Below are 114324 nucleotides of genomic sequence, written 5' to 3'. Positions count from 1 at the left end.
GTGCCGCCGCTGTCCCCGCTCCAGCAGTTCGCCTACGGTTTCTTCCCGACCGTGCTCGTCATCGGCCCGGTCATCGAGTACACCGAGATCGAGGCCACGGCCGACCGACGCGTGCGCTGGGACCCGCACGACACGCTGAGCGGTGTCCTCACCATCGCGATCGGCGCGTTCAAGGTCTTCGTCGTCGCCTACCTGCTCCGCGGCAGCCAGGACGTCTTCGCGCTCTCCACGCGAGCCGGCTCCCCCCTCGACCACTGGCTCGAGCTGACGATGTTCGCCTTCTACTTCTACTTCAACTTCTCCGGGTTCTCCGACATGGCCATCGGGGCGGCACGCACCCTCGGTTTCAGCCTGGCCCCCAACTTCAACAACCCCTACCTCAAGACCAACCCGCAGGCCTTCTGGAACAGCTGGCACATGAGCCTGACCCGGTTCGCCCAGCGCAACGTCTTCGTCCCGCTCGGCGGCATGCGGGCGAAGACCCAGTACGTCGCCATCGCCGCGACGATGATGGTCATCGCGCTGTGGCACGACCTGACGCTGCCCCTCGTGATCTTCGGGCTCTACCACTGCGTCGGTCTCATCGGTCATCGGTGGTGGGTGGCCCGGCACCCGGTGCCGGTGCCGCGACCGCTCACGCGACGGGTCGGCGCGAACGTGCTCCTCTTCGTCTTCGTCGTGCTCAGCCTGCCGCTCCTGCTGCTCGACCTGTCGGAGCTGCCCGAGTTCTACGGGAGGTTGATCTGATGCTCGCCGACCGCTTCCTCGCCTTTCTCCATGACCGTGTCGGCTTCGTCGTGACCCGCTGGTCGGTCCTGCGCATCGCCGTCGTCGCCGCTGCGGCACTCGTCGCGGGCGCCGTCGCGGTCCCCGCTCAGCCCGGCGACCGGGACGACTCGCCCTACAACAACGTCCTCGCCACGTCCCGGGTCCGCAACGTCGCCCTCCCTCTCGGTGATCCCCGCGGCTTCGACGCGACGGCGTCCAAGGGCGACTTCCGCGTCGCGTGGATCGGCGGCTCCGAGACCATGGCCGTCGGAGCCAAGACACGCGCCTTCATCCCGGGTCTCGTCAGCGAGCGCATCGGCACGGTGGATGGCAAGGAGCTGTCGACGGACCTCTACTACCTCAACGCGATCCGCCTCGCCGACGAGCTCTCGGCACTCTCGACGGCCCTGTCCAGCAGGCCCGACCTCGTCGTCATCAGCCTCAACCCCGTCTGGGTCCTCAACGACCTCGCCGTCCAGCAGTGGAGCTACCTGGACGGCAACCTCGCTCGTGGCAGCCTCTGGCCGCCGTCCCGCTGGCCGGTCGCGGCCTCCCTCGTCTCCCCCGGCGACGTCGGTTGGCGCGCGCTGTCGACCGTCAGCCCCTCGCTCGTGGGCGACCGCTTCGAATGGGGCGTCGACATCGCCGCTCAGACGGCGCCGTGGACCTTCCTCGATGTCGTGAAGCCGAAGAGGACACCCGCCCCGACCGGCCTGGCCAAGCTCGCCACCCGCCGACCGGTCGACTTCTGGTTCTCCTACTTCGAGCCCACGAACCCCGGCACCAGCCTCACGGTCAGGCAGCTGGGGATCATGGAACGCGAGATCGCCTCGCGGTCCTCGATCAACCGTGCCGTGCTGCGACAGATGTTCGAGATGGTGCGCTCTGCCGGGGTCGATGCGTACTTCTACGTCCACCCCATCGACCCGAAGGTGTACGCCGAGCCCGACGCGAGGCGCTACGTCGCGAGCCTGCGAGCCGCGCTGACCGAGGCGGCCGCGGGCCAGACGACCGAGCGTCTCGTCTTCGACCCGCAGGGCCTGCAGGACCGCGTGGCCCCCTCGGCCTACCGCGACATCGCGCACGTCCTCGACGGCACCAACGAGGCCGAGGTCCTCGCCCGGGACCTGTGCGCCCTCCTCGTCACCACCGGCCGACAACCACTGTGTGAGGCACCATGAGCGACCACTCCGTCATCCGACACGGCGACGTCCCCGCCGACACCACCTCGGGCACCGCCCGACGGACGACCGGACAGGTCGTCGCACAGCTCGCGATCGAGGTCGGCATCGGGCTCGGGATCGCTGCCCTGGTCGTCGCCGTCGCCTGGGCGTCGAGCAACGCGATCCGGTTCGTCTACGGGGGCTACTGATGGCGCCCGACCCGTCGCGGGGACTCGACACCGCGCCCCGGCTGCACCACGTCGGCTATGTCGTCGCGAACATGGGAGGCGGCATACGCCGGTTCGAGGACAGCGGCGGCGCGCTCGTCGTCGGCCCCACCGACGACGAGCTGCTCGGCGTGGTCTGCGCGCTCCTCCGGCTGCCGGAGGGGGTCGACGTCGAGCTCGTGGGACCCCTCGAGGGCGCGGACTCCCCCGTCACCGCGCGCCTCGCCCGGGGCGGTGGTCTCGACCACCTGTGCTTCTGGGTGGACGACCTGGAGGCCTCGCTCCGGCAGGAGCTCGACCACGACGCGCTCCTGCTCGCCCAGCCGACGTATGCCGTCACCTTCGACTCGACGATCGCCTTCGTCCAGCGCCGCAGCGGTCTCGTCGTCGAGCTGATGGGCGCGAAGCGGTGACGGTCCCGGTGCCCGGCTGCTGCCGCGCCGTCAGTCCGGCGCGAGGACGTACGCGACGTTGATCGGCAGCGCCTCGGCCCGTGACTCCTCCAGCGACCTGCCCTCGTAAGGGAGCCGGAGCGGCTCGACGATCGACAGACCGCTGCCGGCGATCATGGCCTCCAGCTCGTCGGTGGTCCGCCACAGGTAGATGTGGTCGACCGCGGGCGCGTTGACGCACGTCGTGACGAAGACGAAGGCGTCCGGCTTCGCCAGCTCGGCGATCCGGCGCAGGAAGACCTCGGGATGCTCGACGTGCTCCAGCACCTCGCCCATGACCACGGCGTCGAACGAGCCGGGCTGCAGGTCGTCCGCGGTGAGGAAGTCGCGCTGCTCGACCCGCGCCGGGGCGTCCGGGTGGAAGTGCTCGACGATGGTCCTGGTCTGCTCGACGCTGGCGGCCGACAGGTCGACGGCCAGGTAGTCGTCGAACGCCCCGACCTCCACGGCGGTCAGCAGCAGGAAGCCATGGCCGGGACCGACCTCGAGATAGCGACCGCGCTTCTCCTTGGGCAGCGACCGGCGCAGGAAGCGCGACATCTCGACGTGGTTCGGCCAGAGGAAGGTCGAGATCGCCAGGCCGTACATGTACCGGTCCATGTAGTCGCGGTCGTGGTAGACCGACTCGGCGACGTCCGCGAAGCTCGAGTGGCGGTAGTGGTCGTGCTCCCGGAAGTAGAGCTGCTCGTCGAGCGTGTCCCCGAGGATCGTGAGGTAGCTCTCGGCGAGGTAGTCGGGGGTGAGGCCCTTGCCGATGCAGAAGTCGAGGTAGCGCCCCAGCCGGTCGAGCTCCTCCGCGGTGGCCCCGTCGAGGGCCTGCTCGAGGAACCCACGGTGGACGGGGAACTGGTCGAGGATGCTCGCGACGAGCCGGTCGACCGTCGGCGGCAGGTCCCTCATGCCCGTTCACGCTATCCGTTGATCCCACCCGGAGGTGGACTCCCACGGCGCGTTCCCGGCGGGTCTGCCACTCTCGTCCCAGCACCGCTGCCTGACCTGCCCACCGTCCCGAGGAGGACGAGATGCCGCGTGGAGCCCGAGAGATCACCCTCCGCTTCCTCGCCGCGCCCACCGACGCCGGCTACTCCGGCACCGTGGGCGGCGGCCGGGTGCTCGAGTGGATCGACAAGGCGGGCTACGCGGCGGCCGCGGGGTGGAGCGGGACGTACAGCGTCACGGCATACGTCGGCAACGTGCGCTTTGCCAGGCCCGTCGACGTGGGCGACCTCGTCGAGGCCACAGCGCGCGTCATCCACACGGGCACGACGAGCATGCACATCCTCGTCACCGTCTCCGCCGGCAACCCCAAGGACAGCGACCTGACAAAGACCACGGACTGCATCATGGTCTTCGTCGCCGTGGGCGAGAACGGCAGACCGACGCCCGTCCCGCAGCTCGTGCCCGAGACCGAGTCGGACCGCGAGTGGCAGGAGAGCGCCGTCACGCGGATCGGGCTGCGGGGCGAGATCGCCGCAGCCATGGCGGCACAGACGTACAGCGACGCCGGCACCGCGCCCCGCGCCGTCCTGCGCTTCCTGGCCGCCCCGACCGATGTCAACTGGGGCGGCAAGGTGCACGGCGGCATCGTCATGCGCTGGATCGACGAGGCCGCCCACGTGCTCGCCACCGAGTGGACCGGCTCGGCCTCGAACGTCGCGGTCTACGCCGGCGGCGTCCGCTTCTACCGTCCGCTCCGAATCGGCCACCTCGTCGAGGTCGAGGCGCGCCTGCTCCTCACGGGGACGTCGAGCATGCACATCAGCGTCCACGTGCGCTCCGGCGACCCGGCAACGGGCGACCTCGACCTGACGACGCACTCGCTCATCGTCTTCGTGCCGCTCGACAGCGACGGCCACGCGATCCGGGCACGCCCGTGGACACCCGTCAGCGACGAGGACATCGCCCTGCGCGACCACGCCGAGGCGCTCGTCGAGATGCGCAACCGTGTCGACGCCGAACGCCACATCCCCTGAGGTACCCCACCCCTGCGGTGGAAAGTGCCCACTCGACCAGGGGCGAGCCCCGGCGCGGTGCGAGGTGCCCACTCGACCAGGGGCGAGCCCCGGCGCGGTGCGAAGTGCCCACTCGACTTCTCGCGTCGAGTCGGCACTTTCACCCGCCGGCGAGGCCCTCGATGAGACCCACGATCTCGGAAACGTCTGGCAGAGAGGCGGCCTCGTCGGCCAACCGCTGCGCAGCCGAGCGGATGGTGTCGTCGGACAGCACCCGCTCGACGGCAGCGCCGAGCTGCGCCGTCGCCTCCATCCGACCCTCCAGCCGTATGCCGGCACCGACCTCCTCGACGCGAGCGGCGTTGACGAACTGGTCACCGGCGAAGAGCGGGATGACGACCTGCGGAACTCCGGCGACGACCGCTGCCATGGTCGTGCCGAACCCGCCGTGCCCGACCATCGCGGCGGCGAGCGGCATGACGTCGTCCTGTGGCCACCACTGCTCGACGTGCGCATTCGCGGGCCAGGGACGCAGCGCCTCCGGCTCACCGGCGTGTCCTGTCGTGAGCAGGACGCGGACGGGCAGCTCAGCGAGTGCGTCGAGCGACCCACGGAACACCGCACTGAGGTCGTCGAAGCCCGCCGTGACCGAGCCGAACGTCACGTAGACGAGCGGATGAGCAGGATCTCCCCAGCTCGCCGGGAGCGTCCCTGCCCGGTCCCGCGCGGACGCGTCGCGAAAGCGCACGACCAGCGGACTCGCCTGCCCCGCATCGTCGCCCGCGTCGACGACACCGTCCAGTCCGGCCGGCACCGACGTGAGCACCGGTGCCGATGCCAGGCCCGACAGGCAGGAACCCGCCCCGAGTCCGGCGAGCTCGTCGAGCTCGAGCAACGGCTCGACGAGGGCATCGCCCACCCAGTCGCGAATCCGGCCGAGGCCGATCGCAACCTCGGCCTGGGGCACGCCGGCGCCCAGCGCCGCAGCGAGAGAGCCGAGCTCGCACGGTTCGCGCAGCACGACGTCCGGCCGCCACGTGTCGATGGTGTCGCGAACTCGCGGCCAGGCCGCCTGGGCGTCGAGCCGGCCGAAGACGTCACGGACGACGACACGGTTGGCATCCTCTGGCGACAACGACGGCAGCCGGGCGAAGACGGCCCCCATGACGTCAGGCGGCACATCGTCGAACGGTGCGTGCTCCAGGCCCGCCCGCTCGACGTGGCTCGCGAAGGAGTCCGGAGCGGCGACCCGGACCTCGTGCCCGGCCGACGCGCACGCGCGCGCGACCGGGATCATCGGTGTGAAGTGCCCCGTGCCGGCTGTCGTCGAGAAGAGGAGGCGCATGCCGCTCAGGCTCCCACCCGTCCGCCGCCCGCGGAGCGTTTCCTGCGACGGACGCGTCGCACGGCACTCAGAGGGACCTGCCTTCGAGGACACGGGCTGCGTTTCGGGGCGCGCACGGCGGGGTCCCGAGACGCACGTGGGCCCAGCCGCAGCACGTGGGCGTCGACCGCGCGCGGCTGCTCGCCACCTCGACCGAGGCGCACGGCACACGGCCCCGGAAGTGAGGAGCGGGAGCGGACACGGGGAGTTCACCGGATGGCCCCGCAGCAGCACCCGGGTGCTCGCCCAGCGCTCATAGCGTCACAGGCGGTCCCACGCCGCGCCGTACGTGCGCGGCCGACTCACCTCGCTGAAGGAGCACCGCGTTGACCCCCAGGCTTCTCCCGCTGATCGCGACGCCGCGCCACGGCTCGCGCAGCCGCATGACGTGTCGCTACCGCTGCAACGACGCGTGCGACGCGCCCGTGCCCAACACCTCGTCGAACCCCGCGATGCGCGACCTGGTCGAGGGGGCTCTGGCCCGCCGATCGGTGCTCAAGGGCGGGGCCCTCGGCGCCGGCGCCCTCGTCGGCGCCTTCGCCACATCCGCCACGACCCCGGCCGCCGCAGCCCCGGCCACCTCGGCGACGACCGCCGCCGCGGCCCGGCGCACGGGTGACGTCGGCCGCGCGGCCTTCAGCCCCGTCGGACCGAACCGCGCCGACGCCGTGACGAATGCGCCCGGGTTCACGCACAACGTCGTCATCCGCTGGGGCGACCCCGTCGAGGCGGGGGCTCCACGCTTCGACGTCCACGCCCAGACGCCCGAGGCGCAGGCCCAGCAGTTCGGCTACAACAACGACTACGTCGGCGTCCTGCCGCTCGGTGCCCGCACCGCGCTCCTCGTGACGAACCACGAGTACACCGACGAGAACCTCATGTTCCCGACGGGCGAGTACGACGACGCGACGACCAAGAAGATCGCGATGGCCGCGCACGGCATGGCCGTCGTCACGATCGAGCGCGGCCGCGCTCATGGCTCGTGGATCCGGTCCGACCACCGCCGCGCACGGCACAACCGTCGCATCACGGTGCACACGGAGTTCGAGCTCCACGGCCCCGCCGCCGGCCACGACCTGCTCCGCACGGCCGCGGACCCCACCGGCACGCGGGCCCACGGCACGTTCGGCAACTGCGCGGGCGGCACGACCCCCTGGGGCACGGTGCTCTCGGGCGAGGAGAACTTCAACGGCTACTTCGACGCGTCCGGCGCCGTCGACCCGGCGAACGCGACGTCGTTCAAGCGCTACGGACTCGCCACCTCGGCCGTCACCAACCGCGGCTGGTCCACCGTCGACGAGCGCTTCGACCTCGCGAAGCACCCGCACGAGGCGTACCGCTTCGGCTGGGTCGTCGAGATCGACCCGTACGAGCCCGACTCGACCCCGGTCAAGCAGACGATGCTCGGGCGGTTCAAGCACGAGGGTGCCAACGTCACGATCTCCGACTCGGGGCACGCCGTCGCATACATGGGAGACGACGAACGCGGCGACTACCTCTACAAGTTCGTCTCGGCAGACCGCTTCCGCACCGGCGACACGCGCTCCGCCCGCGCGCACAACAAGACGCTCCTCACGCGCGGCACGCTCTACGTCGCGAAGTTCGCGGGTGACGGCTCCGGCGACGGGGAGTTCGACGGCGCGGGCACCTGGGTGGCACTCACCTCCGACACGACCTCCCACGTCCCGGGCATGAGCGTCGCCGAGGTGCTCATCAACACGCGGCTCGCGGCCGACACCGTGGGCCCGACGAAGATGGACCGCCCCGAGGACGTCGAGCCCAACCCCGTCAACGGCAAGATCTACGCAGCCCTGACGAACAACTCCGACCGTGGCGTCAAGTACCCCACCGACGAGACGAACCCGCTCGCCTCGAGCATGGTCCGCGCCGAGCTCGGCGCCCCGCTGACGAGCAAGTCTGGCAACCGCAACGGCTACGTCCTCGAGCTCACCGAGCTCGGGAACGACCACACCGCAACGCAGTTCACCTGGGACCTCTTCCTCGTCTGCGGCGACCCCGAGGCACCCGAGACGTACTTCGCCGGTTACGACAAGTCCAAGGTCAGCCCGATCAGCTGCCCTGACAACGTCGCGTTCGACGGCGTCGGCAACCTCTGGATCTCCACGGACGGCAACGTCCTCGGCTCCAACGACGGGCTCTTCCGGGTCCCGGTCGCGGGGCCTGAGCGTGGCAGCGTCGAGCAGTTCCTCACCGTGCCGTTCGGCGCCGAGACGTGCGGTCCGCTCATCACCGACGACCAGCGGTCGGTCTTCATCGCCGTGCAGCACCCCGGCGAGACCGACGGCGCGACGTTCGAGACGCCGTCGAGCACCTGGCCGCACACGGACGGCTTTCCCCGCCCGAGCGTCGTGGTCTCCTACCGCAGGTGACGCGGTCGCGCCGGCGGCCGTGAGGTCGCCGGCGCCATCGCCGACCACGAAGGCCCGGCCCCGTCAGGGGGCGCCGGGCCTTCGTCAGGTCGGTGAACGTATGCCGTCCGGCGCGGCCCGCAGGTCTCCCCGCGGCCCGCGCCGGTGGCGTACAGCAGCGATCAGGAGGTCAGCGTGAAGCCGCCCCAGCCGAAGCCCTCGGTGTAGACGTCGCCGGGCGAGAAGGCGCCGTCACCGGTCAGCTCGAAGCTGACGAGCTCGCCCTGGGCCGTGCGCACCCAGATGAGGGGACGGTACGAGGTGATCTCGGTGGCCGTGATCGCGTTGAACGACCCGAAGCCCGAGCCGATCTGGCGACGCGCGAGGAAACCGCCCGTGCCGTTGCCCGGGTAGATCCACACCCGGCCGGCCGAGTCACGCGTCATGAGGTCGGCGCGGTTGTCGAAGTCGATGTCGCCGGGGCCCACGATCTTCAGGCCGGACCAGCCGGTACCGAGCTTGACGCGCGCTGCGAGCGTGCCGCGGCCGGTGCCGGGGTACAGCCACAGGTTGCCGTAGCCGTCGCGGGCGACGATGTCGGCGCGGCTGTCGCCGTTGAAGTCTCCCGGCGCGACGAGCGAGTAGGCGTTCCAGCCGGTCCCCACCGACGTGCGTGCCGCGAAGCCACCAGCGGCCTTGCCGCGGTAGAGCCAGAGCTGGCCGTTGGCGTCGCGGCCGATGAGGTCGGACTGGTCGTCACCGGTCAGGTCGCCCGCGGCGAGGATGGCGTTGAAGCCCTTCCAGCCCGAGCCGATCTGCGTGCGGCCCGACAGGTCGAATCCGGTGCCGCGGTAGGCGAAGAGGTTGCCGCTGCCGTCACGCGCCACGACGTCGTGGTTCGCATCGCCCGCGAAGTCCGAGCTGCCCTTGCTCTGTGGCTGGCGGACGTCCCAGCCGTTGATCAGGGTGTCCTCGACCTCCCAGCCGATGGAGGTGATCTCGTCGGCCGACGGGTCAGAGGGCTCGATCCAGTGGACGGCCATGACGTAGGAGCCCGGGTCACCCGCGTCGGGGGTGTCGCGCTCGACGAGGAGCGAGCCGTCCTCCGTGAACCGCGGCCAGATGAACACGTCGCCCGAGACAGCGCGGACGTCCGTGACCGTCCCGCTCGCGACCCGGTGACGTAGCGCGCTCGACGAGAGGTCGGCGTTGGCCCAGGCGAACCAGATCGAGCCGTCGGCCGCGACCTCGGGGGTGTAGCCGCCCGCCGTGCCGCTGATCGGGCTGACGGCGCCGGTCGCCTTCGTGACGAGGGCGAGGCCCGGCGTCGCGACCCCGAAGGTCGATACGACGAGCGTGGTGCCGTCGGGCCGCCACGACGGCTCACCGATGCGCGTCGTCGTGTTGAGCGTCGTCTTGGTGTGTGAGCCGAAGACGTCGACGAAACCGAGGCCGAGGGCCTTGCCCGTCGCGGCCTCGTAGCGCGTGTAGGCGATCGTCTGGCCGTCCGGTGAGAAGTCCGGGTCGGCGGGGAACTGGGCCGTGCCGAGGTCGACCGTGAAGACGAGCGCCGAGTTCTTCGCGCGGCGGACCTCCATCACACCGCGACCGGTGCCGCTGTCGATGACCTTCGTGGCGGCATACAGCCGTCCGTCGGTCGAGTAGCGCGGGCTCATCCACTCCGACGAGATGGCGCGGCTGCCCTGGGCCCGGAGGTTCTGCTGGAAGATGCCCGTGGTCCCGGCGACGAGCGCGTCGGGTTCGCCCCAGCCGTCGTCGGTCCACATGCCGTACATGTACTGCGTCCAGCAGTCGAAATCGGGGTCGGTCCCGTTCTTCGCGATGAGGCGGTACTGGTACGACACGTTCTCGTTGATCGTTGTGTCGTTGACCTTCATCGTCGTGCCGGAACCCGTGGCGATGGTGCGCCACGACCCGTACTCGCGCAGCCGCTGCAGGGTGAGGCCACCGCTGAGCGGCGACGTCACGCGCACGATGGTGCGGTCTGCCATCGGGTTGACCTCGATGACGCCATCCGCACACGTGCCCGCAGCCGGGAGCGCCTCCGACTGAGCCGACACAGACGGGGACGGCCCGTACGCGGAGGCTCCCGCGAGGGACGGCGATGCGAGCTTGCCCGCCGCGACGCGGCCGGATGCCGTCGACGACGTGGCGCTGTGGCGGAGGGCCGACGGGCCCGCAGCCTTCTTCACGGCGGCCGACACGTCACCCGCCGGGGCGGTGCGCCCCTCGGTGAGCACCCGGCCGGCGCGGCCGCGGAGCTGGTCGAGGTCGTGCGACCCCTCGGTCTGGCCCGCGCCCGCCGGAAGGGCGAGGGCGATGGGGGCGAGCAGCGCTGCTGCTGCGACCCCGACGGTGAGGGCACGTGCCCCCAGTTGCTGACGAACCACGTGGTCGCCTTTCTCAAACGTATGGGTGGCCTGCTCCCTGCGGGCCGTGGCGGAGCCTAGGCCACGGCGCCGACGTCCGGGGGCGTTTCACCACAGATCTGGACTTTCGCGCGCCTGTCGGACATGACTCGGTGGCGCCACGCCTGGAGGTATGCCGTGTCCTGAGCCGGTGCCCTCAGCGGGTGCGGGTCGGCAGGTGCGTGCGTGGCGCCATCCGTGGACCGCGGCGGGGCCGGTGGTGCCCGGCCATCCCGAGCAGCTGCTGCACGCGGTAGCGGTGGCCTCGGTAGGGCTCGAGGAGGTCGGCCAGGCCGTCGTCGTCGACCGGTGTGCCGGTGAGGGCCCATCCGATGTCCTTCGCCACGTGGTAGTCGCCGAACGACACGGCGTCGGGATCGCCGAGCGCCCGTTGGGCCACCTCGGCGGCGGTCCAGACCCCGACGCCGGGCAAGGCCCGTAGGCGCCGGTTCGCCTCCGCGACCGACACCGCTGCGCCCTGCTCGAGCCGGCCGGCATACCCGGCTGCCCGCACGACGGTGCGCGACCGCGCCCCGTCGACGGACGCCTGCAGCCACGCCCACGACGGGATCGCGGCCCAACCCGCCGCGGTCGGGGGGGCCATGAGACCCGGGACGGGACCAGGCGCCGGCTCGCCGAACCGGCGCACGAGCGCGCGGTAGCCGCCGAACGCCTCCTGGCCCGTCACCTTCTGCTCGATGACGGCCGGTGCGAGCGCGTCGAGGACGAGCCCCGACCGCGGCACGCGCCAGTGCGGGAACCGCCGCCACGCCTCGGCGACGCGGTCGTGGTGCGGCACGAAGCCGGATGGGTCGTCGTCCTCGCCGAGGAGCGCCGGCACCGAGTCGAGCAGCCACTGCGCGCCCGGACCCCACGCCTGGGCCAGCACCTCGGACCCACCCGCTCGGCACACGAGGTGGAGAGTGCCGACGCCTGCCGGGGTCTGCGCCGCGCGGGCCACCGTGCCGTCGCGACCGAAGCGCGACGTGGGGTCGCCGGCACCACGACGGAACACGCCCAGCTGGGCACGCAGTGCGATCTCGCGCTCGCTGCGCCAGACACGCGACAGGGGTTCGGCCACCACAACATCCTCGCTTACACTCGGCACGGTCGTTGAACCGGAGCAGATCGAGCGGGCCCGTGGCCGCCGCCCCCGGTGCCGACGACAGCGACTCACACCCGCACCCGGCCCGCGCCGGCAGCCCGACCGCCCGACAGCCCACAGGAACGAGGAACGATGGCCCGCGAGACGAGCCGAGACCGCCGCGAGCGCGTGGCCCAGATGCAGGCCGCGCAGAAGAGGGCCGAGCGCCGTCGGCTCCTCGTCGTCATCGTGGCGTGCGTGGCCGTCATCGCCATCATCGGCGCAGCGGTCGCGTGGGCGGTCATCGGCGAGCAGAACAAGAAGAACGAGGCCTTGCAGAGCATCAGCGGCGACGTCGCGGCCGCCTCGTGCGACCCGGTCACCGACGACCCGGCCAGCGGCTCGAGCGAGCACGTCGGACCCGGCACCAACCAGGCCGACGTCACGAAGATCGAGTACTCCACCGTCCCGCCGTCGAGCGGCAAGCACTTCGCCGTGCCGGCCGTCGACAAGCGCCGCGTCTACACCGTCGCGGACGCCCCCAAGATCGAGACGCTCGTGCACAACCTCGAGCACGGCTACACCATCCTCTGGTACGACCGCTCGCTCGAGAAGGAGCAGGCCGCGACGTTCGAGGCCCTGGCTACCAAGATCAACGCGATGAAGGAGTCGGCCAACAAGTTCCTCGTCAGCCCCTGGGACCCCGCCTACGGCGCCTTCCCCGCCGGCAAGAAGTACGCCCTCTCGCACTGGTCGGCGGACGTCGACCAGGCGTCCGGCAAGGTGTCGAACCAGCTGGGCCACCGCCAGCTCTGTGGTGGCCTCAACACCACCGTCGTCGAGGACTTCGTCAAGAAGTACCCGTGGAGCTCGGCCCCGGAGCCCGGCGCCGCCTGAGCGGGTGACGTCGGGTTAGTCTCGGCGCATGGCTATCACCGGCGAGTACCTCCCGAGCCCGAGCGACTGGGTGCGCAGGCAGGTCGAGGAGATCGAGCGCACCGGCACGACGGACTCCGTGCACATCATGAACCGGCCGGTCGTCCTGCTGACCATGCGCGGTGCCCGCACGGGTGCCGTGCGCAAGGTGCCGCTCATGCGCGTCGAGCACGAGGGCGCCTTCGCGGCGGTGGCGAGCAAGGGCGGCGCGCCGGAGCACCCCCAGTGGTACCGCAACATGCTCGCCCACCCCGACATCGAGGTGCAGGCCGGCACCGAGACGTTCCCGGCCCGCGCGCGCGAGCTGTCGGGCGAGGAGCGGGAGCAGTGGTGGGAGCGGTGCGTCGCCGCCTATCCGCCCTACGCCGAGTACCAGACGAAGACCGACCGCCTCATCCCTGTGTTCGTGCTCGAACCGGCCTGAGCGGCAAGCGGCCCCGGGTCGCGTCACACGCTGACGTCGCGAGCCCCGGTCTCGTCGGCGGCATGACGCTCGGTGATGAGGTGGTGCGAGCGGGCGTAGAGCCACCCGCCGAGAGCGGCGACGACGTCGACGATGGTCACGATGAAGCGCGACACGATGGCGACGGCCGCGGCCGCCGGCGTCGGGATCGCGGTCGACAGGATGAGCGTCAGCAACCCCTCCCGGGCACCGAGACCGGCCGGGAGGATGACGGTCAGCATGCCGAGCGAGACCGACAGGGCGTAGCCCGTCATCGCAGCGGTCGTCAGGTCGGGGTTGGGCGAGCCGTCGCCCGCCACGGCCCGAGCGAGCAGCAGCGTGTGCACGCCGAAGAAGACCCACACGAGCAGGAAGAGGAGCACCGAGCGGAGCACCGCGCCGCCCGACAGCTCGTGCTCGAGCGGCTCGCGCCGGATCACCCGCAGCATCCGCGCGATGATGGCGTTGAGCAGCTGTGGCACGCAGAGCACGACGAGCAGCGGGATGCCGAGCAGCAGCCACCAGTCGAAGCCCGACGAGGTGCGGCTGATGAGGTACGACGCCGCCGGCAGGCCGACGAGGAAGCCGGTGGCGAGGGCGAGCCCCAGCGCGAGCAGGCCGGTCACTGCCGTGCGCCGGCGCGGGACCTTCAGATGGCTCGCGATGTCGGCCTGCACGAGCACCGACCACAGGGAGCCCGGGAGGTACTTCCCGAGCTGGCCGACGAAGTAGACACCCGACGCCGGAGCGAGGTGCAGGTCGGAGCCGAGGTCGCGCAGCAGCGTCTTCCAGCCGATCATCGTCAGCCAGGTGCCCGCCGCCGCAGCGAGCGTCGACCAGAGGAACGTCGACCACGAGATCTTGCCGAGGTGCACCGAGACGTCGGCCCAGTTGCGCGCGACGGCGTAGACGACGGCGGCCAGGGTGATGAGCGCGATGCCGACACGCAGCACGGTGAGGATTCTCTGTCGGGTCATGTCCGCACCATCATCGCAGCGTCATCGGTGCCCGGTGTCCGCAGGGGCTCAGCGCCGGCACAGCGTCGGTTCAGCGTCGGTTCAGCGTCGGTTCAGCGTCGGCGCAGCGTCAGCCGCACGAGGCCGTATGCCGCGTCGTCGGCGCGGGCGCGCGAGGCCGCCTCGCGCATGCGCGCGTTGACGTCGCCGTCGAGGTCGCCGACGAGGACGAAGCCGAGGTCGTGGGCGCGCGCCAGGATGCCGCGCACGTCGGCGGGTCCGACGGCACCCTCGGCGGCGCGCGGCCCGATCGGGACCGTCACGACGAGCAGACCACCCGAGCGCAGCGCCCACGACGCCTGCTCGAGGACATGGTCGACATCGTCGCCGTCGCAGCCGTGGGGATGGATGCGCACGATGACGTCGAGCGACCCGGTGTCGACGTCGAGGGCAGCGACACTGGGGTGCGCGCCTGTGAAGTCGATCTCGACGGGCGCGAAGCCGACGGCCCTGGCCCACCGCGACAGCAGTGACCGGGTGCCGCCCTCGTCGACGATGACGGCGCTCCTGCGGCCGTCGTCGCGGACCCGCAGGATCGCGGCGAGCGTGCCCAGCGCAGCCCACGCGGACACGCCGTCGAGCGAACGCGGCAGCCCGAGTATGCGTGCGAGGCGGCGCGCGTCGTCGGCCTCGGCGGGCTCGCCCAGGACGTCGGTCGCCAGCACCCAGGCAGGGAGGTCGTCGGGACGCAGGGACACGAGGGGTCGCCCCGAGGTCATGGCCCGCGCGGCACGGCGCCGAACCCTCCCGGCGAGACGCACCGCCCCTGACGTGACGCGTCGGCGCATGCGCCCCAGCGGGGTCGGGTCGTCGCCGTCGTCCGGACCGACGACGCCGTCGTCGTCGAGGCCGCCGTCGTCACCATGGCCTGCGGCGCCGGTCGCGCCACGGTCATCGACGCCCTGACCGGGGGCCACGGCATACGGCTCGTCGGGGTCGCGGAGCAACGTCTCGTCGACCGACAGCGCCTCGATCGTGCCGAGGTAGTGCGCCCACGGGCCGGACAGGTCGGGCGTCTGGACCCCTTCGGCGAGCCGGCGACGCACGTCGGGGTCGCCGAGCCGTCGAAGGGCGCCCGCGAGCGCCCGCTCGTCCTCGGGCGGCACGAGCAGGCCGTTGACGCCGTCGGCGACCTGCTGCGAGAAGGGCGCGATGTCGGAGGCGAGGACCGGCAGCCCGTGGGCGTGGCCGAGGATGACGTTCTGCGACGCCGTGGCCGACCGGTAGGGCAGGGCGAGGACGTCGTGGTCGGCGAGCAGCGCGGCGAGGGCGTCGGCAGGCACGTAGCCGTCGCGGATCTCGACGCGGCCGGCGAGCGCCGGGTCGGCGGCGAGCCGCCCGATGACGGTGCGGTTGGCGCCCCAGATCTCGCCGGCGATCGTCAGCGTCACCTCCGGCACGGAGCGCATCGCGCGCAGCAGCACGTCGATGCCCTTGTACTCGCGGATGAGCCCGAGTGCGAGCAGGCGCGTCGGTCCCGGCCGTGGGCCGCGCGAGATCGGGTCGCCACCGGGCAGGTGGGGTGGCAGGTCGGCGACCGAGACGCGACGCGCACCCAGGTCGTGCGCGACGCGAGCCTGGTCCGCGCCGTGGACGAGCACCGAGTCGACCCGCGAGAACAGCACCGACATGAGGCCGGCATCGCCCGGATGCGCCTCGTGCGGCAGGACGTTGTGGCACACGACGATCGACTGCGGGCGAGGCCCTTCCCCACCCGGCACGGCACCGGCGGCGCGCAGGAGCGCCAGGTGGGCCGGCACCACCGGGGGCATGACGTGCACGACGAGGATGGCGTCCACGTCGCGCAGCCTGCGGCCGGCCCGCACCCACGTGTCGGGACGGGCCCAGCTCAGCGCGCGGATCGTCCGCGGGTACGGCGGCACCTCGGGCACGCCGTCGGGGACCGTCGCGTCGGCGTGGTGCAGCCTCGACGGGTAGAGGTGCGCCCACGACACGAGCGTCACGTCGTGGCCGGCGTCGGCGAGGTGGTGCGCCAGCATCGTCGTGTGCGCGGCGACACCGCCCTTGTGCGGGTGGGTCGGGCCGACGATCGCGATGCGGAGCGCAGCCGATCCCGACGGGGTGAACGGCTCTACCGTCTCCTCGTGCATCGGTCCGGCGGCGGGTCCGCGCCGGTCCTCGTGCGGGTGGTGGGCCCCGGACCGGGAGCCCTGCGACAACGCGTCCGTCATGGTCCTCCGACTCTAGGCCCAGCGCCCTGCCGTCGCGCTCGCTCCCGCCGGCGCCTCGCGTGTCGGGGCTAGCGTCCCGCGGCTCGGTGCCGGGCGGGAGCCGCCCCGCGACCGCTCTACGCTGGTCGCATGCAGAACGAGGACGTGTGGCTGGTGGTGCCGCTCTACGACGAGGCCGCCGTCATCGCCGACGTCGTGGGCGAGGCCCGCTCCGTCTTCCCCAAGATCGTGTGCGTGGACGACGGGTCGCGCGACGGCTCCGCCGAGCGGGCCGAGCAGGCGGGCGCCGCCGTCGTCCGCCACCCCGTCAACCTCGGTCAGGGAGCGGCCCTGCAGACCGGCTTCGACTACGCGCTCGGCGACCCCTCCATGCGCTACGTCGTCACCTACGACGCCGACGGGCAGCACCAGATCCACGACGTCGAGGTCATGCTCGAGCGCATCCGGCAGGGCGACGTCCGCGTCGTCTTCGGCTCGCGCTTCCTCGACGAGCGCACCGAGGCCGGCACCATGAAGAGACTCGTCCTGCGGGCCGCCATCGCCTACACCAACCTCACGACGGGGACCCGGCTCACCGACGCCCACAACGGGCTCCGAGTGCTGCACCGCGACGTCGTCGAGCGTCTCGACATCACCCAGAACCGGATGGCCCACGCGTCCGAGATCGTGTCGCAGATCGGGGCGATGCGCTTCGAGGACAAGCAGGTCACCTACGCGGAGGAGCCCGTGCACATCCTCTACACCGACTACAGCAAGGCCAAGGGCCAGTCGCTGTGGAACGCCGTCAACATCCTCGCGGAGCTGATCTGGCGATGAGTCGACAGAGCGTCATCCAGCTCCTGCTCATCGTGGCCACCCTCGCCGTGGCGTGGCGCCTCCTGCTCGGGTCGGGACAGCGCACCCAGGCCGTGCGCCGCATCGGCCTGCTCGTACTGGCCGCCCTCGCGGTGTACTCGATCATCGACCCCAGCGGCACGTGGACCAGGGTGGCCAGGTGGCTCGGCATCGGTCGTGGCGCTGACCTCATCCTCTACGGCCTCGTCGTCGCCTTCCTCGGCTTCGTCGTGACCACCTACCAGCGGTTCCGCGCCATGGAGACCCGCTACACCCGGCTCGCCCGGCGCATCGCCCTCGACGAGGCGACGCCGCCATCCGAGCACGGACGTCCGACAGCCGCACCTGACACACTGTCGGGCAACGTGCCCCCGTCCCCGAGCGTGAAGGCCGCCGATGCCGACTGACCCGAGCTCTCCCCGCCGCGGCGCCGACGACGCGTACGTCGTCGACACGAGACGCCGTGCCAAGCGTTCCGCGGGCGGCGCGATCGCCCCGCCACGCTCGCGCCGCGCAGGGGTAGGGGAGACACGGCAGACACGAGACGAGCGTGATGCGGCCCCCGACGTGTACGACGGCGACCTCGTCGACACCCGCGGTCGCTCCGGCGGCTCGGGCGGGCACGCCACCGCGCCGCCCCGGGATCGGCGCCGTCGCAAGGGTCGCAACACCCTGCTCGTCATCGCGATCCTGCTCATCGCGTGGATCGGCTTCATGGTCTGGGTCCCGATGCAGGCGTGGGCTGCCGTCAACAAGGTCGACAACATCCCCGAGGGTGAGCGGCCCACCGACACCTCGGGCTACAACTACCTGCTGGTCGGGTCCGACAGCCGCGAGGGCCTCACCAAGGAACAGCGCAAGAAGTACGCGACCGGCAACGCGGCCGGCAACCGGACCGACACGATCATGCTCGTGCACGTCTCCGAGAGCGGCGGCAAGCCGGTCATGGTCTCTCTCCCCCGCGACTCGTACGTCCCGATCCCGGGCCACGGGTCCAACAAGATCAACGCCGCCTACTCGATCGGCGGGCCGAAGCTGCTCACCAACACCGTCGAGCAGGTGACCGGCATCCACGTCGACGGCTACATCGAGATCGGCCTCGGCGGCTTCGCGGCCGTCGTCGACAGCGTGGACGGCGTCGACCTCTGCGTGCCTCGCGACATGAAGGACAAGAAGGCCGGCATCGACCTCAAGAAGGGCTGCCAGACCCTCGACGGCGGCAACGCCCTCGGCTACGTGCGCTCGCGCTACGAGGACCCACTCGGCGACATCGGTCGCGCCGCCCGCCAGCGCCAGTTCCTCGGCGCGCTCATGAAGAAGGCTGCGACGCCCTCGACCGTGCTCATCCCGTGGCGCTACAAGAGCTTCGCCGACGCCTCCGCGGCCGGCCTCGCCGTGGGGCAGGAGACCGGCATCATGGACGCGGTCCGCGTGCTGCAGGCGATGCGCGCCGTGAGCAACGACGAGGGCCTGTCGCTCTCCGTGCCGACCTCCGACCTCGCCTACCGCACCGACGCCGGCGCTCTCGCGGTCAAGTGGGACACCGAGCGAGCGAAGTCACTCTTCCGCGCCCTCAAGGAGGACGAGCCGCTCACGGAGCCGCCGCCCGGCACCACGGTCGAGGAAGGGTCGAACAGCTGATGGCGGTCCGCGCCGGATGACCAGTCCCCTGCTGCCCGCCGACGTGCTCGCGCGGATGGTGGCCGCCGACCCTGGCCGGCCACGCCTCACGTGGTACGACGACGAGCCCGGCCCGACGCTGGGCGAACGCATCGAGCTGAGCGCCCGCGTGCTCGTCAACTGGGTCTCCAAGGCCGCGAACCTCCTGCAGGACGACGCAGCGGCGGGTCCCGGCACGACGGTCGGCCTCGACCTACCGGCGCACTGGCGGTCGCTCTACTGGGCTCTCGCCGCATGGTCGGTCGGAGCCACCGTCGTCGTCGGCGAGGAGGCTTCTGGCGCAGACGTGCTCGTCACCGAGTCCCCCGCCGCCGCGGCCGGGCACGGTGGCGACACGGTGCTCGTGGCGTTACCGGCCCTGGCCCGCAGCCACCCGGAGGCAAGCATCGCGCCAGGCGCCGTCGACGAGGCCCGCGAGCTCTCGACCCACGGCGACCTCTTCTCACCGATGTCCGACCCCGAGACGGCCGACGTCGCCCTCGCCGGTGATGGCGGTGACACGGCGTACGGCGATGTCGTCGTGCCGGAGGCCGACTGGGGCGAGGCCCCGCGCGTCGTGCTCGGCGGGTCGCTCGAGCAGGTGCTGCGGCACAGTCTCGCCGCCTGGGCGGCCGATGGCTCGGTCGTGCTCGTGCGCGGGTCGCGTGACGACCTCACGGACCGGTTCACGTCGGAGGGCGTCACCACGGACGCCCGTGGAGACGCCTGAGCCGCAAGGCGTTACGCCGAGAGCCGGTCGAACAGCGACCAGGTGCGGCACGCGACGACGCCGGTGCTCGCGAGGCCGGCGCGCGCCTGTGCGTCCTTGACCGCCTCACGCGTCGCCACGTCGAAGACACCGGTCTGGACCACGCCGAGCAGACGCTGCACGGCGACGACCTGGGGTCCGGTGTCTCCCGCACGCAGCACCGTCGAACGGTCGCCGACGAACGGGAAGTCGCGCGCCTCGAGCACGTCCCAGAGCTCCTCCGTGACGACCCCGGTCTGCGCCAAAGCGAGCGAGCGCTGCAGAGCGACGACCTTGTCGCGCGTGACCGAGCCGAAGACACCGTCGACGGCGACCCCGCCGAGGGCCCGCTGCAGCACGCGCACGGCTGCCCCGCGGGAACCCATGGCGATCGTCAGGCTCTTGTAGGCCGTGTAGCTCGTGGCGACGTCGACACTCGCGATCGCCGGGCTGCGACGCGACGACGTGCTGGCGTAGGTGGTCATGAAGGTCCTTCCCCCGCGGGGCTTTACTTCTGCACCATTTATGCACTTTCGTCACACCGATCACAAGTTCGCGAGTTGAATTACACGACTGTTCTTTTGCTCCTTGGAAAATGACATTCGTGTGATTTGCTGTTCGGCCTGAACCGCAATCACGGGGCCCTGCGCCACCTGCCCGTCGTCTTGTTGGCTGCGGCGCCCGCCGGACGGCACACGTGCCCGGCGACCACAGGATCTGCCGACCGTGTGGGGCGACCCCACGGCATCGCAGCCCTCAGGCGCGGATAGAGTCCGCACCATGGACAAAGTCGTCTCCACACCCCAGGAGGCCATCGCCGGGATCAGCGACGGAATGTCGCTCTCGGTCGGCGGCTTCGGCCTCTGCGGCATCCCCTCGGTCCTCATCGCAGCGATCCACGACGCCGGCCTGACCGATCTCGAGGCCGTCTCGAACAACTGCGGCGTCGATGACTGGGGGCTCGGGCTCCTGCTGCGCGACAAGCGGATCCGCCGCATGGTCAGCTCCTACGTCGGCGAGAACAAGGAGTTCGAGCGGCAGTACCTCTCCGGCGAGCTCGAGGTGGAGCTGACACCGCAGGGCACGCTCGCCGAGCGGCTGCGCGCCGGCGGCTCCGGCATCGCGGCCTTCTTCACGATGACCGGAGTGGGCACGCAGATCGCCGAGGGTGGCCTGCCCTGGCGCTACGACTCCGACGGCGCCGTCGCGGTCGCGTCGCCGCCGAAGCAGACGCAGGAGTTCGAGTGGATGGGCGAGACGAAGACCTTCGTGCTCGAGAAGGCCATCACGACCGACTTCGGCCTCGTGCGCGCCGCCAAGGGCGACCGCCACGGCAACCTCGTGTTCAACCTGTCGGCCCGCAACTTCAACCCGCTGTGCGCGATGGCCGGCCGCGTGACCGTCGCCGAGGTGGAGGAGCTCGTCGAACCGGGCGACCTCGACCCTGACGAGATCCACCTGCCCGGCATCTTCGTCCAGCGCGTGCTGCCGCTGACTCCCGAGCAGGCCGCCGAGAAGCGCATCGAGCGCCGGACCGTGCGCGTCCGGACCGAGGTCGGCCCGAACGGCGGCTCGGACAAGCCGTCCGAGCCGGGTTCCGGCGCCGGCAGCGAAACCCCCGCGACCGACAGCAAGGAGTCCTGAGCCATGGCCCTGACCCGTGAGCAGATGGCCGCCCGTGCCGCGGCCGAGCTGTCCGACGGCGCATACGTCAACCTGGGGATCGGGCTGCCGACCCTCGTGCCCAACTACATCCCGGACGACGTCGAGATCGTGCTCCAGTCGGAGAACGGCATCCTCGGCGTCGGCGCCTACCCGATCGACGGCGAGGAGGACCCCGACCTCATCAACGCCGGCAAGGAGACCGTCACCCTGCGCAAGGGCGCGGCGTTCTTCGACTCGGCGACGAGCTTCGGGATGATCCGTGGCGGCAAGGTCGATGCGGCCATCCTCGGCGCCATGCAGGTGTCGGCCGGCGGAGACATCGCCAACTGGATGATCCCCGGCAAGATGGTCAAGGGCATGGGCGGTGCGATGGACCTCGTCCACGGCGCCAAGAAGGTCATCGTGCTCATGGAGCACAACGCCAGGGACGGCTCCTACAAGATCGTCCAGGAGTGCTCGCTGCCGTACACGGGGCGCGGCGTCGTCCAGCGGATCATCACCGACCTCTGCGTGCTCGACGTCACCGACTCGGGCCTGGTCCTGCGCGAGCTGGCGCCCGGTGTCGCCGAGGACGAGGTGCGCGAGAAGACCGAGCCCGAGCTCACCGTGGACCTGCAGCCTGCCCCGACCCACGGCTGACTGCTACGCGCGCGACGGCGCGGCCCTGCCGAGAGCGGGGCTGCGCCGTCGCGGCATTCGAGCAGGGATTTTTACCGACGTCAGTCATTCCACGAACCGGAGACTGACGCATTTGCTGTGAATTCGGCCCGGAGTGGCACGAATTCCGCGAACTGCCTTTGCGATGGGTGGGAGTAATGGGACATTTGGGGCTGAAGTAACCACCCGACCCAGGAGACGCCGTGCGCCTCATCCCCACCTCCATCGCCGTCGTCGCGCTCACCGCCGCGTTCGTCGTGACACCCACGGTGACCTCAGGCGCCACCCCGCGCCCCGTCTCCCCCTCGGTTCGCGAGGTCTCGATCCCGGCAGTCGCCGGGGTCAACGCGGGCAACAAGGACCGCACGGCAGCGCCGTCAACCCCCGGCGCGACGGCCTCGGGCACCGACCGGCACGGAGCCGGCGACCCTGTCGTCGCCTCGACGCAGGTGCGCGACGTCGACTTCGACCTCGCCGGCGTGACCTTCGACCGGACGCCGCCGGCGGGGACGCACATCGAGGTGCGCACCCACGGTGACGCCGGCTGGTCGGAGTGGACCGACCTCGAGCTGGACGGCGACGGCCCCGACCCGGGCTCCGCCGACGCGCGTCACGCCCGTCCGGGCACCGATGCCGTCGCGGCGGCCGGGTCGGACGCCGTCGACATCCGGGTCACGACTCCCGACGGCTCGGTGCCGTCGGGCATGCGCGCCAGCCTCGTCGACGGTGGCGAGTCACCAGCGGACGACAACGTCGGCACCCCGGGCGGCTCGGCCGTCGCCGCCGTCACGCGACCGACCATCATCAGCCGCGCCGAGTGGGGCGCCGACGAGAGCCTGCGCACGTGCGACGCCGAACAGCTCCCGGGCTTCAAGGCCGTCGTCATCCACCACACCGTCAACTCCAACACCTACAGCGCCGACCAGGCCGCCTCGATCATCCGCTCGATCTACGCGTACCACACGAAGAGCCAGGGCTGGTGCGACCTCGGCTACCAGATCCTCGTTGACCGCTTCGGACGCGCCTACGAGGGCCGCAAGGGCAGCACGACCGGCTTCGTGCAGGGCGCCCAGGCCGGCGGGTTCAACGCCGAGACGACCGGTATCTCGGTCATCGGCGACTTCACGTCGGTCCCGTTCTCGTCCGCGACGCAGAGCACCGTGACGAAGCTCGTCGCGTGGGAGGCCGACCGCTCGCTCATCGACCCGACGTCGACCGTGACCCTGACGTCCGCGGGCAACTCGAAGTTCGACCCCGGCGAGCAGGTGACCCTGCCCCGCACGATCGGGCACCGCGACCTCAGCCTGACCGGCTGCCCCGGCGACACGGCATACGGCACGCAGCTTCCGACGATTCGCACCAATGCCGGCACCATCTGGCGCGACGGGCAGTGGGACCCGCTGCCCGCCGACCCGGCCGCGGAGACGTACACCCGCCCCGCGTCGTCGACGTTCGACATGGCGGGCCGCGGCTTCGGGCACGGCATCGGCATGTCGCAGTGGGGTGCCTACGGCGCCGCCACGAAGTCGCTGACCTGGCAGCAGATCCTCGGCTTCTACTACCCCGGCACGACGCGTGCGAGCCAGGGCGACCCGACGCTGCGCGTCTGGCTCTCGGCGGTCGGCACGACAGGCACACAGTTCTCGAAGCTGAGCGGGCTCGTCGTCAGCGACGGGAAGCGCACGTCGAACCTGTCGAGCACCTACCGCTGGCGGGTCGTGCCCGAGGGCAGCACCGTGACCCTGCAGGCGAACTCGGGTGCCGGATGGTTCCCCGCGACCAACTGGCGTGCCTCGACGCTGCCGCTCACCGTGAGCCGCCCGTCGACGTCCGCCGTGCGGGTCCTGCTCCCGAGCGGCGCCCAGCGCGAGTACTCCGGCTCGGTCCGCGTCGTCAACGTCTCGGGCCGGGCGTATGCCGTCAACGTCCTCGGCTTCGAGCGGTACACCCGCGCCGTGGCGCCGGTGGAGATGCCGGCGAGCTGGCCGGCCGCCGCCCTGTCTTCGCAGGCCGTCGCGGTCCGCACGTACGCGGCGAACTCCCGGGCATCTGCCGGGACGCGCGTCTACGACGTGTGCGACGTCGCGTGCCAGGCCTACAAGGGCGTTGCCGACTACAGCGCGTCCGGCACGTTGATCCGACGCTACGAGGACACCCGCTCGACGAACGCCACGGCGGCGACCACGGGCACGATCCTCACCTACAGCGGCAAGCCCGCCTTCACGCAGTACTCCTCGTCGAACGGCGGGCGCAGCGTCCAGGGCTCGACCGCGTACCTGCCGGCCAAGGACGACCCCTACGACGGAGCCGTGCAGTCGGCGTCCAACCCGCACTCGTGGACGCGGACCCTCGAGGCGTCGGCGGTCGAGAGGGCGTACCCGTCGGTCGGCACGCTGCGCTCGATCGGCATCGGCTCGCGCACCGGGGGCGGCGGCACGGGCACGTGGGGCGGCCGGGTCGTCTCCGTCATCGTGACCGGTTCGGCGGGCACGACGACGGTCAGCGGTGACGCGTTCCGCACGAAGCTCGGCCTGCGCAGCACGTGGTGGACCATCACGTCGGCACCGGTCCGGTCGGCGTCGTTCTCGCCGAGGGACGTGACGGGCGAGACGCTGCCCGACGTGATCCTCCCGGCCGGCTCGGCGCTCAAGACGGTGTCGTACACCGGCACGATGGGCTTCACGACGAAGCAGATCCTCGGGGGCGGCTTCTCCGGCATGCGCGCTGCCGCCGGGGTCGGTCCCTGGAGCCAGGACAGCCTCGGCGACGTCGTCGCCATAGACGGGAGCGGCACCGCCTGGTACTACCCGGGCCTCGGTGCGAGCGGCCTCAACGCCGGTCGCTACCGGCTCGCGACGGGCTGGGGCTCGGTCAACCTCGTCGTACCCGTCGGCGACTGGGACCGCGACGGTAAGACCGACATCGCGACCCGGCTCACCGACGGCCGCCTCGTCCTGCACCGGGGCGACGGCACCGGACGCATCGTGTCGAGCGCCCAGTTCGGCAGCGGGTGGGGCGGCATGCGCCAGGTGACGTCGGGCGAGTTCAACGGCGACGGCATCCGCGACCTGGTCGCCGTGCGCGCCTCGGACGGCGCCCTCGTCCTCTACCCGGGCAACGGCACGGGTGGCTTCCGACCGGCCGTCGTGATCGGCTCGTCCGGCTGGAGCTCGATGAGCGCCGTTCGCGGCATCGGTGACGTCACCGGTGACGGGCGTGACGACCTGGTGACCCGCCGCGCGAGCGACGGGGCGCTGCTCGTGTACCGCGTCCAGGGCGCCGCACGGCTCACCGCCCCGCTCCGGGCGGGCACCTATGCGTCGACGGCGGCCTGGGGGCAGTAGGCCGACATCGGCAGTCCTGCTAACGTCCCAGTGATCGTGACCTACCAGCAGGAGGTGAGACCCGTGAACGCAGTTTCCACACTGGGTGCTCCCCTGAAGCCCACGGTTCCGCGACTGACGTAGTCGCCCCCGGGAGCGCCCGACCGGCACTTCGCGAAAGGCGACTCCCATGAACGCAACACCTTCTTCACCAGAGCGAGCCCTGGTTCTCGCGGGCGCCGGAGCGGCCGGCAACGCGTGGGAGCTCGGTCTCATCGCCGGCCTGTCCGATGCCGGCGTCGACCTCACCGCGGCCGACCTGATCGTCGGGACGTCGGCAGGATCGACGGTGGCTGCCCAGATCACCAGCGGGACACGGCCGGCGGAGCTGTATGCCGCCATCCTCGCCGAGGTGCCTGCGCGACACGCCGGAGACGCCGGACCGGGCAGGGGACGCGGTCCGAGTGTGTCGGGGCCGAGCTACCTGGAGTGGTCGAACACGCTCATCGGTGCCGCCGAGGATGCGTCCGACATGCGCCGCAGGATGGGCGCCGCGGCACTCGAGATGGATGCGTCCGACGGCTCGGGTCAGACGCGCTGGCGCGAGATCGTCGCGGCCCGGCTCCCCAGGCACGACTGGCCGCCCCAGCCTCTGCTCATCGCGGCGGTCGACGCGCACACGGGTGAACCTGTGGTGTTCGACCGCCACAGCGGGGTCGAGCTGGTCGACGCCGTCGCGGCCAGCACCAGCAACGGATTCGCAGGAACGTACAGGATCGGCGAGAACCGGTACATCAACGGCGGCTACCGACGCAGCGAGAACGCAGACCTGGCGGCTGGATACGGGCGGGTCGTGGTGCTCTCGCCATTCGGCGGCAGGTCGCGGATGCCGCGGGAGTGGGGCATGGATCTCGCGACCCAGGTCTCCGAGCTGCGTGCCGGGGGCAGCAGGGTGGAGACCGTCTTCCCGGACGCCGGCGCGGGTGACGTGTTCAACGCCAAGGCGTCGGATCCGGCAACGCGACCGCAGGCCGCGCGAGGTGGCTACGACCAGGGCCGAGCCCTGGCCGAGCGGCTCGCCGAGACCTGGCGCTGACGCCGGTCCGGTCAGCCGAGGCTGGCGATGTGCTCGATGAGGCCGGTCGTCGACACTGACGGGGTGCGCGGCAGGTAGACGACCTCGCAGACGTCGCCGACCCAGTCGAACTTGCCGGCCCAGTCGTCGCCCATGACGAGGACGTCGGCACCGTGCTCGAGGATGTAGTCGCGCTTCAGCTCGAGGGACTCCTCCACGAAGACCTCGTCGACGACCTTGAGCGCAGCGATGATCTCTAGGCGCTCGTCCTGGTTGAAGACCGGCGGCCGGCCCTTCTTCGCGACGTTGAGGGCGTCGGCCGACACTCCCACGACGAGACGGTCGCCGAGCGCGGCGGCGCGCTGGAGCACACGGACGTGGCCGACGTGGAACACGTCGAAGGTCCCGAAGGTGATGACGGTCCGGTTGCTCACTGTTCTCCTAGGGCAGGCAGGACGGGGTGGGAGACCCACCTCGTCGTTCAGCGAGGGTACCGGTCGGCGTGCTCAGCCACGAGCCAGCGACGCCTCGGCGGCCCGCACGGCCTGGGCCAGCGTGGTCTGCGCGAGGCCGCTGCCGTCGCTCACGGGCCCTCCGTCGAGGACCGCTGCGGCGATGGCCTCGGCGTCGAGCGGCGCGATGACGACACCCGCCGGTCGCGGCGCCGAGTCGCTCGCGACGACGGTCGCGCCCGCTGCCTGGGCCTCGCGGACGATGACGGAGTCGCCGTCCCAGCTCGTCGGGCGCAGGAAGGTGCCGACCCGCGCAAGGACGGTCGAGACCTCGTCGGGGCTCGAGTCGAAGGCGACCGTGAGCCACGGCTCGGCCTCGGCCAGCCGTCGCAGGGCCTCGACCGCTGGGGTGTCGTTGCCGTAGGCGAGGACCGTCAGGGTCGCGTCGAGCCACCGCTCGCGCACGAGCCGGGTCACCTCGACGCCGAGGTCGGCGTTGTAGTGCGGCAGGCCGGCGTTCGTCGACAGGGCGAGGGCGTGCGGCTCGCGCTCCACGGAGCTCGGCACCGGCGCGGCGGACGGGTCGAAGGGCGTGACGACCGTGACCCGCGAGCGCAGGGCCTCGGGCAGGATCGTGCCGATCTCGTCGTTGACCGCCCAGATCTCGTCGTATGCGTAGAGCGCCAGCACGAGCGCCCTGCGTCGCCACCACGGCATCCGGGCGACCTGACCGCCGGTCGAACCGGAGTGCAGGACGAGAACCGTGCGCCCCCGCAGGAGCGCGAAGGCCGGGGCGAGCAGCATCGCGCGCCACAGACGCGTCAGGTGGAGCAGGTGCACCGCGCGGTGGGCCAGCCGGGGCAGCATCGCCGCCGCGCGCCGCGCCGAACCGGTGTCGACGTAGTCGACGGTCAGGCCCTCGGCGCGCAGGACCGACGTGAGCTGGTGGTGGCTGGTGCGCACGCCGCCGACCTCACCGTGCTCCTGGGCCCACTGGAGCACCGGGAGCGGCTCTGGCGAGGGCGCGGAGGCGGCGCGTTCGGCCATCAGTCGAGCCTCGAGCTGGCCAGCACGCCCAGCAGGTGCCCTCCGGCGGTGATGACGATGAGCGGCACCATGGCGACGACGAGCACCTGCGTGCCGAGCAGGTCGCCGTGCACCGCGTCGACGACCGCCGCGACGAGTGCGAGCAGCGAGGCCTCGACGGCGACGAACGCGCGGAAGATCGGCAGGTAGTCGAAGGCCCGGCGCAGGGCCGCGACGCCCGACGCCTTGGGGCGGGCCGTGCCCTCGACGTCCTCCAGCGGCGGCCGGCCGGTCTTGGCGCGGGCCACGTGGACGAGGTCGGTGAAGGCCTTGTTGAGCAGGACGCCGACGGCGACGAGCAGGCCGAGGACGGTCCAGCCGCCGACCTCGCCGGGAGCGGACAGGCTCCAGCCGTCGGCCCGCAGGCCGAGCGCGACCGGGATGGCCCCCTCCGTGACGTAGTGGCCGATGCGGTCGAGGTAGATGCCGGCGGGCGAGAAGCGCTGCCTCCAGCGGGCGACCTCGCCGTCGGAGCAGTCGAGCAGGATCTGCAGCTGCATGGCGATGACGGCGACGACCGGTCCGACGAGTCCCCCGAACGGGATCGCGAGCGCCCCGAGGAGACCGGTGAGGATCATCAACCAGGTGACGCCGTTGGGCGTGATGTGCGTCGGCAGCAGGGCACGGGTCGCGTAGATCGACAGGTGACGGATGTAGAGCGCCCCTGACCAGTGCTCCGCGTTGTAGCGGGCGATGTGCTCGGGCGGCTGCGCGACGTCACGCAGCTCGGCAAGGCTTGGACGGTCGTTCGTCGGATCATGCGTCACGAGGGCCCATCCTGCCGCGTCGGGTCGTCGGTCACGGCATCGGTGCCCGCGCGTCGCACGCTCGGCCCCGGTCGGAGCACGGCACGCCAGGCGCGGGCGGACTCGGCGGCATACACGATGAGGAGCAGGACCGCGCCGACGAGGAGCGGTACGGCGGGCCGGTCGGTGAAGCCGCCGATGACGGCGAGCAGGACGACTCGGCCCTCGACGCCGAGCGTCGCCCGGACGAGCCGGAGCGGTGCCCCGCGGCCGGTCTCGCGCAGCCGGTAGACGTTGTCGTAGACGTGCCAGCACACGGCAGCCAGCCAGGCGAAGGCCGCCGCGCCCGCCGCGGGGTCGCCGCCTGCGGCGAGGAGCAGCGCCGCCGCCTCGACCGCGATCAGAACGCCGGGCACCTGCCAGGCCAACCGGCCACGGCCGGTCGGGCGCGGCACGACGGCGAGGTCGACGAGATGCTCCAGCGTGGGGTCGGGCCGGTCGGCGCGGAAGCCGTCACGCGAGGCGACGGCCTTGGCGAGGCGTCCGACCTGGGTCCACGCCAGGGCGATGGCTGAGGCGACCCCGAGCGCCCACAGCAGGAAGGCGGGGCTGAAAGTCAGCAAGCCCACCGACATGACGAGGTACCGCTCGGCGATCGGCAGGTGGAGCACCTGCTTGACGTCGCGCACGAGTCGTGCGCGCGCGGCGGGGGCGACCGGCACCGTCGTGCGCGCACCCGACGGCCCGCCGTCGCCGGGCACGTCCAGCGGCAGGGCCGTGAGGGGCCGCTTGGCGCCGGCGTGCTGGCGCATCGCGTAGGCGAAGTCCTCGGCGTGCCGCACGGCGAGGAGCGCCAGCACGACGATGGCGAGCCACCACAGGTCGCCGCCGCGCCGGACCGAGACCCAGGCGACGGCCGCAACCATCGTGAACTCCTTGACCCGGTCGCTCACCGCGTCGAGCCAGCCTCCGAGCGCGCTGTAGCGGCGGGTGAACCGGGCGATCTCGCCGTCCACGCAGTCGACGACGAGAGAGGCCTGGAGGAGGACGGCCGCGAGCACCCACGTCCACCGCGCGTCGACGGCTGCGAGCCCGCAGGCGGCGAGCCCGAGGAGCAGGCTGACGAACGTGACGGCGTTGGGGCTCCAGCCCCGCCCGAGCCCGTAGGCCGTGAGGCGGCGCGAGAGCGGACGGATCGCGTGGGTCGAGAAGACCCCGTCGTTGCCGCGCGACGCCGCGCGCAGCCGTTGCTGCCACCCCGAGCCGGTCGCACCGGGGCGCTGCTCGTGGCCCCGCTCGACGGTGACGTGCGGCAGGGACACCGCCGACACGCGGACCGTCGCGTCGCGGACGATGGCGAGGAGTGCGAGGTCGAAGGCCTGCATGCCGGGCTCGCGTGCCGACTCGCTCGCTGCGGCCGCACGGAGCAGCCCCGCGACGTGGGCGCGGTCGCGGCCGGCGACGCGCAGCACCCCCACGGCATACGCCGTCGGGCTGCTGACGACGTGGCGGACGGTGCCGACGGACGCGACCCGCCGGGGCGCCCCGTCCACGCGGACGGGCGCGAGCCCACCCTCGGCGGGTTCGGCCTCGTCGCCGCGCAGGTCGCGGACCCGGCCGTCGACGACGGCGGCGTGGGTGAGGTCGCGTGGTGCGTCGAGGACGTCGAGGAGCGCGACGGGACTGATCCGCACGTCGTGGCTCACGAGGACGAGGGGGCCCGAGGCATTGGGCGCGCCCGCCGTGTCGGCCGCGGCCAGCAGCGCGCTCGGGACGTCGGGCGTCTCGCCGGCGTCGTTCGCCCGCCTGAGGCCGAACGGCTCCAAGGACTCCAGCAGGTCGGTGGCCGGGTGGCCGCCCAGGACGACGAGGTCACCACCGGCGGACCCGCCGTGCAGGGCGCGGGCACGAGCGTCGCCGACCAGCGGGCGCTCGTCGAGCCTCACGAAGCGGCGTCCGCGTCGGCGTCGGCGTTGTACTGGGCGATCACCTCGCCGATGGGCCCGTCACCCTTGAGCTCGCCCGAGCGCAGGTAGAGGCCGCGCTCGGAGAAGCGCCGCAAGTCCGGCTCGCTGTGCGACACGAGGAAGAGCGTCTTGCCGCCCGAGAGCATCGACTCCATGCGGGTGTAGCACTTCTCGCGGAAGGTGCGGTCACCGACGGCGAGCACCTCGTCGACGAGGACGACGGGTTGGTCGAGCGTCGTGATGAGGGCGAACGCGATGCGGACCTGCATACCGGAGGAGAAGTGCCGGAAGGGCATGTCCATGCCCGCCTGCACCTGCGGGCCGGCGAAGTCGACGATCTCGTCGTAGCGCTCGTCGATCTGTCGCTTCGTCAGGCCGTGCAGGCCCGCCGCGAGGTAGACGTTCTCCCGGGCCGTGAGCTCACCGAGGAACCCGCCGGTCAGCTCGATGAGCGGGGCGACGCCGCCACGCACCCTGGCGTAGCCGGAGTCGGGCAGCATGACGCCCGCGATCATCTTGAGGAGCGTGCTCTTGCCGCTGCCGTTGCCGCCGACGAGACCGACGGCCTCACCGCGCCCCACGTCGAACGAGATGTCACGCAGGGCCCAGAAGGTCTCGGTCGTCGCCCCGCTCTGGCCCTTGAAGACCATCTCGCGCAACGACATCCGCCGACGCCGCGAGCGGTAGAACTCGATCCCGAGGTCCCGGACCTCGATCACCGGCTTGGCCATCAGATCTCCTTGAGCACGGCCGGCTCGAGCCGCTTGAAGACGAACGCCCCGATGAGGAGCAGAAGCACGGTGAGGATGCACGCCGACGCCACCGACAGCAGGTTCATCTCGCCCCGGAAGAAGCCTGAACGGAACAGCTCGAGGATGCCGCTCATCGGGTTGAGGGCGAGGACCGTCTGGAGCGTGCCCGGCGCCATGTCGGCGCTGTACAGCACGGGCGTGGCGTAGAAGCCGAGGCGCAGCGCGATGCGCACGACGCGAGCCATGTCGGTGACGAGCACCGTGATCGGCGCGAGGATCATCCCGATGCCGACCGAGAGCAGGAAGGTCAGCGCGAGCGCCACGGGGATGAGTACGAGCGTCCAGTGCAACCTCGTCTCGCCGGTGATGAGGTAGTACAACGTGAAGGCGATGATCACCGGCAGCGTCAGGACGAACTCGATGCCCTTGGCGAGCACGACGCGCACGACCCAGAGCTCGCGGGGCAGGTTGGCCGATCGCACGAGACGCGACTCCGACAGCAGGGCCCGCGAGGTCTCCGCCATGTTGGAGGCGAACCACTGCCAGAGGAACAGGCCGGTCACGAGATGCAGGAAGTAGGGCTGGTTGCCCGTCTGGCGCGCCTGGAAGATGAGCGTGAAGACGATGAAGTAGACGAGCGCCATGAGCAGCGGGTCGAGCACCGTCCAGACGTAGCCGAGCACGCTGCCGGCGTAGCGGACCCTGAGGTCACGCTCCACCAGGGTGCGCAGCACCTGACGTTTGGCCATCAGGCCACGGAACTGGGACACGCCGATCATGCGGGCAGACCACCTTCTCCTTCGTGCTCTCAAGGCCTCTGCGGTCGAGGGCCGGTTGGGCGCTCCCCTGCCCGGTCCGAGCCGAAGTCTAGGGGTGCGCGCCGAGTGCCGCGTCCAGGCTCACGTGCCACGCACGCCACGCGAGGCGGCCGGGACGGGGGCTGGCGGGGTCAGGCCTGGTGCATCGCCCGCTCCACCCGGGCCTCGATGAGGTCGGTCGAGGCCTTCACGAAACGGGCCGTCGCGGCCCCTGGTGTCGTGTCCCCGAAGTAGTGGCGCACGACCTCGGCGCGAGCGTCCTCGGACGCCGACATCGCACCGTCGAGGACGCCGACGATGTCGGGCGCCTGTGACGCGGTGACCATCGGCACGCTCGTGTTGAGGCGCGTCGGCTCGACGTCGGCGTACGGGCTCGCGGGCTGGGTCAGCACGAGCGGCTTGCCCGTCGCGAGCCAGTCGAGCGCGACCGCCGAGATGTCGGTGACGCACGCGTCGAGACGGGCGAGGTGCCAGCCGAACGCCGTCTCCGTGTCGACGAGGTGACCGGCCGACGGGTCGGCGTGGTTGGCCTCGGCCACGAGGCGCGTCAGGTGTGCCGACGCCGAGCCGTATGCCGGGTCGAACGTCCCCGAGCGCGGGTGCGGCCGGTAGACCACACGGAACCGGCGGTCGGCGAGCAGGCCCGTCAGCAGCGCCGCGCCGTGGGTCGCGATCGAGCCGTAGGCCATGCTGCGGCGGTCGCCCTCCCAGGTGGGGGCGTAGAGGACCGTCGTGCGACCGTCGTCGGGCAGCGAGGGAGCGTCATACGTGACGTCGGCCTGCGGCCGGCCGATCTCGACGGCGCGCGTCGCGACGTCGAAGTCGACGAGTGCTCCCTCGAGCCGCTCGGCGGCCGCCTGGCCGGCGATGAACACGCGGTCGTACGCCTTGAGCTGGTTGGAGGCCATGTACGACTTGTCGCTCTCGCCGTGGCTGACGAAGACATGGGCCGGCTCGGCGAAGCGCAGCATCTGGAAGTTGCGGACGTTCTGGTTGACGTAGAGCACGAGGCCGATCTCGTGGTCTGCCATGAACCCCTCGATGTCGGTGACACGTGGGCCGTGGAAGACCGGCAGCGGGCACTCGTCGAGCAGGATGTTCGTCGTCTCGGGCATCCGGGAGATGACGACGACGGGCTGCGTCTTCGCGAGCTCCTGCAGCGGGGCGTACCACTGTCGGATCTGGTAGAGGTTGACCGGCTCGTCGGAGAAGTAGACGGCGCACCGGAACGGCGCGTCGGTGCCCGGCTCGAGGCCGGTGCGCGCGAGGCGTTCGGTCAGCCTGCGCTTGGCCACCTGCCGCCGGACCCACTGCCGGGCCAACTGGCCGACCACCTTCGCGTTGTTGAGCACCGTTCGCCGTACCTTTCCCGTGCGCGCCGACGTCGCGTCGTCGCGGTTGTCCGTCCGGGCCGCCCGATGGGCTGTCCCGCTGGGCGGCTCCAACGCCGCACCCGCGCGTTCAGCGCTTGAGCCGGCCCGGGCTCGTCAGGAACCCTATGCCCCACGACCAGTGCATCGTCGCGAGAACGAGCGGGGTGGCCGCCTTGGTGGCCGCTGCCTCGCCACGGCTGATCGCGAGCCCACCGGCCGTCACGCCGGCGGCATACGCGGCGGGGACGACCCACGCCGGGGGCCAGGCGAAGCCGAGCAGGGTGGCCGCCGTCGTCACGCCGACCATGGTCGGCGGTGCGAGGTAGCGCAGGTTGATCGTGCCCTCGTGGTGACGCGAGACCACCCGGCGCCACCGGCCGTAGTGGAAGTACTGCCTGGCGAGGGCCGGGACCGAGGCGCGGGGTCTGTAGGTGACCTTGAGGTCGGGCGTGAACCACACCTTGCCACCCGTCTCGCGGATGCGGTGGTTCATCTCCCAGTCCTGGGCCCGCGCGAAGTGGGCGTCGTAACCGCCGACCCGCTCGAGGGCGCTGCGGCGGAACACGCCGAGGTAGACGGTGTCGGCGTCGCCGGCCTCGCCGCCCGTGTGGAAGCGCGAGCTGCCGACGCCGATGGGGCTGCGCATGGCACAGGCCACGGCGCGCTCGAACGGGCTGGTGCCGCGCGCGTCCATGATGCCGCCGACGTTGTCGGCACCGACCCGGAGCAGCTCGGCGACGGCGACGCTGATGTAGTCGTTCGGGATCTCGGCGTGGCCGTCGACGCGGACGATGATCGCGCCCGTCGACGCGCCGATGGCCGCGTTGAGCCCGTCGGGCGTGCGACCCGACGGGTTCGGCACGAGCCGGACCCGGGGGTCGGAGGCGGCGACGTCGGCGGCGACCTCGTCGGTGCGGTCGGCGGACGGGCCGAGCGCGAGCACGACCTCGAGCGGACCGGCATAGTCCTGCTTGAGGATCATCGCGACGGCGTCACGCAGGTGCCGTTCCTCGTTGAGCAACGGCATGATCACGCTGACCGCAGGCTTGGGGTCAGGGGTCATGTCCACACTGGCGTCCTTGTCGTCGGGTGTCACGAGATGGAGCCCGACTCCCCATCCGAGCGGCGCCCAGCCTACTTGAGTGCCCTCCCGTCGTGGCGCGGCACCCGGGGGTCCGGCGCCTCCGGCAGGGCCGGGTGCGGCCTCGCACCGTCGTAGGCGCCGGACCGATCGGCCACGCAGACGCCGGCCGACCGTGCCGCGTCAGGCCACCGACGGGGCGTGCTCTGCCACCCACTGCTCGATCCCTGCGGCGTCGATCGGCAGCCCGCTGGACAGGACCTCGTGCGCGTCGTCCGTCACGAGCAGGTCGTCCTCGATCCGGACGCCGATGCCGCGCAGCTCCGGCGGCACGGTGACGTCGTTCGCGTGGAAGTACAGCCCGGGCTCGACCGTCATGACCATGCCCGGGAGCAGCGGCGCACCCATGTACTGCTCGTACGCGGACGAGGCGCAGTCGTGGACGTCGAGACCGAGGTGGTGCCCGATGCCGCACACGATGTAGCGACGATGCTGCTGCCCAGTGGGAGACAGCGCCTCGTCGACGGACACGTCGAGCAGGCCCCAGTCGTGCAGGCCGCGGGCGATCACCTCCATGGCGGCGAAGTGGAAGTCGGTGTACTGCACCCCCGGGCGCACCTGGGCCATGCCCGCCCGGTGGGCGCGCTCGACGAGGTCGTGGACCTCGCGCTGGACGGGCGAGAACCGGCCCGAGGGCGGGACGGTGCGGGTGACATCGGCCGTGTAGAGGCTTCGCGCCTCGACGCCGAGGTCGAGCAGCAGTGTCGCGTCGGGGAGGACGGGCCCGTCGCAGCGCACCCAGTGCAGGGTCGGCGCATGGGGGCCCGAGCCGACGATGCTCGAGTAGCCCGGCCCGTTGCCGTGCGTGCGCGCGTGCCGGTCGAACGTGCCCTGCAGCCAGCGCTCCCCGAGCCCGTGCACGGCGGCGGGCAGCTCGGCCACGACGGCAGCGAAGCCGGTCACGGTGTCGTCGACCGCTCGACGCAGCTGCTCGACCTCCCACGCGTCCTTCACCATCCGCAGGTCGGACAACGTGGCGGGCAGCCGGCCGTCGAGGACGAGCCCGTGGGTGTCGACGACGTCGCGGTCGACACTCGACGTCGCCCGGGCCCCGCGGCACCGGCCGAGGGCGGTGGGGAGGTCGGCCACGGGGACGACGTCGAGTCCCAGCGCCTCGCGCCAGGCCTCGAGGTCCGGCGAGGGCCCGACCCACAGCTCGCCGTGCAGGGCGTTGCCGTAGAAGCCCGGGTCGCCCGGCGGCGCGGGCGGTGGGACGTAGAGCGTGGCGTCGTGGCCCGTCCCCGAGGCGCGCAGGACGAGGGTCGCGCCCTCCACCTGGCAGCCCGTGAGCCAGACGAAGTCGCTGTCCGGGCGGAAGGCGTACGCGGCGTCACCGTTGCGCACGGGAGCGACCCCCGCGGACACGACGACGTCGTGCCCGGCGACGCGTTCGCCGAGACGACGCCGGTGTTCCGCGGCCGCGGCCGCCGCGCCCTCGGGAAGCGCGGGCTCGACCCGCTGGGCAGCCCACCCGCGCCCGATGGAGTCGGCGAAGCCCGGGGCCTCGTGCAGTCGCGGTGGCCGGGTCCCGGCATACGGGGGCCGCGTCGTCGTGGTCATCGTCGTTCTCCTCCTCGGTCGCGCACCAGCTCGCGCAGGTGCGTCAGCACCCGGCCGCTGCCGATGCCGTCGTGCTCGAGCTCGTTGGTCACCCAGGCCTGCGACGAGCCGACGCGCGAGAGCGTGTCGAGCTGGAGCTGGGCGTCGACGAACATGTCGTCGTAGTAGACGGCGGCCGCCAGGGGGACCTCGTTGGCGGCGAGCCGGTCGAGGTCGTAGAGCCGTGACCACCGGGGCCTCGCGGCGAGCTCGTGGACCGCAGCGGCGAAGGGCCGCAGCACTCGCACCTGCTCGAACATCCACGGGAAGGCCATCTCGCCCGTGAAGAGCAGCGGTCGCCGTGCGGGGTCGAACTGCGGCCGGCGGTCACGCTCCTGCTGCGCCGCCCAGCCGATCGGCCCGTTGTCGCCGTCGCCGTAGATCGACTCCTGGAGGGTCCAGAAGAGCGGGTTGGCCGCGGACGAGGAGCGGTTCAGGCACTCGGCGAGGAACCCGGTCCCGAGCCGTCCGGGCCGGGTGAACGCCTTCTCGACGAGCCAGTGCAGCCGCTCGAAACCGGGCTTCATGCCGAGGTCGATGCCCAGCGCCTGGAAACGCTGCACGGTCAGGGTGTCGCCGTCGGGCAGCACGACGTCGCCCTCGGCGAGACGGTCGGCGACCGCCGCGACGGCGTCGACGTCCTGCGGGAAGCGTCGGTAGTACTCGGCCGTCTTGGCCTCGACCCGCGTGAAGGTGCGCCGGTAGACCTCGGCGGCGCTCGGGGGCGTCCCGGGCATGCCGCCTGCGACGTAGCACGCCGCCAGGCCCTCGGGTGCGTGGCTGAGGTACGCCAAGGTGATCCAGCCACCATAGCTCTGCGCGAACGTCGTCCACCTCCGCCCGCCGTACACGGTCCTGCGCACGTGCTCGAGGTCGCGGACGATCGAGTCGGCGCGGAACCGCGCCAGGTGGTCGGCAGCCGCCTCGGCGTCGGGGAACGCCGCGAGGTCGGCCCCCTCGAGCGGGGTGCTCCGTCCCGTGCCGCGCTGGTCGGCGAGGACGACGCGGTACGTGTCCAGCGCCTCGTCGAGCCAGCCGCTGCGGTCCACGGGACGCGGGCACTCGCCGCCCGGTCCGCCCTGGAGGTAGACGAGCAGGGGCAGGTCGTCGGTGCGCTTGTCCGGGTCGACGAGCTCGCGGACGAAGACCTCGATGGACGGGCCGTCGGGGTGGTCCCAGTCCAGGGGAACCGCGACCCGCTGCTCGCGGGCGTGCAGTCCTGGCAGGTGGTACTCGACGGTCTCGGACACGGGTCACGCTCCTTCGGCGGGGCGGGTCGGGTGCGCGGCTCGCTCAGCCGCGTGCGCAGAGGCCCGCGCTCGTCGGGCAGCCTCCCACTCGGGCCGGATGCGCGGCACCGCGGCGAGCAGCGTCCGGGTGTACTCGTGCCGCGGCGCCTCGAACACCGTGTCCCGGTCGCCCTCCTCGACGACCCGGCCGCCGCACATCACGGCCACACGGTGCGCGATCTGCCGCACGACGGCGAGGTCGTGGGCGATGAAGAGGTAGCTGAAGCCCTCCTCGCGCTGCAGGTCGCGCAGGAGGTTGATGATCTGGGCCTGCACCGACACGTCCAGGGCCGACACCGCCTCGTCGCAGACGACGAGGCGCGGGCCGACGGCGAGCGCCCGGGCGATGCCGATGCGCTGCGCCTGGCCGCCGGAGAACTGCGCGGGGTGACGCTGCCACTGCATCGGGTCGAGACCGACCCGCTCCATCAGCGCCTGGGTGAACGCCCGCGACCCGCCCGGCGGCCTGCGCCCCTGGTAGAGCAGCGGCGCGGTGACGATCCGTTCGACGGTGTGGCGCGGGTTGAGCGACGAGAACGGGTCCTGGAACACCACCTGGACCTCACGGCGGTACGCGTGCAGGGCGCGGCCGCTCAAGGCCGTGACGTCCTGCCCGTCGAAGGTCACGCTGCCGGAGGTCGGGTCGAGCAGCCGGGCGACGAGCCGAGCCGTCGTCGACTTGCCGGAGCCGGACTCGCCCACGAGGGCGAACGTCTCCCCCGGCGCGACCGTGAGGCTCACGTCGTCGACGGCCCTGAAGCTGCGGCCCCGGCGGACCAGGCCGCCGGAGCCGGCCACCGGGAACTCCTTGACGAGGTGGTCGGCCCGCAGCAGCGGCGCGGGAGCCGGGCGACCTTCGGTGGGCTGACCGGACCGGTCGGTCCCGGGCCCCGGTGCGGTCCGTGTCGCCCTGCTGGTCGGCGTCTGCGTCACGCTCGTCCTCCTGTCGCGGCGACCGGGCGCAGTGCCGCGATCTCGTCGTCGATCCGGGGCACGGCGTCGAGCAGGTCCCGGGTGTACTCGTGCTGCGGGTCGCTGAAGATCGCCTCGACCGGCCCCATCTCGACGCACTCGCCGCGCCGCATGACGACCACGTGATCGGCGATCTCGCTGACGACGGCGAGGTCGTGCGTGATGAGCACGAGCGCGAGACCCGTGTCCCGCCGGATCTCCTGGAGCAGCTCGAGGATCTGTGCCTGGACCGTCACGTCGAGCGCCGTGGTCGGCTCGTCGGCGATGAGCAGCTCGGGCTCGGTCGACAGGGCCATCGCGATCATGACGCGCTGACGCATGCCGCCCGAGAACTGGTGCGGGTAGTCGTCGACCCGCCGACCGGCCTCCTTGATGTGGACGCGCTCCATCGCCTCGACGGCGACAGCGCGCGCCTGTCGTCGCGTCACGCCGCGGCGGTGCGAGCAGTACGCCTCCTCGATCTGCTTCCCGACCGTGTAGTACGGGTTGAGCGACGACAACGGGTCCTGGAAGACCATGGCGACCCGGTCCCCGCGAACCCGGCGCAGCTGCGGCTCGGACATCGAGGTGAGGTCGTCGCCGCCGAGGAGCACCCGACCCGAGCGCGTGGCCGACGGCGGCAGGAGCCCCATGATCGCGAGGCTCGTCAGGCTCTTGCCGGAGCCGGACTCGCCGACGATGCCGAGCGCCCCGCCGGCATCGAGGGTGAGGTCGAGATGCGAGACGACGTCGGTGTGGCCGGTCGAGGTCGGGAACGACACCGTGAGGTCGCGCACGTCGAGGAAGGCCGACGCGCCGGAGCGAGGGGTCGCGCTCATGCCGCCACCCGCACCCTCGGGTCGATGACCGTGTAGACGACGTCGACGACGACGTTGCCGACCACGACGAAGAAGGCTGCGAGCAGCGTGACACCCATGATGACGGGCTGGTCGTTCTTGGCGATCGAGTCGGCGGCCATCTTGCCGACCCCGTTGAGGCCGAAGACGGTCTCGGTGATGAGGGCGCCGCCGAGGAGGCCCGCGAAGTCCATCCCGAAGACGGTGACGACGGGGGTCAGGGCGGGGCGCAGCGCGTGGCGGCGCCACACGAGCCGTGGCGCCAGTCCCTTGGCACGGGCCGTGCGCAGGAAGTTCTCCTGGAGGGTGTCGATGACGTTGGCGCGGGTCAGCCGGGTGTACGCGGCGGCGTACCCAACGGCGAGGACGATCCACGGCATGACGAAGTTGAGGAACCAGCGCCCGGGGTCCTCCCCGAAGGGCACGGCCTGCGGGAACGGCAGCCACTGCAGCTGCACGACCAGGACGTACTGCAGCACGAGCGCGAGCACGTAGTTCGGGACCGACAGTCCACCGAGCGTCAGGCCGGTGAGGACGCGGTCGACCCACGTGCCCTGCTTCACGGCCCCGACCAGGCCGCTGACGACGCCGACGAGGAGCCACAGCACGGCCGCGCCGATCGCGATGGTCGCCGACACCGGCAGGCGCGCACCGATCATGTCGGTGACGGACTGGCTCGACTGGAACGAGTACCCGAGGCACGGCGCCGCGCACTCGACGGCCCCGCCGCCCTCGCCGTAGGTCCGGCCGGCGACGAGACCGCCGAGGAAGGTGAGGAACTGCGTCCAGAACGGCCGGTCCAGCCCGAGGTTCGCCCGGATCTGGTCGATCCGCTCCGGGGTGCAGCTCTTGCCGCACACCTGCACGGCGGGGTCGGGCGACAGGAGGAAGAACACGGCATACGTGAACAGGCACACGAGCAGGAGGACGCCGACCATCGCGGCGAGCCTCCCCACGAGGTAGCGGGGCATCAGCGGGCCTCCCCGGTGTCGATGACGGCCCGGAGCCGGTCACCGAGGACGGTGAACGACAGCACGAGCAGGAACAGGAACAGGCCGGGGATGGCGAAGTACGTCGGGACCACCGAGTACCACGTCACCGAGCTCGCGATCATCTGGCCCCAGGACGGCTCCGGTGGCACGACGCCGACGCCGAGGAAGGACAGGCCCGCCTCGGTGCCGATGTAGCCGGGCACGGCGAGCGTCACCATGACGATGATCGTGGAGCGCAGGTTGGGCAGGATCTCGCGGAAGACGACCGCGGCCCCCGAGGCGCCGGACGCCTGCGCCGCCTCGACGAACTCACGGCGCGCGATCGACATCGTCTGCCCTCGCACGATCCGGGCCAGGTACGGCCAGCCGAAGACCGAGATGACGACGACGAGCAGCCCGCCTCGGTTGCCGGCCGGCAGGGCCGACAGCACGGCGATCATGAAGATCAGCGCCGGGAAGGCCATCAGGAAGTCCATGACGCGTGAGATCACCTGGTCGACCCGGCCACCGAAGTAGCCGGCAAGCAGCCCGAACGTGACGCCGAGGACCGTCGTCAGCGCTGTGGCGGCCAGCGCGATGGTCATGGACACCCGGGCGCCGTAGACGATGCGGGCGAAGATGTCCCGCCCGCTGCCGGGCTCGACGCCGAACCAGTGCGAGCTCCCCATCCCGCCCCACGCTCCGACCGGCACCCCGCCGAGGTTCGGGTCGATGGCCGACTGGTCGAACGCGTAGGGCGACCAGCCGCTCACCGTCACGATGAGCGGCGCGAGGACGGCCATCAGCACGACGAGTCCGATGTAGGAGGCCGACAGGACGGCGCCGACGTCGTGGCGCAGAGCACGCAGGACGCGCCCGCCCGAGGGCTGCGCGGGTGGCGCGGCCAGGTCGGCCGCGTCACCCGCCCCCACCGGGGGACGCTCGTGCTCGAGCTCGGTCGGGGTGATCGTCATGAGGTCAGCTCTCGTCGGCGTCGCGCAGCCCGACGAGGACGAAGTCGATGCCACCGGTCGCAGCACCCGGGGAGGCGAAGAGGCCGGCGACGTTGCGGCCCGGCAGGTAGACGGCCTGCTCGACGTTGAGCGGGACGATGGGCGCGAGCTTCATGACCTGCTCGTCGAGGTCGCCCCACTGCTGGTTCGCGGCCTCGAGGTCGCTCATCGCGCCCACCTCGTCGATCCGCTTGTTGATGGCCGGGTCGTCGAGCTGGGCCAGGTTCGGGTTGCCCTTGTCGGTGATGGTCGGGCCGTAGAACAGCGGCGGGATGAAGGTCGCGGCCGACGACGCCCAGTCGGGGCACCAGCCGGTGATCGCGGCATCGTGCTGCTGGGAACGGGTCCCGATCGTCTCGTAGTACGTGGACGTGTCGATGACGTTGAGCTGCACGTCGATGCCGATCCGCTTGAGCGACTGCTGGATCGCCTCGGCCTGCTTCTGCATCTTCGGCTGGGACCGGATGTCGAGGACCATCGAGAAGCCCTGCGACCGCCCGGCCTCGGCGAGCAGCTTGCGGGCCGCCTCGACGTCGCCCTTGTGACCCGGGCTCGGGTAGAGGTCGTAGTCCTTGTGACCGGCCACGGTCGTCGGCAGGATCGTCGTCGCGATCGTGGCGAGCTGGGTGCCGCCGGTGGCGTTCTGCACCGCGGCCTTGTCGACGGCGTAGTTGATCGCCTGGCGCACGCGGACGTCGTCGAGCGGCTTCTTGGTCGTGTTGAGCGACATGTACGTCGTGCAGATGCCCGACATCCGCAGCACGCGGTCCTTGTACTGAGGTGCCTGGAGGCGAGGCAGGGTCGAGGCCTGGATCGTGCCGGCGATCGCGTTGGCGTCAGTGCCCTGCCCGGCGAGGAGACGCTCGTCGATGGTCGCGGGGTCCAGCCCCATCGTGAAGCGCCACGCGTCGGGCTTCGCGGTGCGGACCTGGTCGGTGGCCGGGTCCCACTTCGGGTTGCGCTCGAGCTGGATGAGGCTGCCGGGCGTGTACGCGGCGAGCTTGTACGGCCCCGACGCGATGATCTTCTTGATGAAGGAGTCGCCGGCGCCGCTTCCCTTCGGGAAGGGCGTCATGTTCACCTGGCCGACGACGGCGTCGAACTCCGGGAACGGCTTCTTGAGGTGGAAGACGATCGTCTTCGCGTCGGGGGTCTCGATCGTCGACAGGTCTCCGGAACGGTACGGCCCGGCGTACCCCTCGGGTGCGGCGATGACGTTCTTGGCGTACGGCGACCCGATCCCGATCTCGGGGTCCCACGCCCGGGAGATGCCGAACTTCACCTCCGCCGACGTGATCGGCGTGCCGTCCTCGAACGCCAGGCCCTCCTTGAGGGTGTAGGTCCACGTCTTCCCGCCGTCGGACGGGGTGCCGAGGCCGGTCGCGAGGTCGGGCACGATCGCGTTGGGGTCCTTCGCGTTGCCCGGTGCGGGCGTCGTGAGCGTCCGGTACACGAGGCGGTAGAAGTTGTTGACGCCGCCGTCCCAGCCACGGGCGGGGTCGAGGTAGGAGAAGTCGGAGTTCTGGAGGACCTCGACCGTGCCGCCCTTGGCGGGGGTCGCGGTGAAGTCGACGGCGGCCGCGCCGGGCGATCCGCTCGTGGCGCCGCCGCCGTTGCAGGCGCCGAGCGCGAGGGCCGCTGTCGTGGCGAGGGCAAGGGTCGTCGTGAGGTGGCGTTTCATGGTGACCTTCCGGAAGATGGTGTGGGGTTCGGTCGGGGTCGGGGGGACGACCACTCGATGCACGGTCGAAGAGGAGGACGGACGCGGGATCAGCTGCGCCGCAACCAGACCCGCATGGCGGCGGGTCCTCGGTTGCCCCACAGGAAGTAGGGCACGAGAGGGACGGGGACGACGTCGGGCTGCGCGGCGGTGGCCGGTGCGCCCCGGTCGACATCGGGGTCGATGTCGGGGTCGATGTCGGGGTCGAGGTCGGGGTCGAGGTCGGGGTAGGGGTCGTCGACGTCGGGGACCCGCACCGTGACGAGCCCCTCGACGGCGTGACGCAGCACGGGGTCGTCCGGGCTGGAAGGGGCCGCCTCGCGCGCGCCGACGAGGACGAGGTCGTCGACCGGCGCCGGGGCGTCGTGCTGCTCGACGCAGTGCACGACGGGTCCGCGTAGGACGGCGGCCGCCCCGCGCGTCGCGTCGACGTACGGATGGGAGCGGACGACGCGGACGCACATCGGCAGGGTGAGCCGGATGCGGTCGCCCGCACGCCAGCGCCGATCGAGCCGTGCCCAGCCGGGAGGGGTCGGCGTGGGGGCGGCGCCGTCGACCTCGATCCGGGCGTCGTGCGCCCACCCCGGCACCCGCACGGTGAGCGTGGCCGGCCCCTCTGTCGCCCGCAGCACGGTGATCTCGACGTCGCCCTCGAAGGGGTACGCGGTGCGCACCTCGACGTCGAGGGCCGGGCTCTCGATGACGCCCGCGGTGATGAGGCCGAGCGTCAGCGACGTGTCGTCGGCGAGGGCGACATGGTCCTGGAGCTGGGCCATCCACCGGACGACGTTCGGCGGGCAGCAGGGGCACCCGAACCAGGCCCGCCGCAGGGGCTCTCCCCCGGACTCGGCACCCGAGCGCTGCTCGTGGTCGGGCCGTCGCTGGAGCGGGTTGTCGTAGAAGAACGCGTCGCCCGCGAGCGAGAGGCCGACCGCGTACGCGTTGTAGAGGATGCGCTCGACGGTGTCGAGGACGTCGGCGCGACCCGTCGCCACGAAGAGCCGCCAGCCCCACTGCATGGCGCCGATGGCCGCGCAGGTCTCGGCGTAGGCGCGTTCCGACGGCAGCTCGTAACGGTCCCCGAACGCCTCGTCGGAGTGCCGGGCGCCGAGCCCGCCGGTGAGGTAGGACTTCGCGGCGACCATGTCGTCCCAGAGGACGCCCAGGTGGCCGAGCAGCTCGGTGTCGCCCGTCTCGAGGGCGACGTCCGTCGCGCCGGCCGCCAGGTAGACCATGCGCACCGCATGGCCAGTGACGGACGACAGCTCCCGCAGCGGGACGTGGTCCTGGAAGTAGTCGGGCGGGAAGATCGTGTGTGTCAGGGTGCCGCTGCCGCGGCGGTCGACGAACAGACGCGCCTGGCGCAGGTATGCCGTGTCTCCCGTCTCGCGGTACAGCTCGACGAGCGCCATCTCGACCTCGGGATGGCCGCAGTACGCGGGCTCACCGTCCTCGCCGTAGCGCCGCACGACGAGGTCCGCGAAGCGGCGGGCCACGTCGAGCAGCCGGGTGTCGCCGAGCTGGCGAGCAGCGGCCACGGCGGCCTGGGTCAGGTGCCCGAGGTTGTACATCTCGTGCCCCCACGCGAGGTCAGACCACGGTTCGCGCAGGGCGCCGGCGCCGAGGAAGGCGCTCCCCACGTATCCGTCGTCGGACTGGCTGCGTGCCACGAGGTCGACGGCCGTCTCGTAGAACCGCCTGGCCTCGACGGCCTCCGGCTCGTCGTCGCGGGCGTCACGCTCCGTCTGTGCGATGACGTAGGCGAGACCCTCGAGGGTCTTGTAGACGTCCGTGTCGAGGAACGGGTAGCGCCCGGCGTAGTGCGAGCTCGTGTCGTCGGCGAGCCGACGGAAGTTCTCGAGGTTTCCCGCACGTTCGACCTCGCGGGTCGTGTGCGGGACGGTCACCTGCCGGTTGCGCTGCTGCCAGTCGGCCAGCAGGCCGGACGTGAGCCGCACGGCCCCGGAGCCGAGCGGTCGACCGAGGGGACCTGTGACGTCCGCGGCGGGTGCCCGGCTCGGCGGCTCAGGTGGCAGGGGCGCGCTACGGGGTGACACCCGAGGCAGCTGGGTGGTCGGGCCGGGCACGGTGGCTCCTTTGGGTCGATCACTGGTACGTGATATTTCACAGATCACATAGCGTTAGCGGCTGGCGGAGAGTCAACCACAAGGTCGGCGCGGATGGAAGGCCCGTTTGTTAGCGTTCACAGGAATGAAACACGCTCTGCTGCCTCACAATTTGGGCGGACGGCGGCGGGTGCTTTCGGGCCAGCGCGCTTGGGCGCCAGCTGGACGGCGACGGCCTTGACAGCCGTAGTGCGGTACTACGTAAGATATTACTGAGGGTCCGACCGTCGGGCCGCTCTGAGCGACCGCGACACCCGCGCCTGGCGGAAGGACCCTGCATGAGCACGACGACCTCGCCCGGATCGCTCCAACGCATCGAGCCGACCGAGAGCCTGCGCGAGCGCGTCCGCCGCGCCCTCGTCGCCGCCATCGTCACGGGTGAGCTGGCCCCGAACCAGCTCGTGTCGGTCCCGACCCTCGCCACGCGCTTCAACGTCTCGGCGACGCCGGTGCGCGAGGCCATCCTCGAGCTCGAGAAGTCCGGATACGTCGAGCCCGTGCGCAACAAGGGCTTCCGCATCACGGTCGTCAGCGAGGAGTCACTGCGCCACGTCGCCTCGGTGCGCCTCATGATCGAGCCCACCTGCATGGAGCGCCTTGCGGCCAGCTTTCCGAAGTCCGCTCTCTCCGAGCTGCGCGGCGGCGCCGACCGGATCGTCGAGGGTGCCCGCACGGGCGACCTCGTCGCCTACCTGGAGGCAGACACGGCCTTCCACGTGCGGCTGACCGCGATGCTCGGCAACCCGATCGCGGTCGACATCGTCAGTGACCTGCGCAGCCGAGCGCGCCTGCTCGGACTGTCGGCCATCGCCGGCACGAGCCGGCTCGTCGAGTCCGCGCACGAGCACCACGAGCTGCTCGAGCTGCTCTCCTCGGGTGACGGCGCCGGGGCACGTGCACTCATGGAGCGGCACATCGGCCACTCCCTCGGCCTGTGGGCGGGGCACGCCGAGGCCTGAAGCCCATCCGGCCGCACGACGGGGCCACCGCATTCTCCGGTGTGATGTGTCACGCGCCAGCCACGCCGCCGCCCGCACCAGACCCAGATCCGAAACCGAGCCCGAAGGGAGCGAGATGAGCGACGTCGTCGTCATCGGCGCGGGCATCGTCGGTGCCGCCTGCGCCCGCGCCCTGGCAGGACGCGGAGCACAGGTCACCCTCGTCGACCGCGGCTCACCGGGTACGGCGACGAGCGCGCACGGCGAGGGCAACATCCTCGTCTCCGACAAGGGCCCCGGCCCGGAGCTCGACCTGGCCCGCTACGCGTCCGCACTCTGGCCCGACCTCGCCGCGGAGCTCGCCGACGAGCTCGGGCCACGATTCCCGTCCCTCGAGTACGACCGGAAGGGCGGGCTCGTCGCCGCGACGACGGAAGCCGGCGCCCAGCCGCTGCGTGCCTTCGCGACCTCGCAGCGCGGGGGCGGCGTCGACGCCCGCACCGTCTCCCTCGCCGAGGCCTTGCAGCTCGAGCCGTACCTCTCCCCTGAGCTGGCAGCGGCCGTCCACTACCCCGAGGACGCGCAGGTGCAGCCCGTCGTCGCGACGGAGGCCCTGCTCGCGTCCGCTCGCCTTCGCGGGGTCGCCGTCCGTGCAGGCTGCGAGGTCGTCGGGTCACTCACCGGCAGTGACCGCGTCCGCGGGCTCCGCACGACCGACGGCGTCCTGCACGCGGATGCCGTGGTCGTCGCGGCCGGGCCGTGGTCCGGCGTCGTCGCCGAGCGGCTCGGTGTGTCTCTTCCCGTGCGGCCTCGCCGCGGGATGGTGCTCGTGACGACCCGCATGCCGCACCGCGTGCACCACAAGGTCTACGACGGTGACTACTTCGGCGCCACCCAGTCGGCCGACGCCGCACTCCAGGCCTCGGCCGTCGTCGAGTCGACCGCCGCGGGCACGGTTCTCATCGGGTCCAGCCGCGAGCAGGTCGGCTTCGACCGGCGGCTCCGCGTCGAGGTCCTCCGGGCGGTCGCCCAGCGCGCCCTGCGCCTCTTCCCGTTCCTCGAAGGCGCGAGCGTCATGCGCTCCTACCTCGGGTTCCGGCCCTACGTGCCCGACCACCTGCCCGTCATCGGTTCAGACACGCGCCTGTCTGGCGTCTGGTTCGCCACCGGGCACGAGGGAGCAGGGATCGGCCTGGCGCCCGCCACCGGCGAGCTTCTCGCCGAGCTCTTCGTGGGCGGGTCTCCCGCGCTCGACCCTCGCCCGTTCCGTCCCGGACGCCCGGGCCTGGCCACGGACGCGGGTCCCACCGGGGCGCCGGTGGTCACCGAGGACGTGGCCTCGTGACCGTCGACAACCCTGCCGGGCAGGTCGGTGGCGGGCACTCCTACCCGGTGACGGTCTCGGTCGACGGCGTGCCCGTGACGGGGCGCGCCGGGCAGACGATCGCGGCAGTCCTGCTGGCCGCGGGCGAGTCCTCGTGGCGCACGACGTCCTTCGGTGACGCCCCACGCGGCCTGTTCTGCGGCATCGGCGTCTGCTTCGACTGCGTCGTCGAGGTCAACGGCCTCGCCGACGTCCGCGCCTGCCTCCGACGGGCGCGCGACGGCGACGTCGTCGTCCGCCAGCACATCACGCTCCCCCGGGAGACGCCGTGAGCGCCGCCGGTGGCCCCCGCCACGTCGCCGTCGTGGGCGCCGGTCCGGCCGGGCTCGCCGCGGCCCGTGCAGCGGCCGAGGCCGGGGCTCGCGTCACGCTCCTCGACGCCGCCGACCAGACGGGCGGGCAGTACTGGCGGCATCCCGCCGAGCCCCTCGACCACCTAGCACCCGACGACCTGTCCGTCCAGCACGGCTGGCGCACCTACCGAGCTCTCGACGACGCCGTGCGCACACACCCGCGCGTCGACGTCGTGACGGGCGCCCAGGTGTGGGCCGCCGAGCAGCACGACGACGGGCAGCGGCTCCACGTCCTCGTCGGGCTGCCCGACGACCTCGACCGCGAGGCACTCACGCTCGCACCGGACGCCGTCGTCGTCGCCACCGGGGCGCACGACCGCACGCTCCCCTTCCCGGGCTGGGACCTCCCGGGCGTCACGACGGCAGGCGCGGCGCAGGCCCTCGTCAAGGGCGACCGAGTCGCGGTCGGCGACCGCGTCGTGGTCGCGGGGGCAGGTCCCTTCCTCCTGCCCGTCGCTGCGACACTGGCCGCCCGCGGGACCTCCGTCGTCGAGGTGCTCGAGGCGAGCAGTGCCCGAGCCCTCGCGCGTGGCTGGCTCACGAGCCCTTGGCGGCTCTCGGGCAGCACCGCCAAGCTCACCGAGCTCGCCGGCTACGCCGCCACGCACGTGCGGCACCGGATCCCGTACCGCATCGGCTCGGCCGTCGTCGCGGCCCACGGGACGACCCACGTCGAGGCCGTGACCATCGCGAGGCTCGATGCCGGATGGGCACCGGTCCCAGGCACCGAACGCACGCTCGAGGTCGACGCCGTCTGCGTCAGCCACGGCTTCACCCCCCGCCTGGAGATCGCCATCGCCCTGGGCACGCGGATCACGCCATCCCGTTTCGTGTCCGTCGACGACCGTCAGCGCACCAGCAGCCCCGGCGTGTGGGCTGCCGGCGAGACGACCGGCATCGGCGGCGTGGACGCCGCGCTCGCCGAGGGCTGGCTCGCGGGTCACGACGCCGCCGGCGGCGACCCGGCCACCCCCGACGCACGACGCGCGGTGAAACGGCGGCGGGCGACGCGGGAGGTCGCGGCCCGGCTCGCCCGGGCACACGGCATCCGGCCCGGGTGGGTCTCGTGGCTGCGCGACGACACCATCGTGTGCCGCTGCGAGGAGGTCACCGCCGGCCGACTGCGCGAGACCGTGGCACTCACCGCCTCGACCGACCCCGTCTCGGTCAAGCTCACCTCGCGTGCCGGCCTCGGCATCTGCCAGGGGCGCATGTGCTCCCCCGCGGTGTCCGCACTGCTCGGCGCGCCCGGCGCGCTCGAAGCGCGTCCCGTCGTCACTCCCGTCCGGCTCGGCGACCTCGCCCGCGCAGGGTCGCCGCCACCCACCAGCCGCACCACCACGTCGCCCGGCACCCGTCCCGGCGACGAGCACCCCACCCCAGAACGGAAGGACACCCCGTGAGCACCACCCCCTTCGACCTCGGCGGCGTCGTCGTCGCGACGACGCTCCCCTTCACGGAGGACGAGTCGGCACCCGCCGGCCTCACCGTCGACTACGACCGGTACGCCGAGCACTGCAGCTTCCTCATCGACAACGGGTGCCGCGGCGTGGGCCCGAACGGCTCGCTCGGCGAGTACTCGTCCCTCACCGACGAGGAGCGCCGCCGCGTCGTCCAGGTCGCCGTCGAGGCCGTGGGCGGACGCGGCATCGTCGTCGCCGGCGTCCACGGCGTCGGCTGGCACCAGGCCCAGCACTGGGCTCACCTCGCCGCCGAGGACGGCGCCGACGGCGTCCTCCTGCTGCCGCCGACCATCTACCGCGCCAACCGATCCGAGGTCGTCGAGCACTACGCACGGGTCAACGAGGTCGGGCTGCCGATCATGGCCTACAACAACCCGTTCGATACCAAGGTCGACCTGACGCCCGACCTCGTCGCCGAGATCGCGCAGCTCGAGAACGTCGTCGCGATCAAGGAGTTCTCCGGCGACATCCGCCGGGTGCTCGAGATCAAGGAGGTCGCCGACATCGACGTCATCGCCGGTGCCGACGACCTGCTCTTCGAGTCCCTCGTCGCGGGCGCGGTCGGCTGGTTCGCCGGCTACCCCAACGCCTTCCCGCGCGAGGCCGTCGAGATCTACACGCTCGTCCGGGAGGGCCGGATCGCCGAGGCCCGTGAGCTCTACTCGCACCTGGTGGCCGTCTTCCGTTGGGACTCCCGCACCGAGTTCGTCCAGGCGATCAAGCTGTCGATCGACATCGCCGGTCACAGCAAGGGCGGACGCACCCGTCCCCCGCGCGGACCGCTCAGCCCGGAGCACGAGGCCCAGGTGCGCAAGGACACCGAGAAGGCCCTGTCCTACCTCGCCTCCCGATGAGCGCCGGGGACCCACAGGTCCGGCTCAGGCCGGGCACCCTGTCGTTCACCGCCGTCGACTCGCACACGGAGGGCATGCCGACGCGTGTCGTCACCGACGGCGTCGGCGTGATCCCGGGAGCGACGATGAACGACAAGCGGCTGCACTTCATCGAGCACCTCGACGAGATCAGGCAGCTGCTCGTCCTCGAGCCGCGCGGCCACGCCGCCATGAGCGGCGCGATCCTGCAGCCACCGACGCGGCAGGACTGCGACTGGGGCGTGGTCTACATCGAGGTGTCAGGCTGCCTGCCGATGTGCGGCCACGGGACGATCGGCGTCGCCACGGTGCTCGTCGAGACCGGGCTCGTCGAGGTCGTCGAGCCGGTGACGACGATCCGGCTCGACACACCCGCCGGCCTCGTCATCGCCCGGGTGGCCGTCAGCAACGGTCACGCGGACTCCGTGACCATCGAGAACGTCCCCAGCTTCGTGGTGCGCCTCGACGACACGGTGGCCGTGCCCGGGCTCGGGGACGTCCCCTACAGCCTCGCCTTCGGCGGCAACTTCTACGCCATGGTCGACCTGGACGCCGTCGGCCTGCCCTTCGACCGCGCGCACCAGGACGACGTGCTCGCAGCGGGCCTGGCCATCATGGACGCGATCAACACCAATGCGCCGCCTCACCACCCGACCATCGACGGCGTCGACCACTGCCACCACGTCGAGTTCATCGCACCGGGCTCCGACGCCACGCTGTCGCGCCACGCCATGGCCATCCACCCCGGCTGGTTCGACCGGTCGCCCTGCGGCACGGGCACGTCCGCCCGGATGGCCGAGCTGTGGGCGCGCGGCGACCTCGCCCTCGACACCGACTTCGTCAACGAGTCGTTCATCGGCAGCCGCTTCGTCGGCCGCCTCGTCGCCGAGACCGAGGTGGCCGGCATCCCGGCAGTCGTCCCCACCATCACCGGCCGGGCGTGGGTCACGGGGTCGGCCCGCTACCTGCTCGACCCCACCGACCCCTTCCCCGCCGGGTTCGCGTTCTGAACCGCGACGGCACCCGAGGAGCACCCGTGACCACGACCCACATCCACCCACGCCCGGCGGCGTCCACACGCGTCGACGACGTCGTCGCGAGGGCCCAGCGCGCCTTCGACGTCCTGCCCGACCTCGCACCCGCCGTGCGCGCCGCCGCGCTGGACGGCGCCGCCCGCGCCCTCGGTGAGCACGCCGACGAGCTCATCGGGATCGCCGAGGCCGAGACCGGCCTGCTCCCTGCGCGGCTCGCGGGCGAGCTGCGACGCACCCGTGTCCAGCTCGGGCTCTTCGCGCGCGTCGTGGAGCAGGGGGCCTACCTCGACGCCCGGATCGACGAGGCCGATCCCGACTACGCGCTCGGCGTGCCGCGCGACGACCTGCGCCGCGTCATGGTTCCCGTGGGCCCGGTCCTCGTGTTCGCGGCGAGCAACTTCCCCTTCGCCTTCTCGGTGGCCGGTGGCGACACGGCGTCGGCGCTGGCTGCCGGCTGCCCCGTCGTCGTCAAGACGCACCCGGGCCACCCGCGCCTCTCGCGTCGTGTCGCCGACCTCGTCGCGACGGCGCTCGTCGATGCAGGCCTGCCCGACGGGGTGCTGCAGCTCGTCGAGGGCCAGGAGACGGGCCTCGAGGTGCTGCGCCACCCGGGGGTCCGGGCCGCGTCCTTCACCGGCTCGCTGCGCGCCGGGCGCCTCCTGGCCGGGGTGGCCGCGTCCCGCCCCCATCCCATCCCGTTCTTCGGCGAGCTCGGCAGCGTCAACCCCGTCGTCGTCACGGCGGCCGCCCTGTCCGAGGGCGGCGACGACCTGCTGCGTGGCTATGTCGCGAGCGTCTCCGGATCCGCGGGTCAGCTCTGCACGAAGCCCGGGTTCCTGCTCGTGCCAGAGGGATCGGTGGTTGACACCGTGATCGCCGAGGCGGCATCCGAGGTGCCGGAGCACCGCCTGCTCAACCCCGCCATCGCCGACGGCTACGTCGCCCGGCGCGCGGCGGTGCTCGCCACGGCCGGCGTGCGCGTCGTGCACGCCGGGTCGGTCCGGCGCGACGACGACGGTCAGGCCTGGGTGACACCGACCTTCCTCGCCGTGTCGCTCGCGACCCTGCGCAACCACCCCGACACCCTGCTCGACGAGGCCTTCGGCCCGCTGTCGATCCTCGTCGAGGTCCCCGCCCGGAGCGACCTCGCCGCTGTCGTGGCCGACCTGTTCCCCGGCAACCTCACGAGCACCGTGCACCTCGGCACGGGGGAGGTCGGCCCGCACCTCGACCGGCTCGTCCGCGTCATGGCGCGCACCTCGGGCCGAGTGCTCTTCCGTGGGTGGCCGACGGGTGTGGCGGTCACTCCGGCCATGCAGCACGGAGGCCCCTGGCCGGCCACGACGACGGACGCGACGTCGGTCGGAACCGCCGCGGTCGGTCGCTTCCAGCGCGGTGTCGCCTTCCAAGGAGCTCCCCAGGTTCTCCTCCCGGCCCCTCTGCGCGACGAGAACCCCTGGGACGTGCCCCGATCCTTTTGTGCCGCAGGCGAGTCCGCCCGCTGGTGATCCGCCCCTGACGGGGTGACGCGGCCTTCACGGCGCCGAGCCAGGAGCCCCCATTGACCACAGTGTGTGACATATCATATGGTATTGCTCACATCGGTGAGTGCGTCGCCCCGCCCGGTGGCGACAGGGACGTCCGTCGGACGCCCGCACCCGGACGCTCGCCCGATCCTGAGGCTGGAACCACCGGGCACCCGCGCTTCCGCCCGTCCCGTCCTGCCCCCGGCCGCCATGGCGGCCCAGGCGGAGGTGCGCGCGCGCCGGTCGATCCTCCGACGACGAAGGAGACGACGCATGACGAGCAACACCTTCTCTCGACGCCAGGTCCTGCGCTACGGGGCAGCGTCAGCGGGCGCCGTGGCCGTGGCGGGCGCAGGCGCGACTGCTGCCGGCGCAACCATGACGAGCGGGACGGCGAGCGCCGCGGCCGCCGCCTCGCGCACGGTGAACGGGCTTCCGGTCCCCCGTTCGTGGACCGCGCTGCCGTTCGACCTCGACTCCGTGCAGCTGCGGCCCAGCATCTTCACCGAGAAGCGCGACCGGATGCTGGCGTACGCCCGCGCCTACCCCGCCGACCGGATCCTCAGCAACTTCCGGGCGGCCGCCGGACTGGACACCCGCGGTGCGCAGCCGCCGGGCGGTTGGGACGACGCCACGGGCAACCTCCGCGGACACTACAGCGGGCACCTCATGTCGATGCTCGCGCAGGCATGGGCCGGCACTGGGGAAGCCGTCTTCAAGGACACGCTCGACGAGGTCGTGGCGGGCCTGCAGGAGTGCCAGCTGGCCTTCGACGCCAAGGTCGGCCAGCCTGGCACGCCACCCCCACCGGCGACGTGGGGCACAGGGAGGTTCGGCAACGGCCTCGTCCTCTCGGGTGACGGTCAGTACGTCGGCCTGCCCGACGCGACCATCGACGGCCTGCACGACTTCACGATCTCGATGTGGCTCAACCTGCACGAGCTGCGCACGTGGTCACGAGCCTTCGACTTCGGCACGGGAACGACATCCAACATGTTCCTCACGATCGACGCCGGCTCCGGGCCCCGGTTCGCCATCACCCGCACGGGCGGTGGAGGCGAGCAGCGGATCAACGGCACGAGCCGACTCGAGACCGATCGGTGGACCCACCTCGCCGTGACCATGAGCGGGCAGGTCGGCACTCTCTACGTCGACGGGGCCGTCGCCGGCACCAACACGGCCATGACGCTCTCGCCCGCCGACCTCGGTGCGCCCAAGAACAACTGGATCGGCCGCTCGCAGTACGGTGACGCGATGCTCGCCGGCACCGTCGACGACGTGACCATCCACAGCCGTGCCCTCGCTGCCGCCGAGATCGCCCAGCTCGTCACCACGCCCGGCGGCGGCGCCGGCGGAGACGTCGCGTGGTACCGCTTCGACGAGACCTCGGGTGTCACGGTCGGCGACTCCTCCGGCCGCTCGTGGGACGCCTCCATGGTGACCGGCGAAGGCGGACCGGCCGGGCCGAGCCACCCCGGCTACCTTGCGGCATACCCGGAGACGCAGTTCATCAAGCTCGAGCAGTACGTCACCTACCCCGCCATCTGGGCGCCGTACTACACGTGCCACAAGATCATGCGCGGCCTCCTCGACGCCCACACCCTGACCGGGAACGCCACAGCGCTCGAGGTGGTCAGGCGCATGGGCGAGTGGGTGCACAGCCGGCTCAGCACGCTCCCCCGTGAGCAGCTCGACCGGATGTGGGCCCTCTACATCGCCGGCGAGTACGGCGGCATGAACGAGGTGATGGCAGACCTCTACTCGCTCACCGGCGACGAACGGTTCATGCAGACGGCACGCTGCTTCGACAACACGACGCTGCTGGCCGACTGCGCAGCCGACCGCGACACCCTCGAGGGCAAGCACGCCAACCAGCACATCCCCCAGTTCATCGGCTACCTGCGCGTCTTCGAGCAGGGGGGCGACACCTCGTACCGGGAGGCGACGCGTCACTTCTTCGACATGGTCGTACCCCACCGGGCGTACGCGCACGGCGGTACCGGGCAGGGCGAGGTCTTCCGCAAGCGCGACGTCATCGCGGGCACCATCGTCACGACGACGAACGCCGAGTCCTGCGCCGCCTACAACATGCTCAAGGTTGCGCGGAACCTCTTCTTCCACGCACCCGACGCGCGGTTCATGGACTACTACGAGAAGGCGCTCGTCAACCAGATCCTCGCCTCACGCCAGGACGCCGACAGCACGACGGACCCCCTCGTCAACTACATGGTGCCGGTGGGCCCGGGCGCCACGCGAGGCTACGGCAACACCGGAACCTGCTGCGGCGGAACGGGACTGGAGAACCACACGAAGTACCAGGACTCGATCTACTTCCGGTCGCCTCAGGACGACGTGCTCTGGGTCAACCTCTACATCCCGTCGACGCTGACGTGGTCCGAGCGCGCGATGACGGTCACGCAGACCGGCGACTACCCGCGCTCCCAGTCGAGCACGCTGACCGTGACGGGCAGCGGCCGGCTCGACCTCCGGCTTCGCGTCCCGTCCTGGTCGGGGGACGGCTTCACGGTGGCCGTCAACGGTCAACGCCAGTGGGTGGAGGTGGGCTCGGACGGCTACGCGCGGCTGCTGCGCTCGTGGCGCTCGGGCGACCGGGTCACGGTCACCTTCCCGTATGCCGTCCGCGTCGAGCAGGCCCTCGACGACCCGAGCGTGCAGGCGCTGCTCTACGGTCCGGTGGCCCTCATCGGCAAGTCCCAGGCGACGAGCTGGCTGCCGGTCGGACTGTATGGCGACCTACCGCTGTCGGGCGACCTCGGGGCGGTGGTGAAGCCCGGTACGAGCCCGATGACGTTCGAGACCAACGGGATCCGGTTCGAGCCGTTCTACCTCGGCAATCCGGAGCCCTACCACGCATACGTCAGGCGGACCGAACCGACGATCGTCTTCGCGGGGCAGGACTCCGGCGTCGAGAACCGCCGCGACGATGACGGTCGCAGCTTCCTCGATGCCCTCTGGTCCCTCGCGCCGTTCAAGAACAAGAAGGCGTTCGAGCGTGCCGTCGCGAACACGACCGCGACCTGGACCCAGGCCGGCCTCCTGACGGCCGACGAGGCCACGACCGTACGCCGTGCCGCCGCCTCCGCGCCGATGAGGCCGGCGTGAGCCCGGCCGGCGCGCGACTGCCCGCGACCTTCCACTCCAAGGAGCCATCGTGAGACCCATCCTTTCCGCACTGGCCGCAGTGGCGGTCGGAGCCTCGCTGACCGTCGCGGCGCCGCCCGGTTCGGCCGCTGCCCCCGCACCCTCGGCACTGGCAGGCATCCTCGCGCCGGCCCAGGCGTGCCGTGTCGCCACGACCCAGACCGATCTCGCCGAGGGCTTCCCAGTGGCGGAGCAGGCCCTGCCCGCACGGGGAAAGCTCCGCGCGGCAATGATCTTCGTCGACTTCCAAGACGCCCCCGCCCCGCGCGGGTCGCTGCTCAAGGCCGAGAGCAACCTCGCGCCCGGCATCGACTACCTCAACACGCTCTCGCGTGGCGCCCTCGAGGTCACGGCGCGCTCGAGCGATCGCTGGGTCCGGATGCCGCGGCCGTCGACGGACTACCCCTTCGAACGCGGCCTCAGCTATGAGGACCACGTGCGCTACATCGAGGACGCGATCCGCGCAGCCGACCCGGTCTACGACTTCGCCGATGTCGACGTCGTGTGGGTCGTCGCGACGGAGGCGGCGAGGGACATCACGTACTCGCCGACGACGAACTTCCTCGACGTGACGGCCGACGGCAACCATCTGACCCACGCCATCACGTTCGGCTACGACCAGTGGAGGTGGGGCGGCCTGGTGCTCGCCCACGAGAGCGGGCACACCCTCGGGCTGCCCGACCTCTACACGTTCGACCCCGCGCCGGGAAGCGACCCGCCGAACTACCACGCGGCCGTCGGCGGCTGGGACCTCATGGGCCTCATCTCGGGCCAGGCGCCGGAGTACCTGGCGTGGCACCGGTGGATGCTCGGCTGGCTCCGGGACGGCGAGGTGGCCTGCCTGGGTCCCGACCGCGACACCACCGTGCGCCTCACCGCCGTCGAGGTGGGTCGGGGCACGGCGATGGCCGTGCTGCCGCTCGGGGGCAGTCGGGCGCTCGTGCTGGAGTCGCGCAAGCCGCTGCGCTACGACCGGGAGATCGCGGCGTCCGGAGTGCTCGTCTACCTCGTCGACACGGCGGTCGCCACCGGACGCGGGCCGGTGCGCGTGGTCGACACGACCCCCGGCACGGCCCTGGGACTCGATGACGCGCCGCTGCAGGCGGGCCTCACGTGGACCGACCCCGACTCGGGCACGTCCGTAACGGTGACGTCGAGCACGGCGACGGGCGACACGGTCCGGATCACGCCCGGGCGTCTTTCGGCAGCCGCGTCCTGACCGGGTGGTGGACGTGCCGGTGAGCCGCCGCGTCCACCACCCGCCTCCTACTTGAGCAGCGAGCGGGCCATGACGATGCGCTGGACCTGGTTGGTGCCCTCGTAGATCTGGGTGATCTTCGCGTCACGCATCATCCGCTCGAGCGGGAAGTCGCGCGTGTAGCCCGCGCCGCCCAGCAGCTGCACGGCGTCCGTCGTGATCTTCATGGCCGCGTCAGAGGCGTAGCACTTCGCGGCCGCGCCGAAGAAGGCCAGGTCCTTGTCGCCGCGCTCGGACTTGGCCGCCGCGACGTAGACCATCTGGCGTGCCGCCTCGAGCTCCATCGCCATGTCGGCGAGCATGAACTGGATGCCCTGGAAGTCCGCGATGCGCGTGCCGAACTGCTTGCGGTCCTTGACGTACGCGATGGCCTGGTCGAGCGCGCCCTGGGCGATCCCGACGGCCTGGGCGCCGATGGTGACACGGGTGTGGTCGAGGGTGCGCAGCGCGAGCTTGAGCCCGTCGCCGACCTGCCCCACGACGCGGTCACCGGGGATGCGGACGTTGTCGAAGTGCAGCTCGCGGGTGGGGCTTCCCTTGATCCCGAGCTTGCGCTCCTTCTCACCGAAGGTGAACCCCTCGTCAGACCTCTCGACGACGAATGCCGTGACGTTGCCGCCGCGGGGACCGTCGGGATCGGTGACCGCGAGGACCGTGTAGTACTCGGACACACCGGCGTTCGTGATCCACGACTTCTGCCCGGACAGGACCCAGTCGTCACCGTCCTGGCGCGCGCGGCACTTCATCGACGCGGTGTCGGAGCCGGCCTCGCGCTCGGACAGGCCGTAGGAGAAGGTCGTCTCCCCCTTGGCCAGCGGCGGGAGGTAGCGCTGCTTGAGAGCATCGCTGCCGTCGAGGATGAGCGGCAGCGAGCCCAGCTTGTTGACGGCCGGGATGAGGGAGGCGGAGGCGTCGACGCGCGCCACCTCCTCGATGACGATGCACGTCGCGAGGGCGTCGGCCCCGACCCCGTCGTACTCCTCGGGGACGTGGGGCGCGAAGAAGTCGGAGGCGACGAGGGCGTCGTGCGCCTCCTGGGGGTAGCGCGCCTCTTCGTCGACGGCGGCGGCATACGGCGCGATCTTGTCCTCGGCGACCGCGCGTACGGCGCCTCTCAGGGCCTCGTGGTCCTCGCTGGTCCGGAACAGGTCGAAGTCGGAATTCGTGCTCACGAGCGCGATCCTACTCGCGAGTTCGGAATAGTAGGACGTCCTAGTGATCGACGCCACGGGGCACTCGGCGCCGAGCCTTCCGCGTCCACGATGAGGACAGGCGCTCCCACCAGCCGGACAGCCATACGTAGACTCGCCGACAGGTCATGAGTGCCAGCGCTTGGCCCCGGCTCGCTGGCCGGCAACCCTCCCACCGCGGCGGGGTGCCCCGGGTGAGGACCTGGCCCGTCGTCGCCACCCGGCGCGCGGGCAAGCGCGGAGACTCCTTTTCCGCACCGACTCGTCGGTGCACCGGGCCACGTCGACGAGGTTGTCGGGGCCCGGTCATCGACACGACCCAGGAAGAGCAGGACGTCGATGACCCAGCCCCACTGGTCCTTCGAGACCAAGCAGATCCACGCCGGACAGAGCGCAGACAGTGCGACGGGCGCTCGTGCGCTGCCGATCTACCAGACGACGAGCTACGTCTTCAACGACACCGACCATGCCGCAAACCTGTTCGGGCTCAAGGAGTTCGGCAACATCTACACCCGCCTCATGAACCCGACGACCGACGTCGTCGAACAGCGCATCGCGGCGCTCGAGGGCGGCGTCGGTGCGCTCCTCGTCGCGTCAGGACAGGCCGCCGAGACGCTGGCGGTCCTCAACATCGCCGAGGCTGGCGACCATGTCGTCGTCTCGCCGAGCCTCTACGGCGGCACCTTCAACCTCTTCAAGCACACGCTGCCGAAGTTCGGCATCGAGGTCGGATTCGTCGAGGACCCGACGTCGATCGACTCGTGGCGGGTCGCGATCAGGCCGAACACCAAGCTGCTGTTCGGCGAGACGATCGCCAACCCCAAGTCGGAGATCCTCGACATCGAGGCCGTCGCTGCGCTTGCCCACGAGCACGGCGTGCCGCTCGTCGTGGACAACACGGTCGCGACTCCTTTCCTCATCCGACCGATCGAGTGGGGTGCCGACGTCGTCGTGCACTCGGCGACGAAGTACCTCGGCGGGCACGGCACCTCGATCGCCGGCGTCATCGTGGACTCGGGCGCCTTCGACTACGGCAAGGACCCCGAGAAGTTCCCGAACTACAACACGCCCGAGGAGAGCTACCACGGGCTCGTCTTCGCACGTGACCTCGGCGTCGGCAGCCCGCTGGGCGCGAACCTCGCCTTCATCCTCAAGGCACGCGTCCAGCTGCTGCGCGACCTGGGGCCGGCGGCCTCGCCGTTCAACGCGTTCCTCATCGCGCAGGGCCTCGAGACGCTGTCGTTGCGCATCGAGCGCCACATCGAGAACGCCCACCGGGTCGCGGCCTACCTCCAGGGGCACGAGCAGGTCGAGCACGTCGTCTGGGCGTCCCTGCCCGACAGCCCGTTCCACGACCTTGCGGAGAAGTACACCCCGCGCGGGGCAGGTGCGGTGCTCTCCTTCGAGATCGTGGGCGGCCTCGAGGCCGGCAAGAGGTTCGTCGAGGCACTGAGCCTGCACAGCCACGTCGCCAACATCGGCGACGTGCGATCGCTCGTCATCCACCCCGCGTCGACGACGCACTCGCAGGGCCCCGACGAGGACCGTCTCGCCGCCGGCGTCACGCCCGGTCTCGTGCGCCTGTCGGTCGGCATCGAGCACATCGACGACATCATCGCCGACCTCGAGCAGGGCTTCACCGCCGCGAAGGCCTGACCCGCCCCCACCGTCGAGAGGCCACCTTCTGCGGGGTCGCCGCGGTCGAGAGGCCACGTCACGCGACGCGGATCCGCCTCTCGACCAGGCGGGGCCTACGAGAGGTGGCCTCTCGACGGGTGGGGCCCACGAGAACTGGCCTCTCGACGGGTGGGGTGGGCTGGCACGATGTGAGGCATGCCGATCCGCTACCCCGCTCCCCTGCGTCCCGGCGACCGCATCGGGGTCACCTCACCGAGCTCGGGCGTCTCCGACGCCCTCTGGCCGCGGTTCGAGTATGCCGTGGAGTGCCTGCGCGACAGGGGTTTCCAGGTCGTCGTGGGCGCGTTGAACCACGCCCCGGACCACACGAGCGGGCCACGCGAGCAGCGCGCGGCCGAGCTCATGGCGATGCTCCTCGACCCGGCCATCCGCGCGGTGGTGCCGCCGTGGGGCGGGGAGACGGGCATCGACCTGCTCGACCTGCTCGACCTCGACGCCGTGGCGGCGGCCGAGCCGACGTGGTGCGTCGGGTTCTCCGACACGTCGACCTGGCTGACACCGCTGACCCTGACCACCGGTATCGCGACGATCCACGGGCAGAACCTCATGGACACGCCGTACGCCCTGCCGGACGGCATGCGCCACTGGGTCGAGGTCGCGGCCGCCTCCGCGGGTGACGAGCTGGTCCAGCGCTCCCCCGGTCGCTACCGCGCCGGCGGCTGGGACGACTACGCCGGCAACCCGACGATCACCGAGCTGACGCTCGACGGCCGCGGGACGTGGACGCGCATCGACCCCGGCCAGGAGGACCATCCGGTCACCTTCTCCGGACGCCTCGTCGGCGGTTGCGTCGAGACGCTGAGCTTCCTCGCCGGCGGGCGGTTCGCCGACATCCGGGCGTTCGCCGAGCGGCACGCCCCCGAGGGGCTCGTCGTGCTGCTCGACATCGCCGAGTGGGGGTCCTACGACATCTGTCGCGCGCTCCACGCGATGCGCCTGCAAGGCTGGTTCGACGCCGCCTCCGGCATCGTCGTGTCACGCACGAAGGCGCCGGAGCCCAACGGCTTCACCCAGAACGACGCCGTGCGCGACGCGCTCGGCGGCCTCGGGGTGCCGATTGTCGCCGACGTCGAGTGCGGGCACGTGGCGCCGTTCCTCGCGCTCGTGCAGGGCGCGTCGACGCGGCTCGTGCACGACGGCGACACGCACACGGTCACCCAACGCCTGCTCTGACGTTCAGGAGCCGTCGGCCTCGGCGGGCCCTCCCCCGAAGCCGATCTCGTTGCCGTCGGCGTCCCGGAAGGTCACCTTGCGCACGCCGTTCTCGTACGTCTCCCGTGACGCGGGATCGATGCCTCGGACCGCGATGCCGTCGAGGCGCTCGTCGAGGTCCTCGACGAACACCGTCACCATCGCGTGCCCCGCCTTCTCCGGGAGGTCCTCGACGTAGAGGTAGCGGTGCTCGGCGAGCTCCCACACCGCCTCCGTGTCGTTCGGGAAGAAGACCGGCGGGCTGCCCAGCAGCCTCTCGTACCAAGCGAGCGCGTGCTGGTAGTCGCTGACGGGGATTCCCGCGAAGAGGTCGACGGTCATCGCACCACGGTAGGGGCTGGAGGCACCGTCGACGCGCCCAGCCGCCGGTCCGGGCACCGCTCAGCCGACGACCTCGTCGACGAAGCACCAGCGCCAGGCTTCCCCCGGCTCGATCGAGCGCATGACCGGGTGTGCACTGCCGCGGAAGTGCGCGCTCGCGTGCTTGTGCTCCGACGAGTCGCAGCAGCCGACGTGCCCGCAGGCGAGGCAGAGGCGCAGGTGCACCCACGTCGTGCCGTCACGCAGGCACTCCTCGCACCCTTCGGGCGTCAGCGGCTCGACACACACGTCAGAGTCCTGGAGGTGCTCACAGGGAGCCTCGATCGTGTCCACGGGCAACATCTCACTCTCCGCCAGGCGGCTGTCCTGGTCGTCGATCCTGTCGAGCATGGTCTCCTCGAGGTCGAGCGCGCTGAGCACGACACGGAGCACGACGTCGTCGGCCCGGCCCTCGTCGCGCAGCCGAAGGACCTCCTCGCGCTCAGCCTGGAGCATCTGCATCCGGGCGCGGCGGTAGCGCGCACTGGGCGTCTCGTCGGTGTCGGCGCCACGGGGACCGAGACGCTCCCACATCTGGTTGAGGCGGTCTGCGGAGCGCTCGCGCAGGATGGCGCGGGTCTCGGCGTCGACGTCCATCCCGTCCAGCCGGTCGAGCCCCGAGCGGGTCGCGGCCTGGAACACGGTCGCCGCCTGCAGGGCGTCCTCGCGCGGGTCGGGGCCCCGGACACGGAGCCGACGTGCGATGGCAGGCAGCGTCATGCCCTGGATGAGCAACGTGCCGACGGTGACGACGACGGCGATGAGGACGAGCACGGCACGGTGCGGCGTCTCGGTCGGGAGGAGCAGGGCCGCCGCGAGGGTCACGACGCCACGCATGCCGGCCCACGACAGGACGACGGTGTGCGACCACGGCGAGTGAGCCTCGCTGCCCAGCACCCGGGTTCGCAGGAGCCGGAACGGCGCGACCCACAGGGGCCGCAGGACGAGCACTGCCACGAGCGTGCCGACGGCGGCGAAGGTGATCTGCCCGGCGGACAGCTCGGAGCTGCGCACGCCGTCGAGGACGTAGAAGACCTGCAGGCCGATGAGGAGGAAGACGGCGTTCTCGAGGAGGAACTGGATCGAGCCCCAGTTGATCCGCTCGCTGATGCGTGACGCACCCGACTGGGTGCGGGGCGACTTGTGCCCGAGGATGAGCCCCGCCGTCACGACTGCGATGACGCCGGACGCGTGCACCTCCTCGGCGGGCACGTAGGCCGCGAACGGGACCATGAACGAGAGCACGGTGTCGAAGGCGGGCTCCGTCGAGAACCGCCGGCGCAGCACGACGACGACGAGCGACACGGCGAAGCCGATGGCCACACCACCGACCGAGGCCCACAGGAAGTCGACGACGACCCCGCCGAACGTGACCTCGTGGGCGGCCACCCCCGACGCCAGCCCGACCGCGGCGAGGGCCGTGCGCAGCGAGACGAGGGCTGTCGCGTCGTTGACGAGCGACTCCCCTTCGAGGATCGTCACGAGCCTGCGAGGCAGCCCGATGCGACGCCCGACCGCGGTCGCCGCCACGGCGTCGGGAGGCGCGACGACGGCACCGATCGCGAAGGCGACGCCGAAACTGATGCCGAGCGCCCAGACGAGGAAGAGCGCGACACCGAGCGCCGTGAAGAGCACGAGCCCCACGGAGAGGCTGAGGATGACCGCCCTGTTGTTGCGGAAGTCGACGAGCGAGGTCTGGATCGCGGCGGCATACAGCAGGGGTGGCAGGATCCCGAGCAGGACGACGTCGGGGCTCAGGGCCACCTCGGGGACGAACGGCAGGTAGGACCCGAGGATCCCGACGAGGATGAGCACGAGGGGCGCGGGCAGCCCGAACCGGTCGGCGAGCCACGCCCCGCCGAGCACGGTGGCCGCGATGGCGAGCAGCCCGATGGCGATCTCCACGCCGACATCCTGCCAACAAACCCGCCCTGCGAGGGCCGCGGGCCACCCAGCGGTCGCACCTCAGGCGAAGAAGGAACGCACCGCCGTGACGACGCGGTCCTGGTCGGCGTCCGTCAGCTCGGTCGCGCACGGCAGCGACAGGCCCCGTGCGAAGAGCCCCTCGCCGACCGCGCCGCCGAGCACCGGCGCCCCCATGAAGGGCGGCTGCGCGTGCAGCGGGCGCCACAGCGCCCGCGCCCCGACGCCGTGGCGATGCAGGTGGTCGAGGAAGTCGTCGCGTCCGCGGCCGTCGGCCTCAGGCACGAGCACCGAGTAGAGCCAGTACGTCGCGTCGAGCCCCTCGACCCTCGGGGGGAGCACGAGCGGCAGGTCGCCGAGGGCATCGTCGTAACGGGCCGCGATGCGGTGCTTGGCGGCCACGAACTCGTCGAGCCGCTCGAGCTGCGCGAGCCCCAGGCCTGCCGCGATGTTGGTGAGCCGGTAGTTGTAGCCCACCTCGTCGTGGAGGTAGCCCACGTCCGGCACCTTGGCCTGCGTCGTCAGGTGGCGGGCCCGTGCGGCGAGGTCGTCGTCGTCGGTGACGATCATGCCGCCGCCGCCGGTCGTCGCGATCTTGTTGCCGTTGAAGGAGAAACAGCCGATGCGGCCGACCGTGCCGGTGTGGCGGCCGGCGTAGCGTCCGCCCGTCCACGTCGCACCCAGCGACTCCGCCGCGTCCTCGAGCACGGGTATGCCGTGCCGGTCGCAGGCGTCCATGAGGGGCTCCATGTCGGCGGGCTGTCCGAGCACGTGGACGATCTCGACGACGGCGGGCTGGCGCTCCCCGGCGGCGGCCCGGCGGTCGAGCTCGGCGGCGAGGAGGGCGGGGTCGAGGTTCCACGTCGTGGTCTCGGAGTCGACGAGGACGGGCCGGGCGCCGCAGTAGGCGATCGGGTTGACCGAGCCGACGAAGGTGAAGTCCGAGCAGACGACGTCGTCGTCGCGCCCGACCCCGAGCAGGACCAGACCGACGTGGATCGCGGCCGTGCCGGTGGCGCAGGCGATGGCGTGCTTCGACCCGACGCGGTCGGCGAACCGCCGCTCGAACTCCGAGACGAACGGACCGACGGACGAGACGAACCCCGACTCGACCGCCTCGAGGACGTAGCGTCGCTCGAGCTCGCCGATGTTGGGGACGGCGAGCGGGATCGTGCCCTCGGGTCCGCGCGCCCCGGGAGCGTGCGCCTCACCCGCCGGTGCTCCGGTGGGGCTGCTCACCGGTGGTACCGCCCGGCGGTCTCGGGGTCGACCCGCGGCCGCAGCCACTCGGCCGTGGCCGCGAGGCCCTCCTCGAGGGACACGGTCGGGGCCCAGCCGAGCACCTCGTTGGCGCGCGACGGGTCGGAGAGCAGGATCTGCACCTCGGAGCCCTCGGGGCGGATGCGGTCGCTCTCGGTGACGATCTCGGCGTCGCTGTGGGTGACCTTGCGGCACAGCTCGACGACCTCGCGGACCGAGACGGTGCGCCCGGTGCCGAGCTGGATCGTCGTGCCGGGTGCCACGTCGGCGAGGGCGGCCCGGACGAAGCCGTCGGCGGTGTCGGTCACGAAGGTGAAGTCGCGCTTCGGCGTCACGTCACCGAGCTTGAGCTGGCTCGTGCCCGCAAGCAGCTGCGTGAGGACGGTCGGGATCACCGCCCGCGTCGACTGGCGCGGACCGAACGTGTTGAACGGACGCAGGGTCGTCACCGGCGTCGCGAACGACAAGGCGTACGACTCGCACATCTTGTCGGCGGAGATCTTCGTCGCGGAGTAGGGCGACTGGCCGCGCAGCGGGTGGGACTCGGTGATCGGCACCTCCTCCGGCGTGCCGTAGACCTCGGACGTCGAGGTGTTGACCATGCGCGGCGTGCCGTGCCGGCGCACGGCCTCGAGCACGTTGAGCGTGCCGATGACGTTGGTCTCGACGTAGGAGCGCGGCGCCACGTAGGAGAAGGGGATCGCGATCAGGGCCGCGAGGTGCAGCACGACGTCGACGCCCTCGGTCGAGGCCATGACGTGCTCGGGGTCGCGGATGTCGCCGAGGACGACCTCGGCCTGCCCGTCGCGGACCGCGGCGCGGAAGGCGTCGGACTCGTCGAGCCAGCCGGTCGAGCCGTTGGAGTTGTAGAGGCAGAACGCCTTGACGTGGGCGCCGTCGGCGAGAAGCCGTTCGACGACATGCGACCCGATGAACCCGTCGGACCCGGTGACGAGCACGGTCCTGCCCTTCACCGACCCGTCGACGGGCCGCGCAGTCAGCTCGATCTCGGGGACGTCGCCAGTGGTGCTCGTGCCGGAAGGTGTTGTCACAGTTGCCTTTTCGTCGTTCAGGTGGGCTCGTATGCCGTCGGTCTCGCTGCCGGTCTCACCGCCGGTCTGGGGAATGGGGTCGCTCACGCCTCGCCCTTCGCGCGCGCCAGGTCGGTCGGGGTGCCGACGTCGATCCACTCGGAGTGGATCGGCCACGCCGTCACGGGCTCGCCGCGCTCGAGGCACGTCTCGACGAGCTCGGGCATGGTGCTCGCCACTCCGGTGGGCAGCCACGCGAGCGCCCGCGGCTCGACGGCATACACGGCGGCGTTGATGTCGAAGCTCAGCGTCGGCTTCTCGGTGACGCCCGTGACGCGCCCGTCCTCGGTCTCGAGGACGCCGAACGGCACCTCGTGCTGGTACGTGCGCGTCGCCACGGTGACGGCCGCGCCCGTGCGGCGGTGAGCGTCGAGCAGGTCGCCGGCGTCGAACTCGACCATGAGGTCGCCGTTCATGACGAGGACGGGGTGCTCGAGGTCGGGTCGCTGCGCGCGCAGCAGGGTGAGCGAGCCGGCGGTGCCGAGCGGCAGGTCGGGATCCTCGCGGAGGTAGCGCACGACGCAGCCGAGACGCGACCCGTCGCCGAGGTGCTCCTCGATCTGGTCGGCGAGGTAGTTGACGCTGACGTAGATCTCGCGCACGCCGTCGCCGACGAGACCCAGGACGATCCACTCGAGGATCGAGCGGCCCGCGACGGTCATGAGCGGCTTCGGGGTGTCCTTCGTCAGGTCACCGAGGCGCGTGCCCCGACCGCCGGCCATGACGACTGCGACGTTGGGCAAGCGGGCCGACCCGACCACGTCTGAGAGCGTGTGCAGCCCGACGAGCGTGCCGTCGTCGGCGAGCTCGGGCACGGCCGAGATGCGCAGCGCCTGCATGAGGTCGAGGACGAGTGCGCGCGGAGAACCGGCGGCGACGAAGTGCGGCGAACGCGTCGCGTGGTCGAGCGCCAGGTCGTCGAGGCTCGTGCCCTTGAGAAAGGCTCGGCGCAGGTCGCCGTCCGTGAGCAGCCCGGCCAGGCGGAAGCCACGGTCGACGAGCAGGCACACGAGGTTGCCGCTGCGGTCGACGACCTCGAGGGCGTCGCGGATCGTCGCCGTCGTCGGCGCGCACGCCGCGTGCAGGTCTCGCGCCGTCACTCCTCCTCCTCTCTCACGACTCCCCGGGGCGTCCGAGCGGGCGCCTGGTCACCGAGCTGGTCGACGAACTGCTTGACCCGTGGCGCCGCCACTGATGCTCGAACGATATCGAGGATGCGACCGCTCGCCGCACCCGTGCCGTAGGGGTTGGTCACGCGAGCCGTGTGTTCGCGCCAGCGCGGGCTCAGCGCGGTGCGCAGCGCGGCCTCGACGGGGGCCCGGCCCTCGTCGGCGTGCACGACGTTCTCGCCGCGCAGCCGGCCGCGCTGCCGCTCACCGATGTCGACGGCCGGGACGTGGAGCGTCGCGGCCTCGATGACCCCCGAGCTCGAGTTGCCGACGACGACGTCGCTGGCGGCGAGCACCGCCGGGTAGTCGGGCCCCAGCGCGGCGACGACGCGCAGCCGGGGCTCGGTGGCCGCGAGCCCACTCAGCACGTCGAGGATCTCGTCGCGTCCCTCGTCCATGCCGGGATGCGTCGCGACGACGGTCCCGCAGACCGCGAGGGCCGCCTCGGCCGCCTCGCGGGCCCACGTGCCGACGGGCGCGCCGGCCTGGGCCGTGGGCGGGTGGTACGTGAAGAGCGCCACGGGATGCTCGACGACCTCCACCCCGAGCAGCGAGGCGAGGTCGGCGTCGCCGATGGGCCGCGCAGTGGCGAGCCGGTCGAGGCCGGGCGCGCCCGTCACGTGGACCCGGTCGGCCGGCTCGCCGAGCTGGCGCAGCCGGGCTGCGGCGTCCTCGGAGGCGACGCAGTGCTGGTCGGAGAGCTTCGTGACCGCGTGCCGCACGCGCTCGTCGAGCGCTCCCTCGGTGACCTCTCCCCCGTGCAGGTGCACCACCGGCACGCCGAGGAGCACCGCGGGCGGCACGACGTAGAGCAGCTCCCACCGGTCGCCGAGCACGACGAGGACGTCGACGTCGTGCAGCCGCAGCGCCTCCCCCGCACCGCGGGTCAGGGTGGCGCCCTGCAGGAGCTGGGCGGCGACCGTGACCTCCTCCATCGGGGCGGCGAGGGACACGACGACCGACCGCCAGGCGTCGGCCGGGACGCTGGTGGGCAGCGCCGAGACGAGGTCGTCGGCGGCATACGACACCCCGGTGAGGACGCGCAGGGTCACGTCGTCGGCGGCCCACAGCCCCTCGAGAACGGGCGTCAGCGGCCCGAGGTCGGCGCGCGTGCCGACGAAGACGGCGACAGTGAGGGGCGTCATGGGTCGGTCAGCGAGCCAGGTCGTCGTCGGTGACGGGGGCCCCGGCGGCGACGTCCCGCGCGAGGATGCGGCCTCGGATGTCGACAGCCGGGCTGACGCCGCCCTCGGGCCGCAGCAGCTGCAGGTCGTCGCCACCGAGCTGGGCGCCCGCGGTCAGGGCGCGCGCCGCGTGCCACGACCGGCGCACGAGCACGGCGTTCTCCTCCTCCGACGGCATCCGTACCTTGACGCCGTCACCGAGCGCGACGGCCAGCTGCTTCGTCGCCGTGACGTACTCGGTCAGCGCCGCGGGCTCGAGACTCGCCTGGTGGTCGGGTCCGGGCAGCGTGCGGTCGCTCGTGAAGTGCTTCTCGAGGATGGGTGCGCCGAGCGCGACCGCGCCGAGCGCCGTCGTGAGCCCTGGTGTGTGGTCCGACCAGCCCACGGGTATGCCGTGCAGCTCGGTGAGACGCGGGATGACCCGGAGGTTGCACTCCTCGACGGGAGCCGGGTAGGCCGAGACGCAGTGGAACAGCGCGAGGCCGGGCGCCTCGGCACACGCCTCGACGGCGGCCTCGACCTCCTCCTCGGTGCCCATCCCGGTGGAGACGAGCAGCACGACGCCGAGCCGCGACATCTCGCGCAGGTAGGGCAGGTTGGTCAGCTCGCCGGAGCTGACCTTGAGAGCCGGGAGGCCGAGTCCGACGAGCATCTCGGCGCTGTCGAGGTCGAACGGTGTCGACAGGAACGTCGTGCCGAGCTCGGTGGCGTGGTCGCGCAGCTCCACCCACGCGTCCTTGGGCAGGGTCAGCGCCTCGAGCAGGCTGCGCTGGTCGGAGCTGCCGCCCCGGTCGCGCTGGTAGGGCGTCGTCGCGGCCGCGGACGAGACGAGCTTCTCGGGCGAGAAGGTCTGGAACTTCACGGCATCCGCCCCCGAGGCGGCAGCGATGTCGACGAGCCGGTGGGCGAGGTCGAGGTCGCCGTTGTGGTTCACCCCGGCCTCGGCGATGACGTAGACGTCGCCCGGGGTCGGCACCGCGGCGGCGCCGATCGAGACGGGGTGGACGGCGTTCAGGGGGTCGATCACAGGGTGCCTCCAGGTCGTCGTGTGCCTCGGGTGACGGCGGGGACGCCGACGACGGTCTGCCCGTCGGCCACGTGTCCGGTGACGACGGCGCCGGCACCGATGGTGGCGCCCGAGCCGACGGTGACGCGGGGCAGGATGCGCGCGCCGCTGCCGACGAGTGCGCCGCCCCCGACGGCTGCGCCGCCGAGCAGCACGGCTCCGGGGGCGACGTGGGAGCCGGCACCGACCCGGCAGTCGTGCTCGACGACCGCACCGGTGTTGACGATGACCGCCTCGCCGAGCCGGGTCGACGGACCGACGTGCGCGTGCTCGAGCACGACCGTGCCCGCGCCGAGGACGCTCCGCGCCGAGACCGTCGCGGTCGCCGCGACGACGGGCGGCACCGAGAGGCCGCGCGCGACGAGCTCGTGCACGAGACCGGTGCGGGCGGGGTTGGCTCCGATCGCGACGACCGCGCGCAGGCCGCGCGCCGAGATGAGCTCGAACGCCTCGCGGTCGTCGGCGAGGACGTCGACGTGCCACGGCTCGCCGTGGTCGCCGGTCGGGTCCGCACCGCTGACCGCCACGACCGCGTGGCCGGCTCGTTCGAGGACGTCGACCACCGAGCGCGCATGGCCCCCGGCACCGAGGACGACCCAGCCGGGGTCACCGGCGCCCACGTCAGGCCGTCCCGGACGCGGTGGGCGCCGTGGGCGCGGCCGGGACGCCTGGGCTGAGCGACGCGGCGGCCTCGCCGAGCGCGCCGCCCACCTTGCGGATGTTGTCGGGCTCGAGCACGGCCGGGACCCGCGGCGGGTCGAGCACGAGGCCCTCCCACGAGTTGCGGACGTAGTCGTGGACGAACCACTCGTCGATCGAGGCCTGGTCGGCGCGCAGCGACTCCCACTGCCGGTCGGCGACGAACCGTGTCAGGTCGTCGGGCGAGTCGAGGCGCGCGACGTTGCCGAGGCCGCTCCACGGCATCTCCGCACCGGTCACGACGGGCAGGCCGAGCAGGCCCGCCTCGAGGCCGACGGTGCCCGTCGCCGTCACGGTGAACACGGCCTGCTTCATCAGCTCGCGCGAGTCCGCGAACGGGTCGATGGTCGCGATGTTCGGGTGGGCGTCGAACTGCGGCCAGTAGTCGGGGTCGCGCCGCCACATGAAGTGCGCGTGCTCCTTGACGGCGACGCCGATGTCGAGCGGAGCGAGTGCGTCGGCGAGGACGCGCGCCGTGTACGCCTGGTCGCGCCACTCCTGGCCCATGACGTCAGCACTCGACTCGGGCTGCACCTGCAGCGGCAGGAAGACGAAACGCTCGGGCACGGGATCCCAGCGGCGGTCCTGGTACTCGCGCAGGTTGAGCCGCGCCTTGACGGGGTTGAGCCACGGCAGGCGCGCGTAGTCGGACGGGCGCGGCAGCTGGAGGTTCGCGCCGCGGTCGACGGCGAACTCCTTGATGCGGTCGCTCGCGAGCCGCCAGATCTCCTGCCCCGTCTCGACCTTGAGGTTGCGGGCGAAGCCCATGGGGCGGCCGTGCTCGGCCCGCCACCCGTCGATGAACGCCTGGCCGGCCGCGATCGCCGAGGGGTCCTCCACCTGCCGCTCCCACAGGGTGATCCCCTTGGGGGCGCCGATGAGACCGAAGCGGTCGGACGGCAGCCGGATGCCGCGGGGCCACGTCGCGAGCCCCCCGTGGTGAGTCACGAGGCCCGCCGTGAGCAGCTCGGACGTGACCGTGAACTCGACGAGCGCGAGCACCGGGCCACGACCGGCGATGACCGACTCGAGCTCCTCGGCAGCGAGGTTGAGGAAGTTCATCGCCGTGTCGACGCGGTTGCGGCGCAGGGCACGCTCGGAGACGAGCAGGTCGAGCGGGTCGAGTCCCACCCCTGCACAGGCGCGCTTGAGAGCGGCGTGCGGCGCGAGGCCACTGACGACGTTGGCCTTGCGCGCGGCGGCATACGGCAGGCGCACGGTCGTGGCGAGCGGCGCGTGCTTGCGCACCCAGGCAAGGTTGGCGTCCGTCCGGACGACGAGGATGAGGTCCTTCGTGTCGAAGCCGGCGTGCACGAGGGCCGGCACGAGGAGGTCGTCGTAGCCCAACCCCATGTGGACGAGCGGTGTCACCACGAAAGCGTCTCTCCTGCGTGTCGGTGCGGGCCGGCGACCGGTCGGCCGGGCGAGCGCTTCATCCTATCGGCGCAGCGTCCGCACGATCCGCGGCGCACGTCCCAACGCCCCGGCCGCGACGAGGACCGCGAGCGCGGCGCGGGCCCACGCCCCCGCGCCCTCGAGCGGCAGCACCGAGCCGACAAGGGCCAGGCCGACGCCTACCACGGCGACGACGGCGGCTCGGGAGGGCCAGCGCAGCGGTGAGTGGCTGCGCGCGAACCACGTCGTCAGGCCCATGAGCACGACGTAGCCGAGGGCCTTGGCGATCGCGACCCCGACGATGCCACCGGCCCACCCGGCGCGCGGCGCCAGCACCAGGGCGGCGAGGACGACGACGGCGAGCGCCGCGAGGGCCGCCCAGGCGAGCCGTCCGGTGCGCTCCGCGTCGAGGACGGCGAGGGACGCGCCCTGGTAGAGCATGTACGACACGGCGACGGTGCAGATGATCCCGAGGGCAGCGACCATCGCGACGTGGTCGAAGCCCGAGCCCCGTTCTGCCATGACGGTCACGAGCCACGGACCGATCAGCGCCACCCCGGCGGCACCCGCGGCGACGACGGTCACCAGGGCGGTGCCGGTGCGCGCCGTCCACGCCCACCTCTGCCCGACCGGGTGCGACAGGACGAGCGGTCCCCACGCGTTGAAGAGTGCGACCGCGAGCACGAACGGCATGTTCCCGAGCTGGAGCGCCACCTGGTAGCTGCCGGCGCCGGCCTCGCCGACGAGCCAGCGGGTCAGGAGCACGTCACCCGAGAGCAGGCCGAGCATCGCGGCGGCCTGTGGCAGCAGCGGCGCGGCGAGGCGCACACCGGCCCGGACGCGCGCCCGCTCGGCCGTGGGCGGCAGCGGGCGGCCGAGCACGAGCGCGAGCACGGCCGCGAGCACGACGACGCCGGCGTATGCCGTGAGGTACGTCCCCGCCGTCGGCTCCCCCCGCGCGGCGAGCACCCCGGCGAGCTGGGCCCCGACGGTGGCGATGACAGCGAGGGCGAGGAAACCCCATGGCTGCAGGCGCGCCCGCATGAGGGTCTGGCCCGCGACGACGGTCGTCAGGGCGACGGCGGCCACGACGAGGGGCAGCCACTCGGACAGGTCGGCGTGGCCCGCAGCGGAGAGGACGAGCGCCAGGCCGACCCCGAGCACGCCGAGGGCGATCGCAAGCAGGACCATCGTGCCAGCGAGTGCCCGCGCCACCCGCGGCCCCTCCGTGCCGCGATGGTGCTCGCGCAGGACGACCTGAGGCAGCCCGGCGCCCGCGATGGTGCCGACCATCTGCACCACGACGAGTCCCGTTGCGACCCGCCCGAACTCCGCGGCGCCCAGGACGCGCGTCGCGAAGGGCAGGACGAGCAGCACTCCGAGCCCCTGCAGCGCCGTGCCGGCGAGGTAGACCACCGAGTGCGCGCCGAGCGACCCCGCTCCGGCACCGTCGTCGGCGACGCGATGGTGTGGAGGTTCCACGTCGCCGTCACGACGAGAAGGCTCGACAGCCTCGGTGTCGCCCTCCGGCGCGGGAGGATCATGGTGATCTGCCACGATGGTGAACCTACTAGGGCGAAGGAGGGCCGGGTGAGCGCGACGTGAGCGCGAGCGTCGTCGTGCGCGGCTCCGGCTCCATCGGCCGGCGCCACGCTCGGGTCTTCCGCCAGGTCGGCGCCGACGTCGCCCTGTGGCCCGTCCGCGAGCGCGCCACGGTCCCCGGCACGGTCGACGATGCGACCGGCGCGCGCCTGCTCGACGACAGCTCCGGGCCCGAGGCGGTGCGCAGCGCGGCTCTCGTCGTCGTCGCGACCGACACGTCGCGCCACGTCGCCGACACCCTCGCAGCGCTCGACGGCGGCGCCGAGAAGGTGCTCGTCGAGAAACCGGTCGCCCCGACCGTGGCCGACACGGCCGCCCTGCGTGAGCATCCACGCCAGTCGCTCGTCTGGGTCGCCGCCCCGCTGCGCGCCCACGAGGCCTTCCGACACCTGCGCCGGCTCGTCGGCCACGTCTCGACCGCCGGGTCGGCACACGTCTGGTCGCAGTCGTGGCTGCCGGACTGGAGGCCCGACCGCGACTACCGCGAGTCCTACTCAGCCCGACCCGATGAGGGTGGCGTGCTGCGCGACCTGGTCCATGAGATCGACTACGCCGCCGTCCTGTTCGGCTCTCCGACGCTCCTCGGAGCCAGGGTGGAGACGACCGGTCCGCTCGACGTCGCGTCCGACCAGGCGGCGACCCTGCTGTGGTCGACCGACCGCGAGTTCACCGTGACGGCACGCCTCGACTACGTCACGCGGCCGACCACGCGCGGGGTCGTCGTGCACTCGCCGGACGGCATACTCGAATGGGACGTCGTGCGGGCCACGGTGCGCCACACGACGCCCGACGGCGAGGTCACCGAGCAGGTGTTCGCCCACGACCTCGACCGCGACATCGTGATGGGCGCCCAGGCGCGGGCCGCCCTCGAGCTGCGTCCGACGGCACCCGCCACCGAGCGCATCGCCCGCGGCGCACCAGCGACCCTCGCCGACGGCATCGCCGCCGTGCGCCTCTGCGACGAGGCCCGCGCCGCCGGGCGCCCCGGCCAGCCTCCCGAGGAGCCCTCATGACGACGTCGACGACGCCACGCGTCCTCGCTGTGATCCCCGCCCGTGGCGGCTCGAAGGGCTTGCCCGGCAAGAACATCCGCCCCCTGTGGGGACTACCGCTCATCGCGCACAGCATCAGGGCCGCTGCCCTGACGCCCGAGGTGACCCGCTGCGTCGTGACGACCGACTCCGAGCAGATCGCACAGGTCGCACGCGCCCACGGCGGAGACGCGCCCTTCCTGCGTCCGGCCGAGCTGGCCGCCGACGACACCCCGATGGCGCCCGTCGTCCGGCACGCCCTCGAGTGGGCCGAGCACGAGGAGGGAGTGGCGTACGACGCCGTGCTGCTGCTCGACCCCACCAGCCCCGCCCGGGTGCCGGCCCAGCTCGCCGACGCCGCGCGCCGGCTCGCGACCGCACCGGCGCTCGACGGCGTCATCAGCGTCTCGGAGCCGACGTTCAACCCCGTGTGGGTCGGGGTGCGTCCCGACGACGCGCGCGACGGGGCGCTGACCCGGTTCTTCCCGTCCGGCACGGGCGTCACGCGGCGCCAGGACGCCGGCCGGTTCCTCCGGATCAACGGCAACTTCTACCTCTGGCGGGCCGACTTCGTCCGCCGCCTCGAGGCGTCGTGGTTCGACGAGGGCACCCACGAAGGACTGGAGATCCCCGAGGCGCAGGCGTTCTCGATCGACGACGACTACGAGTTCCGGCTCATCGAGGCCCTCATCGGCGCCGGCCTCATCACCCTGCCGTGGCTCGACGCCACCGACCCGCGCGCCGTCCCGACGGAGGACCTGCGATGACCGACCCCACGACCTCGCTCGCAGGCCGGACCGCCGTCGTCACGGGCGGCGCCGGTCCGCTCGGCAGCGTCCTCGCGGACGCCCTGGCGGCAGCGGGCGCCCGGGTCGTCGTCATCGACCTCGACGAGGCCTCCTGCGCGGCGACCGCCAACGCCCTTCCCGGGTCCGGCCATGTCCCGCTGGGCACCAACCTCATTGACCCGCAAGGACTCTCGGTCGTCGTCGACGCCCTGCACGAGCTGGGGGCGTGCGACGTCCTCGTCAACAACGCCGCGTTCACCGGCACCTCCGGAGTGCCCGGGTATGCCGTGCCGTTCGAGGAGCAGACCGACGAGGCGTTCGCGATGGCGCTCGCTCTCAACCTCACGGCCCCGTTCTCCCTGACGCGACGTCTCGCCCCGCTGCTGCGGGCTGGCGGTCACGGCAGCGTCGTCAACGTGTCGAGCATCTACGGGCTCGTCGGTCCCAACATGGGTCTCTACGCGGGCACGAGGATGGGCAACCCGGCGGCATACGCCGCGAGCAAGGGCGGCCTCGCCCAGCTGACCCGCTACCTCTCGACGGTGCTCGCGCCCGACGTGCGCGTCAACGCGTTCGCCCCGGGAGGCATCGCCCGTGGGCAGGACGACGCGTTCGTCGAGCGCTACGAGCGCCTCACCCCGCTGGGCCGGATGGGCACCGAGGACGACTTCCGCGGCGTCGTCACCTGGCTCGCCTCGGACGCGTCCGCGTACGTCACCGGCCAGGTCGTCGCCGTCGACGGCGGCTGGACCGCCTGGTAGCACTCCCACCCGCCCACACCACCCCGGTTGAGGGCGTCAGGACGCGAGCTCCGGGGCGACCTTCTCCTCGAAGAGCTCGATGCCGGAGCGGTCGTAGGCCGCCTCGCCGAAGTACATGATGGCGTAGGTCATGCCTCGCGACTCCATGTCCTTCAGCATCTCGACGATCTGCTCGGGAGTGCCCACAGCCGGCTGGCGGCGCAGGTTCTCGACATGGTGCTCGACCTTCGCGTCGGACACGCCACCCCTGCGGAGCAGCTCGCCGTTGAACCTCAGGCGGTCCTCGACGTCGGCCTCGGTCTCGCCGATGACGACGTTGTAGTCGGCCGACCGGACGATCGAGCCGAAGTCGCGCCCGAGGTCGTCGCAGTGCCCCTTGAGGACCTTGCTCTTGTGGTCGAAGCCCTCGGCGCCGCCGTCGAAGTTCGTGTAGTCGGCGTACTGCGCGGCGATCTTGAGCGTCACCTTCTCGCCGCCGCCCGCGATCCACATCGGGATGCCGTTGGCCTCGCTGCCCGGGCGGCTGGTGCCCTGCAGCGGCCGCGGCGCGCAGATGGCGCCGTCGACCTGGTAGTACGTGCCGTCGAGCGTCGCCTCGCCCTTGGTCCACATGTCGCGGAAGATCTGGACGCCCTCGCGGAGCGCGCCGAGGCGTTCGCCCGCCCGGGGGAAGCCGTGGCCGTAGGCGCGCCACTCGTGCTCGTACCAGCCGGCGCCGATGCCCATCTCGGTGCGCCCGCCCGAGATGACGTCGACGGTGGCCGCGACCTTCGCGAGATAGGCCGGGTTGCGGTAGGCCATGCACGTGCACATCTGGCCGAGGCGGACCCGGCTCGTCGCGGCGGCGAACGCCGCCATGAGCGTCCACGCCTCGTGCGTGGCCTCGCGCGACGGGTCAGGCACCGTGTGGAAGTGGTCGTAGACCCAGATGGACTCGAAGACGTCACCGTCGTCTGCGTGCTTGGCGAGGTTGACCATGGCCTCCCACTGCTGGGCCGGCTCGATGCCGACGAGATCCATGCGCCAGCCCTGGGGGACGAACATTCCGAATCGCATCCCGTCATCCAACCACGGCCGGCTGGGCCGGGTCTGGACGCCATAGGGGGCGCGAGAGCGTGTGAGGATGGCCGTATGAGACTGCTGCACCAGAACGACCCCGCCGTCATCCGTGACCTGCTCAACACGCCGGCGACCTGGGCGGTCGTGGGCCTCGGCGACAACCCCGACCGCACCGCGTACCGGGTGGCATTGTGGCTGCAGCGCGAGCTGGGCATGCGCCTCGTGCCGGTGCACCCGAGCGGCGCCGAGGTGCACGGCGCCCAGGGCTACAAGACGCTGGCCGACATCCCTGACGGCACGGTCGTCAAGGTCGTCGACTGCTTCGTCAACAGCAGCCGGGTCGGCCAGGTCGTCGACGAGGCGCTCGCCGAGCGCGAGCGGCTCGGCATCGAGGCCCTCTGGCTGCAGCTCGGCGTCATCGACGAGGACGCCGCTCAGCGTGCCGAGCAGGCCGGGCTCGCGGTCGTCATGGACACCTGCCCGAAGATCGAGTACGCCCGCGTCAAGCCGGGCGACGGCGCCGACGCCGTGACCGACTGACCTCTCGTGTCCGGCCTCGCCCTCCACGAGCGACGGTGGGGCGCTCGTGGCGCCCGACCGCCCGTCGTGCTCGTGCACGCGACGGGCGACACGTCGGCCGACTGGGGCGAGGTGGCGGCTGGGCTCGCGGGTGACCGGCTTGTCGTCGCCGTCGACCTCCGCGGCCACGGTGCGAGCCCGTGGCCGGGTGCCTACGCGCTGCCGGACCTCGCGCAGGACCTGACCGCCACGGTGGAGCGGCTCCACGACGAGTCCGGGGCCGACGGCGGGCACCGCGCCGTCGACGTCGTCGCCCACTCGCTCGGCGGACTCGTCGCCTGCCTCCTCGCGAGCCGCCGTCCGGACCTCGTGCGCCGACTCGTCCTCGAGGACGTGCCCGTGCCGCACCCCCGCGAGCCCCGGCCACCCGCGCGGCCGGCGGGCGAGCTCGCCTTCGACTGGGAGGCGGTGCTCCAGGTCCGCGCGCAGATCGACGATCCCGACCCGCGGTGGCCGGAGGTCGTGGCCGCGATCACCGCACCGACCCTCGTCGTGTGGGGCGGTCCGAACAGCCCGATGCCGCACGCGCACGTCGCCGAGATGGCCGCCACGGTCGCCGACGGGCGACTGGTCCGCATCGACGCCGGGCACCTCGTCCACGCCAACGAGCCAGAGTCGTTCACCCGTGCCACGCGCGACTTCCTCGACTCCCCGGCCTGACCACGGTCGTATGCCGTCAGCGCGGTCCTCACGACACGCGCCGACCTGGTCGCTCAGTCGGTGATCCCGCGGGCGACGTGCTCGCGCAGCAACGCTCCCTTGGCGTGCGCCTGGTCGCGCAGGTCGGCCTGGAACACGAGCATCTGCTCGCGTACGTCGGTGGCGAGCTCGTCGCCACCGGTGCCGACGATGCGCGCCGCGAGCAGTCCCGCGTTGCGGGCGCCGCCGATCGACACCGTGGCGACGGGCACGCCGGCCGGCATCTGCACGATGGACAGCAGCGAGTCCATCCCGTCGAGGTACTTGAGCGGCACGGGCACGCCGATGACGGGGAGGGGAGTCACCGAGGCGAGCATGCCGGGCAGGTGCGCGGCTCCACCGGCGCCGGCGACGATGGCGCGTAGGCCGCGCTCGGCGGCGCCCTGGCCGTAGGCGATCATCTCGTCGGGCATCCGGTGCGCCGAGACGACATCGGCCTCGTAGGGGATGCCGAACTCCTCGAGGGCGCGGGCGGCCTCGCGCATCACGGGCCAGTCGCTGTCGCTGCCCATGACGATGCCGACGACGGGCTGGGCGCCTGCGTTGCTGGGTGGCGTGGCTGCGGTCACGCTCATTCCGTGATCACTCCTCGGAGGTAGTCGGCGGCGTGGCCCGCGCGCTCGCGGGCGGCGCCGAGGTCGGTGGCGCTGACGTTGACGTGGCCGATCTTGCGACCCGGGCGGACACCCTTGCCGTAGACGTGGACCTTGGCCCCGGGGTCCCGCGCCATGATGTGGCGGTACGCCGAGTACAGCTCCTCGTGCTCCGGCAGGTCGCCGCCGAGGACGTTGGCCATCACCGTCCACGGAGCCCGCGGCCTGGGGTCGCCGAGCGGCAGGTCCAGAACGGCCCGCAGGTGCTGCTCGAACTGTCCCGTGACGGCACCGTCCATCGACCAGTGGCCGCTGTTGTGCGGGCGCATCGCCAGCTCGTTGACGACGTAGGCCGCCTCGCCGGAGCCGCCACGCACCTCGAACATCTCGACGGCGAGGACGCCCGTCACACCGAGCTCGCCGGCGATGCGCAGCCCGGCTTCGGTCGCGACCGACGCGAGGTGGGGGTCGAGTCCGGGCGCGGGGGCGAGGACCTCGGTGCAGATGCCGTCGGTCTGCACGGTCTCGACGACGGGCCATGCTGCGGCCTGGCCGGAGGGGCTGCGTGCGATGAGCACGGCGAGCTCGCGGACGAAGTCGACCTTCTCCTCGAGGAGAAGCCCGCCCTCGAGCGGGCCGGGCTCGCCGATGCGAGCGATCCAGTCGGCGAGGTCGTCGGCCGAGCCGGCGAGCGCCACGCCCTTGCCGTCGTAGCCGCCGCGCGGCGTCTTGGCGATGACCGGCCAGCCGATCTCGTCGCCGAACGCGGTGACCTCCTCGGCCGTCGTCGCGCGGGCCCAGCGCGGACAGGCGATGCCGAGCCCGCTGAGCCGCTCGCGCATCGCGAGCTTGTCCTGGGCGAAGTGGAGCGCAGCCCGGGTGGGGTGGATGGTCACGCCGTCGTCCTCGAGCGCCTCCAGGACGTGCGCAGGCACGTGCTCGTGGTCGAACGTCACGACGTCGCACTCCCGCGCGAAGGCCAGCACGGTGTCGAGGTCGGTGTGCTCACCGACAGGCGAGCTCGGCACGACGAGGGCCGCGGCTGCGGTGTCGGTCTCGGCGAGCACGGTGAGCTGGATGCCGAGCTCGACGGCGGGACCCTGCATCATCCGGGCCAGCTGTCCGCCGCCCACGACACCGACGACGGGGAATCCTCCGGGGGCGCGCTTCGGCTGGCTCACGTCGGCCAAGCGTAGTCGGACTCAGCGCAGTGGGTCGTGGGGCCCCGGGACGGCCGCCTTCGGCTGGCCGGCAGCCTCGCCCTGCTCGTCACCCTCGTCGTGCAGGACGACCTCGGCGTGGATCGGGTCGGCCAGGTCGGGGTGGTGCGTGCGCACGGCTGCGAACGTCCAGAGCTTGTTGAGCACGAAGGAGATCGGCGTGACGACGCCGATGACGATGAGCTGCGCCCAGTAGAGCCGTGTCCGGAAGCCGGTCGAGTCGTCGAGCAGGGTCGTCGGCAGGTGGATCGGTGAGTTCCGGTGCATGAGCAGGGTCAGCAGGACGAGACCGACGACCTGGCCGAGCAGCCCCACGGCGAGGAACGGCCAGTACTCGTGCCACCACCGGGCGTGCCTCGTCGTGCGGAAGGTCCACGTGCGGTTGAGCTGGAAGTTCCAGAGGTTCGCGACGACGAAGGCGATCGTCGAGTACACGTGGTACCAGCGGACGTTGTACTCGGTCGCCGGCAGGCCGACGATGGCCTGCTCGAAGGCAGGTCCGAGCTTCTTGACGACGACGAGGGTGAGCAGGTTGACGAGCACGCCGGACGCGCCCACCGCCGCGAACCGGAACAGCAGCACCCAGTTGTGGCGGTGGCGCACGAACAGGAACTCATGCAGCCGCCTCACGCGGGCACCCTACCCCGCAGGGCCGGGAGTTCCGGGACGGTTCGCTGAGCCCGGGTGGAGCGGGCTCAGTCGGTCTCGGCCTCGGAGAGGAAGAGCGCGAAACGCGCCGGCTGGGCCTGCACGAGGTCGAGGCGTCCGCCGTTCGACTCGGCGAGGTCGCGCGCCAGCGCCAGGCCCAGGCCGGTGCTGCCCCCGGCGCCGCTGCTGACCGAGCGTTCGAAGATGTGCGGTGCCATGGCGGCCGGCACGCCGTCGCCCTGGTCGCTCACCTCGACGATGACGGAGGGCCCGGAGCGCCTGGCGTGGACGTCGACCGTGCCACGGCCGTGGACCAGGGAGTTCTCGAGGAGCGTCGAGAGCACCTGCGACAGGGCAACCGGCGTCGACCTGACGAACAGGCCGCGCTCACCGCGCACGCGCACGGAGCGGCGAGCCTGCTCGAAGGCCGGCTGCCACTCCCGCTGGAGTGCCGCGATGACGGAGTCGAGCGACACTGCGGGCGAGGGCCCTCCGGCCCCGCGGGTGCGGCCGAGCAGGTCGTCGACCACGCGGGTGAGCCGCTCGACCTGGGCGATGGCGATGTTGGCCTCCTCCTTGACGACCTCGGCGTCGTCGGTCTCGGAGATCTCCTCGAGGCGCATGAGCAGGGCGGTCAGGGGCGTGCGCAGCTGGTGCGAGGCGTCGGCAGCGAAGTCGCGCTCGGCGGCCAGCGACTTCGTCATGTCGTGGGCCCGCCGCGTCATGACGCCCGACACGTGGTCGATCTCGTCGATGGACGAGTGGACGGGTGTCAGGCGTGCCTCACCGGCCGCGAAGCGGGTGGCGAGGTCGACGAGCTCCTTCGACGAGCGCTCGACGTGCTGCCGGGTGGCCTGCGTGACGGCATAGGCCACGAGCCCGCTGACCGCGCCGACGACGAGCATGGCCGTGCCGAAGCGTGCCACGCCGAGGGTCGGCTCGGACCCGAGCCAGTCACGCACGACGCCGGGCCGCTGGGTGACGACCCAGGCCACGAGCCCCGTCGACAGCAGCACGGACATCCCGGCGCACACGGCCGCCACGACGAGCGCCATCCGGTCGAGCGTGCGCCTCACGGTCAGTCGGCCTGGGGTCGCTCGAACCGGAAGCCGACGCCGCGCACCGTGGCGATGTACTGCGGTGACGTCGCGTCGTCACCGAGCTTTCGCCGCAGCACCGAGATGTGCATGTCGAGGGTCTTCGTGGAACCGAACCACGCGGTGTCCCAGATCTCGCGCATGAGCTGCTCGCGCGAGACGACCTTGCCCTGCTCGCGCACGAGGACGCGCAGCAGGTCGAACTCCTTGGCCGTCAGCTGCAGCTCCTCGCCCTTGAACCAGGCGCGACGGCCGTCGGAGTCGATCCGCACGAGCTCACCCGAGGTGACGACCTCGGTCGGGGTGCGCCGCAGCAGCGCTCGGACGCGCGCGAGCAGCTCGGCGAGCCGGAACGGTTTGGTGACGTAGTCGTCGGCGCCGGCGTCGAGGCCCACGACCGTGTCGACCTCGTCGGCGCGGGCCGTGAGGATGAGGACGGGGATCGTGCGGCCCTCGGCCCGGATGCGACGGCACACCTCGAGGCCGTCGATCTTCGGCAGTCCGAGGTCGAGCAGCACAAGGTCGGGGTTCTCCTTGGCGCCGTCCAGGGCAGCCGCACCGTCCTCGCGCACGTCGACGTCGTAGCCCTCGCGCCGCAGCGCGCGCGCCAACGGCTCGGAGATGGCTGGGTCGTCCTCCGCCAGGAGCACTCGCGTCATGTCACCGTCCTCAGATCCGCCGGCCCGGGGGTGCACCGACCGACGTGAGCCTATCGACAACGGACCGATTTGCACCCCGACGCCCCGGCGACACGGGTCAACGACAGGTCAAGGGCGTCAAGGAGGGCGACGAGGTCAGCGCCGTCAACGGCCGGGCCAGGCGGGCCGACGCTTCTCGGCGAACGCGGCGACGCCTTCGCGCCGGTCGCCGGAGAACGCCGTCGCCCGCCAGCATGCGTCCTCGATCTCGAGACCGGCGGCGAGGTCGACGTCCGAGCCGAGACGCATCGCGCGCTTGGCGTTGCGCAGCCCCACGGGCGAGTTGGCCGCGATCGTGCGCGCCAGCTCGAGCGCACGGTCGCGGGCGGTCCCGGCGGCCACGACCTCGTCGACGGCACCGAGGTCGAGCGCCTCCCGGGCAGGGAGTCGGGCGGCCGTGAAGATCGCCCGCGCCGCCCGCGACCAGCCGACGCGGCGCACGAGCAGCTGGGTGCCGCCACCGCCCGGGATGACCCCGACACTCACCTCGGGCAGCCCGACGAGCGCGCTCTCCCCCGCGACGATGAGGTCGCACGAGAGGGCGAGCTCGAACCCCCCGCCCAGGGCGAACCCGTCGACCGCCGCGATCGCCGGCACGGGCAGGTCGAGGACGCCACCGTATGCCGCCCGCGCCACCGGACGCTGCTCCATGAGGTCCGCGTCGGTGAAGGAGCTGCGCTCCTTGAGGTCGGCGCCGACGCAGAAGGCCTTCTCGTGGCTCGACGTCAGCACGACGCAGCGCACGGTGTCGTCGGCCGCCACCTGGGAGGTCGCCGCCGCGATGGCGCGGGCCATCTCCGTCGAGACCGCGTTCATCGCCTCCGGCCGGTCGAGGACGACCTCGGCGACGTGCGCCAGCCCCGGGTCGTCGAACCGCTCGACCCGGACGAGTGGGCGGCGGACGAGTGGGCGGTCGGCGTCGGGCTCGGTCGGCGTTGACGGCATACGTCGGTCTCCTTGTGGGCTCACGCGTCGGTGCGCAAGGGTGCGGGGATCACGGGGTCCGGCGTCGGTGTGTCCGACACCGAGCGGCGGCCGGCGGACGTCGCCCGGCGCAGCAGCGAGGGGGTCACCGGGCCGACGCCGCGCAGGATGCGCCGGCGCTGCCCGGTCAGCTCGAAGCCGGAGAGACTGGCGAGCTCGCGCGCCATCGTCGCGTCGACGAGGACGCTCCCCGCCTGGGCGACGGCCGTGAGACGGGAGGCCCGGTTGACGGTCGTGCCGAAGACGTCGCCGAGGCGGGAGATGATCGGCCCGCGGGCCATGCCGCAGCGTACGTCGGGCAGCACGTCGTCCTGGGTCATCGTCTCGACGAGGTCGAGCGCGATGGCGGCGGCCGGAGCGGCCCCGACGGTCGTGAAGAGCACTTCGTCGCCGACGGTCTTGATGAGGCGGCCGCCATGGGCCGTGATGACGTCGGCCGAGAGCGCCTCGAAGCGCGACACGAGGCGGGCCAGGTCACGCTCGGACATGCGCCGCACGAGCGCCGTGAAGTTGACGAGGTCGGCGAAGCCGACGGAGCGCATCTTCGTCATGCCGTACGACTCGGGGTCGGCGTCGGCGAGCATGCGCGACACCGTGGCCGACAGGTGCCGCCGCCACGCGTAGACGAGGAGCGGCTCGAGCCGGTCAGTCAGGACGGCGAGGCGCTTGGCGGTCTCGGTCGCGGTCTCGAGGCTCGGCACCGACCGTGTCTCGCCGTCGTCGTCGTCGCTCTCGTCGGCGAGCGCGGCGGACATGTGGGCCTCGACGGCCTCGGCGATGAGCTGGGACTGCCAGCCCGCGAGGCGGTCGGCCGAGCGCGCAAAGGCACGGGTCATCGCCAGAGCCGTCGGCTCGTCGAGCAGACCCTCGCGGACGATGCCGGCGACCGCCGCGAGCGCCTTCCGGTCGGCCTCGGTGAACAGCTCGTCGTCGGTGTCGACGACGGGGAAGCCGAGCGCGTGCCAGAACCGGCGCGCCGAGAGGAGCGACACCTCGGCGCCGCGGCTCACGTCGCGTCGGCGCAGCTCGAGCGGACGCCCGAGCAGCTGCTCGGTGTAGTCCTCGCTCGCCCGCCCGCCTGGCTCGCCCGGCTCGGTCATGGCCCGATCATGCCAGCCCTGCGCCTGCTGGCCGGACGTGCACGACGTCGCCCGCCGCGAAGCTGCGCGAGCCCTGCGCCGTGCTCACGACGAGGGCGCCGTCGTCGTCGACGGCGGTGGCAGTGCCCTCTGCCGCCTCACCCCCCGGGAGGTGCACCCGAACTCGCGCGCCGATGGTCGAGCAGGCCTCCCGGTATGCCGTCCGGGTCGCCTCGGCGCCGCCTCCGGGTCCGGTGCCGGGGAGCACGGAGACGAGGTGGTCGAGGTAGGAGACGAGGAGGACCTCGCGACGGACGGTCGCCCCGGACAGCGCCAGCGAGGTGGCGGTGTCGACAGGCAGCTCGGCGCGGGTCTGGTCGACGTTGACCCCGGTGCCGACGACGACCGCCTGCACACCGCCGGCCGTCACCAGCTCGCACAGGATCCCGCTCAGCTTGCGGTCGCCGTCGTCGGCGAGAAGCACGTCGTTGGGCCACTTGAGACGCGGGGTCAGCTCGTGCCCTGCGGCCGCCGACACCTCCCGGACCGCCCGCGACAGCGCGAGCCCGGCGAGGAGCGGCATCCAGCCCGCCTGGGCCCGATCGGTGACGGGGACGGCCACGCTGACCGCGAGCGAGGCGCGGTCGGGCACGGTCCACGCCCGGCCGAGCCGTCCTCGCCCACCGGTCTGGTGGTCCGTGGTCACCACCCACCAGAGACCGGGGGGCGGCTCGCCCGGCACGGCGGCATACGGCCCCGGGTCAGCGGTCAGCAGGTCGCGCAGCCGGGTGTTCGTCGAGCCGAGGGCAGGATGGAACTCGACCCCGCGCCATGGCCGGCCGGACGTGACCAAGGCCGCACTGACAGAGTCCGAGTCAAGCGAATCGCGCACGTTTCCAAGGCTAGAGTGCCGGACATGGCAAGCGATCACGCCGTGGCGGAGCAGCCCACCAGCGCGTCTGACGGACCCGATCTCAGCACGACGGCGGGCAAGCTCGCGGACCTGAGGCGGCGAGTCGCCGAGGTGGCCCACGCCGGGTCGGAGCGCGCCGTCGACAAGCAGCACGCCCGCGGCAAGAAGACCGCCCGCGAACGCATCGCGATGCTGCTGGACGAGGGCACCTTCATCGAGCTGGACAAGTACGCCCGGCACCGCAGCAACAACTTCGGCCAGGAGAAGAACCGGCCCTACGGCGACGGCGTCGTCACCGGCTACGGCCTCGTCGACGGACGCCAGGTCGCCGTCTTCGCGCAGGACTTCACCGTCTTCGGCGGCTCGCTCGGCGAGGTCTTCGGCGAGAAGATCGTCAAGGTCATGGACTTCGCCATGAAGATCGGCTGCCCCGTCATCGGCCTGAACGACTCCGGCGGCGCGCGGATCCAGGAGGGCGTGGTCTCCCTCGGGCTCTACGGCGAGATCTTCTTCCGCAACGTGCGCGCCTCCGGCGTGATCCCGCAGATCAGCCTCGTCATGGGCCCGTGCGCCGGCGGCGCCGTGTACTCCCCCGCGATCACCGACTTCACCGTGATGGTCGACCACACCTCGCACATGTTCATCACCGGGCCCGACGTCATCAAGACGGTCACCGGCGAGGACGTCGGCTTCGAGGAGCTCGGCGGGGCGCTGACCCACAACAGCAAGTCCGGCGTCGCGCACTACATGGGCAGCGACGAGCAGGACGCCATCGACTACGTCAAGGCGCTGCTGTCCTACCTGCCGAGCAACAACCTGGAGACCCCTCCCGCGTACGGCGACGGAGAGGGCGACCTCACCGTCACCGACGAGGACCTGTGGCTCGACACGTGCATCCCCGACTCGCCCAACGTCCCCTACGACATGAAGCAGGTCATCGAGCACGTCGTCGACGCCGGCGACGACGGCCCCGACTTCCTGGAGGTCCAGCCGCTCTTCGCCCCCAACATCCTCACCGGGTTCGCCCGCATCGACGGCATGTCGGTCGGCATCGTGGCCAACCAGCCGCTGCAGTTCGCCGGCTGCCTCGACATCGACGCCTCCGAGAAGGCGGCCCGGTTCGTGCGCACCTGCGACTGCTTCAACGTGCCGGTGCTGACCTTCGTCGACGTTCCCGGGTTCCTGCCCGGCACTTCCCAGGAGTGGGACGGCATCATCCGCCGCGGCGCCAAGCTCATCTACGCGTACGCCGAGGCGACCGTCCCGAAGATCACCGTCATCACCCGCAAGGCCTACGGCGGCGCCTACGACGTCATGGGCTCCAAGCACCTCGGCGCCGACATCAACCTCGCCTGGCCCACCGGGCAGATCGCGGTCATGGGCGCCCAGGGCGCGGTCAACATCCTCTTCCGCAAGGAGCTCGCCACCACTGCCGAGCAGGGCGGCGACGTCGAGGCCCGCCGCGCCGAGCTCGTCACGCACTACGAGGAGACCCTCGCCAACCCGTACGTCGCCGCCGAACGCGGCTACATCGACACCGTCATCAGCCCGTCGAACACCCGGATGAACGTCACCCGCGCCCTGCGCGCCCTGCGCAACAAGCGCGAGACCCTGCCGCCCAAGAAGCACGGGAACATCCCACTGTGAGCGCTGTGAACAATGGGAGCCCTGTGAGCACGGGAGGTGGAGCCACGTCCGGGGACGCAGCAGCTGCGGAGGCCGTCACCGTGCCGCCGGCGATCCGTGTCACCGGGAACCCCACAGCCGAGGAGCTCGCGGCCCTCGTCGCTGTGCTCAGCGCCATGGGCGGCGGCGAGCCCACGGATGCGACGGACCACACGCGGTCGGCGTGGTCCGACCCCTCGTGGCGGCTGCTCGGTCCCTCGCGCGCGAGCGGCGGCTGGCGCGCCAGCGGCCTCCCGCGCTGACCTGCACCGGCTCACGCCGACCAGTTGAGCCACGCCGCAGCCTCGTCCTGCGGTCCACACCCTGGCTCGGTTGGCCGATACCCCGCCCACTCCCCTAGTCTTTTCGCTCATGTCCGTCGACTCCTCCGCCGTCGTCCGGCTCGCCCAGCGCTACACGCTGCGCGAGCGCATCGCCGTCGGTGGCATGGGTGAGGTGCACCTCGCGACCGACGAGCGTCTCGGACGCACGGTCGCGGTCAAGGTCCTGGCCCCGGAGTTCGCCGACTCCCCCGACTTCGTCGAGCGGTTCCGTCGCGAGGCCCTCACGGCCGCCGCCCTGGCGCACCCCAACATCGCGCAGGTCTACGACTACGACGTGGACGGCGCCTCCCACTTCATCGTCATGGAGCACGTCGACGGCACGGACCTCGCGCGGCTGCTCCGGGATCGTGGCCGGGTGACGCCGGTCGACGCGGTCCGGATCGCCGAGCAGGTCTGTTCGGCGCTCGGAGTGGCCCATCGCGCCGGCGTCGTGCACCGCGACATCAAGCCCGGCAACGTCATCGTGCGTCCCGACGGCACCGTCAAGGTCACCGACTTCGGCATCGCCCAGGCGCTCGGCCAGGCCTCGCTCACCGACACGGGCACGGTGATGGGGACCGCCGCGTACATCTCGCCCGAGCAGGCCCGCGGCTCGACGACGAGCCCGGCGTCCGATCTGTACTCTCTCGGGATCCTGCTCTTCCACATGCTCACCGGAGCCGTGCCGTTCGACGGCGACACGCCCGTCGCGATCGCCATGCGTCACCTCGACGAGCCCGTCCCGCTGCCGAGCTCGCGGGTGGCCGGTCTTCCCGACGACCTCGACGAGGTCGTCGCCCGAGCCACCGCGAAGGCACCGGGCGACCGCTATCCGGACGCCGCCGCGATGGCGCAGGCCCTGCGCCGGCGCGAGTCGGGAGCCGACGCAGCGACGCGGGCCCTGCCCCTCGGGGCGGCGACCTCCGTCCTGGGCGTGGGGACGAGGACGGCGGCCTTCTCGGCGGTCGACGCTTCCGGCCCCACGGCAGGTGCCACGGCCGCCTTCGAGGCCGCGCCGTCCAGCGCCGAGGCTGTGGCGCCCGCGGCCACGCCCGCGGCCGGCCGGACCCCAGCCGCCGCTCCACGCCGCTCCACGAACGAGCGGTCACGTCGCGGGACCGGGCCCAGCCCCATCGTCTGGGTGCTCGTCGTCGTCGTGCTCGCCCTCGTCGGGGCCCTCGTCTTCGTGCTGCTCTCGGGCCCGGACCGCTCGACGCCGGGGGCGGCCGACACCAACCGGTCGACGAGCTCCTCGGCCCCAGCGACGTCGACTCCCCCGACCACGTCCGCCGACGCGGACGGCGCCACGGTGCCCAGCGGCATCGTCGGGCAGGCGCGTGAAGCGGCTGTCAAGGAGCTCATCCGCAACGGCGTCAACGTCCGGTGGGTGCTCGTTCGCTCGACCAGCCCGGAGGACGAGGTCCTGGGGACCTTCCCCGCCGAGGGTGAGCCGATGACACCGGGCCAGACCGTCGCCCTCGTCGTCAGCCGTGCCCATGCGCCCGACGAGGCCAACACGTCGTTCGTCGTGCCCGACGGCATCGTCGGCACCGACGCGAAGCAGGCGTCCTCGCTGCTCGAGCCCGAGAAGGGCCTGCGCCTGACGCGGGTGACGATCCCGTCCGACGCCGCCGAGGGGCAGGTCGTGGGCACCTGGCCCGCGGTCGGCGCCCCGACGTCCGACGGCGTCGTGGTGCTCGTCGTGTCCGGCGGCTCGGCGACGGACGACAACGACAGCAAGGGCGACTCCGGCGGCAAGGGCGACTCCGGCGGCAAGAGCGACTGAGGCCGGGGCACCGCCACCTGCAATGCGCTGGCATGCGCGTCCGCCCTCGATTACGTTCTCCGGGTGACTGACAGCAGCGCGCGGACCGCGCGACCCCAGACCGACGTCGACCGCATCGCGGAGTCGTACTTCGACGCCGTCGTCGCCCTCAGCCCGATCAGCGCCACCTACCTTGGCGTGCCCGGGCGCGAGGAGGACCTCGACGACCTGTCCCCGGCGGGCAACGCCGCCGCCTCCGAGCTGCGCCGGGCGACCCTCGCCGAGCTCGCATCCGCCACCCCCGCCGACGAGGTCGACCGGGTGACGGTGGCGGCCATGACCGAGCGCCTCCAGCTCTCCGAGGACCGGTATGCCGCCGGCCTCGACGAGATGTCGCTCAACGTCCTCGCGTCGCCGCTCCAGAGCGTGCGCGACGTCTTCGACCTCATGCCGCAGTCGACGGAGGCCGAGTGGCGCACGTTCGCGGTGCGCATGGGAAAGATCCCGGAGGCCCTCGAGGGCTACAAGGAGTCGCTCCTGCTCGCGCGGGAGCGGGGCCAGGTCTCGCCGCGACGGCAGGTCACCGCGTGTGCCGAGCAGTCGCGCGATCTCGTGGCCGACGACGGCTACTTCGCCAAGGTCGTCGCCGACGCGACGGTCGGAGTCGAGCCGCTCGCGGGTGAGGTGAAGGAGCAGCTCGCTGCGTCAGCCGCCGCGGCGGCGACGGCATACGGCGACATCGCGGAGTGGCTCGAGCGCGAGCTGCTGCCGCACGCCCCGGAGGCCGACGCCTGCGGCATGGAGCGCTACCAGCTCGAGTCGCGCTACTTCCTCGGCGCCGCGGTCGACCTCGAGGAGACCTACCGCTGGGGGCAGCAGGAGGTCGCCCACCTGCACGCCCAGATGAAGGAGATCGCCGAGGGCCTCGAGCCGGGCGCCGGCGTCGAGCGCGGCGTCGAGCTGCTCGACGGCGACGAGAAGTACCACCTGCACGGCACGGACGCCCTCAGGGCGTGGATGCAGGAGCGGGCCGACGAGGTCATCGCCGACATGAAGGACGTCCACTTCGACATCCCCGGCCCCGTCCAGAAGATCGAGTGCATGATCGCGCCGACCCAGACCGGCGGCATCTACTACACCGGGCCGTCCGACGACTTCAGCCGTCCCGGCCGCATGTGGTGGTCGGTCCCGAAGGGCAACACCGAGTTCAGGACGTGGAACGAGCTGACCACCGTCTACCACGAGGGCGTCCCGGGGCACCACCTTCAGGTCGCGCAGACCGTCTACCGCTCCGAGCTGCTCAACAAGTGGCGGCGCCTCGAGTCGTGGACGTCGGGCCACGGCGAGGGCTGGGCGCTCTACGCCGAGCGGCTCATGGCCGAGCTCGGCTACATGGACGATCCCGGGAACCGCATGGGTTGGCTGGCGGGACAGTCCCTTCGCGCCGCGCGCGTCGTCATCGACATCGGCGTGCACTGCGGGTTCGAGGCCCCCGAGGAGGTCGGCGGCGGCGCGTGGGACTACGACAAGGCGTGGACCTACCTGACCCGCTACGGGTTCATGGACGAGAAGATCCTGCGCTTCGAGCTCAACCGCTACCTCGGCTGGCCCGGTCAGGCCCCGAGCTACAAGATCGGTGAGCGCCTCTGGCTACAGCTGCGTGACGAGCTCAAGGAGCGTGAGGGCGACTCGTTCGACCTCAAGGCGTTCCACCGCCGTGCCCTCGACATCGGGGGCGTCGGTCTGGACACCCTGCGCGCCGCCGTCCTCCAGGAGATCTGAGGCACCCCCCCGGCTCGACCCCGACGGCGCCGCTCCCCGGAGCGGTGCCGTCGCCGTCCGGGCCAAGGAGTCCGGGGCCGGGCGTCCGGGGCGAGGGCGGCGCCTACGATGACCGCATGCCGCCGAGCCCCCTTCCCGACGTGCCCACGATCCAGCTCGTCCTCGCCTCCGCGTCGCCCGCTCGGCGCACGACCTTGCGCGCCGCAGGCATCGAGCCGCTGGTCGTCGTCAGCGGCGTCGACGAGGACCTCGCCGTCGCAGAGGCGACGGAGCGCTACGGCCCGCTCGAGCCCGGCGACATCGCCCTGCTGCTGGCTCGGGCCAAGGCTGAGGACGTCGCGGCCCGCGTCGACCAGGCTGCCGTCGTCATCGGCTGCGACTCGGTGCTCGAGCTCGACGGGGAGGTCCACGGCAAGCCCACCGACGCGGACGAGGCCGTGTCGCGCTGGCGGCGCATGCGCGGGCGGTCCGGTGTGCTCCACACCGGTCACTGGCTCGTCGACGACCGTGGCCCGGGTGGCGCGACCCTCGGGGCCACCGCGTCGACGACCGTCCACTTCGCGAAGCTCTCGGACGAGGAGATCGACGCCTACGTCGCCACGGGCGAGCCGCTCGCCGTCGCGGGTGCGTTCACCATCGACGGGCTGGGCGGCGCATTCGTCACGGCCATCGAGGGTGACCACCACAACGTCGTCGGGCTGTCCCTGCCGCTGCTGCGCGAGCTGCTCGCCGACGCGGGCGTGGAGTGGTTCGACGTCGTCGGCGGGGTCGGTACTGCTCAGGGGTAGAGGTCGTCGGTGAGGTTCTCGATGACAAGGTAGTGCTCGGTCCACCACCACATCTGGGCCGCACCGGCCACGACGATCAGTCCGAGCAGCCAGTAGCGGTAGCGGCCCCACCACGGCAGCTTGAGGAACCACGCGATGACGAGCGTCATCGGGAACGCGAGCAGCGCGTAGCGCACGCGGCTCGGCGTCGTGCTCGTGACGAGCAGGATGTAGGCCGGGTAGGCGCCGGCCCAGCCCCAGATCTCCGGGCCCCAGCGCCACGAGGTCTTCGAGAGCATCAACCACGCGAACCCTGCGACGCCGGCCACACCGACCACCTGGCCGATGACGCCCCAGTAGTCGTAGAGCAGGTTCCACCAGAGGTAGAGCTTGATCTTCGTCTCGATGTTCCAGGCGCGCATCGTGTCGTTGTACGCGTTGGGGGTGTCGGTCGCGATCGTGACGATGGTCGGCCAGAGCCAGGTGAGGACGCCGGCGTATGCCGCGAGCGCAGCCATCGCGAGTCGGAAGCGCTTCGGGTGGGGCCCCTCGTCGCTCTGACGCCAGCGCACGACCGCGTGGGCGACGATGACCGGGACCATGGCGATCACTACGTTGCGGCTGAGGGAGAGCACGAGCAGCGCGACGGCGACCCACCAGTACTGCCGGCGTCGCAGCAGCCACAGCACGGTGACCACGCCGAGGAGGGCGGTCGACTCGGTGTACGACGCCGAGAACGCCGGTGAGGCGATGAAGAAGCAGGTCGCGACGACGGCGACGATGGCCTCCCAGCGCCCGACGGCCTGGTCGACGAGCTTGAAGAGCAGGTGCATCGCGACGAAGCCGATGACCGTCGAGAGCACGGGGGCGACGACCGCGAACGGCAGTCCCGTGACCTTCATGATGAGTCCGACGCTCATCGGGAACACCGGGAAGAAGGCCCACGGGTTCATGTCGATGCCGCCCCAACCGACGCGCGGCAGCACAGCGGGGTAGCCCTGCTCAGCGATGACGCGGTACCACTGCCCGTCCCAACCCGTCATGACCGCCAGGTAGCCGGGGTCGGCGGGCGAGGGGTAGAAGATGCGGATGTTCGTCGTGCCGATCGGCAACGGGATCTGGTACCGAGACAGGTAGGTGGCGGCGACCCACACGAAGATGCGTGAGATGCCGAACACGGCGAACGGGAACCACACCGGGAAACGCCGCCAGAACGGCGTCCGGGACTCGACGGCGCGGTCGGGGTTCTCGACCTGGTGACCGAGGCGCGGCTCAGACCGGCGGGACGGAGCGTCGGCGCTCGCTGAAGTGACGGTCACGCCGGGAAGCATAGGCCAGACGGTGCACGAGGTCCGAGCGCAGTTCATCCGCCTCGATGATCGAGTCAAGCACGAGATCGGCGGCCAGCCGCTCGATGTCGACGTCCTCCTCGTACTCGCGGCGGCGGTCCGCGACGAACCGTGCCTGCTCGTCCGGGTCTGCGATCTCGGCGATCTTGTTCGCGTACACGGCGTTGACGGCCGCCTCCGGGCCCATGACGGCGATGCGCGCCGTGGGTAGCGCGATCGTCGCGTCGGGCCCGAACCCGGGGCCGCCCATGGCATAGAGGCCGGCCCCGTAGGCCTTGCGGACGACGACGCAGAACTGCGGCACCGTCGCGGACGACACGGCACTGACCATCTTCGCGCCGTGGCGGATGATGCCGCCGCGCTCGACCTCGGACCCGATCATGAAGCCGGGGACGTCGGCGAGGTAGACGAGGGGGATGTTGAACGCGTCGCAGAGCCAGATGAAGCGTGCGGCCTTGTCCGCGCTGTCGGTGAACAGCACGCCACCCTTGACCATCGAGTTGTTGGCGACGATGCCGACGGTCTGCCCTTCGAGGCGACCGAAGCCGATGACGAGCTCGCCTGCCCAGAGGGGCTTGAGCTCGAAGAAGGAGTCGTCGTCGACGAGGCCGTCGATGACGTCATGGATGTCGAAGGGCACGGACTCGCGCTCCGGAACGGTTTCGCGGGTCAGCGGCGCGGCCGGCTCCTCGGCGGCGTACGTCGGCGGCTGGTCTCGCCAGCTGCCGGGCACGTAGGAGAAGTAGAGCTTGGCGAGCTCGATGGCCTCTGGGTCGTCGTGGGCGAGCAGGTCGCCGACGCCGGAGACCGTGCAGTGCATGCGGGCGCCGCCCATCTCCTCGAGGGAGACCTTCTCGCCGACGACCATCTCGGCCATGCGTGGGCTGCCGAGGTACATCGACGCGTTGCCCTCGACCATGATGATGAGGTCGCAGAAGCTCGGGATGTAGGCGCCACCCGCAGCACTCGGCCCGAAGAGGCAGCAGATCTGCGGCACCTTGCCCGAGAGGGCAACCTGGTTGTGGAAGATGCGACCGGCTCCGCGGCGACCGGGGAACATCTCCACCTGGTCGGTGATGCGGGCACCCGCAGAGTCGACGAACCAGAAGACCGGCAGCTCCTCGCGCAGCGCCATCTCGGTGGCGCGCACGATCTTCTCGACGGTGCGCGACCCCCACGAGCCGGCTTTGACGGTCGGGTCGTTCGCGATGACGATCGCCGGTCTGCCGTCGACGGTGCCACGGCCGGTGACGACGCCGTCGGCCGGCAGGCCGGGCTGGAGCGCGTTGGCGTAGCGGCCGTCCTCGACGAACGAGCCCTCGTCGAACAGCAGGGCGATGCGGTCCCGGACGTAGATCTTGCCCTGGGCGTCGAGCTTGGCCTGGGCCTTCTCGGGCGCGCTCGCGGACGCGGCGTGCGCGGCTGCCAGCCGCCGGCGGACGTCGGCGACCCGCGGGTCACGTTGCGGGGCGGCTCCGCTCATGCGGGAAGCCCCAGCCCACGGGCGATGAGCATGCGCTGCACCTCCGAGGTGCCCTCGCCGATCTCGAGGATCTTGGCATCGCGGTAGAACCGCGCCACGGGGTACTCCTCCATGAAGCCGTTGCCGCCGAAGACCTGGGTGGCCGTGCGGGTGGCCGTCACGGCCGCCTCGGTCGAGTACAGCTTCGCGATGGCGGCCGCCTGCTTGACCTCGGTGACGGAGCGCCTGCCGGCGTGCAGCTCGTCCTTGAGCCAGGCCGCCTTGTAGGTGAGCAGCCGGGCGCCCTCGACCATGACGGCCAGGTCGGCGAGCTGGAACGAGACGCCCTGGTTGGCCCCGATGGCCCGGCCGAACGCCGTCCGCGTCTTCGCGTAGTCGGTCGCGAGCTCGAGGCAGGCCTGCGCGCAGCCCACCGCGAGGGCGGAGATCGCGATGCGACCGTCGTCGAGGGTCTTGAGGAACTGCTTGAAGCCCTCGCCCTCGTTGCCGAGCAGGTTGCCGACCGGGACCCGGCAGTTCTCGAAGGTGAGGCCGTGGGTGTCGGACACGTGCCAACCGAGCTTGTGGTACGCCGGCTCGACGACGAAGCCGGGCGTGCCGGCCGGGACCATGATGGCCGAGAGCTGGGGCGAGCCGTCCTCCCGGGTGCCCGTGCGGGCGGTCACGGTGACGACCGAGGTGAGCTCGGTGCCGGAGTTCGTGATGAAGGCCTTCGCGCCGTTGATGACCCATTCGTCGCCGTCGCGGACGGCCCTCGTGCGGGTGGCGGCGGCGTCCGAGCCGGCTTCGGGCTCGGTCAGGCCGAAGCCCGCGAGCGCGCGGCCGGAGACGAGGTCGGGCAGGAAACGCTGCTTCTGCTCCTCGTTGCCGTAGGTCAGGATCGGGTTGATGCCGAGGCCCACACCGGCCGAGAGCGTGATGCCGATGGACTGGTCGACCCGGCCGAGCTCCTCGATCGCGACGCACAGGCTCGTGAAGTCACCGGCCTCGCCCGCGCCGCCGTACTCCTCCGGGACGACGAGCCCGAAGAGCCCCAGGTCGCCCATCTTGGGCACGAGGTCCGTGGGGAAGTGCGAGGCGGCGTCCCACTTGGCGATGTTGGGCGCGACCTCCTTCTCGGCGAAGTCGCGGACGACCCTGCGGAAGTCCTCATGATCCTGGCTGAGCTCGAACATCGCTGTTCTCCTGAACGGTGGTCGCGGCCATCACGCGCTCGTGACGCATGCTTGACGTTGACGTAAACGTAAAGCACTATCGTCGTCATGACAAGTGGTACTGCGACCGAACGCACGACGTCCCGGGTCGGCGAGACCTGGACCATCGCCCAGGTCGCAGAGGCGTTCGGGGTGACCCACCGCACCGTCCGCCACTACGAGGACCTCGGCCTCATCACCCCGGAGCGCCGGGGTACCCAGCGGGTGTACCACCGCCGCGACCGGACGCGTCTCAGCCTCATCCTGCGCGGCAAGCGGCTCGGGTTCCCGCTCGAGGAGATCCGCACGATCATCGACCTGTTCGATGCCCCCCGCGGCCGGCGCACCCAGCTGGAGTACGTCCTCGGCCAGATCGACGAGCGCCGAGCCGACCTCGAGCAGCGCCTGCGCGACGTGCAGGACGCGATCGCCGAGCTCGGCGAGTTCGAGCGGCGCTGCCGTGACGACCTGGGCCGCCTCGACGAGCCGTGAGGGCCGTGCGAGCGCCGGCGCGTTGCGTGACACGATGGGTGCATGAGCGCTGAAGACACGAAGATCTCCGCCTACGCCCACCCCGACCGTCTCGTGACGACCGAGTGGCTGGCAGAGCAGCTCGCGGCCGGCGCGGTCGGCGGCCCCGACGGCATCGTGCTGCTCGAGTCCGACGAGGACGTGCTCCTCTACGAGACCGGCCACATCCCCGGCGCGCTCAAGATCGACTGGCACCTCGACCTCAACGACCCCGTGACGCGCGACTACGTCGACGGCGCCCGCTTCGCCGAGGTCGTGGGCTCCCGTGGCATCGGCCGGGACACCACGGTCGTGATCTACGGCGACAAGAGCAACTGGTGGGCGGCATACGCCCTCTGGGTGTTCAGCCTCTTCGGCCACGAGGACGTGCGCCTGCTCGACGGCGGCCGCGCCAAGTGGATCGCCGAGGGGCGCGAGCTGACGCGCGACGTGCCCACGCCGACGGTCGTCGACTACCCGGTCGCCGAACGCGACGACGCCCCGATCCGCGCCTTCAAGGACGACGTGCTCGCCCACCTCGGCAAGCCACTCATCGACGTCCGCTCCCCCGGCGAGTACTCCGGTGAGCTGCTGCACATGCCCGACTACCCCCAAGAGGGCGCGATGCGGGGCGGCCACATCCCCGGCGCGAAGTCGGTGCCGTGGGCTCGGGCCGCCAACGAGGACGGCTCGTTCAAGTCGCGCGAGGACCTCGAGGCGATCTACCTCGGGGAGCAGGGTCTCACGCCGTCCGACGACGTCGTGGCGTACTGCCGTATCGGCGAGCGGTCGTCGCACACGTGGTTCGTCCTGACGCATCTGCTCGGCTTCGAGGCAGTGCGCAACTACGACGGCTCGTGGACCGAGTGGGGCAACTCCGTCCGCGTCCCGATCGAGAAGTGAGCCGGAACGCACCAAGGAGCCTCTCGTGAGCGACATCCCACTCCCGCCCTCGCTGGCGGAGATCGCCGAAGACTTCCGCTCGGCGAGCAACGACCTCAAGCTGCAGCTGCTGCTGGAGTTCAGCGACGAGCTGCCAGGACTGCCCGAGCGGTACGTCGGCCACCTGGACCAGCTCGAGCGCGTCGACGAGTGCCAGTCCCCGCTCTTCCTGACCGTCGAGGTCGGCGACGGCGACTCGCTCGACGAACGCGTCGTCAGCGTGTTCTTCGACGCCCCGGCCGAGGCGCCGACGACACGCGGCTTCGCCGGCATCCTCCACGAGGGCCTCGACGGCCTCACTGCGGCAGAGGTCCTCGCGGTGCCGGACGACGCCCCCATGCGCTTCGGCCTCGCGGAAGCCGTGTCCCCGCTCCGCATGCGCGGCATGGTCGCAATGCTCGGCCGGATCAAGCGCCAGGTTCGGGCGAAGACCGCGGCCTGACGGACGTCGCCACGCTCACCTACGTCACTGCTCCGCCTGACGCAACAGTGACGTAGCCGCCGACCCCCTCCCGAGCACCCCCTCCGCTACGTCACTGCTCCACGGGGCGCAACAGTGACGTAGCCGGTCGCGGCGCAGCCCGTCCCGAGGAGGCCTGTGGACAACCTCACCGCGGGGCGCCGGTCCTGTCGGCGCCCGCGTGCACCCTGAGGCCATGTCCGAAACCACACGCAGCCGGCGGCATGATGACGAGGCAGGACGGTTCGTCGTTCGCGCACGTCGCCTGGCAGACCTGAGCCAGCGTGATCTCGCTGTGCGGATCGGCGTCTCCGCGAGCACGGTCAGCCGAATCGAGTCAGGCCTCACGGTCCCGAGCATCGAGCTGTTCGAGCGCATTCTCGCGTTGGCGGGTCTACGGCTCGCAGTCGTCGACGCCGCGGGCAACCGGGTTGCACCGGCCCCGGCGGACGCGGTGCGCGACAACCAGGGCCGCCGGTTCCCCGCACACCTGGACGTCGATCCACCCGACCAGGTGCCGCGCGAGCGGGACGTGTGGCCCCGCTACGACCGTCTCGAGGCACGGGCGTGGTATCGGCAACGGACGTTGCGCGACCGACTCATCGAAGGTGCGCCCCAGCGCGAGCGTCCTGTCGACCACCCCACCGAGGACGAGCTGCAGCTGCGTCGACGGCTCATGCGCGGCCGGCAGCCCAGGGTCGACGCACCGCCGCGTCCCGAGCCGGTCTGCGAGTGTCCCGACGCGTGCTTCGAGGCCCTGTGCGTGGCCGACTGCACCTGCCAGTGCGAGCCGCAGAGCAACCGCCTCGGACTGCTCTTCGTCCCGGACGACACCATGCTCCATGGCCCGGCACGCTCCGGCGAGGACGACGCCGCAAGTTGACGGGTCCGTCCACGTTGATGTCGTCGGTGTCGCGGAAGTACGTCTGCGTCGCGCGCAGGCCACGGTTCGGCGTTCAGGCCAACGCTCCCGCGGGGCTGACGAGTCAGCCCCCGATGCGCGTGCGGACCTCGTAGAGCTCGGGGAAGAACGTCAGGTCGAGGGCGCGTCGCAGGAAGTCGACACCGGTGGAGCCCCCGGTCCCGGTCTTCTGCCCGATCGTGCGCTGCACGACCTGCAGGTGCCGGAACCGCCACTGCTGGAAGTTGTCCTCGAGGTCCACGAGCTCCTCGCACGTCTCGTACACGCCCCAGTGCTCGTGCGGCTGCGCGTACACGCCGGCGAAGACGTCGACGAGCCCCTCGTCGTGGCGGTAGGGCTGGCTCCAGTCGCGGTCGAGCAGGCGGGCCGGAACGGCATACCCCCGGCGGGCGAGGTACGCGAGGAACTCGTCGTAGAGACTTGGCTCGCGGAGGAGCTCGTCGAGCTCGGCTCGTGCACGCTCGTCGTGCGAGAAGACCGCGACCATGTCGGCGTTCTTGTTGCCGAGGAGGAACTCGACCTCGCGGTACTGCGCCGACTGGAAGCCCGAGCTCGCCGCCAGGAACGGGCGGATCTCGGCGTACTCACTGGGGGTGAGCGTCGCGAGCACCGACCACTGGTCGGTGAGCGTGTGCTGGATGTGCTTGACGCGAGCGAGTCGCTTGAGTGCCGGAGCAAGCTCGTCGTCTCTGAGCAGCTTTCTGGCAGAACGCAGCTCGTGGATCAGCAGCTTGAGCCAGAGCTCCGACGTCTGGTGCTGGATGATGAAGAGCAGCTCGTCGTGCTGGGGCGGCTCGCTGAGCGGGTGCTGTGCACTGAGCAAGGTGTCGAGGCGGAGGTAGTCGCCGTATGACATCTTGCGGGTGAAGTCACGCTCGATGCCCTTCTCGAGGTCGCGCCTGACGCGCCGGTCGTCCATGGCCATGGCAGCGATCCTAGGTGCGAGATCAGCTCGGTCGCGGCCGGATCCTGACGAGGTGCTCGACGACGCCGGGGATCCAGCCGGTCTCACCGCGCATCCAGCGCGCACCGACGAGGTTGTGCGGGACGACGACGGTGTCGGCACGCGCGGCGACGAGTCCGAGGTCGGTACCGAAGACGTCGGTCACCACAGCCCACTCTCGCGCGCTGTGCCGGGCGAGGTGCTCACCGATCGCGACGGCAAACGTGTCGACGATGACATCCGGACCGTCGCCGTCCCCCCCGACCGACCACCGGTGGAACGCCTCGTCGTAGTGCGCGCCGATCGAGGCGAGGTCGTCGACGTCGACGCCCTCGTCGGCGGCGTGCGCGAGCGCGGTCGCGATGCGGTCGCGCTCCGCGTCACCGAGCGGGTTGGCGACGGGACGACCGGTGTGGTCAGGGGCGAGGGTGTCGCCGGCGTCGACCGGATCGACCGAGGTCGGCTCCGAGGGCGGGGCGGCGTCGTCCTTGTTCTTCTTCGAGAACAGTCCCATGCCCGCCAATCTAGTGTCTCGGGTGAACCTCGGTCCGTGTCGTCTCAGCCTGCTCGGCCCCGCGGCGGCGATGTGCCCGACCTCACGCGGAGACGGCCGTGAATCCGCCCCACGGGGCCGAGTTGACGTGACGTCACCCCGATAGAGTCCGAGCCATGGCATCCATCACCAAGGTCCTCATCGCAAATCGTGGCGAGATCGCCGTCCGCATCGCGCGGGCGTGCACGGACAGCGCGATCGCCTCGGTCGCGGTCTACGCGGACCCGGACCGGGATGCCCTGCACGTCAAGGTCGCCGACGAGGCGTACGCCCTCGGCGGCTCCACCCCCGGCGAGAGCTACCTGCTCCAGGACAAGCTGCTCGAGGTCGCCAAGCAGTCCGGCGCCGACGCGGTCCACCCCGGCTACGGCTTCCTCGCCGAGAACGCCTCGTTCGCCCAGGCCGTCATCGACGCCGGCCTCATCTGGATCGGTCCCGGCCCCGAGGCGATCGACGCACTCGGCGACAAGGTCAAGGCCCGCCACATCGCGACCAAGGCCGGCGCGCCGCTCGTGCCCGGCACCAAGGACCCGGTCTCCGGGGCCGACGAGGTGGTCGCCTTCGCTCAGGAGCACGGCCTGCCGGTCGCGATCAAGGCCGCCTACGGCGGCGGCGGACGCGGCCTGAAGGTGGCCCGCACGATCGAGGAGATCCCGCACCTGTTCGACTCCGCGGTCCGCGAGGCGGTCACCGCGTTCGGTCGCGGCGAGTGCTTCGTCGAACGCTTCCTGGACAAGCCGCGCCACGTCGAGACCCAGTGCCTGGCCGACCAGCACGGCAACGTCGTGGTCGTCTCGACCCGGGACTGCTCGCTGCAGCGGCGCAACCAGAAGCTCGTCGAGGAGGCCCCCGCGCCGTTCCTGACCGAGGCCCAGCACGCCGAGCTGCTCCGCGCGTCCAAGGCCATCCTCAAGGAGGCCGGCTACGTCGGCGCCGGCACCTGCGAGTTCCTCGTCGGCCCGGCCGGCGACATCAGCTTCCTCGAGGTCAACACCCGCCTGCAGGTCGAGCACCCCGTCACCGAGGAGGTCACCGGCATCGACCTCGTGCGCGAGCAGTTCCGCATCGCCAACGGCGAGTCCCTCGACTACGGCGACCCCGAGCCGCATGCCCACTCCATCGAGTTCCGGATCAACGGCGAGGACGCCGGCCGCGGCTTCCTGCCCGCCCCCGGCACCGTCAGCCGCATGCTCGTCCCGCACGGCCCGGGCGTGCGCTGGGACGCCGGCCTCCTCGAGGGCGACACCGTCGCCGGTGCCTTCGACTCCATGATCGCCAAGCTCGTCGTCACCGGCCGCACCCGCGAACAGGCCATCGAACGCTCCCGCCGGGCCCTGGCCGAGCTGACCATCGAGGGCATGCCCACGGTCGTGCCGTTCCACCGCGCGGTCGTCGCCGACCCCGCCTTCGCGCCCAAGGACGGCTCGCCGTTCACCATCCACACCCGCTGGATCGAGACGGAGTTCGACAACACCATCGAGCCGTATGCCGGTGGGCCCGGCGACACGACCGAGGCCGAGGAGCGCCAGACCGTCGTCGTCGAGGTCGGCGGCAAACGCCTCGAGGTCTCCCTGCCCGGCGGTCTGTCGTTCGGTGCCGGAGGTGGCGGCGCAGCGTCCGGCAGCCGCAAGAAGGCGCCCAAGCGCTCCGGTGGCGGCAAGTCCGGCGGCGCCGCCTCGGGCGACTCCCTCACCGCCCCCATGCAGGGCACCATCGTCAAGATCGCCGTCGAGGAGGGCGCCACCGTCGCCGCAGGCGACCTCGTCATCGTCCTCGAGGCCATGAAGATGGAACAGCCCATCGCCGCGCACAAGGACGGCGTCGTGACCGGCCTGACAGCCGCCGTCGGCGAGACCGTGACCTCCGGTGCCGTGCTCGCCGAGATCAAGGACGCCGCCGCCATTGCCTGAGGGCTGAGGCACCGCCCGCAGACGACGAGGGCCGAACCCGTTGAGCGGGTCGGCCCTCGTCGCTTCCCTGTCAGCCGGGGGTCACGCCTTCGCCGGCGGGTCGCCGAGGGTGATGTCGCCCTCGCTCGCCCCAGGCAGGTTCGGGTTCGGCACCCCGGGAAGGTCCTGCTCGCGGCCCGGTGTGGTGGGTGGGACCTCGGACGGACCCGGACTGCCCGGCACGCTGGGGTCGATCGGCGCGGGGTCGTTGGGGTCGACCGGCGGCGTTGGAGGCCCCGGAGTCGGGACCGGCTCGGGGGTGGGCCCGGGGGTGGGCTCAGGGGTGGGACCAGGCTCTGGGGTGGGCCCGGGACCGGGCGCCGGGTCGGGGGTGGGTGCGGGCTGGGGGGAGGGCGCCGGCTCGGGCGTCACCGGCGGCTCGGTCGGTCCGGGCGGCTGCGTGTCCTCGGCGTCGGGCGGCAGACCGAGCGACTCCTTGACCGAGTCGGTGCCCTGGTCGATCTTGTCGGCGTACTTCCCTCCGGTGCGCTCGTTGATGAGCTCCTCGGCCTTGTCGAGACCCTGCTGGGCCTGCTCGGGATGGCCCTTGATGAAGTCTTTGGCCTTCTGGATCCAGTCGCTCACTGCGTGTGCCTCCACGGTTCGACGTGGTCGGGGACCCAGCCCGACAGCGACCGGGCTCCCTGACGCGACGGCGACGCCGCCACGGCCCCGAGGCTACGCCTCTGGCACACTGCTCATGTGCTTGTGACCCTGCCCAGTGCGACGAACAACCCGCCCGTGTTCTCGGTGACGAATCTCGTCATCCTCCTCGTCGTGGCCGTGGTCGTCTACCCGCTCCAGAAGAAGCTGCGCGAGTCGGTCTCCCGGCGTCGGCGTGAGCGCTGGGCGGAGGAGGACCGTCTCGCCCAGGCCGAGCTCGAGCAGCGCGACCGGCCGTCGCCGACCGACGAAGGCGCCTGACGCCGTCCTGGCCACGTATGCCGTGCGGCGGGTCGTCCGCTGGACGCTCAGTCCGACTGGTGCAGCTGACGGGCGGCCTCGGCGATCGAGCCCGACAGCGACGGGTAGACCGTGATGGTGCTGGAGACCTGGTCGACGCTGAGCCGGTTCTGCACGGCGAGCGCCACGGGGTAGATCAGCTCGGAGGCCTTCGGCGCGACGACGACGCCGCCCAGGACCGCGCCGTAGCCCTTGCGGCAGAAGAGCTTGACGAAGCCGTCCGAGATGCCCTGCATCTTGGCGCGGGGGTTGCGCGCGAGGGGCAGCACGACGGACTCGACGTCGGGTGACGCGTCGGCCGCGTTCTGGCTGATGCCGACGGTCGCGATCTCCGGCTCGGTGAAGATGTTTGCCGCCACGCCCCGGACGTTGAGGGGTGAGACGGCGTCGCCGAGCGCGTGCCACATGGCGATCCGGCCCTGCATGGCAGCCACCGACGCGAGGGGCAGCACACCGGTGCAGTCGCCCGCCGCGTAGACGCCGCCGACGTTGGTGCGGGAGACGCGGTCGACCTGGACGTGCCCGGACGGGCTCAGCTCCACGCCGATCTCCTCAAGGCCGAGGCCGGCCGTGTTGGGAACGGAGCCGACGGCGAGGAGCGCGTGCGAGCCCTGGACGGTGCGGCCGTCGACGAGGGTCACGACGACTCCGTCGGCGGTGCGCTCGACCGACGCCGCGCGCGACTTGTTCAGGACCTCCATGCCGCGCTTGCGGAAGACGTCCTCGATGACGGTGGCGGCGTCGGCGTCCTCGCCGGGCAGCACGCGGTCGCGCGAGGAGACGAGGACGACGTTCGACCCGAGACCGAGATAGGCCTGCGCGAGCTCGGCGCCGGTGACGCCGGACCCGATGACGACGATGCGCTCGGGCAGCTCCTCGAGCGAGTAGATCTGCTGCCACGTGAGAATGCGCTCGCCGTCGGGACGCATGGTGTCCATGACGCGCGGGGCGGCGCCGGTCGCCACGAGGACGACGTCGGCGCGCAGCTCGTGGGTCGAGCCGTCGGCGAGATCCGCGACGACGAGCTCGCGACTGGTGAACCGGGCCGTGCCGCGCAGGACCGTGACGCCGACCTGCTCCAGGCTCCCCTGGATGTCGGCGCTCTGCGCCGCGGCGAGCTCGAGGATGCGGTCGTTGACCATCTGCGCCTGGGCGACGGCGTCGGACACCTCGTCGCCGTCGTCGTCCTGCAGCCGGACGCCCAGCCGCGAGGCGGTCTGGAAGTCGGACATGTAGTCGGCGGTGGCGATGAGGGCCTTGCTCGGCACGCAGTCGGTCAGGACCGCCGCACCGCCGAGGCCGTCCCGCTCGACGATGGTGACCCGCGCGCCGAGCTGCACGGCGACGAGCGCCGCCTCATAGCCGCCGGGGCCGCCGCCGATGATAACAACGGATGTCTCGCGCGTGATCACGGGGACCATCCAACCATCCCTGCGGCCGGCCGCTTCGAGATGTTCGGGCCGCGCGACTCGGCGCGAGGCTGGGCCCGGGTCTCACCCACCTCGCTAGAGTCCTCGTCGTGACCAGTTCCTCCCGCGATCTCAACGACCCCTCCACCGACCCGTTCGACGTCGCCGTCGACGCCGCGGCGGTCATCGCCGAGCGGACGGGCACCGAGCGCCACGACGTCGCCCTCGTGCTGGGGTCGGGCTGGGGCCAGACGGCCGACCTCATCGGTGAGACGCTCGCAACCGTCGAGAACGCCGACGTCCCCGGGTTCCACGGCGTTTCGGTGGCCGGACACTCCGGCAGCATGCGCTCCGTCGCGATCGGCGACACGGGTCGCCGCGCCCTCGTGTTCGGCACCCGCACCCACTTCTACGAGGGACGTGGCGTGCGGGCCGTCGTGCACGGCGTCCGCACGGCCAAGGCCGCCGGCTGCCGGGCCATCGTGCTGACCAACGGTTGTGGCGGCCTCAACCCCGCGTGGGCGCCGGGCACCCCGGTGCTCATCCGCGACCACATCAACCTCACGGCCCACTCCCCGATCGAGGGCCCGAACTTCGTCGACCTCACCGACCTCTACACGCCACGCCTGCGTGACCTGGCCCGCGAGGTCGACCCCGACCTCGACGAGGGCGTGTACGTCCAGTTCCGCGGGCCGCACTACGAGACCCCGGCCGAGGTGCACATGGCCAAGGTCCTCGGCGGCGACCTCGTGGGGATGTCGACGACGCTGGAGGCGATCGCCGCCCGGCAGTCCGGCCTCGACGTGCTCGGCATCTCACTGGTCACGAACCTCGCGGCCGGCATCTCCGACACCCCCCTGAGCCACGAAGAGGTCCTCGAGGCCGGGCAGGCCGCTGCCGCGCGCTGCGGCCGGCTCCTCGCGGACGTCGTGGGGCGGCTGTGATGACGACGCCCGAGCCCACCGAGTCGGCGTATGCCGCCGCGCGGGCCTGGCGCGACGACGACCCGGACCCGACCACGCGGGCCGAGCTCGACGCGGTGCTGGAGCGGGCGACCGCCGGCGACAAGGCCGCTGCCGCCGACCTCGCCGACCGGATGGCGGGCCTGCTCGAGTTCGGTACCGCAGGCCTGCGAGGGGCGCTCGGTGCCGGGCCCAACCGGATGAACCGCAGCGTCGTCATCCGCGCGGCGGCCGGCCTCACGGCATACCTCAAGGACGAGGGAGATGCGGGCGCGCACCCGACGGTCGTCATCGGCTTCGACGCGCGCTACAACTCCGACGTCTTCGCCCGGGACACCGCTGCGGTGGTCGTCGCGGCCGGCGGGCGCGCCCTCCTGCTCCCGCAGCCGCTGCCGACGCCGGTGCTCGCGTTCGCGATCCGCCACCTCGGTGCCGACGCCGGTGTCATGGTCACGGCGAGCCACAACCCGCCGCAGGACAACGGCTACAAGGTCTACCTCGGCGACGGCAGCCAGATCGTGCCTCCGGCCGACGCCCGGATCGCCGCCCAGATCGCCCGGGTCGAGCGAGTGTCGGACGTGCCGCGCGCTCATGACGGCTGGGAGACGCTCGGCGACAACCTGCTCGAGGACTACGTCGACGCCGTCGTCACCGTCGTCGACCCCTCGTCACCGCGGGACCTGCACTGCGTCCACACGAGCCTGCACGGCGTCGGCCACGGAACGGTCCACACCGCCTTCGTCCAGGCAGGTTTCGAGGCCCCCACGGCCGTCGACGAGCAGGCCGTCCCTGACCCCGACTTCCCGACCGTCGCCTTCCCCAACCCCGAGGAGCAGGGTGCGATCGATCTCGCGCTCGCCCAGGCCCGCGCGGTCGGTTGCGACCTCGTCATCGCGAACGACCCCGATGCCGACCGCTGCGCAGCGGCAGTGCACGACCCGGCCCTCGGCGACTGGCGGATGCTCCGTGGCGACGAGGTCGGTGCCCTGCTGGGCGCCCACATCGTGCGCCGCGGGGTCGCGCCCACCGACGTCTTCGCGAACTCGATCGTGTCGTCGCGCCTGCTCGCGTCGATCGCGCGAGCCGCGGGCGTGGCCCACGTGGAGACCTTGACGGGCTTCAAGTGGATCGCCCGCGTCGAGGGGCTCCGCTACGGCTACGAGGAGGCGCTCGGCTACTGCGTCGCGCCGCAGCTCGTGCGCGACAAGGACGGCATCAGTGCTGCGCTCCTGCTCGCCGAGCTCGCCGCCACGCTCAAGGCCCAGGGCCGCGCGCTCACCGACCTGCTCGACGACCTCGCCGTCGAGCACGGCGTGCACGCGACCGACTCGTTCTCCGTCCGGGTCTCCGACCTCGGCCAGACCGACACGCTCATGGCCCGGCTCCGCGCCGAGCCACCGGGCTCGGTCGCCGGCACCGACATCGAGCGCATCGACGACCTGGGCCGCGGCGACGGCGGGCTGCCGCCGACGGAGGGGCTGCGCTACCACCTCGTCGACCGGTCCCGCGTCATCGTGCGACCGAGCGGCACCGAGCCCAAGGTCAAGGTCTACCTCGAGGTGATCGAGCCGGTCGACGGCCCGGAGTCGCTCGCGCAGTCGCGAGCCGTCGCCGAGACGCGTCTGGCCCGCATCCGCGCGGACTTCGAGCAGCTCACGTCCCTCTGAACGCCAGCGGCCACGTGGGGGCGCCCGCCGTCGCGCCTCCTGCCCGCCCTGACGCGGGCCTCAGGCCACGACCGTCGCGATGACGACGAACGCGAAGGCCGCGAGCAGCAGCCCCACCGACACGGGGTCCCAGGCCTGGGTCGCGATGCGTGGCGTCCTGCCGTCCTTGCGCCTGCGGTCGGCGGCCCTGCGCTCCTCCACCTCGGCCGCGACGGCCTGGGCCTCGACCTTCGACTTCGTCGGTTCCTCCTTCGTGCCCTTGCCACGCACCTTGTTGGCACCGACGGAGAGCATGCCGCGGCCGTACCGCGGACGACCCGGGTCGGCCGGCACCCCCCACGCGGTGTAGCGCCGGCCCTCCGCGGTGAGCTCGAGCGCCCACCGCGAGCGCACGTCGGTGATGACGGGCCAGGTCAGCTCGACGACGCGCATCGGGTTGACGAGGCGGATGCCCTCGGCGTGGATGACCACGGACGGGCGTACGACGAACAGCCACAGCAGCACGAGGGCGAACACGACGCCCGAGATGAGCACCCAGCTGCGCGGCGACGTGAGCAGGGCCGGCACGAGCAGCCCCAGGCCCGCGACCGCACCGACGACGCCGACCGCGACGGACGAGCCGGGACGCAGGGTGCGACCGCCGCCGCTGCCGCGGGCGTCGGGATCCGAGTCGGCCGATGCGGGCTGGGAGGCGTCTGAGCTCACGTCCTGACTCTCTCACGCGTTACGGGCCGTCTCGACAGGTGGATACACTCCCGTGGTGACAGTTAGCACCACGACGCGGACCGCGCAGGACCTCACCGCGCAGGCGCGGGACGTCCTGGGGGTGTCTCGCCTCACGAACCACGCCCTGACGTCCTGGCTCCACGGCATCCCCGGTGTCGACCAGGTCGGCTGCGAGGCGCGTGCCGCGAGTCTCGGCACCCGCTCGATCAAGACGACGAGCAAGGCGTGGGCCATCGACACCGCCATCAGCATGATCGACCTGACGACGCTCGAGGGCGCCGACACGGTCGGCAAGGTGCGGTCGCTGTGCGCCAAGGCGCGCGTGCCCGACCCGCTCGACCCGACGACGCCGCGCCCGGCCGCCATCTGCGTCTACGGCGACATGGTCGCCACCGCCAAGGCGGCCCTCGGCGACAGCGGCATCCACGTGGCGGCCGTCGCCACGGCCTTCCCGTCGGGGCGCGCGAGCCTGCCGGTGAAGCTTGCCGACACGCGCGACGCGGTCGAGGCGGGGGCCGACGAGATCGACATGGTCATCGACCGTGGCGCCTTCCTCTCCGGCGACTACCTCACGGTGTTCAACCAGATCGGCGCGGTCAAGCAGGCCTGCGGCAGCGCGCACCTCAAGGTCATCATGGAGACCGGCGAGCTCGTGACGTACGACAACGTCCGCCGGGCCTCCTACCTCTCGATGCTCGCGGGCGGCGACTTCATCAAGACGTCCACGGGCAAGGTCACACCGGCCGCCACGCTCCCGGTCACGCTCATCATGCTCGAGGCCGTCCGTGACTGGCAGGAGCTCACCGGCATCCAGGTCGGCGTCAAGCCCGCCGGTGGCATCAAGACCACGAAGGACGCGATCAAGTACCTCGTCATGGTGAGCGAGATCGCCGGAGACGACTGGATGACGCCGGAGTGGTTCCGGTTCGGCGCCTCGAGCCTGCTCAACGACCTCCTCCTCCAGCGCCAGAAGCTCGCGACCGGTGCCTACTCGGGTGCCGACTACGTGACCATCGACTGACCCACCCCTTGGCTGACACGACTGCACCGACTGAGCTCACGAAAGACACCTGATGCCCACGTTCGAGTACGCCCCCGCGCCGGAGTCGCGCGCCATCGTCACGATCGAGAAGTCCTACGGACTCTTCGTCGACGGCGCGTTCACCCGGCCCAAGGCGACGTTCGCCACGATCAACCCCGCCGACGAGACCGTCCTCGCCGAGGTCAGCCAGGCCGGCCCCAAGGACGTCGACAAGGCCGTCGCAGCAGCCCGCCGCGCCTACGAGGGTGTCTGGGGGCGGATGAGCGGCGCCGAGCGCGGCAAGTACCTCTTCCGCATCGCCCGCATCCTGCAGGAACGTGCCCGCGAGTTCGCCGTCCTCGAGACCCTCGACAACGGCAAGCCGATCAAGGAGACCCGCGACGTCGACGTGCCGATCGCGGCGGCGCACTTCTTCTACCACGCGGGCTGGGCCGACAAGCTGGAGTATGCCGGCCTGTCGGCCTCCGGCGCGGACCTGCCGCGCCCGCACGGCGTCGTCGGGCAGGTCATCCCGTGGAACTTCCCGCTCCTCATGCTCGCGTGGAAGATCGCCCCCGCCCTCGCGACCGGCAACACGGTCGTGCTCAAGCCGGCAGAGACGACGCCGCTCTCGGCGCTGCTCTTCGCCGAGGTCTGCCAGCAGGCCGACCTGCCCCCGGGGGTCGTCAACATCGTCACCGGTGACGGGCGCACGGGCCAGGCGCTCGTCGAGCACCCCGACGTCGACAAGATCGCCTTCACCGGCTCGACCGAGGTGGGCAAGGCCATCGCCCGCTCGATCGCCGGCACCTCCAAGAAGGCGACGCTCGAGCTGGGCGGCAAGGCCGCCAACATCGTCTTCGACGACGCCCCGCTCGACCAGGCGGTCGAGGGCATCGTCAACGGGATCTTCTTCAACCAGGGCCAGGTCTGCTGCGCCGGCTCCCGACTGCTCGTGCAGGAGAGCATCCACGACCAGGTCGTCGCCAAGCTCCAGCGTCGGCTCGGCACGCTGCGTGTCGGCGACCCGATGGACAAGAACAGCGACCTCGGCGCGATCAACAGCAAGGCGCAGCTGCAGCGCATCACCTCGCTCGTCGAGGCCGGCATCGCCGAGGGTGCCGATCGCTGGAGCCCCGAGTGCACGCTGCCCGCCAAGGGCTACTGGTTCCCCCCGACGGTGCTGACCGGCGTCTCGCAGACGCACCGGGTTGCGACCGAGGAGATCTTCGGCCCTGTCCTGTCCGTGCTGACGTTCCGCACGCCGCAGGAGGCGGTCGCGAAGGCCAACAACACGGCATACGGCCTGTCCGCCGGGGTCTGGACCGAGAAGGGCTCGCGCATCCTCTGGATGGCCGACCAGCTCAAGGCCGGCGTCGTCTGGGCCAACACCTTCAACCGCTTCGACCCGACGTCGCCGTTCGGTGGCTACAAGGAGTCGGGCTACGGCCGCGAGGGCGGCCGCCACGGCCTCGAGGCCTACGTCACCACCGCCCCTGCGACCCTGACGGGAGCCACCCGATGAGCCGCCTCGACGTGCGCAAGACCTACAAGCTCTACATCGGCGGAGCGTTCCCCCGCAGCGAGTCCGGCCGTTCGTACGAGGTCGTCTCGGCCAAGGGAGAGTTCCTCGCGAACGCCGCGATGGGCTCGCGCAAGGACGTCCGTGACGCGGTCGTCGCGGCCAGGGCCGCCCTGGCGGGGTGGTCGGGCGCGACGCCGTACAACCGGGGCCAGGTGCTGTACCGCGTCGCGGAGGTGCTCGAAGGACGCCGCGCCCAGTTCGTCGATGAGGTCGCCGCGAGCGAGGGCGTCTCGGCCCGCGCCGCAGGGGCCCTCGTCGACGCCGCCATCGACCGGGTCGTCTGGTACGCCGGGTGGACCGACAAGATCGCCCAGGTCCTCGGCAACCTCAACCCCGTCGCCGGGCCGTTCTTCAACGTGTCCGCACCCGAGCCCACGGGCGTCGTGGGCATCCTTGCGCCACAAGGCTCTTCGCTGCTCGGGCTCGTATCGGTCATCGCCCCCGTCATCGCATCGGGCAACACGGCCGTCGTCGTGACGTCGGCCGACCGCCCGCTGCCCGCCGTGACGTTCGGCGAGGTGCTCGCGACGTCCGACGTGCCCGGCGGAGTCGTCAACATCATCACGGCCCGCACCGCCGAGGTCGCATCGTGGCTCGCCGCGCACCGCGACGTCAACGCCATCGACCTCACCGGTGCGGCGGGCGCCGACGGCCTCGACTGGGGCGCCCTCGAGGCCGAGGCCGCCGGCAACCTCAAGCGCGTCCTGAGACCGGCTCTTGCCGACGGCCGGCCCGTCGAGCCCGACTGGAGCGCCGACCCCGGCCTGGGCCGGATCCGCGCCTTCGTCGAGACGAAGACCGTCTGGCACCCCAAGGGCCTCTGACATCGCACCGGGCACGAGGCAAGGAGGCCACGAGGTGGTGCCGGTCGACAGCCGCTCCGCAGCCGCCGGGCGTCGCCGGGTCATCCTGCTGACCGGGCCGAGCGGATCGGGCAAGAGCCGTCTGTCCGCGCGGCTCAGCGCGGCGCACGGATGGCCCGTCGTGCGCCTCGACGACTTCTACCGTGAGGCGAGCGACCCTCGCCTGCCACGCTCGCCCCTGGGCATCGCGGACTGGGACCACGAGGACTCGTGGGACGCGGCTGCGGCGGCTGCAGCGCTGCGGCAGCTCGTCGACGAGGGACACGTCGAGGTGCCGGTCTACGACATCGGGCTCTCCGCCGTGACGGGCCGGCACGCCGTCACGGCCGGGCCCACCGACCACGTCCTCGCCGAGGGACTCTTCGCCGGCCGTCTCGTCGAGCCGCTGCGCCGGGAGGGCCTGCTCGCCGACGCGCTGTGCGTGCGCCAGAACCGCACCCTGACGGCCCTGCGCCGCTTCGTGCGCGACCTGTCCGAGCGTCGCAAGCCGCCCCACATCCTCCTACGCCGGGGTGTCGCCCTGTGGCGCGACGAGCCAGGGGTGGTCGCGCAGGCCGAGGCCGACGGCGCGCGCTGCGTCCACCCGCGTGATGCCGAGACGGAGCTCGGCGCGCTCATCGGCGCAGCCGCCGGCCGATGAGGCTCATCGGCCTGCTCGGCGGCATGAGCTGGGAGTCGAGCGCCGAATACTACCGTCTCGCCAACGAGCTCGTGCGCGAGAGGGTCGGCGGCCTCGCCTCCGCACGGCTGCTCCTCCACTCGGTCGACTTCGCCGACGTCGAGCGCCTCCAGGCCGAGGGCCGCTGGGACGAGGCGGGCACGCTGCTCGCGGCAGCCGCTGCGGGGCTCGAGGCCGGCGGCGCCCAGCTGCTCGTGCTGTGCACCAACACCATGCACAAGGTGGCCCCGGCGATCGAGGACGCCGTGACGATCCCCCTGCTGCACATCGGCGACGTCACCGCCCACGCCGTGCGAGCGGCGGGGGTCGGGCGCGTGGGGCTGCTCGCGACGGCCTACACGATGGAGCAGTCGTTCCTGCGCGAGCGGCTCGCCGGGCACGGCCTCACGGTCCTCGTGCCGGACGCCGACGACCGCGCCCTGGTGCACCGGGTCATCTACGAGGAGCTGTGCCTCGGCATCGTCACCGCGGAGTCACGTCAGGCCTACCGTGAGGTCATCGGGCGGCTCGTCGCTGCCGGAGCCGAGGGAGTGATCCTCGGCTGCACCGAGATCGAGCTGCTCGTGGACCAGACCGACGCGGCCGTGCCCGTCTTCCCCACGACGCGGCTGCACGTCGAGGCCGCCGTCGAGGCGGCCCTGCGCGACTGACCGTGTGGTCCGCCCAACCTCAGGAGACCGGCGCGTCGTGGTGGCCGAGGGCCGCGTAGCCCGGCTTGATCACGTCGTCGATGAGGGCCAGTCGCTCGTCGAACGGGATGAACGCCGACTTCATCGCGTTGATCGTCACCCACCGGAGGTCCTCGAGCGTCCACTCGGCCTCGTCGCGCAGCAGCGTGGCCTCCCTGCTCATCGACGTGCCGCTCATGAGACGGTTGTCGGTGTTGAGCGTGACGCGGAACCGCAGCCGGCGCAGCAACGTGATCGGGTGCAGCGGGATCGACAGGGCAGCCGACGTCTGCAGGTTGCTGCTCGGGCACATCTCCAGCGGGATGCGCTTGTCGCGCACGTACGCCGCCAGCCTGCCGAGGCGTACCCGCCCCAGGTCGAGGGCGGTGAGCGCGTCCGCGTCTGCCTTGTTGCCCTCGAGCCACTCGGCGAAGGGCGAGCCGTCGATGCTGATGTCGTCGACGATGCGAACCCCGTGGCCCAGCCGGTCCGCCCCGCACCACTGGATCGCCTGCCAGATCGACGGCAGGCCGAACGCCTCACCGGCGTGGATCGTGAAGTGGAAGTTCTCGCGCTGCAGGTACTCGAACGCGTCGAGGTGCCGGGTGGGCGGGTAGCCGGCCTCGGCCCCGGCGATGTCGAACCCCGAGACGCCCTCGTCGCGGTAGCGGATCGCGAGCTCGGCGATCTCGGTGGACTTCGCAGCGTGGCGCATGGCGGTCAGCAGGCCGGTGACGCGGATGGGGTTGCCGGCCTCAGCGGCCTTGGCCTCGCCGTCGCGCAGACCGGCATTGACGGCCTCGACGACACCCTCGAGCGTCAGTCCCTTGGTCAGGTGCTGTTCGGGGGCATAGCGGCTCTCTGCGTAGACGACTCCGTCGGCGGCGAGATCCTGGGCGCACTCGCTGGCGACGCGGAAGAGCCCCTCGCGCGTCTGCATCACGGCCAGGGTGTGGTCGAACGTCTCGAGGTAGCGAGGCAGGGACCCGGAGTCGGCGCTGTCGCGGAACCACGTCCCCAGGGCCTCGGACTCACTCGCCGGCAGGCCGTCGTAGCCGCACTCCTGGGCGAGCTCGATGATGGTCTGCGGGCGCAGGCCGCCGTCGAGGTGGTCGTGGAGCAGGACCTTGGGCGCCAAGCGGAGCTCGTCCGCGCTCATGAGGCCGCCTCGTCGTCGCGGTGCACGGTGTCCGGGCTGAACGCCGGGAGGCACACGGCAACGTACTCGGCCCCCTCGGGCCCGCACGAGTAGCGGATGCGCTCCCCGCCGCGCGTGACGACCGACTGGCCCGCGCCCACTTCGAGCGTGCCGCCGTCGTGGTCGATGAGGACCGTCCCGGTGAGCACGAGCGTGATCTCGTCGAACTCGGGAGTCTGGAACGGCTCCGACCAGCCGGCAGGGGCCACCATTCGGGCCACGGAGACGGAGGACTTGAGCCCGGCGTCGGGAGTGTTCACGCCGCCGACGTGCTCGTCGATGACCTTGCCGCCCGGGACCGGGATGCGCGTCGGGGAGGGAATGAGTTCAGGCACGTGCCAACCCTAGACCCTGCGTTCGAGGCCGAAGAACGTTCGGCAGAGGCCTCGAAAAGACGCGGGAAATGCGAAGACCCCGCCGGTCACCCGGCGGGGTCTTCTCAAAGTGTGTCCGGCTGCGTCCTACTCTCCCACACCGTCACCAGTGCAGTACCATCGGCGCTGAAGGGCTTAGCTTCCGGGTTCGGAATGGAGCCGGGCGTTTCCCCTTCGCTATGACAGCCGAAACTCTATGGAGATATCAATTCGTGGACGCGAGCCCCCGGGACACGCACACGGTGGTGGTGGTGGGGGTTTGCGTGTTCCCGTTTGTATCTCGGGAACCGCACAGTGGACGCGTAGCATCTTTGTAAGTCAAGTTATCGGCTTATTAGTACCGGTCAGCTCCACACATTGCTGTGCTTCCACATCCGGC

At 71.8% G+C, this 114324-nt stretch carries 103 protein-coding genes, 1 rRNA gene and 1 riboswitch (1 of these 105 only partly in view); of the genes, 50 read left to right on the top strand and 54 right to left on the bottom strand.

The genetic code is table 11. The annotated features are described in order from the left end of the window. The 4 genes in view from ACFQU3_RS05395 to ACFQU3_RS05380 are tightly spaced (each overlapping or abutting the next) and all read left to right on the top strand, a layout consistent with a single transcriptional unit that may run on beyond the window. Positions 1-747, top strand: partial view of an MBOAT family O-acyltransferase gene (locus ACFQU3_RS05395; RefSeq protein ID WP_385907528.1) — the 3' portion only. The gene continues 468 nt to the left of window position 1, outside the view; only the last 747 of its 1215 coding nucleotides appear in the window; the start codon falls outside the window, past its left edge; the stop codon is at positions 745-747. After that, a complete protein-coding gene (locus ACFQU3_RS05390) occupies positions 747-1949 on the top strand; it encodes a hypothetical protein (protein ID WP_385907526.1) in 1203 nt (400 codons plus the stop codon). The genes ACFQU3_RS05395 and ACFQU3_RS05390 overlap by 1 nt, the downstream gene beginning before the upstream one ends. After that, the gene (locus tag ACFQU3_RS05385; protein ID WP_385907524.1) at positions 1946-2140 is read left to right on the top strand and encodes a hypothetical protein; all 195 of its coding nucleotides are present in this window, start codon (positions 1946-1948) and stop codon (positions 2138-2140) included. The genes ACFQU3_RS05390 and ACFQU3_RS05385 overlap by 4 nt, the downstream gene beginning before the upstream one ends. Continuing rightward, on the top strand, positions 2140-2571 hold the full coding sequence (locus ACFQU3_RS05380) for a VOC family protein (protein WP_385907522.1): 432 nt from the start codon (positions 2140-2142) through the stop codon (positions 2569-2571). The genes ACFQU3_RS05385 and ACFQU3_RS05380 overlap by 1 nt, the downstream gene beginning before the upstream one ends. A 30-nt stretch (positions 2572-2601) precedes the next feature. On the opposite strand, the gene ACFQU3_RS05375 is transcribed toward ACFQU3_RS05380, so the two are convergent. After that, complete coding sequence (locus ACFQU3_RS05375; protein ID WP_385907520.1) at positions 2602-3510, bottom strand: class I SAM-dependent methyltransferase; 909 nt, start codon at positions 3508-3510, stop codon at positions 2602-2604. 122 nt (positions 3511-3632) lie between these two features. On the opposite strand from ACFQU3_RS05375, the gene ACFQU3_RS05370 reads away from it, so the two are divergent. After that, positions 3633-4583 (top strand): acyl-CoA thioesterase, encoded by a 951-nt coding sequence (locus ACFQU3_RS05370; RefSeq protein ID WP_385907518.1) that lies wholly within the window; start codon positions 3633-3635, stop codon positions 4581-4583. A gap of 139 nt (positions 4584-4722) precedes the next feature. Here the strand turns inward: ACFQU3_RS05370 and ACFQU3_RS05365 are convergent, their stop codons facing one another. Then, positions 4723-5907, bottom strand: a complete 1185-nt coding sequence (locus ACFQU3_RS05365; RefSeq protein WP_385907516.1) for a glycosyltransferase — start codon at positions 5905-5907, stop codon at positions 4723-4725. A 365-nt stretch (positions 5908-6272) separates the two neighbouring features. Between ACFQU3_RS05365 and ACFQU3_RS05360 the strand changes: the two genes are divergently transcribed. After that, the gene (locus ACFQU3_RS05360; RefSeq protein ID WP_385907514.1) at positions 6273-8336 is read left to right on the top strand and encodes a PhoX family protein; all 2064 of its coding nucleotides are present in this window, start codon (positions 6273-6275) and stop codon (positions 8334-8336) included. A gap of 161 nt (positions 8337-8497) precedes the next feature. On the opposite strand, the gene ACFQU3_RS05355 is transcribed toward ACFQU3_RS05360, so the two are convergent. After that, the gene (locus ACFQU3_RS05355) at positions 8498-10726 is read right to left on the bottom strand and encodes an FG-GAP-like repeat-containing protein (protein ID WP_385907512.1); all 2229 of its coding nucleotides are present in this window, start codon (positions 10724-10726) and stop codon (positions 8498-8500) included. A 175-nt stretch (positions 10727-10901) separates the two neighbouring features. Further along, positions 10902-11825: a DNA-3-methyladenine glycosylase family protein gene (locus tag ACFQU3_RS05350; RefSeq protein WP_385907510.1), complete on the bottom strand. Its 924-nt coding sequence runs from the start codon at positions 11823-11825 to the stop codon at positions 10902-10904. A 156-nt stretch (positions 11826-11981) separates the two neighbouring features. Here ACFQU3_RS05350 and ACFQU3_RS05345 point away from each other — a divergent pair, with 156 nt between their 5' ends. After that, positions 11982-12725 carry a DUF3105 domain-containing protein gene (locus ACFQU3_RS05345; RefSeq protein WP_385907508.1) on the top strand — a complete coding sequence of 248 codons (744 nt, stop codon included), beginning with the start codon at positions 11982-11984 and terminating at the stop codon, positions 12723-12725. 28 nt (positions 12726-12753) lie between these two features. Continuing rightward, positions 12754-13188, top strand: coding sequence for a nitroreductase family deazaflavin-dependent oxidoreductase (locus ACFQU3_RS05340; RefSeq protein ID WP_385907506.1), 435 nt, complete (start codon positions 12754-12756; stop codon positions 13186-13188). Between the two features lie 23 nt (positions 13189-13211). Here ACFQU3_RS05340 and ACFQU3_RS05335 read toward each other — a convergent pair whose 3' ends face one another. Both ACFQU3_RS05335 and ACFQU3_RS05330 read right to left on the bottom strand, forming a co-directional pair. Then, positions 13212-14183: a lysylphosphatidylglycerol synthase domain-containing protein gene (locus ACFQU3_RS05335; protein ID WP_385907504.1), complete on the bottom strand. Its 972-nt coding sequence runs from the start codon at positions 14181-14183 to the stop codon at positions 13212-13214. Between the two features lie 92 nt (positions 14184-14275). Next, positions 14276-16333 carry a glycosyltransferase gene (locus ACFQU3_RS05330; RefSeq protein ID WP_385908269.1) on the bottom strand — a complete coding sequence of 686 codons (2058 nt, stop codon included), beginning with the start codon at positions 16331-16333 and terminating at the stop codon, positions 14276-14278. 210 nt (positions 16334-16543) lie between these two features. Here ACFQU3_RS05330 and ACFQU3_RS05325 point away from each other — a divergent pair, with 210 nt between their 5' ends. From ACFQU3_RS05325 to ACFQU3_RS05310, 4 genes are read left to right on the top strand one after another with little or no spacing between them, the layout of a single operon-like run. Next, on the top strand, positions 16544-17230 hold the full coding sequence (locus ACFQU3_RS05325) for a glycosyltransferase family 2 protein (RefSeq protein WP_385907502.1): 687 nt from the start codon (positions 16544-16546) through the stop codon (positions 17228-17230). Beyond that, positions 17227-17655 carry a DUF2304 domain-containing protein gene (locus tag ACFQU3_RS05320; protein WP_385907500.1) on the top strand — a complete coding sequence of 143 codons (429 nt, stop codon included), beginning with the start codon at positions 17227-17229 and terminating at the stop codon, positions 17653-17655. Before ACFQU3_RS05325 ends, ACFQU3_RS05320 begins: the two co-directional genes overlap by 4 nt. Then, positions 17645-18889: an LCP family protein gene (locus ACFQU3_RS05315; RefSeq protein WP_385907498.1), complete on the top strand. Its 1245-nt coding sequence runs from the start codon at positions 17645-17647 to the stop codon at positions 18887-18889. Before ACFQU3_RS05320 ends, ACFQU3_RS05315 begins: the two co-directional genes overlap by 11 nt. A 16-nt stretch (positions 18890-18905) precedes the next feature. After that, the gene (locus ACFQU3_RS05310; RefSeq protein ID WP_385907496.1) at positions 18906-19637 is read left to right on the top strand and encodes a TIGR03089 family protein; all 732 of its coding nucleotides are present in this window, start codon (positions 18906-18908) and stop codon (positions 19635-19637) included. A gap of 11 nt (positions 19638-19648) precedes the next feature. On the opposite strand, the gene ACFQU3_RS05305 is transcribed toward ACFQU3_RS05310, so the two are convergent. After that, a complete protein-coding gene (locus tag ACFQU3_RS05305; protein WP_385907494.1) occupies positions 19649-20140 on the bottom strand; it encodes a peptidoglycan-binding protein in 492 nt (163 codons plus the stop codon). Between the two features lie 295 nt (positions 20141-20435). On the opposite strand from ACFQU3_RS05305, the gene ACFQU3_RS05300 reads away from it, so the two are divergent. The 4 genes from ACFQU3_RS05300 to ACFQU3_RS05285 all read left to right on the top strand — a co-directional run bounded on the left by ACFQU3_RS05300 (position 20436) and on the right by ACFQU3_RS05285 (position 26396). After that, the gene (locus ACFQU3_RS05300; RefSeq protein ID WP_385907492.1) at positions 20436-21299 is read left to right on the top strand and encodes a CoA transferase subunit A; all 864 of its coding nucleotides are present in this window, start codon (positions 20436-20438) and stop codon (positions 21297-21299) included. A gap of 3 nt (positions 21300-21302) precedes the next feature. After that, positions 21303-21959: a CoA transferase subunit B gene (locus tag ACFQU3_RS05295; RefSeq protein WP_385907490.1), complete on the top strand. Its 657-nt coding sequence runs from the start codon at positions 21303-21305 to the stop codon at positions 21957-21959. Positions 21960-22180: 221 nt separating this feature from the next. Continuing rightward, entirely contained in the window at positions 22181-25321 is a 3141-nt protein-coding gene (locus ACFQU3_RS05290) for a SpoIID/LytB domain-containing protein (RefSeq protein ID WP_385907488.1), read from the top strand. A 169-nt stretch (positions 25322-25490) separates the two neighbouring features. Continuing rightward, entirely contained in the window at positions 25491-26396 is a 906-nt protein-coding gene (locus ACFQU3_RS05285; RefSeq protein ID WP_385907486.1) for a patatin-like phospholipase family protein, read from the top strand. 11 nt (positions 26397-26407) lie between these two features. On the opposite strand, the gene ACFQU3_RS05280 is transcribed toward ACFQU3_RS05285, so the two are convergent. The 16 genes from ACFQU3_RS05280 to ACFQU3_RS05205 all read right to left on the bottom strand — a co-directional run bounded on the left by ACFQU3_RS05280 (position 26408) and on the right by ACFQU3_RS05205 (position 45197). After that, complete coding sequence (locus ACFQU3_RS05280; RefSeq protein WP_385907484.1) at positions 26408-26809, bottom strand: adenylyltransferase/cytidyltransferase family protein; 402 nt, start codon at positions 26807-26809, stop codon at positions 26408-26410. Between the two features lie 72 nt (positions 26810-26881). Further along, complete coding sequence (locus ACFQU3_RS05275; RefSeq protein ID WP_385907482.1) at positions 26882-27874, bottom strand: glycosyltransferase; 993 nt, start codon at positions 27872-27874, stop codon at positions 26882-26884. After that, complete coding sequence (locus ACFQU3_RS05270) at positions 27874-28680, bottom strand: CDP-alcohol phosphatidyltransferase family protein (protein WP_385907480.1); 807 nt, start codon at positions 28678-28680, stop codon at positions 27874-27876. The genes ACFQU3_RS05275 and ACFQU3_RS05270 overlap by 1 nt, the downstream gene beginning before the upstream one ends. After that, complete coding sequence (locus ACFQU3_RS05265; protein WP_385907478.1) at positions 28677-30605, bottom strand: DUF5941 domain-containing protein; 1929 nt, start codon at positions 30603-30605, stop codon at positions 28677-28679. The genes ACFQU3_RS05270 and ACFQU3_RS05265 overlap by 4 nt, the downstream gene beginning before the upstream one ends. After that, the gene (locus ACFQU3_RS05260; protein WP_385907476.1) at positions 30602-31357 is read right to left on the bottom strand and encodes an ABC transporter ATP-binding protein; all 756 of its coding nucleotides are present in this window, start codon (positions 31355-31357) and stop codon (positions 30602-30604) included. The genes ACFQU3_RS05265 and ACFQU3_RS05260 overlap by 4 nt, the downstream gene beginning before the upstream one ends. Continuing rightward, complete coding sequence (locus ACFQU3_RS05255) at positions 31357-32157, bottom strand: ABC transporter permease (protein WP_385907474.1); 801 nt, start codon at positions 32155-32157, stop codon at positions 31357-31359. Before ACFQU3_RS05255 ends, ACFQU3_RS05260 begins: the two co-directional genes overlap by 1 nt. A gap of 170 nt (positions 32158-32327) precedes the next feature. Further along, complete coding sequence (locus ACFQU3_RS05250) at positions 32328-33548, bottom strand: CDP-glycerol glycerophosphotransferase family protein (protein ID WP_385907472.1); 1221 nt, start codon at positions 33546-33548, stop codon at positions 32328-32330. A 109-nt stretch (positions 33549-33657) separates the two neighbouring features. Continuing rightward, on the bottom strand, positions 33658-34632 hold the full coding sequence (locus ACFQU3_RS05245; RefSeq protein WP_385907470.1) for a glycosyltransferase family 2 protein: 975 nt from the start codon (positions 34630-34632) through the stop codon (positions 33658-33660). Positions 34633-34833: 201 nt separating this feature from the next. Next, positions 34834-36270 carry an aminopeptidase P family protein gene (locus ACFQU3_RS05240; RefSeq protein WP_385907468.1) on the bottom strand — a complete coding sequence of 479 codons (1437 nt, stop codon included), beginning with the start codon at positions 36268-36270 and terminating at the stop codon, positions 34834-34836. After that, entirely contained in the window at positions 36267-37559 is a 1293-nt protein-coding gene (locus ACFQU3_RS05235) for an alpha/beta fold hydrolase (protein ID WP_385907466.1), read from the bottom strand. The genes ACFQU3_RS05240 and ACFQU3_RS05235 overlap by 4 nt, the downstream gene beginning before the upstream one ends. Positions 37560-37562: 3 nt before the next feature. Further along, complete coding sequence (locus ACFQU3_RS05230; RefSeq protein ID WP_385907464.1) at positions 37563-38531, bottom strand: ABC transporter ATP-binding protein; 969 nt, start codon at positions 38529-38531, stop codon at positions 37563-37565. Further along, positions 38528-39388: an ABC transporter ATP-binding protein gene (locus tag ACFQU3_RS05225; protein ID WP_385907462.1), complete on the bottom strand. Its 861-nt coding sequence runs from the start codon at positions 39386-39388 to the stop codon at positions 38528-38530. Before ACFQU3_RS05225 ends, ACFQU3_RS05230 begins: the two co-directional genes overlap by 4 nt. Next, positions 39385-40377 (bottom strand): ABC transporter permease, encoded by a 993-nt coding sequence (locus ACFQU3_RS05220; protein WP_385907460.1) that lies wholly within the window; start codon positions 40375-40377, stop codon positions 39385-39387. Before ACFQU3_RS05220 ends, ACFQU3_RS05225 begins: the two co-directional genes overlap by 4 nt. After that, positions 40377-41351 (bottom strand): ABC transporter permease, encoded by a 975-nt coding sequence (locus ACFQU3_RS05215; protein WP_385907458.1) that lies wholly within the window; start codon positions 41349-41351, stop codon positions 40377-40379. Before ACFQU3_RS05215 ends, ACFQU3_RS05220 begins: the two co-directional genes overlap by 1 nt. Positions 41352-41355: 4 nt before the next feature. After that, the gene (locus ACFQU3_RS05210; RefSeq protein ID WP_385907456.1) at positions 41356-43071 is read right to left on the bottom strand and encodes an ABC transporter substrate-binding protein; all 1716 of its coding nucleotides are present in this window, start codon (positions 43069-43071) and stop codon (positions 41356-41358) included. A gap of 89 nt (positions 43072-43160) precedes the next feature. Then, complete coding sequence (locus ACFQU3_RS05205) at positions 43161-45197, bottom strand: glycoside hydrolase family 127 protein (RefSeq protein ID WP_385907454.1); 2037 nt, start codon at positions 45195-45197, stop codon at positions 43161-43163. 317 nt (positions 45198-45514) lie between these two features. On the opposite strand from ACFQU3_RS05205, the gene ACFQU3_RS05200 reads away from it, so the two are divergent. From ACFQU3_RS05200 to ACFQU3_RS05160, 9 genes are all read left to right on the top strand, one after another. Next, a complete protein-coding gene (locus ACFQU3_RS05200) occupies positions 45515-46195 on the top strand; it encodes a GntR family transcriptional regulator (RefSeq protein WP_385907452.1) in 681 nt (226 codons plus the stop codon). Positions 46196-46310: 115 nt separating this feature from the next. Continuing rightward, complete coding sequence (locus ACFQU3_RS05195) at positions 46311-47519, top strand: NAD(P)/FAD-dependent oxidoreductase (protein ID WP_385907450.1); 1209 nt, start codon at positions 46311-46313, stop codon at positions 47517-47519. After that, positions 47516-47830 (top strand): (2Fe-2S)-binding protein, encoded by a 315-nt coding sequence (locus ACFQU3_RS05190; protein WP_385907448.1) that lies wholly within the window; start codon positions 47516-47518, stop codon positions 47828-47830. The genes ACFQU3_RS05195 and ACFQU3_RS05190 overlap by 4 nt, the downstream gene beginning before the upstream one ends. Further along, positions 47827-49314 carry an FAD-dependent oxidoreductase gene (locus ACFQU3_RS05185; protein WP_385907446.1) on the top strand — a complete coding sequence of 496 codons (1488 nt, stop codon included), beginning with the start codon at positions 47827-47829 and terminating at the stop codon, positions 49312-49314. The genes ACFQU3_RS05190 and ACFQU3_RS05185 overlap by 4 nt, the downstream gene beginning before the upstream one ends. Further along, on the top strand, positions 49311-50228 hold the full coding sequence (locus ACFQU3_RS05180; protein ID WP_385907444.1) for a dihydrodipicolinate synthase family protein: 918 nt from the start codon (positions 49311-49313) through the stop codon (positions 50226-50228). The genes ACFQU3_RS05185 and ACFQU3_RS05180 overlap by 4 nt, the downstream gene beginning before the upstream one ends. Further along, positions 50225-51256 (top strand): proline racemase family protein, encoded by a 1032-nt coding sequence (locus ACFQU3_RS05175; protein WP_385907442.1) that lies wholly within the window; start codon positions 50225-50227, stop codon positions 51254-51256. Before ACFQU3_RS05180 ends, ACFQU3_RS05175 begins: the two co-directional genes overlap by 4 nt. Before the next feature lie 26 nt (positions 51257-51282). Next, positions 51283-52788 (top strand): aldehyde dehydrogenase (NADP(+)), encoded by a 1506-nt coding sequence (locus ACFQU3_RS05170; protein ID WP_385907441.1) that lies wholly within the window; start codon positions 51283-51285, stop codon positions 52786-52788. Between the two features lie 291 nt (positions 52789-53079). After that, positions 53080-55929 carry a beta-L-arabinofuranosidase domain-containing protein gene (locus tag ACFQU3_RS05165; protein WP_385907439.1) on the top strand — a complete coding sequence of 950 codons (2850 nt, stop codon included), beginning with the start codon at positions 53080-53082 and terminating at the stop codon, positions 55927-55929. Positions 55930-55978: 49 nt separating this feature from the next. After that, positions 55979-57187 (top strand): hypothetical protein, encoded by a 1209-nt coding sequence (locus ACFQU3_RS05160; protein WP_385907437.1) that lies wholly within the window; start codon positions 55979-55981, stop codon positions 57185-57187. Positions 57188-57234: 47 nt separating this feature from the next. Here ACFQU3_RS05160 and ACFQU3_RS05155 read toward each other — a convergent pair whose 3' ends face one another. Beyond that, positions 57235-58398 carry an acyl-CoA dehydrogenase family protein gene (locus ACFQU3_RS05155; protein WP_385907435.1) on the bottom strand — a complete coding sequence of 388 codons (1164 nt, stop codon included), beginning with the start codon at positions 58396-58398 and terminating at the stop codon, positions 57235-57237. Positions 58399-58540: 142 nt separating this feature from the next. Further along, positions 58541-58660, top strand: a riboswitch (SAM riboswitch). Between the two features lie 95 nt (positions 58661-58755). Here ACFQU3_RS05155 and ACFQU3_RS05150 point away from each other — a divergent pair. Continuing rightward, positions 58756-60072 (top strand): bifunctional o-acetylhomoserine/o-acetylserine sulfhydrylase, encoded by a 1317-nt coding sequence (locus tag ACFQU3_RS05150; RefSeq protein ID WP_385907433.1) that lies wholly within the window; start codon positions 58756-58758, stop codon positions 60070-60072. A gap of 177 nt (positions 60073-60249) precedes the next feature. Next, positions 60250-61287 (top strand): LD-carboxypeptidase, encoded by a 1038-nt coding sequence (locus ACFQU3_RS05145; RefSeq protein ID WP_385907431.1) that lies wholly within the window; start codon positions 60250-60252, stop codon positions 61285-61287. Positions 61288-61290: 3 nt separating this feature from the next. On the opposite strand, the gene ACFQU3_RS05140 is transcribed toward ACFQU3_RS05145, so the two are convergent. The 10 genes from ACFQU3_RS05140 to ACFQU3_RS05095 form a co-directional block, all read right to left on the bottom strand. Continuing rightward, positions 61291-61647, bottom strand: a complete 357-nt coding sequence (locus ACFQU3_RS05140) for a VOC family protein (RefSeq protein WP_385907429.1) — start codon at positions 61645-61647, stop codon at positions 61291-61293. A gap of 60 nt (positions 61648-61707) precedes the next feature. Next, positions 61708-63591, bottom strand: a complete 1884-nt coding sequence (locus ACFQU3_RS05135) for a Na+/H+ antiporter (protein ID WP_385907427.1) — start codon at positions 63589-63591, stop codon at positions 61708-61710. Positions 63592-63651: 60 nt separating this feature from the next. Beyond that, positions 63652-64848, bottom strand: coding sequence for a DegT/DnrJ/EryC1/StrS family aminotransferase (locus ACFQU3_RS05130; protein ID WP_385907425.1), 1197 nt, complete (start codon positions 64846-64848; stop codon positions 63652-63654). Next, positions 64845-66008, bottom strand: coding sequence for an SDR family NAD(P)-dependent oxidoreductase (locus ACFQU3_RS05125; RefSeq protein ID WP_385907423.1), 1164 nt, complete (start codon positions 66006-66008; stop codon positions 64845-64847). The genes ACFQU3_RS05130 and ACFQU3_RS05125 overlap by 4 nt, the downstream gene beginning before the upstream one ends. Continuing rightward, positions 66005-67060: a nucleotidyltransferase family protein gene (locus tag ACFQU3_RS05120; RefSeq protein ID WP_385907421.1), complete on the bottom strand. Its 1056-nt coding sequence runs from the start codon at positions 67058-67060 to the stop codon at positions 66005-66007. The genes ACFQU3_RS05125 and ACFQU3_RS05120 overlap by 4 nt, the downstream gene beginning before the upstream one ends. After that, positions 67057-68274 (bottom strand): UDP-N-acetylglucosamine 2-epimerase, encoded by a 1218-nt coding sequence (neuC, locus tag ACFQU3_RS05115; protein ID WP_385907419.1) that lies wholly within the window; start codon positions 68272-68274, stop codon positions 67057-67059. The genes ACFQU3_RS05120 and neuC overlap by 4 nt, the downstream gene beginning before the upstream one ends. A 7-nt stretch (positions 68275-68281) precedes the next feature. Beyond that, positions 68282-69340, bottom strand: coding sequence for an N-acetylneuraminate synthase family protein (locus ACFQU3_RS05110; RefSeq protein WP_385907417.1), 1059 nt, complete (start codon positions 69338-69340; stop codon positions 68282-68284). Continuing rightward, on the bottom strand, positions 69337-69999 hold the full coding sequence (locus ACFQU3_RS05105; protein ID WP_385907415.1) for a NeuD/PglB/VioB family sugar acetyltransferase: 663 nt from the start codon (positions 69997-69999) through the stop codon (positions 69337-69339). Before ACFQU3_RS05105 ends, ACFQU3_RS05110 begins: the two co-directional genes overlap by 4 nt. 1 nt (position 70000) lies before the next feature. Continuing rightward, positions 70001-71449: a hypothetical protein gene (locus ACFQU3_RS05100; protein ID WP_385907414.1), complete on the bottom strand. Its 1449-nt coding sequence runs from the start codon at positions 71447-71449 to the stop codon at positions 70001-70003. 66 nt (positions 71450-71515) lie between these two features. After that, positions 71516-73030 (bottom strand): lipopolysaccharide biosynthesis protein, encoded by a 1515-nt coding sequence (locus ACFQU3_RS05095; protein WP_385907412.1) that lies wholly within the window; start codon positions 73028-73030, stop codon positions 71516-71518. Between the two features lie 44 nt (positions 73031-73074). Here ACFQU3_RS05095 and ACFQU3_RS05090 point away from each other — a divergent pair, with 44 nt between their 5' ends. From ACFQU3_RS05090 to ACFQU3_RS05080, 3 genes are read left to right on the top strand one after another with little or no spacing between them, the layout of a single operon-like run. Further along, a complete protein-coding gene (locus tag ACFQU3_RS05090; protein WP_385907410.1) occupies positions 73075-74088 on the top strand; it encodes a Gfo/Idh/MocA family protein in 1014 nt (337 codons plus the stop codon). Next, on the top strand, positions 74085-74873 hold the full coding sequence (locus ACFQU3_RS05085) for a cytidylyltransferase domain-containing protein (protein ID WP_385907408.1): 789 nt from the start codon (positions 74085-74087) through the stop codon (positions 74871-74873). The genes ACFQU3_RS05090 and ACFQU3_RS05085 overlap by 4 nt, the downstream gene beginning before the upstream one ends. Then, on the top strand, positions 74870-75655 hold the full coding sequence (locus ACFQU3_RS05080; protein WP_385907406.1) for an SDR family oxidoreductase: 786 nt from the start codon (positions 74870-74872) through the stop codon (positions 75653-75655). The genes ACFQU3_RS05085 and ACFQU3_RS05080 overlap by 4 nt, the downstream gene beginning before the upstream one ends. Positions 75656-75691: 36 nt before the next feature. On the opposite strand, the gene ACFQU3_RS05075 is transcribed toward ACFQU3_RS05080, so the two are convergent. After that, entirely contained in the window at positions 75692-76711 is a 1020-nt protein-coding gene (locus ACFQU3_RS05075; RefSeq protein ID WP_385907404.1) for an LLM class F420-dependent oxidoreductase, read from the bottom strand. Between the two features lie 75 nt (positions 76712-76786). On the opposite strand from ACFQU3_RS05075, the gene ACFQU3_RS05070 reads away from it, so the two are divergent. After that, positions 76787-77254, top strand: coding sequence for a CoA-binding protein (locus tag ACFQU3_RS05070; protein WP_385907402.1), 468 nt, complete (start codon positions 76787-76789; stop codon positions 77252-77254). 6 nt (positions 77255-77260) lie between these two features. After that, entirely contained in the window at positions 77261-77953 is a 693-nt protein-coding gene (locus ACFQU3_RS05065) for an alpha/beta fold hydrolase (protein WP_385907400.1), read from the top strand. A gap of 53 nt (positions 77954-78006) precedes the next feature. Here ACFQU3_RS05065 and purE read toward each other — a convergent pair whose 3' ends face one another. From purE to ACFQU3_RS05025, 8 genes are all read right to left on the bottom strand, one after another. Continuing rightward, positions 78007-78567 carry a 5-(carboxyamino)imidazole ribonucleotide mutase gene (purE, locus tag ACFQU3_RS05060; protein ID WP_385907398.1) on the bottom strand — a complete coding sequence of 187 codons (561 nt, stop codon included), beginning with the start codon at positions 78565-78567 and terminating at the stop codon, positions 78007-78009. Further along, positions 78564-79766 carry a 5-(carboxyamino)imidazole ribonucleotide synthase gene (locus ACFQU3_RS05055; RefSeq protein WP_385907396.1) on the bottom strand — a complete coding sequence of 401 codons (1203 nt, stop codon included), beginning with the start codon at positions 79764-79766 and terminating at the stop codon, positions 78564-78566. The genes purE and ACFQU3_RS05055 overlap by 4 nt, the downstream gene beginning before the upstream one ends. Before the next feature lie 21 nt (positions 79767-79787). Beyond that, the gene (locus tag ACFQU3_RS05050; RefSeq protein ID WP_385907394.1) at positions 79788-80435 is read right to left on the bottom strand and encodes a GtrA family protein; all 648 of its coding nucleotides are present in this window, start codon (positions 80433-80435) and stop codon (positions 79788-79790) included. A 65-nt stretch (positions 80436-80500) separates the two neighbouring features. After that, positions 80501-81529 (bottom strand): sensor histidine kinase, encoded by a 1029-nt coding sequence (locus ACFQU3_RS05045; protein WP_385907392.1) that lies wholly within the window; start codon positions 81527-81529, stop codon positions 80501-80503. A 2-nt stretch (positions 81530-81531) separates the two neighbouring features. Next, complete coding sequence (locus tag ACFQU3_RS05040) at positions 81532-82209, bottom strand: response regulator transcription factor (RefSeq protein ID WP_385907390.1); 678 nt, start codon at positions 82207-82209, stop codon at positions 81532-81534. A gap of 144 nt (positions 82210-82353) precedes the next feature. Then, complete coding sequence (locus ACFQU3_RS05035; RefSeq protein ID WP_385907388.1) at positions 82354-83193, bottom strand: enoyl-CoA hydratase/isomerase family protein; 840 nt, start codon at positions 83191-83193, stop codon at positions 82354-82356. 20 nt (positions 83194-83213) lie between these two features. Further along, positions 83214-84332 carry an adenylate/guanylate cyclase domain-containing protein gene (locus ACFQU3_RS05030; RefSeq protein ID WP_385907386.1) on the bottom strand — a complete coding sequence of 373 codons (1119 nt, stop codon included), beginning with the start codon at positions 84330-84332 and terminating at the stop codon, positions 83214-83216. Between the two features lie 7 nt (positions 84333-84339). Continuing rightward, on the bottom strand, positions 84340-85203 hold the full coding sequence (locus ACFQU3_RS05025) for a biotin--[acetyl-CoA-carboxylase] ligase (protein ID WP_385907384.1): 864 nt from the start codon (positions 85201-85203) through the stop codon (positions 84340-84342). A gap of 24 nt (positions 85204-85227) precedes the next feature. On the opposite strand from ACFQU3_RS05025, the gene ACFQU3_RS05020 reads away from it, so the two are divergent. The 5 genes from ACFQU3_RS05020 to ACFQU3_RS05000 all read left to right on the top strand — a co-directional run bounded on the left by ACFQU3_RS05020 (position 85228) and on the right by ACFQU3_RS05000 (position 91547). Further along, positions 85228-86871, top strand: coding sequence for an acyl-CoA carboxylase subunit beta (locus tag ACFQU3_RS05020; RefSeq protein WP_385907382.1), 1644 nt, complete (start codon positions 85228-85230; stop codon positions 86869-86871). A gap of 23 nt (positions 86872-86894) precedes the next feature. Next, complete coding sequence (locus ACFQU3_RS05015) at positions 86895-87152, top strand: acyl-CoA carboxylase subunit epsilon (protein WP_385907380.1); 258 nt, start codon at positions 86895-86897, stop codon at positions 87150-87152. 109 nt (positions 87153-87261) lie between these two features. After that, positions 87262-88998, top strand: coding sequence for a protein kinase (locus ACFQU3_RS05010; RefSeq protein ID WP_385907378.1), 1737 nt, complete (start codon positions 87262-87264; stop codon positions 88996-88998). A gap of 63 nt (positions 88999-89061) precedes the next feature. Then, positions 89062-90759 (top strand): DUF885 domain-containing protein, encoded by a 1698-nt coding sequence (locus ACFQU3_RS05005; RefSeq protein WP_385907376.1) that lies wholly within the window; start codon positions 89062-89064, stop codon positions 90757-90759. A 116-nt stretch (positions 90760-90875) separates the two neighbouring features. Next, positions 90876-91547, top strand: coding sequence for a Maf family protein (locus ACFQU3_RS05000; protein WP_385907374.1), 672 nt, complete (start codon positions 90876-90878; stop codon positions 91545-91547). On the opposite strand, the gene ACFQU3_RS04995 is transcribed toward ACFQU3_RS05000, so the two are convergent. From ACFQU3_RS04995 to ACFQU3_RS04985, 3 genes are read right to left on the bottom strand one after another with little or no spacing between them, the layout of a single operon-like run. After that, a complete protein-coding gene (locus ACFQU3_RS04995) occupies positions 91538-92845 on the bottom strand; it encodes a hypothetical protein (RefSeq protein ID WP_385907372.1) in 1308 nt (435 codons plus the stop codon). The two genes, ACFQU3_RS05000 and ACFQU3_RS04995, sit on opposite strands and share 10 nt — an antisense overlap. Further along, the gene (locus ACFQU3_RS04990) at positions 92799-94358 is read right to left on the bottom strand and encodes an acyl-CoA carboxylase subunit beta (protein WP_385907370.1); all 1560 of its coding nucleotides are present in this window, start codon (positions 94356-94358) and stop codon (positions 92799-92801) included. The genes ACFQU3_RS04995 and ACFQU3_RS04990 overlap by 47 nt, the downstream gene beginning before the upstream one ends. Then, entirely contained in the window at positions 94355-95533 is a 1179-nt protein-coding gene (locus ACFQU3_RS04985) for an acyl-CoA dehydrogenase family protein (RefSeq protein WP_385907368.1), read from the bottom strand. Before ACFQU3_RS04985 ends, ACFQU3_RS04990 begins: the two co-directional genes overlap by 4 nt. Before the next feature lie 87 nt (positions 95534-95620). On the opposite strand from ACFQU3_RS04985, the gene ACFQU3_RS04980 reads away from it, so the two are divergent. The 4 genes from ACFQU3_RS04980 (at position 95621) to ACFQU3_RS04965 (ending at position 98346) form a co-directional block, all read left to right on the top strand. Further along, positions 95621-96043: a MerR family DNA-binding transcriptional regulator gene (locus tag ACFQU3_RS04980; RefSeq protein WP_385907366.1), complete on the top strand. Its 423-nt coding sequence runs from the start codon at positions 95621-95623 to the stop codon at positions 96041-96043. A gap of 42 nt (positions 96044-96085) precedes the next feature. Then, positions 96086-96964, top strand: a complete 879-nt coding sequence (locus ACFQU3_RS04975) for a sulfurtransferase (protein WP_385907364.1) — start codon at positions 96086-96088, stop codon at positions 96962-96964. A gap of 25 nt (positions 96965-96989) precedes the next feature. Further along, entirely contained in the window at positions 96990-97445 is a 456-nt protein-coding gene (locus ACFQU3_RS04970; protein ID WP_385907362.1) for a SufE family protein, read from the top strand. 214 nt (positions 97446-97659) lie between these two features. Further along, positions 97660-98346 carry a helix-turn-helix domain-containing protein gene (locus ACFQU3_RS04965; protein WP_385907360.1) on the top strand — a complete coding sequence of 229 codons (687 nt, stop codon included), beginning with the start codon at positions 97660-97662 and terminating at the stop codon, positions 98344-98346. Positions 98347-98449: 103 nt separating this feature from the next. Here ACFQU3_RS04965 and kynA read toward each other — a convergent pair whose 3' ends face one another. Both kynA and ACFQU3_RS04955 read right to left on the bottom strand, forming a co-directional pair. Next, a complete protein-coding gene (gene kynA / locus ACFQU3_RS04960) occupies positions 98450-99304 on the bottom strand; it encodes a tryptophan 2,3-dioxygenase (protein WP_385908267.1) in 855 nt (284 codons plus the stop codon). Between the two features lie 28 nt (positions 99305-99332). Next, on the bottom strand, positions 99333-99842 hold the full coding sequence (locus ACFQU3_RS04955; RefSeq protein ID WP_385907358.1) for a DUF3806 domain-containing protein: 510 nt from the start codon (positions 99840-99842) through the stop codon (positions 99333-99335). Between the two features lie 155 nt (positions 99843-99997). On the opposite strand from ACFQU3_RS04955, the gene ACFQU3_RS04950 reads away from it, so the two are divergent. After that, complete coding sequence (locus ACFQU3_RS04950; protein ID WP_385907356.1) at positions 99998-101791, top strand: acetyl/propionyl/methylcrotonyl-CoA carboxylase subunit alpha; 1794 nt, start codon at positions 99998-100000, stop codon at positions 101789-101791. 81 nt (positions 101792-101872) lie between these two features. On the opposite strand, the gene ACFQU3_RS04945 is transcribed toward ACFQU3_RS04950, so the two are convergent. Then, complete coding sequence (locus tag ACFQU3_RS04945) at positions 101873-102415, bottom strand: antitoxin (RefSeq protein ID WP_385907354.1); 543 nt, start codon at positions 102413-102415, stop codon at positions 101873-101875. A 117-nt stretch (positions 102416-102532) separates the two neighbouring features. Between ACFQU3_RS04945 and ACFQU3_RS04940 the strand changes: the two genes are divergently transcribed. Next, positions 102533-102754, top strand: a complete 222-nt coding sequence (locus tag ACFQU3_RS04940) for a hypothetical protein (RefSeq protein WP_385907352.1) — start codon at positions 102533-102535, stop codon at positions 102752-102754. A 47-nt stretch (positions 102755-102801) separates the two neighbouring features. Here ACFQU3_RS04940 and ACFQU3_RS04935 read toward each other — a convergent pair whose 3' ends face one another. Further along, on the bottom strand, positions 102802-104214 hold the full coding sequence (locus ACFQU3_RS04935; RefSeq protein WP_385907350.1) for an NAD(P)H-quinone dehydrogenase: 1413 nt from the start codon (positions 104212-104214) through the stop codon (positions 102802-102804). Between the two features lie 98 nt (positions 104215-104312). On the opposite strand from ACFQU3_RS04935, the gene ACFQU3_RS04930 reads away from it, so the two are divergent. Together ACFQU3_RS04930 and ACFQU3_RS04925 are read left to right on the top strand one after the other, a co-directional pair. Beyond that, positions 104313-105146 (top strand): purine-nucleoside phosphorylase, encoded by an 834-nt coding sequence (locus ACFQU3_RS04930; RefSeq protein WP_385907348.1) that lies wholly within the window; start codon positions 104313-104315, stop codon positions 105144-105146. Beyond that, positions 105146-106831, top strand: coding sequence for a phospho-sugar mutase (locus ACFQU3_RS04925; RefSeq protein WP_385907346.1), 1686 nt, complete (start codon positions 105146-105148; stop codon positions 106829-106831). Before ACFQU3_RS04930 ends, ACFQU3_RS04925 begins: the two co-directional genes overlap by 1 nt. A gap of 60 nt (positions 106832-106891) precedes the next feature. Here the strand turns inward: ACFQU3_RS04925 and ACFQU3_RS04920 are convergent, their stop codons facing one another. After that, the gene (locus ACFQU3_RS04920; RefSeq protein WP_385907344.1) at positions 106892-107536 is read right to left on the bottom strand and encodes a PH domain-containing protein; all 645 of its coding nucleotides are present in this window, start codon (positions 107534-107536) and stop codon (positions 106892-106894) included. A gap of 55 nt (positions 107537-107591) precedes the next feature. Here ACFQU3_RS04920 and deoC point away from each other — a divergent pair, with 55 nt between their 5' ends. Genes deoC through ACFQU3_RS04895 form a run of 5 tightly spaced genes read left to right on the top strand, consistent with a single transcriptional unit; the run spans position 107592 to position 112355 of the window. Beyond that, positions 107592-108578, top strand: coding sequence for a deoxyribose-phosphate aldolase (gene deoC, locus ACFQU3_RS04915; RefSeq protein WP_385907342.1), 987 nt, complete (start codon positions 107592-107594; stop codon positions 108576-108578). 52 nt (positions 108579-108630) lie between these two features. Beyond that, positions 108631-110103, top strand: a complete 1473-nt coding sequence (locus tag ACFQU3_RS04910; protein ID WP_385907340.1) for an aldehyde dehydrogenase family protein — start codon at positions 108631-108633, stop codon at positions 110101-110103. Next, the gene (locus ACFQU3_RS04905) at positions 110100-110987 is read left to right on the top strand and encodes an aldehyde dehydrogenase family protein (protein ID WP_385907338.1); all 888 of its coding nucleotides are present in this window, start codon (positions 110100-110102) and stop codon (positions 110985-110987) included. The genes ACFQU3_RS04910 and ACFQU3_RS04905 overlap by 4 nt, the downstream gene beginning before the upstream one ends. A 34-nt stretch (positions 110988-111021) precedes the next feature. Then, positions 111022-111666, top strand: coding sequence for a uridine kinase (locus ACFQU3_RS04900; RefSeq protein ID WP_385907336.1), 645 nt, complete (start codon positions 111022-111024; stop codon positions 111664-111666). Beyond that, on the top strand, positions 111663-112355 hold the full coding sequence (locus ACFQU3_RS04895) for an aspartate/glutamate racemase family protein (RefSeq protein ID WP_385907334.1): 693 nt from the start codon (positions 111663-111665) through the stop codon (positions 112353-112355). The genes ACFQU3_RS04900 and ACFQU3_RS04895 overlap by 4 nt, the downstream gene beginning before the upstream one ends. Positions 112356-112374: 19 nt before the next feature. Here ACFQU3_RS04895 and ACFQU3_RS04890 read toward each other — a convergent pair whose 3' ends face one another. The 3 genes from ACFQU3_RS04890 to rrf form a co-directional block, all read right to left on the bottom strand. Beyond that, positions 112375-113532, bottom strand: a complete 1158-nt coding sequence (locus ACFQU3_RS04890; protein WP_385907332.1) for an adenosine deaminase — start codon at positions 113530-113532, stop codon at positions 112375-112377. After that, positions 113529-113906 carry a cupin domain-containing protein gene (locus tag ACFQU3_RS04885; protein ID WP_385907330.1) on the bottom strand — a complete coding sequence of 126 codons (378 nt, stop codon included), beginning with the start codon at positions 113904-113906 and terminating at the stop codon, positions 113529-113531. Before ACFQU3_RS04885 ends, ACFQU3_RS04890 begins: the two co-directional genes overlap by 4 nt. Positions 113907-114019: 113 nt before the next feature. Continuing rightward, a 5S ribosomal RNA gene (rrf, locus tag ACFQU3_RS04880) occupies positions 114020-114136 on the bottom strand. Positions 114137-114324 lie beyond the last annotated feature (188 nt).

Origin of the sequence: Terrabacter sp. GCM10028922 (assembly GCF_042666095.1) — a bacterium.
Taxonomy (GTDB): Bacteria; Actinomycetota; Actinomycetes; order Actinomycetales; family Dermatophilaceae; genus Terrabacter.
The sequence above is the reverse complement of the archived record's forward strand: the minus strand, read 5'-3'. Positions and strand labels throughout refer to the sequence as shown.

Excerpts from the sequence above, each read along its gene's own strand:
- ACFQU3_RS05390 (WP_385907526.1), top strand. The coding sequence starts at position 747 with ATGCTCGCCGACCGCTTCCTCGCCTTTCTCCATGACCGTGTCGGCTTC.
- ACFQU3_RS05385 (WP_385907524.1), top strand. The coding sequence starts at position 1,946 with ATGAGCGACCACTCCGTCATCCGACACGGCGACGTCCCCGCCGACACC.
- ACFQU3_RS05380 (WP_385907522.1), top strand. The coding sequence starts at position 2,140 with ATGGCGCCCGACCCGTCGCGGGGACTCGACACCGCGCCCCGGCTGCAC.
- ACFQU3_RS05375 (WP_385907520.1), bottom strand. The coding sequence starts at position 3,510 with ATGAGGGACCTGCCGCCGACGGTCGACCGGCTCGTCGCGAGCATCCTC.
- ACFQU3_RS05370 (WP_385907518.1), top strand. The coding sequence starts at position 3,633 with ATGCCGCGTGGAGCCCGAGAGATCACCCTCCGCTTCCTCGCCGCGCCC.
- ACFQU3_RS05365 (WP_385907516.1), bottom strand. The coding sequence starts at position 5,907 with ATGCGCCTCCTCTTCTCGACGACAGCCGGCACGGGGCACTTCACACCG.
- ACFQU3_RS05345 (WP_385907508.1), top strand. The coding sequence starts at position 11,982 with ATGGCCCGCGAGACGAGCCGAGACCGCCGCGAGCGCGTGGCCCAGATG.
- ACFQU3_RS05340 (WP_385907506.1), top strand. The coding sequence starts at position 12,754 with ATGGCTATCACCGGCGAGTACCTCCCGAGCCCGAGCGACTGGGTGCGC.
- ACFQU3_RS05335 (WP_385907504.1), bottom strand. The coding sequence starts at position 14,183 with ATGACCCGACAGAGAATCCTCACCGTGCTGCGTGTCGGCATCGCGCTC.
- ACFQU3_RS05330 (WP_385908269.1), bottom strand. The coding sequence starts at position 16,333 with ATGCACGAGGAGACGGTAGAGCCGTTCACCCCGTCGGGATCGGCTGCG.
- ACFQU3_RS05325 (WP_385907502.1), top strand. The coding sequence starts at position 16,544 with ATGCAGAACGAGGACGTGTGGCTGGTGGTGCCGCTCTACGACGAGGCC.
- ACFQU3_RS05320 (WP_385907500.1), top strand. The coding sequence starts at position 17,227 with ATGAGTCGACAGAGCGTCATCCAGCTCCTGCTCATCGTGGCCACCCTC.
- ACFQU3_RS05315 (WP_385907498.1), top strand. The coding sequence starts at position 17,645 with ATGCCGACTGACCCGAGCTCTCCCCGCCGCGGCGCCGACGACGCGTAC.
- ACFQU3_RS05310 (WP_385907496.1), top strand. The coding sequence starts at position 18,906 with ATGACCAGTCCCCTGCTGCCCGCCGACGTGCTCGCGCGGATGGTGGCC.
- ACFQU3_RS05305 (WP_385907494.1), bottom strand. The coding sequence starts at position 20,140 with ATGACCACCTACGCCAGCACGTCGTCGCGTCGCAGCCCGGCGATCGCG.
- ACFQU3_RS05300 (WP_385907492.1), top strand. The coding sequence starts at position 20,436 with ATGGACAAAGTCGTCTCCACACCCCAGGAGGCCATCGCCGGGATCAGC.
- ACFQU3_RS05295 (WP_385907490.1), top strand. The coding sequence starts at position 21,303 with ATGGCCCTGACCCGTGAGCAGATGGCCGCCCGTGCCGCGGCCGAGCTG.
- ACFQU3_RS05285 (WP_385907486.1), top strand. The coding sequence starts at position 25,491 with ATGAACGCAACACCTTCTTCACCAGAGCGAGCCCTGGTTCTCGCGGGC.
- ACFQU3_RS05275 (WP_385907482.1), bottom strand. The coding sequence starts at position 27,874 with ATGGCCGAACGCGCCGCCTCCGCGCCCTCGCCAGAGCCGCTCCCGGTG.
- ACFQU3_RS05260 (WP_385907476.1), bottom strand. The coding sequence starts at position 31,357 with ATGGCCAAGCCGGTGATCGAGGTCCGGGACCTCGGGATCGAGTTCTAC.
- ACFQU3_RS05255 (WP_385907474.1), bottom strand. The coding sequence starts at position 32,157 with ATGATCGGCGTGTCCCAGTTCCGTGGCCTGATGGCCAAACGTCAGGTG.
- ACFQU3_RS05245 (WP_385907470.1), bottom strand. The coding sequence starts at position 34,632 with ATGACCCCTGACCCCAAGCCTGCGGTCAGCGTGATCATGCCGTTGCTC.
- ACFQU3_RS05240 (WP_385907468.1), bottom strand. The coding sequence starts at position 36,270 with ATGACCACGACGACGCGGCCCCCGTATGCCGGGACCCGGCCACCGCGA.
- ACFQU3_RS05225 (WP_385907462.1), bottom strand. The coding sequence starts at position 39,388 with ATGAGCGCGACCCCTCGCTCCGGCGCGTCGGCCTTCCTCGACGTGCGC.
- ACFQU3_RS05220 (WP_385907460.1), bottom strand. The coding sequence starts at position 40,377 with ATGCCCCGCTACCTCGTGGGGAGGCTCGCCGCGATGGTCGGCGTCCTC.
- ACFQU3_RS05215 (WP_385907458.1), bottom strand. The coding sequence starts at position 41,351 with ATGACGATCACCCCGACCGAGCTCGAGCACGAGCGTCCCCCGGTGGGG.
- ACFQU3_RS05210 (WP_385907456.1), bottom strand. The coding sequence starts at position 43,071 with ATGAAACGCCACCTCACGACGACCCTTGCCCTCGCCACGACAGCGGCC.
- ACFQU3_RS05200 (WP_385907452.1), top strand. The coding sequence starts at position 45,515 with ATGAGCACGACGACCTCGCCCGGATCGCTCCAACGCATCGAGCCGACC.
- ACFQU3_RS05195 (WP_385907450.1), top strand. The coding sequence starts at position 46,311 with ATGAGCGACGTCGTCGTCATCGGCGCGGGCATCGTCGGTGCCGCCTGC.
- ACFQU3_RS05175 (WP_385907442.1), top strand. The coding sequence starts at position 50,225 with ATGAGCGCCGGGGACCCACAGGTCCGGCTCAGGCCGGGCACCCTGTCG.
- ACFQU3_RS05165 (WP_385907439.1), top strand. The coding sequence starts at position 53,080 with ATGACGAGCAACACCTTCTCTCGACGCCAGGTCCTGCGCTACGGGGCA.
- ACFQU3_RS05150 (WP_385907433.1), top strand. The coding sequence starts at position 58,756 with ATGACCCAGCCCCACTGGTCCTTCGAGACCAAGCAGATCCACGCCGGA.
- ACFQU3_RS05145 (WP_385907431.1), top strand. The coding sequence starts at position 60,250 with ATGCCGATCCGCTACCCCGCTCCCCTGCGTCCCGGCGACCGCATCGGG.
- ACFQU3_RS05140 (WP_385907429.1), bottom strand. The coding sequence starts at position 61,647 with ATGACCGTCGACCTCTTCGCGGGAATCCCCGTCAGCGACTACCAGCAC.
- neuC (WP_385907419.1), bottom strand. The coding sequence starts at position 68,274 with ATGACGCCCCTCACTGTCGCCGTCTTCGTCGGCACGCGCGCCGACCTC.
- ACFQU3_RS05085 (WP_385907408.1), top strand. The coding sequence starts at position 74,085 with ATGACGACGTCGACGACGCCACGCGTCCTCGCTGTGATCCCCGCCCGT.
- ACFQU3_RS05080 (WP_385907406.1), top strand. The coding sequence starts at position 74,870 with ATGACCGACCCCACGACCTCGCTCGCAGGCCGGACCGCCGTCGTCACG.
- ACFQU3_RS05075 (WP_385907404.1), bottom strand. The coding sequence starts at position 76,711 with ATGCGATTCGGAATGTTCGTCCCCCAGGGCTGGCGCATGGATCTCGTC.
- ACFQU3_RS05070 (WP_385907402.1), top strand. The coding sequence starts at position 76,787 with ATGAGACTGCTGCACCAGAACGACCCCGCCGTCATCCGTGACCTGCTC.
- purE (WP_385907398.1), bottom strand. The coding sequence starts at position 78,567 with ATGAGCGTGACCGCAGCCACGCCACCCAGCAACGCAGGCGCCCAGCCC.
- ACFQU3_RS05040 (WP_385907390.1), bottom strand. The coding sequence starts at position 82,209 with ATGACGCGAGTGCTCCTGGCGGAGGACGACCCAGCCATCTCCGAGCCG.
- ACFQU3_RS05035 (WP_385907388.1), bottom strand. The coding sequence starts at position 83,193 with ATGCCGTCAACGCCGACCGAGCCCGACGCCGACCGCCCACTCGTCCGC.
- ACFQU3_RS05030 (WP_385907386.1), bottom strand. The coding sequence starts at position 84,332 with ATGACCGAGCCGGGCGAGCCAGGCGGGCGGGCGAGCGAGGACTACACC.
- ACFQU3_RS05020 (WP_385907382.1), top strand. The coding sequence starts at position 85,228 with ATGGCAAGCGATCACGCCGTGGCGGAGCAGCCCACCAGCGCGTCTGAC.
- ACFQU3_RS05010 (WP_385907378.1), top strand. The coding sequence starts at position 87,262 with ATGTCCGTCGACTCCTCCGCCGTCGTCCGGCTCGCCCAGCGCTACACG.
- ACFQU3_RS05000 (WP_385907374.1), top strand. The coding sequence starts at position 90,876 with ATGCCGCCGAGCCCCCTTCCCGACGTGCCCACGATCCAGCTCGTCCTC.
- ACFQU3_RS04990 (WP_385907370.1), bottom strand. The coding sequence starts at position 94,358 with ATGAGCGGAGCCGCCCCGCAACGTGACCCGCGGGTCGCCGACGTCCGC.
- ACFQU3_RS04985 (WP_385907368.1), bottom strand. The coding sequence starts at position 95,533 with ATGTTCGAGCTCAGCCAGGATCATGAGGACTTCCGCAGGGTCGTCCGC.
- ACFQU3_RS04980 (WP_385907366.1), top strand. The coding sequence starts at position 95,621 with ATGACAAGTGGTACTGCGACCGAACGCACGACGTCCCGGGTCGGCGAG.
- ACFQU3_RS04975 (WP_385907364.1), top strand. The coding sequence starts at position 96,086 with ATGAGCGCTGAAGACACGAAGATCTCCGCCTACGCCCACCCCGACCGT.
- ACFQU3_RS04965 (WP_385907360.1), top strand. The coding sequence starts at position 97,660 with ATGTCCGAAACCACACGCAGCCGGCGGCATGATGACGAGGCAGGACGG.
- kynA (WP_385908267.1), bottom strand. The coding sequence starts at position 99,304 with ATGGACGACCGGCGCGTCAGGCGCGACCTCGAGAAGGGCATCGAGCGT.
- ACFQU3_RS04955 (WP_385907358.1), bottom strand. The coding sequence starts at position 99,842 with ATGGGACTGTTCTCGAAGAAGAACAAGGACGACGCCGCCCCGCCCTCG.
- ACFQU3_RS04950 (WP_385907356.1), top strand. The coding sequence starts at position 99,998 with ATGGCATCCATCACCAAGGTCCTCATCGCAAATCGTGGCGAGATCGCC.
- ACFQU3_RS04935 (WP_385907350.1), bottom strand. The coding sequence starts at position 104,214 with ATGGTCCCCGTGATCACGCGCGAGACATCCGTTGTTATCATCGGCGGC.
- ACFQU3_RS04925 (WP_385907346.1), top strand. The coding sequence starts at position 105,146 with ATGACGACGCCCGAGCCCACCGAGTCGGCGTATGCCGCCGCGCGGGCC.
- ACFQU3_RS04910 (WP_385907340.1), top strand. The coding sequence starts at position 108,631 with ATGCCCACGTTCGAGTACGCCCCCGCGCCGGAGTCGCGCGCCATCGTC.
- ACFQU3_RS04905 (WP_385907338.1), top strand. The coding sequence starts at position 110,100 with ATGAGCCGCCTCGACGTGCGCAAGACCTACAAGCTCTACATCGGCGGA.
- ACFQU3_RS04895 (WP_385907334.1), top strand. The coding sequence starts at position 111,663 with ATGAGGCTCATCGGCCTGCTCGGCGGCATGAGCTGGGAGTCGAGCGCC.
- ACFQU3_RS04890 (WP_385907332.1), bottom strand. The coding sequence starts at position 113,532 with ATGAGCGCGGACGAGCTCCGCTTGGCGCCCAAGGTCCTGCTCCACGAC.